A 115,343-nucleotide genomic window follows, 5' to 3' on the forward strand; every position below is an offset into this window, starting at 1 on the left:
TGCCGAGCTGACGGTCGCCGCCTGCAAGGCTTCGAAATTGCTCATACCAAGACGTACGAACGCTTCAACTTCGAACGCAATACGGTTGATTGAGCTGGCCTGGTAAGAATTGTCAGCACCGGTAGCGATGCGCACACCCATCTGGTGTGCAACGCGGATAGCCTGCTCAAGGTGCGGCACCATATGCTTGCCACGCAAACGCAATACGTAATCGTACTGCTCTTCGTTCATTTCATTCATCGTGGTCCAGGTCGGCACAAACCAGGTTCCACGCTCCTTCATCAGGCGCAATGTTTCCTCGGACAAATAAGTACCGTGGTCAATGCTGCGGGCACCTGCCAGCACAGCGGCGCGAGCGCCCTCGTCACCGTGCGCGTGTACCAGCACCGGCAAATTGTGGCGGGCGGCCTCGTCAACAACAACTTTCAGTTGATGTTCGGTGTAAACCTGTTGCCGCGGGTCCGTATCAGGCAGTCCAGCCCGCTCAGTACCGCGGGTCTTGATAACGTCGGCGCCACGATCCGCGTTGATCTGAACCAGCAAACGCAATTCTTCATCCGTGTTAACCCCGTCGCTCAACGCAACCAGCCGCGGATCCGCCAGCACCGAGTCACCAAGATGGGGAGTTACATAGACGCCTGCAGCAAGCACGTCCGGTCCTGCCACTTTGCCGGCGCGAACAAGCTCCCGCAACGTAACGTCCTGGAATGCATCAACACTCGCAGAGCGCACTGTCGTCACACCGGATGCCAGAGCACGCTCTGCTGAAGCCAGGTCATCGATGTGCGTATGCACATCGAACAGGCCCGGCATCAGGTAGTTGCCTTCAGCATCGATCCGTTCGTACCCGGCCGGCACCTCGTTACCGCGCTCCACTTTCTCAATTCGGCCGTCAGCAACCAGCACGGTGGCATCACGAAGAATTCGTTTGCTTACCCCATCGAACACATGCACGTTCGTCAGTGCGAACTTTTCCTGCTCACTGGCCGTCGCCGATCCAAGGCAAAACAGGAAAAGGCAGGTAGCAAACAGAAATTTCTCGCGCATGGTATTCCTCGGGTTAGTTGTGGTGCCTATCGGGCGATAATGCGGTATCCAGCAACAATTGCAAACTTCCTGCGTGCGGTTTCATTCGTATACATTTGCCCTGTCGCCAGCAGGTCGATTGCGTAGAATCGCAGCTGAAGGAGACACATGACCACAAACCGACCCGACCCTGGCCCCGTTCGCGACGTATACGCGCTGTTAACCGGCGACGAAGATGCACGTGTCTGCAAGGACATTCCTGACGAATCCTGCCGCGAGCAGCCTCGCAATTTTTTCCTGCACGTCGTTTCGCTGACAGCAACGTCTACAGGGGACTGGCTGTCGAGTCCGAAACTCGTGCTCGCGTGGTTGCTCACACACATAGGCGCGCCCGCTTTCATGCTCGCGTTGCTGGTACCTATACGCGAGTCATTGTCGCTGTTGCCACAGCTGTTTATCGCCAGCGCGATACGCCGGGTTGCCGTGCGCAAGTGGTTCTGGGTCGCTGGCAGTATGGTTCAGGGCCTGTCCGTCGCGGCGATGGCCGTCGTCATCACGTCACTGCAAGGCGCCGTTGCAGGCTGGGCTGTACTTGGCTTACTCGTTGTATTCAGTATCGCCCGCGGAGTGTGCTCCGTAGCTTCGAAGGATGTACTCGGCAAGACCATCGCCAAGACCCGTCGCGGCACGGTCAGCGGCTATGCGGCATCGGCGGGCGGCGCAATTGTGCTGGCGGTCGGTGTCGCCGGTTTACTGCCCGGTGTTGGCGAACATGACCTCGGCTTTTACGTGCTCCTGTTATCTGCTGCCGGCGGTTTGTGGATACTGGGCGCAGCCGTCTACAGTTTGCTGGCCGAATACCGGGGTGCAACTGACGGTGGCGGCAATGCCATTGCAGAAGCGATCAGTCAGCTATCGTTGATTCGCGACGATGCGGAGCTGCGCAATTTCATCATCGTTCGAACTCTGCTGATCTCCACAGCGCTGGTCTCGCCGTTTTACGTCAACCTGATGAGTACCGCGTCCGGCGATACGCTCGCCGGACTCGGCGCATTAATGATTGCCGCAGGAGCCGCGAGTTTCCTTAGTGCGCCACTCTGGGGCCGGATGGCCGATCGTTCGAGTCGGCGCGTAATGGTGTACGCCGCTACTTTGGCTGCGCTCACCGGCATAGTCACGTTCGGGGTCGCGTCGCTGGCCGAACGGAGTGCTGGGCTCTGGTGGTTTCCGCTCGCCTATTTCCTGCTAAGCATCGCCCATGCCGGTGTCCGCCTTGGCCGCAAAACCCACCTGGTTGATATTGCTACCGCCGACAACCGTGCGAGCTATGTCGCCGTCAGTAACACGGTAATAGGCATCATGCTGCTGCTGGGCGGCGCACTGGCTGGCGCGGTCGCCGGCTTTGGCAGTGCCAGTGCTATCGTCATTCTTGCCATCGTGTCCGGTTTGGCCGCGTGGTCCGCCGCGCAACTCAGCGAAGCCCAATAGCCACTGGCTGACTGCTGACTGCTGACTGCTGACTGCTGACTGCTGACTGCTGACTGCACCGGGATTGTGCAGCTGAAACCGGCGGCAGCCCGAAAGTGTGCAAGGTCAGCGGCACGCAATTACCTAACTACTTGTATTTACGCAAGTTACTGTATATTCCCTACCGCAAGAATGCTGGTACGAAAAGTGCAAAGTCAGAGTATCGCTACTCGCTTTCTGACCGATACCCTGCATATGAATGTAGTACCTCTGCCATCGACGGCACCACGCGCACCGGCTAAACGCCGCCGGCCGCCATCTATGCGCGGCATACGCACCTTCTGCGTTGCCGCACGTCATCTGAGCTTTCGCCTCGCCGCCGAAGAACTGTTTGTCTCGGCGTCCGCCGTCAGTCACCAGATCAAGAGTCTGGAGCAGGAACTGCAGGTGCCACTGTTCGAGCGCAATGGCCGCAGCATCACCCTCACTGTGGCCGGCGAACTTCTTTTCGAAGAAGCCAATCATGCTGTCAGTCGTATAGACGAGGCATTTCAACAACTACGTGGCGAGTACCGGCATGCAAGTCTGCGAGTTTCTGTGCAGCCGTTTCTCGCCAGCGAATTGTTCGTCCCACGCTTAAACGAATTTACGAAACTGTACCCGCACATCGACATCCACATTGAAACCAGCAACGAAGTGTCTGAGCGGCACCCCGCCTCGGCGGACGTCTCTATCCGATTGTTCCGCACGCCTCCGGCGGGACTTGCCGCCGAGCGCCTGTTTCCGTTACGACTGGTGCCCGCGTGTTCGCCGGGCTTCCGAGCTGGACTCAATCTTGTTGGCTGGCATTTGGCGAAAGCGGTACCCATGGTTGTACACAGCACGCGGCCTAACGCCTGGAAAATGTGGTCCGACAACTCCGGCATACGCGTACCTCAGACCAGTAACTACATTCGTCTCGATTCAATGACGGCCGTTACCCGCGCGGCAGAACAGGGTCTCGGCGCTGCGCTGGTGTCTCTGCCCATGGCCCGTAGCTGGTTTGAATCCGGGCGACTGGTGCGTCTCTTTGATTACGAGCTGGTGACGCCGGATAACTACTACTTCGTCTGTGAAAAAAATCAGCTGCAACGGCCGGAGGTTATTGCGTTGCGTGATTGGGTATTACAGTCATTCGCGGCGAAGAGATGAAATTTACTCATGTGTCTCACGCGTTCTATTCGTTTGTCCCCAGCTTGGCTGCCGATTAACGTGGAGTCGTCTACAGCACGAACTGCACGCAACAACCTTCGCGCAGAACCATCAGGGAGTACAGGATCAATGAACACGACCAGTCACAAACGTTACATGCCACGACTACGGCGAAACGGCCTTGCTTTGATTCTTTCACTGCTAGGCTCGCAACTGGCTCTGGCTGGCGCACCGGAAGACAACTTCAAGATGATTGCACTGATCGATCAGGCAGAGGGCAAACTGATTGTCGCAGGCGACTACCGGAAAGCGATCGATAAACTGGCCGCAGCCGGGCTACGCAGCACGTCCTTTAGTGCACACAACAACCTGTGCATTGCCTACACGAAAGAAAAGAAGCTCGAGCAAGCCGAGATCGAATGCAACAAAGCAGTCGCATTGCGCAACAGCATAAACACCGCAATCAACCCATACATGGATACAAACACCAGAAACAAGGCCCGCGACAAAGCCATTGCGCTGTCTAACCGCGGCGTGCTGCATGTCATCAAAGGAGACCAGCAGCGCGCCCTGCAGGATTTCGAGACATCCCTGCAGGTCTATGACCGACTACGCGACGTCCGCGAGAACCTGGCATTGCTCAATGTTCAGGCAGTCGCGTCGACCGCTACCGTGCTCAAAACTCACTGAAAAGGATCTCCACCCAGCAGCCGTGAAACGCTGTGCCAGTGAGCAACCCCGACCGGCCCACACCCCCCCCGTGGGCCGGTTTTTTTTCTTCCCCGATCGTCAGCAGCGGTTAGCTATTGACGGGCATTTGACGCCGCAATGGCCTCTTCACGTATGATCCGCTCTTGCTTCGCCAGAGCCCGCCCGATGAAGACCGCCGATCACCGTACTTTCCTGCATGACTACACCATGCCCGCCGAGTGGCTGCCGCACCTCGCTACGTGGATATCGTGGCCGCACAATGAAGATAGCTGGCCTGGCAAGTTTGGCCCCGTAGAACCGGTCATGGTTCAGGCTGTGGCCGCACTGGCCGCCAGCGAACCCGTGTACATCAACGTGCTGGATGCTGCGCACGAAAAACACGTGGCAGCGTTACTTGAAGGCCGTGCAAGTCCTGAACGGATAAAGTTTCGCCACTTCAAAACCAACGATGCCTGGTGCCGCGATCACGGCGCACTCTTTGTAACCAGCAGTGCTGCCAACGCTGATCCACTGCTTGCATTGAATTTTGGCTTCAACGCCTGGGGAAGCAAGTACCCGTATGAACTGGACAACTTGATTCCGCCACAGATGGCAGCAGCGCTCGGCGTTCCTTGCCACTCTGTCGACATGGTGCTCGAAGGCGGCTCCATAGACGTGAACGGTGCTGGCACTTTGTTAACCACAGAGCAATGCCTGTTACACCCCAATCGCAATCCGGACATGACCCGGAGTGACATCGAACAGACACTGAAAGATCACCTCGGCGTGCAGCAGATCCTGTGGCTCGGCGACGGCATTGTCGGCGATGACACAGATGGCCACGTTGATGACCTTACTCGTTTCGTCAACGCTGATACGGTACTGACGGTTGTCGAACACGACTCCACTGACGACAACTACACCGTACTCGGTGAGAACCGTGAGCGGCTGGCAACGATGCGGCTGCATGACGGCCGCCCGCTGCAAGTCATCGACATGCCGATGCCAAAGGCTGTGGAATACAAGGGCGACAGGCTGCCTGCCAGTTACGCCAATTTCTACATCGGCAACAGTGTTGTGCTCATGCCCGCATTCGATGACCCGAACGACGTCGTCAATACCCGCATTCTTTCGAGTGCCTTTCCCGATCGGAAAATTATCCCCATCGACTGCAGAGACCTGGTGCTCGGCCTTGGCACCTTTCACTGCCTGACCCAGCAGGTGCCGGCGCTGCCAGGCTAAAGGACGTGCCACTGCATCGCTTGCGGTGCGTGGTCGCATTCCTTACGCTACAGCACTTCCGACCCGTCGCCGACCGGCACGGCTCTTCTCACCCCTGCACGAGGTGTCTCCCGTGACTGCTATTCGCGACTTTGTCCACCACCACTATCGCCATTTCAATGCGGCGGCCCTGATCGATGCAGCTGACGGCTACGTTAAGCACCTCGATAACGGTGGTGCCATGTTCATGACCCTGGCCGGCGCGATGAGTACGGCCGAACTCGGGCTGTCGCTTGCGGAGATGATCAGGCAGGACAAGGTGCAAGGCATTTGCTGCACGGGTGCCAACCTTGAAGAAGATGTCTTCAATCTGGTCGCTCACGATCACTACGTGCGGGTTCCGCACTACCGGCACCTGACGGCGCACGACGAAGAGGAATTGCTGGCCCGACACCTGAACCGGGTCACCGACACCTGCATACCTGAAGAAGAAGCCATTCGTCGTATCGAAGACGTGATCCTTGAAGAATGGATGGATGCCGATAAGAACGGAAAGCAATATTTTCCGCACGAATTTCTGTACCGCATTCTTCTTTCCGGAAAACTGGAAAAGCACTACCAGATTGACCCCAAGGACAGCTGGTTGCTGGCTGCGGCCGAACGCAATCTGCCGATTATCGTACCGGGCTGGGAAGACTCAACGCTCGGCAACATTTTCGCATCGCATTGCATTACCGGCGAGATCAGCAATGTCCACACGGTACGTACCGGCATCGAGTACATGATGATGATGGCGGACTGGTACAAAGACATCTGCAAGACATCGTCTGTTGGCTTCTTCCAGATCGGCGGCGGCATTGCGGGTGACTTCCCGATTTGCGTAGTGCCAATGCTGGAGCAGGATCTGCAGATGACGGATATTCCGCGCTGGGGCTATTTCTGTCAGATCAGTGACTCGACCACGAGTTATGGCTCGTACTCCGGTGCTGTGCCGAACGAGAAAATAACCTGGGGCAAACTCTCGGCCGATACGCCGAACTACATTATTGAATCGGACGCCACCATTGTGGCGCCACTCATCTTTGCCTGCGTGCTGGGCCAATAGGCGGACATTCGATGAGTCACGACAACAACAAAGCGCCCGCAAGCGACAATAGCCCGACCTGGCAAGCGGCTGACGCGGCTGAACTGTATCGCCTCGAATCATGGAGCGACGGTTTCTTCCTGGTCGATGACAGCGGGCAGGTTGCCGTGCAGCCGTTGGACGACAGTGACCTGCGCTTTATGGTCATGGATGTCGTCGATGAAGCCATCAAGCAAGGCATGACCCTGCCTATCCTGTTGCGCTTTCAGGATGTATTGCGGGCGCGAGTACAGCGGATCAATCACGCATTTCGCGATGCGATCAAAGAGAACGAGTATCAGGGCAGCTATCGCGGCGTCTACCCGATCAAAGTCAATCAGCTACAAGAAGTGGTCGACGAAGTATTCGATGCCGGCCAACCGTTCAACCTCGGGCTGGAGTGCGGCTCCAAATCCGAGTTGATCGCCTCACTTCCGTACCTCAAGGACGACGATACGCTGCTGATATGCAACGGCGTTAAAGACCGGACCATGCTGTCGTTAATTCTGTCCGCTCAGCGCCTTGGCAAGAACGTAATTCCAGTGATGGAAAAATACGCCGAGTTCGAAGAGCTCATGGAGCTCGCGGAAGCGGCCGACACGCCGACGCAGTTTGGCGTGCGTATCCGGTTGCGCACATCCGGCTCCGGCAAATGGGCTGATTCAGGCGGCTACCGCTCGAAGTTCGGCATCTCTCTCCCGGAATTGATCGAAATTGTTGAACAGCTCAAGAAGCTCGGTCGCAGCGATGCCTTCGTACTGCTGCATTTTCATCTCGGCAGCCAGATAACCAATGTTCAGATTCTGAAACAAGCCGCGAAAGAGATCAGCCAGATCTACGCCGAACTCGTCAATCGCGGTTTGCCGGTACGCTATCTGGATGTTGGCGGCGGTCTCGGTGTCGACTACTCGGTAGACAATGAAGAAGGTGCCATACATTACAGCCTGCAGGAATACGCCAACGCGATCGTAACGAGCGTCGCTGAAATCTGCGATCAGCGCGACGTGCCGCACCCGATACTCGTATCTGAAAGCGGCCGCGCCATAACAGCGCATCACTCGATGCTTGTCGTTGAAACACTGGGTGCGTATACCAAAGACCGGATAGCTGACGACTTTTCACCTACGAGCGATGCCGACGACACCGTCAAGCGCCTGGGGGCCCTGCACGAGGAATTGCGTAGCGCGAAAGCGGGCGAATGGCTCAGCAGTGAATTGCTCGAGGCCTATCACACGGTTGATGCTACCCACCGTGATGCCGCAACCATGTTCCGGCTGGGCTTTTTACCGCTGGAGCAGGACGCGCTGGTCGAGCGCCTGTACTGGAGCATATGCTCGTTGCTGCTGAAGCACTTGCGGTATGCCGCGCCTGACCCACGCCCGCCGGAGTTCATTGAGCTCGAAGAGAAGCTCGTTGATCAGTACCTCTGCGATTTCTCGGTTTTCCAGTCCGTGTTGGATCACTGGGCCATTGGTCAGGCATTCCCGATCATGCCGTTGCAACGCCTGGACGAGAAACCAACGCGGCGCGCGCTGCTGGTCGACCTGACCTGCGATTCCGATGGCAAGGTATCCGAGTACGTATCGTCGAATGAGGACAAATCCTTCCTGGAACTGCACTCGTTGAGACCTGACGAACCTTATTACCTCGGCTTTTTCCTGATGGGTGCCTACCAGGACATTATGGGCGACGCTCACAACCTGTTTGGCCGTGTTGCTGAAGTGCACGTGTATGCCGATCAGGAAGAAGATGGCAACTTCTGGATCGAAAAGACGATCCCGGGCATCAAGATTCAGGACATGCTGGCGCAGGTACAGTATTTCCCCAACGACTTGCAACGACGAATGAACGAGCTGATCAAAGCCAAGATCGAAGCCGGGGAAATCCGGCCGAAACGCGGTATGCAGATACTCGAGCAATACCTCGCCTGCTTTCAGCAAGAGACCTACTACGATACCCGTCGGACGAACGAGGTGGCGAAGTCATGACCGGCACGCAATCCCGCAAACTGAAACTCGGCATCGTGCAGATGTCGATGGGCGACGACGTTGACGACAACACCAACAGGGCGATTGCCCTGACGCGTAAAGCAGCAACCGACGGCGCTGACGTTATTTGCTTGCCGGAACTTTTTCGCTCGCGCTATTTTTGCCAGACAGAGGACGCTGACTTTTTCGGTCTGGCTCACCCGATTCCCGGGCCAGTGACCGACTCATTTGCGGACATCGCCCGTGAGTTCGACGTGACAATCATCGCCAGCCTGTTCGAAAAGCGCGCTACCGGCCTCTACCACAATACGACTGCGGTCCTGGATCGCGATCGTGGCTATGTCGGCAAGTACCGAAAGATGCACATTCCGGATGACCCACGTTATTACGAGAAATTTTATTTCACGCCGGGGGACCTGGGTTTCAAGACGTTCGAAACAGACAAGGCCGAACTGGGTGTACTGATCTGCTGGGATCAATGGTATCCGGAGGCCGCACGACTGACGGCATTGAAGGGCGCGGAGATACTCTTCTATCCCACAGCGATTGGCTGGCACCCTGAAGAAAAGGGCGAAGTGGGCAAGGAACAACACGAAGCGTGGGAAACCATTCAACGTTCACACGCCATTGCGAACGGCTGTTTCGTCGTCGCGGTGAATCGGTTCGGCTTCGAGCCGGACCCGGCAAGTGATGGTGGTATAGAATTTTGGGGACAGAGTTTCATCGTTGCACCGGACGGCCGCATCATTGCCCGTGCGCCAGCGGATGAAGAGCTTGTCCTCATAACCGAGATAGATCTCGGCGAGATGGCGGTCACCCGGCACGGCTGGCCGTTCCTGCGCGACCGGCGCATCGATGCTTACGAGCCGATTACGAAACGCTTTCTCGACAACGACTAAGTCGGGACGCACACACTCAATTACGCCTGCTCCCGTACTTATGCGATTTCGTTCTATGTAATCGCCAATTGCGCGCGTCCCGGCCCGGCCGCACAATGGCCAAATGAAAGCCTCGCGTGAAGGATTGAGTCGGCGGGATTTCCTGTCCGGCATAGGCCGCACCGTCGGTGGTTCAGCCATGCTGCGGGTGATGGCCGCCATGGGCATCAGCGGCATTGCAGGCTGCGGCTCCTCATCGGCATCCAGTGCCGCGCCCCCCGCCACGCCTCCCGGCAACTCAGGCAACGGCAGCGTTGGACCGCGCCCCGGTGACTGGCCCGCCAATGTCGGCGTCGGCTCATCGGTCGTGATACTCGGTGCAGGCATCGCCGGCATGACTGCCGCGCTGGAAATGGAGCGGCTCGGCTACAGCTGCACGGTACTCGAAGCCACAGAGCGTGCAGGTGGCCGCAACCGCACGATCCGCAGCGGCGACCTCGCCATAGAAACGGACTCTACTCAACAATGCCAGTTCGACCTTGCGCCAGGGTTGTACTTCAATGCAGGTCCGGCCCGTATTCCTCACCACCACGAATTTTTGCTCGGCTACTGCCGCGAGTTCGGCGTGGCACTTGAACCCTTCATCAACGACAACCGGGCAGCGTTATTGCATTCGCCCAATGCATTCAATGGTCAACCGCAGATCGCCCGACGGGTAATCACCGATTCACGGGGCTACATTGCCGAGTTGCTGTCGACCGCCATCAACCAGAATGCACTGGACCAGCAGTTATCCGCGACCGACCGCGCCAATGTTTTGGCCATGTTGCGCGAGTTCGGCGATCTGTCCGCCGGTGGGACTTACAACGGCAGCAGTCGGGCAGGATTTCCGGGCCAGGAGAACACCGGCAGCCGTGATCGCGGGCTATTGCTCGCTCCACTGCCTTTGCAAGACCTTGTGGAAGACACGTTCTGGCAGCTCCGAACCAGCTTCAGCGATGACCTCGAACAACAGGCAAGCCTGTTGCAACCGGTTGGAGGCATGGACCGCATTGCGCACGCATTCGCGGCGGAGGTGCAACAGAGCATCATCTACCAGGCAACGGTGGACGAAATACGCAAGACGGCGAACGGCGCACGCGTTGTATATCGCGACGCCGGTGGCGTCACCCGAACGATTGAATCGAACTATTGCGTTTGCACGATTCCTGCAACTGTACTGCGCAGTATTCCAAACGATTTTTCTGCCGCCCACAGTTCTGCCATCAACAGTTTCGCGTACACGTCGGCGGCCAAGCTGGCTTTCCAGTCACGCCGGTTTTGGGAGCAGGACCACAATATTTACGGCGGCATTTCCTGGACAACGCAGGACATCACCCAACTCTGGTACCCGAACAATGACATGGGTTCTGCGAACGGTGTGCTCGTGGGTGCTTACATGTTCGGTGGCGCAGCCGGGAGTCAGTTCACAGCACTGACACCGCAGCAACGAATCGATACCGTGCTGGCGCAAGGCAGCGCTGTGCATCCCGAATTGGCGGGCGAAGCGGCACGAGGCATCAGCGTGGCCTGGAACAAAGTCCCGTTTCAGCGCGGCGCGTGGGGCACGTCAAACCCCGGAGTCCTACTGAACGGAGACGATGGGCTGTTTCTTGCCGGTGAGCACCTTAGCGTGCTGCAGGGTTGGCAGGAAGGCGCCATTCTTTCGGCCTACAACGCAATTGACGGTATTGTCAGCCGCGACACTGCCTGACCCAAACGGCACGATCAGTCGCTACGCGCCCAGCCGTTAAGCAACATAGTCGCTGCGCGACGAGCCTCGACGGCGGCCGAGCTGTTGCCCTCGCCGGCGGAAACTATCGAACCTTTGATCAGCATGTGCCAAACCTGAGAAAAGCCGTCCGGATCTACGAGACGTGCCTGCCGCGCCAGGTCCGCAACCATCTGCCGACAGTTCGCAAGATGTCGCGCCGCGGCTTGCCGCACCGCGCTCCCTTTCGGCGACTCCAGCATGACATTGATAAACGAGCAGCCTTCAAACGTCGCCGACCGGAACCAGGTATCCAGAACATCGAAAATTGCCACCAAGCGATCTTCCGGAGCTGCCGCATTCCGATGAACGCTGGCCTCCAGCCAGTTCCTGGTCCAGAGCGCTTCGCGCTCTTTCAAAAACGCGATCGCCAGATCTTCTTTCGACTCGAAATTGTTGTACAGACTCGATTTCGCGCACCCTGATTCGCAGACGATAGCATCCACGCCCACAGCACCTACGCCACTCTCGGAGAACAGTTTGTAAGCTGCCTGCAAAATGCGCGTACGGACGTTCGCTGGTCTTGCTGATTCTTCCAACATAATGACCCCCCGGTCTTTTCCGAACACCCCATTAACAGTTCGGACAGGTGGCCCGTGGCCACCACCGGCTTTTTGTCCGTAGCGGACATTATTTTTTTGCCGGTAATCACGGAGTCTATAACAACGACTGCGGTTTTGTGGATACCCAAATCGATAACACAGCGTGCTGCGTTGGCTGCCGGTCGCTGCACTATCCCGGATCGGCGGGCGACAGGGACCGAAAAGCAGCCAACGCGCGCACTCTGCTTTTCTTCAGGTCGACGAGCGGCTGCGGATAATCACGGCCGAGACACACCCCGGCGTCCTGCAGGACAGCCGCCGGCGCTTCCCAGGGTGCATGCAGGTGCTTGTCAGGCAGCTGCCCCAGTTCGGGCACGAATTTGCGAACGTAGTGCCCGTCCGGATCGAATCGACGGCCCTGGGTTACCGGATTGAAGATGCGAAAATAAGGCGCCGCGTCAGCACCACTCCCCGCGACCCACTGCCAGCCCGCACTGTTGTTGGCCAGATCAGCGTCGACAAGGGTGTCCCAGAACCAGTCTTCGCCGTGATGCCAGTGTAGTAGCAAGTTCTTGACGAGGAATGACGCAGTGATCATCCGCACCCGATTGTGCATGAAGCCGGTTTGCCACAACTCGCGCATTCCCGCATCGACAATGGGAATGCCGGTTTGGCCGGTCTGCCATTTCTTCAGACCTGACAGATCCTCACACCAAGGGAAGCGATTGAACTTTCGCTGCAAGTTACTGCGAGGCATCTCCGGCCAGTGATACAACAGGTACGTTGAAAATTCGCGCCAGCCCAGCTCGCGCAGAAAGTGTTCCCTGTTAGCATCGGCTTTGCCGCCGCTCGCGGATTTCATGATGCGTTGTCGGATCTGATGTGGCGACAGCTCGCCGAAATGCAGGTGCGGCGACAACCGTGAAACGAAGCGCTGGTCGGGTCGGTCGCGACCACTCGTGTAGTTGCCTATGCCCTCGGCAAGAAAGGTATCCAGCTTCTGCGCTGCGCCTTGTTCACCGGGAGTCCACTCTGCGGCAAGACTGTCGTACCAGCGATGCGCCGGCAACAGCTGCAAGTCGTTTATCTGCGCAGAACCAGGCAACGACAGTAACTCCAGATTCTTCGGCTGGCTCACTAGCGGGCGCGGTTCCGGACCATTTTCGAGGCAACCGTTCCGGTAGTACGGCGTGAAGACTTTGTACGGTGATCCGTCTCGCTTGTGCACCGTTGTCGGCTCGTACAACAGCGACGCGTTGTAGCTGCGAACAGCCACACTCTGAGCTTGCAACGATTTTCGTATGCGTCGGTCGCTGTCGAGTCGCCAGGGTTCGTAGCAACGATTCCAGTACACCGCGGTGGCGCCTAGCTCCGAAGCCGCGCGGGAAAGTATCTTGTTTGCATCACCGGCCAGAACCGAGAGCTTGCCTTGCAACGACTTGTCGAGCGAAATCAGACTCTGATGCAGCCACCAGCGACTCGCGGCACCCAGCGCCCACTCACCTGCGTTGTCCTCATCGAAAATATACAACGGCACGACGCGCGCACCGGAGGCAGCAGCGGCAGCCAATGCCGGATTGTCGGCAAGCCTCAGGTCCTGCCTGAACCAAACGATGATCACGTCGGAAGCTGTCACTTACGGCCGCCTCTGAATAACTGTGACTCAGAAGTATACGACTGCCACACCGCTGATTTCGTAACGAGTTGTAACGGCGTACTAGAGTTTCGGCAAATCAGCCACTCTGAGACAGCGATTGCAGTGTTTGGAAAAACGCCTGTAATTTTTTCAAGCAAACACCCGACCGCGTTTATGCGATGTCTCTTGCCATCGCCCGGAAACGCGCCAATTCAAACACTTGGCTGCGCCTCTGTGCAGTTGGCACGGAACCTGCTCTGAGTATTCCAGGCACTCGCGGAAGGTTGGCGGTTGCCATTGAGCCAAACAATTGGTTCGCGGTTGATTTCAGCGATATGGAGATACTCATGAGTACATCAACGACTAAGAGCACACGAATACGGCTGATCCCAGGCTTGATTCTGGGCGTTGCCCTCGCAGGCAACAGCTATGCCGGAGATGATCAGGAGGATGGCTACCAGGGCAAGATGAAGGATGCCTGGCTGGATGGCCGCATCGAGACTGCATTCACTCTGAATCGACATCTCAACCCGTTCAGCATCGATACGAAGGTAGAGAACGGAGTGGTTCTGCTGGAAGGTGAAGTCGAATCCGATATCGACCGCGATCTCGCCGGCGAAATCGCGAAGAACGTTAACGGGGTCTCGTCAGTCAATAACGAGCTTACTGTGAGCGGTGAAAATTCAATGGAGAAGATGTCGGGCAAAGCGAAAAAAACCGCCAACAACTTCATGCAAACAGTGGGTGACGCAACCACTACTGCCGCCGTGAAGACCCGTCTTATGGCGAACGGCAATACCAAAGGTCTGAGCATTAACGTTGACACCAAGGACGATGTCGTAACGTTGAGCGGCAACGTTGAGTCGAGCGAGGAGCGTGACCTGGCCGAAGCTCTGGCCAGAAACACGGGCGACGTGGAACGGGTGGAAAACAAGCTCGTAGTCAGTAACCAATAATCACTGACAATTGAACGGCAGCGCACTGGCGCAAGCAATAAGGGCCTCGCGAGAGGCCCTTATTGTATTTGCGAGACAGGCATTTTGTTCCGCAAACAGATGCGATGAGAACGCCGCTAGCACTCACCAGGATGCGGATACGCATCGCTGTCATCTTCGCCAGGGCGATCTGTCAGACAGGCGAAGTCCTTTTCAATCAACACCGTCAGAACCTGCCCGTCGTGCGTACCGGCGGCAGCCTGAGCGACGGCGACATCATCCGAGTTAACCCAGCGGTCGATGGCCGGTTTCGGCGCCAGTACACGAATCGCCGCACCGTCAAAGGTTGCCGTGCAGCCCGCAAGGTCCGCCACGGCTTCAAGTCCATACTCCATGACGACCCCGGCGGCGAACCGGGTCTTCTCCGTCACAGAACCAGTTTCGCCGAGCAACTCAACCTCGCCGCGCGTGAGGCGCAGCCGCACCGTATCGCCACGTATTCTTAGTTTCATTCGTTACCGTCCATTGCTGCCAGTGCACAGCGTAATAGTGGTCGCAATGTTACCCGCGCACCGCCCAGTTTCGACAATTGATTGCGGGTCGTCACCGGCTTTCGCAGCGCGCGACATCCGATTGCACATTCGACAGTGTCTAAATGACAAGAAAAACTCTAGTATGGTTTCGAGCGCGACCTTTAACCTGGTCCCTGCAAATCATTCAGTGGACGGAGCACGAATGCCGACTGACAGTAAATCGGCGGTACGGGACGAAACAGAACGCATCAGCGCACTTCACCGTTACGCGTTGCTTGACACTGCGCCAGAGCAAAACTTCGAAGACATCGCGCTGCTGGCTACCGAGCTGTGCCAGATGCCCACTGCAATGATCAGCCTGACGGATACCGACAGGCAGTGGTTCAAGAGCCGGGTCAACTTCGAATTCAGCGAAACTGCACGTGATATCTCGTTCTGCACGCATGCGATCGAGTTCGACGGAATCATGGAAGTCTGCGACGCAAGCACAGACGTCCGGTTTGCCGACAACCCGCTGGTAACTGGTCCGCCCTATATCCGCTACTACGCAGGCGCTCCGCTGATAACCCATGATGGGCACAAACTCGGTTGTCTGTGCGTGGTAGATCAGAAACCCGGCAAGATAGATGATCAACAGCGAGCCTCGCTGCAGGCCCTTTCCCGGCTGGTCATCACCCAGATTGAACTCCGCCGCTCAACTCTTGAGGCAAAGAGAGCGGATGCTGCGCGGCAACTGTCGCAAACGTTCATGCGCGCGACCGTTGATTCTCTCAGCGACCACATAGCTATCATCGACAAGCACGGCGAGATCGTTCATGTGAACCGCGCCTGGTCCAGCTTTGCCAGTCAAAACGAAGACCAGACTCTGATCCGCGGTAGCGGCCCCGGCGTCAACTATCAGCAGGTATGCAAGAACGCCATCGCCGCCGGTATCGGCGAGGCGCAGCATGTTCTTGATGCCCTGCGCCAAATCGGCGCCGGCGACCGACGTCTGCGGGTGTCTCTGAATTACCCGTACACCCGTCCGGGCGACGTACGCTGGTTTAATGTGCAGGTATCGGCGTTTGGTGCCGGCTCTGACATCCACGCGGTCATCGCGTACCGTGACATTACGGCAGAACGCGAAACGCAGAACGAGCTAAAGGCACTGAACGAATCGCTGGAACTGCGAATCGAAGAGCGCACTGCTGACCTTAAGCTCGCAAACAGCGTATTGCAGGCCAGCGAAGAACGCTTTCGATCGCTGTTTGCGGGTGCCAGCGTAGCATCGATCATTATTGATACCGAGGCGAACTTGATCGAAGTGAACCCGGCATTCTCAGCGATGACCGGAGTGAGCGAGAAAGCGGCAACCGGACTAGCGTTCGAACAACTGGTTAACCCAGCAGACTGGCCGGATGTTGCCAGGATGCTGGGCAGGATCAGTACAGGCCAGTTGCCCGGTTGCGAGTTCGATTTTCGCTGCAGAACACCCGAGGGCAGTGAATGGGTGCTCGCCAGCCTGTCCGCTGTCAAGCGAGGGGATAACAACGTTTCGCAAATTGTTGCGTTGCTGCAGGATCGCAATGCGCAGCGGGAAGCCGAGTATCAGCGCGACAATTTCTTCAACTTGTCGATAGACATGCTGCTGGTAACCCATGTGGATGGGCGCATAGTTCGTGCAAACCCGGCATGCGAAAAGATACTGGGCTATACGCCGGAACAAATGCAGCAGAAATTAATGCCCGAGCTCGTTGCGCCGGACGACCGGCAAGCCGGAGAGAATGCCCATGCCGCGATCGAAAGGGGCGAATCACTCGTATTGTTCGATCTGCGCTGCATCGCCGCCAACGGCGAGATTCGGGATATTCGCTGGAACGCCACCCCGTGGGTAGAAGAAGGCCTGGTACTATCGGTTGGCAGAGATGTAACCCGGATACGTGCCGCCGAACGCAATTTGATACTGCACGACAAGATGCAGACCCGCGCCGAAGAAATGGCCAGCATGGGCAGCTGGAACTGGCAAATCAGTGACGATGGCCTGGTCGTCTCCGAAGGTTTGCGGCGCATAGCCGGCATAGACCTGGAAGAGCCTGTTACTTGCCTTAAAGACCTGCTGGGCTTTATCGAGAAGAGGGACCGCAATATCGCGGAAGCAACGATACGCGCCGTCGCAGCGGATGGTGCTTCCCGGATCATTCGTTGCCGGGTACGTCGGCCGGATCACACGGTCCGGACAGTCCAGATGTACAACGATGTCGTGCGCGATAGCAACAGCGACGCTGTTGCAGTTTCCGGCGCGTGCCTTGATGTTACCGAGTTACACGAGACACTCGACCGGGAGCGCCGAACCAAAACCATGCTCCGTACACTAACCATGCGACTGGAAGACGTTCGTGACGATGAACGCGCCACAATTTCCCGTGAAATACACGACGAACTCGGGCAGATGCTTACCGCACTGAAGATAGATATTGCCCTGCTCCAACGCGACACGATAAATGGCAGCGCCCCCCTGCCGAGCCGCCATGAACTGTCACGTGCGCTAGAGTCGCTGGAACAACTGACCGACCGCACAATTGACTCAGTCCGCCGGATCGCACGGCAGCTACGACCGGACGGGCTGGACGAACTCGGCCTGCTTCCCGCTCTCGAATGGCACATAGAAGAATTTGAGAAGCGCACCGGTATACGCTGCTTCTTCGACTGCCCGCCACAACTGCCTGAACTCGATCTTAGAATTCGCTCTACGTTGTACCGGATTGCTCAGGAAGCCATGACCAACACGGCACGGCATGCCGGTGCTGATCGGATCGACATTCAGCTGCGGGCGAACGACCAACAGTTTGAGATGACCATTGCTGACAATGGTTGCGGCATGGACCCCGGGGTAGTGGACGGCACCCGCTCCATCGGCATACTCGGCATGCGCGAGCGTGCGTCCATGGCCGGCGGCAGCTTCGAGATTGGCAACAACGGAGAGGTTGGCACGCGGGTACTGGTCAAAGTACCGCTAAGCGGCAGGTCGGCTATAGCAAGGAACCGGGAGTAGCCAGGGTACTGACTGGCATCAACCTCCCGCCGCGTCAAACCAATTTACCATCCGCCACCTAGAGCGCGATAGAGATCCACGGTTGCCTGCAACTGGGCAAGCTGCGCTTCAACCTGTTGCTGTTCGACCTGACGCAATTGCCGTTCGACATCCAGCAATTCCAGATAGCCGATTCGGCCGACATCGTAACGGGCTGTTGAAATCCGGTACGCGTTTTCGAGTGCCACCACGCGGTTCTGTTGCGCTGTTCGAACCTCGGAGGTTGATTCAACCGTACCCAAAGCATTCAACGCCTCCTGAAACGCAAGTTGCACTGTTCCCGCGTAACCTGCGGCCGCGGCCTCTCTCGCTGCGGTAGCACTGTCGACACGAGTGCCGATCTCATGCAAATTCGTCAGCGGCACGGACGCCGCTACTGCGGCATTCCAGTTGCGTGAACTATCGGCATCCAGAGTACTGAAACTGGTCGACAAACCGCCGAAAAAACCACCCAGAGACAGCCGCGGAAAATAATCGGCTTTGGCCACGCCAATGCGCGCGTTAGCCGCAATCAGCCGTTGCTCAGCGGCAATGACATCGGGACGACGCGCCAGCATGTCGGACGGCAGGTCCATCGGTACAACGGGCGCATCCGGCAATGAAAACTCAGCCAGATTCTGCGGCGATGCCCACGCGGCAAACATCGCCTCCGGTGTCGCTCCACGTAACACGGCAAGTGCGGTTAGTGCCTGACGGCGACTTTCGCGCAAACCCGGCAGTTGCGCTGCAACTGCGGCAGTTTCACTGCGCGCCTGTTCGTAGTCGTACGGCGATATCAGGCCACTGTCCAGACGCAACTTCTGCAGTTGTTCGTTGTCGGTACGCGTCGCGTGGAGGCGGCTCAGCAATGCAAGTTGCTTGTCCAGCGCAAGCGCCTGGAAATAAACCTGAGCGACGTTGGCTGCGAGCGATGAACGCACGCCGTGCATGACGGCGGTATCTGCTGCCAGTTCCGCCAGCGCGGCTTCGTTGGCGCGGCGAACCCTGCCCCAGATATCCAGCTCGTAGCTAACGAGTTCGAGACCACCCCGAAACTCCGTAACGGGCTCGGTCGGTATCGGGAAAGATGCATTGCCACTGGCCTTGCTGCGAGTGGCATCCACGGTAAGTTTTGCGCCAGGGTAGAACGCCGAGCGACTTCGCCGCAGTGCCGCGACGGCGATATCCACGTTCGCCATTGCAACTTTGAGGTCGTGATTGCGCTCCAGACTTTCCTCGATGTAGGCCGTAAGCTGCGGATCCTCAAAACGCTCCCACCAGCTATCCAGATAACTGGCATCTTCGACGGGGCGTTGCCAGTCTCCAGGCAATTGCGAAACAGGCGGCTGATAATCCGGCCCGACCGCACAGGCAGCCAATACAAACAGCGGCAGAATTGCGGCTAACTTAATCATGAGCCACCTCCAGCTTCGCCGATATTTCCGGTGTCTGTATTTGCTTGCGCTGTTTGGTAATCAGCCTGAAGAACAAGGGCACGAAGAAGATTGCCAGGAACGTCGCGGCCAACATGCCGCCCATAACACCCGTGCCAACGGACTTGCGTGCCGCCGCACCCGCGCCACTTGAAAACGCCAGTGGGACAACACCCAGTATGAAGGCCATCGAGGTCATCAGAATGGGTCGAAAACGCAACCGGGCCGCTTCCAGTGCCGCATCAAAGCCGGACATTCCTTCCTGCTTTTTCAACATCGCAAACTCAACGATCAGGATCGCGTTTTTTGCCGCAAGGCCCAGCAAGGTAACGAGGCCGATCTGAAAATAGACATCGTTGGTCATATCACGCAACCACACCGCGATCAGCGCCCCGAAGGTACCGAAAGGCAGCGCCATCAATACCGACAACGGCAACGACCAGCGCTCGTACTGTGCAGCGAGAATCAGGAACACCATGACCGCCGCAAGAAACAGCGCGATGCTGCCAGCGCCGCTGGACTGTTTTTCCTGGTACGACGCGCCGAACCACTCGTAGGTATAGCCGGCCGGCAGGATCTCGTCGAGGATCTGCTCCACCCGTTCAATGGCCTGGCCTGAACTCACACCTGGCATGCCGCTACCGAATATTTTTGCGGCAGGCAGGTTATTGAACCGATCCTGAGTATCCGGACCTGATGAGAAGTTGATGGTAGCCAGTGAAGACAACGGTATTTGCTGGCCGCTGTCGGAACGCACGTAGACATTGCCTATGTCGCCCGGTCGCTGGCGGTAGTCGGGATGTGCTGACATCAAGACCTGCCAGGTTCGACCGTACTTGTTGAAATCGTTGACGTAGTAGGTACCCATCGTGCCAGACAGCGTGTTGAACAATGCGTCGATAGGCACTCCCAGAACCTTCGCTTTCTCGCGATCAATCGCAACGTCAATCTGCGGAGCGTTTGCCCGCCACAGGGTTGCGACATTCATGAGCAACGGGTCCATATTCGCCTGCTGAACGAACTGCTGGGCGACGGCACTCAGGCCCGCCGGGTCGCTGTCTCCTCGATTCTGGATGTACAGCTCAAAGCCACCGGCGGCACCCAGCCCGAATATAGGCGGCGGGTTGAATGCCAGTACCAGCCCGTCCCTTATGTGACCCGTTTTCATGTACAGCTCGTTGACCAGATCGGCAGCCGTGGTATCGCGCTCATCCCAGTCGACCTGCGTTACGAAAATGGTGGCCGCACTGTTGCGAAAGCCGCCGCCGAGCATGTCGAAACCGGTGAAAGCCACCGCAGTCTTGTTGGCCGGGTTGGACAACACCTGGTTGACGACCTCCTGAACGACTGCGTCCGTTCGTTCCAGTGTTGCACCATCGGGCAGCATGACCGCTGCGATGTAAAAACCCTGATCTTCATCAGGCACCAGCGAACCCGGCGTTGCCTTCCACAGACCCGCCGTGATCAGCACCATGCCGCCGAACAGCAGGAGTCCGAGGGTGGCTCGTTTCATCATCCAGGCCACACCGGCGGTGTAACGTCGGGTCAGCTTTGCAAACAGCCGATTGAACCAGCGGAAGAATCGTCCGGGCTCTGGTTGATTGCCTTTCAACAACGCAACACACAATGCCGGAGTAAGGGTAAGCGCGACGATGCCGGAAATCGCAACCGAGAAGGAAATAGCGATAGCAAACTGCCGGTACAACTCGCCGGCGAGTCCACCCAGAAATGCAATGGGAACAAATACGGCTATGAGTACGAGCACGATGGCGATAACCGGCCCGGTCACTTCCTGCATGGCCTGAATGGCTGCGTCGTACGCCGATTTCTTTTGCTCGTGCATGATGCGCTCGACGTTCTCCAGAACGACGATGGCATCGTCAACCACAATACCGATAGCCAGCACCATACCGAAGAGCGTCAGGGTATTGATTGAAAAGCCGAGCAATTGCAAGCCGGCAAAGGTGCCGATCAGCGACACCGGCACGGCAACTGACGGTATCAGCGTAGCTCGCCAGTTTTGCAGGAAAAGGTAAACAACGAGGAACACCAGGATCATCGCCTCAATCAGTGTCTTGGCAACCTCCCTGATTGAGACCTCGACGAACCGTGTCGTGTTGTACACAACGCTGGATTCGAGGCCTGGCGGAAAGTCTTTTGCCAACTCAGCTACGACCTTGGTCACTTCGTCAGCTACGGCCAGTGCATTGGTACCCGGCTGCAGGAAGATACCCACGAGAGTCGCCGACTGGCCATTGACTCGGCCGATGAATTCGTAATCCCTGGAGCCGAGGGTCACCTCGGCAACGTCCTTGAGACGAAGGATGGACCCGTCCGCTTCGGTACGCAGCACGATGTTCTCGAATTCTGCCGCGTCACTCAGACGGCCTTTGCTGGTTATCGTGTAGACGAGGTCCTGGCCGTTTGGCGAGGGCGGCTGGCCAACTTTGCCGGGGGCGAACTGTGCGTTTTGTTCCCGCACCGCCCGCGCAACGTCATCGGGAGTAAGGTTTAGACGCGTCAGCCGGTCAGGTTTCAGCCAGATTCGCATGGCGTAATCTTTCGCGCCGAAGATCTGCACACTGGTTGTGCCCGGCGTGCGCTTTAGTCGGTCGAGCACGTTCATCGTGACGTAGTTGCTGATGAACAAGTCGTCAAGTTGGCCGTCTGTTGAACTGAACGCGATAACCTGCAAGAAAGAAGAAGAACTCTTCTGCACGGTCACACCCTGGCGGCGCACTTCCTCTGGCAACCGGGCTTCGGCCTGTTTGACGCGGTTGTTGACGTCGAGCTCCGCTTTGTCAGCATCCGCTCCTATATCAAAGGTAACGTAGATCTCAACAACACCGTTCGATGTTGAGGTTGAGTTCATATAGAGCATGCGCTCTACGCCGTTGATCTGATTTTCGAGTGGCGCGGCAACGGTTTTCTCAATGACCTCGGCTGAAGCACCTGGGTACATCGCACGCACCAGTACTACGGGCGGGGCGATCTCCGGGTACTGCGCGACAGGCAGTTCGCGGATGGAGGCAAGGCCTGCAATGACGATGAAGGCAGAGATCACCGTGGCGAAAATCGGGCGATCAATAAAAAATCGGGACATCATTTTTGATTCCTCAGAGCGCGGCGGCTACGGCTGCTGTGTCCACGACCGTTACCGGCGCGCCAGGGGCGAGCTTGACGAAATTGTCTACGATGACCTGTTCGCCGGCTTGCAAGCCGGATGTGATTAGCCACATCTGTCCGCCCTCTTCGGTGAGCCATTCGCCCACCGTCACAGGTCGTATTTCAGCAATAGTTTGTTGTTGCTCGTTCTCACCCAGGACGAAAACGAACTTGCCCTGCGGGCCATCAAGTACGGCTTTCTGCGGTACGGCGATCGCGTTAGGGCGTTCTGCGCCAGTAACCCGTACCCGAACGAACTGGCCGGCTTTCAAACGTTGATCAGGATTGGCGAAGCGCGCACGGACGTTGTACGTGCCTGTGGCCTCGTCGATACGGGCCGCGGTGAAGTTGATGTGCCCAACACGCTCGAATACCTGGCCATCGGCGAGGGCGATACGCACTTCCAGGCCAGCCTCCTCGGGATTTTCCACCGCGCCACTGGCGAGGTCCGCTTGTTGCTGCAACCACTCGTTTTCGGAGATGGAAAAATGGACGTCAATCGGGTCGAGTTGTACCAGTGTCGTTAGCCGGCTGTCCGTTCCCGCTGAGACCAAAGCACCTTCAAATTTCTCGGCGAGCCCGCTGATGCCATCGATCGGCGAACGCACGTCGGTGTAACCCAGTTGGATGCGCGCGTCACGCAGCGCAGCTTCTGCCTGCAGCACTGTCGCCGCTGCCAGAGCTTCGTCGGAACCGGCATCGTCAAGCTCCTTGGCGCTAACAGCTTTCGCAGCGACCAGTGGTTTCAGGCGTGCGTGTTCACGTGCCGCTCTTGCGTGTTCGGCGCGGGCGCGTGCAAGATCCGCTTCCGCGGCGGCCGCTCGGGCCGCAAACGGTAATCGGTCCAGGCGGAACAAGGGGTCGCCCGCGCGCACGGCAGTACCCTCCTCGAACAGTCGCTCTTCAATGATGCCGGTCACCCTGGCATGCACCTCCACCTCGCGCGAACCCATCGTGCGACCTACGTATTCCCGCTCGACCGGAACGCTGTGCGGCTGCACATTCAGCACGGATACCGCCGGCGGCGGGTACGCCGCCATTTCCTGGGCATTGCCGGAGCACCCGACCTGGACCAGAGCGAGCAGTAAAATAATAATTAAAAACAAGATGTTAGATCGCATGGAAACTCCAACGGGCGGCGCCGGGAACGGTTTGCTTTTGTGGGCGCGGAAATATACATACATTCATGTATGTTTGTAAAGATTAATGTACTATTGGCGACACCGCAGCCCGGCAAACGAAACCTGAGGACCGCAATTGGCCAGAAAGACGAAACAAGAAGCGCTGGAAACGCGCGAAAACCTGCTCGATGCGGCAGGCAAAGTGTTTTGCGAAAAAGGGGTTACCAACACCTCGCTCGCTGACATTGCGGCGTGCGCAGGCGTGACCCGCGGCGCTGTCTACTGGCACTTCAAGAACAAGACTGACCTCGTTGAAGCACTCTGGCATCGAACCGAAATGCCGGTTGATGTCTCCTGGGCTTGTGAAAACTGTTCGCCAGGTGCGAACCCGCTCGAAAGCATTCGCGGTCAGGCAGTCGATTGCCTGCGCCGTGCCGTCGCCGACCCGAACACCAAGCAGGTTTGGGATATTCTCCTGCACAAGTGTGAGAACGTTGACGATGCTGCGGTTATGAAATCGCGCTTGCGTGAATCGCGCGCAGAATGTGCACTCAACGTCACCGAACTTTTTGAAGCTGCAATCAAGGCAGGCCAGTTGCCGGAATCCACCGACGTCAAAACGGCCATCAATGGATTGTTTTGTTATATCGAGGGGCTGATCTACAACTGGCTCATGAACCCGGACTCCACTAACCTCGAGGACTCTGCCGAGGCCTATGTCGACATATACATTGACGGCCTCATCCACCGGGACATCGCGGCCCGGCAACGCAAGACTGTAAACGGCCAGGCGCGAGGACGTAGCGGTGCTCCCGGTCACCGCGATGCTGTTCATTCGGACTGAAATAACGCTCACTTTATTGACTCTTCCAGGCAGTCAAGTACCGGCGGAGGTAACTCCACGGCCACACGCTTTGTAGTGGGTAGTCGAACGAGCCACGCTGAATTGGACAAAGCCATCGAAAAATATTCCGTCCGGCTTATTGCGAACCACGTAATCGGCGCACAGACGTAAACTCGGCATCCGCATGCCGCCAGCACGACGCAGGGCTGACGGCCGATTCTGCCTGCCTTCTATGTCACCGATGTTATGACGGCTTATTCGATGCCAAGGTTGCTGACAGCGGTTAGCTCCCGCAAGCCGTTGCCACCCAAGCATGCCGGACAAGGCATCAGGGACACTCCTACGGCGTTTCACCGTAGCCGGCACACAAGATAAAGCGCTGGTGCGGAAGATGTCAGACCGCATATCGCGTACAGTCGCCCGTTGCGGAGTAGTTCGCCGTCCCGATGGCACGCCGCAATGCGGGCTAAGTCCTCGCCATCGATTCAGTTCTGCGATCGATGGCGGCACGAACAGTCTGTTGCGCCACATACACTGGCAAGCCCGGCCTGACGGCCCTTACAACGTTTCGATCTTATGGCAGCAGTAAAATACGACGTTATCGTCCTCGGCGGCGGCGCAGCCGGTCTGATGTGCGCAATAGCAGCCGGACAACGCGGTCGCCGGGTACTGGTGCTGGAGGGCTCCAACCGGGTCGGTAAGAAAATACTGATGTCCGGCGGTGGGCGATGCAATTTCACCAACTTGTATTGCGAACCATCGCGATACCTCTCCGCTAATCCAAACTTCTGCATTTCGGCGCTCAGCCGCTACACGCAATGGGATTTTATTGCACTGGTCGAAAAGCACCGCATCGCGTGGCACGAGAAAACTTTAGGCCAGCTATTTTGCAATGACTCGTCCAAGCAAATAGTTGGCATGCTGCTGTCAGAGTGCGAACAGGCCGGTGTCGAAATTCTCACCAGCAGTGACATCAGCAGCGTTGCTTACACCGACCACTACGAAGTTCACTGCGCCCACGGAAAATTTGCCGCGGGATCGCTCGTTATCGCAACCGGCGGTCTCTCCATTCCGAAAATGGGTGCCTCCGGGTTTGGCTACCAGCTCGCGAAACAATTTGATCTCACGTTACTAGAGACCCGACCCGGGCTGGTGCCATTCACATTTGCTGGCGCGACACAGGACATGCTGAGCCGATTGTCCGGTGTGAGTACACCCGCTGCACTGTCACATGCTGACACCCGGTTCGAAGAAAGCATTCTGTTCACTCACAGAGGTCTTAGCGGGCCCGCTGCATTGCAGATTTCCAGTTACTGGTCGCCGGGCCAGAGCATTGAATGCAACCTGCTGCCGGGAATGGACGCTGCGGAGTTCCTCGTGAACGCGAAGACCGCCCAACCGAAAGCCGTATTGCGCACGGTGTTGTCCGGCACGTTGCCGCGAGCGCTGGTATTGGAGTTGCAAACGTTGCTTTGGCCTGACGTTAGCGACTCGCCGCTTTGCGAACTCAGCGACCGCTACCTCGACGCTTTGGCGAACCGGCTGCAGCAGTGGTCGTTACGACCGGCAGCTACCGAGGGTTACCGCACGGCAGAAGTCACGTTGGGTGGTATCGACACCAACGAGTTGTCATCGAAGACGATGGAAGCCAGGCGACAGCGTGGACTGTATTGCATCGGCGAAGTTGTGGATGTCACCGGCCACCTGGGCGGCTTCAATTTTCAATGGGCCTGGGCGTCGGGACACGCTGCGGGACAGGTCGTCTAGCGGCACTGCTCTTGCCAGACAGCATGGCCGGCTAAGGCCTACCGGTCATCGGGTCACCGGGTCACCGGGTCACCGCAAAGTTCGCCGCCGGCTCTTAACCCATGCAACGACTACGCAGCGTCAGTTTCAGTCGCCAGCGGAACAGGCGCGCCAGGCCAGGCCCGCAGGACTGCCTGAATGAGCGTTGCCAGAGGAATGGCGAAAAACACACCCCAGAAGCCCCAGATACCGCCAAAGAAGAGTATCGACACGATGATTGCTACCGGGTGCAGATTGACCACTTCGCTGAACAACAACGGAGCGAGCAGGTTGCCATCCAGCGCCTGAATGATTCCGTAAGCAAGGATCGCGTAGTAGAAGTCGGCAGTTAGTCCCCATTGCGACAACGCGACCAGTGCGACCGGCACGGTAACAGCGGCCGCGCCGACATAAGGGATCAGCACCGAGAGCCCGGTGAGTACGCTGAGCAACAATGCGAACTGCAAACCCAGCATTGAGAATACGGCAAAGGTTACAGACCCCACCAGGATGATCTCCCAGAACTTGCCGCGCACGTAGTTGCCAATCTGCGCATCCACTTCCTGCCAGACAGTGCCCGCCAGCTGACGTTCGTTCGGTAGAAATTCAGCCAGCCAGGTAAGTATGCGGTTCTTGTCGCGAATCATGAAAAATACCAACAACGGCACCAGCACGACGTACACGATGACGGTGATCAACGCGACCAGCGACGTCATTGAATACGATAACACTGGCTGCCCAAGACGAATGAATTCGGAGCCAAGTCCGGCGATAAACTCCTGAATCTGGGCCTCGGACAGAAAGTTGGGGTATTCCTTCGGCAACTGCAGCAGCAGCGCCTGCGCACGCTCAAGAATTTGCGGCACCTGGCCAACAAGCCGTGTCAGCTGGCGTATCAGTGGCGGCAGAAGCCCAAACAGCATCATGGCCACAAACGATATAAAGCCAATGAACACCAGCAGCACGCTGGGCAAGTGTGGCGCACCCAGCCGTTCCAGGCGTAACACCAGACCCTGCAGCAGATAGGCAATGACGATGGCGGCCAGCACCGGTGCCAGCATGTTGCCAAACAGGTAGATCGACAGACCAAGGCTTAGCAACGCCAGCGTCAATGTGACGACTTGCGGATTCTCGAGGTGACGCCGAAACCAGCGACTGACGCTGTTCATGTGTGTGGTGTAGCTTTGCGGATTACTCATAGGTCGCAATCATTACACAAAACTCGCGCGCCGGATGCGACTGGTTCAGGAAATACACGGGTGCCGTCCTGCCGGCCTGTTCCGCCTGAATGAGGCGCCGTGTCATTGTCCGTTCCACCAGGGTAATCGTGGTATACAACCGCCATCACGGCGTTCGCGGTCATTACCGCCATTTGTTAGGGTCCGTCACTGTGGAGCAAACAGGCAAACCGATGAATTTCGACGCATGGTCCGTGCCGCTGCCAGCGGCAACGCATACCGCCAACGGCGAGCCGCGCCGGATTGGCGTTGAACTTGAGATGATTGGCTTAAGCGTCAGCGATGTCAGTCAGGTAGTTGCTACCCGGCTCAACGGCACGGTCCGCGAGGACACTCCCTACGAGCACTTCGTGAGCGGTGACGACGCCGGTGAATGGGGTGTCGAACTGGACTACGGATACCTGAAGGAACTGGGCCGCGAGCAACCCGCTGATGACGAAATACTCGCGTTGATCAACGAAATGGCCGAAGGCGTGCTACGTGCCGGCGCCGAAGCTATCGTGCCGGTTGAGATCGTTAGTCCGCCTCTGCCTATGCAGCGGCTTGCGGATATACAGGCGCTGATCGCGCGTTTGCGGACAGCGGGCGCAAAAGGTTCTGGTGCCGGCGTTACCTATGCGTTCGGCATGCAGTTCAATCCGGAATTGCCTGACCTTGAGGCCGATACGATCAGTCGCTACCTGAAAGCCTTCTTCTGTCTCTACGACTGGCTCGCGGTGAGGAGCAAAGTCGACCTGACCCGCCGCTTGACCGGCTTTAGTGCCGCGTTTCCGGAGCGCTATGTTCGTCAGGTAGTTGATCCGGAGTACTGGCCCGATCAGTCACAGCTGATCGATGATTACCTGGCCGATAACCCAACCCGAAACCGGGCACTCGACATGTTGCCGCTGTTCATGCACCTCGACAAAAAGCGTTTGCGCGCAGTGGTGGACGACCCGCGCGTCAAACCGCGGCCCACCCTGCACTACCGACTACCCAATTGCGAAATTGACCGCAAAGACTGGGGCGTGCACCTGGCGTGGGGCGACTGGTTGGTTGTCGAAAGCCTGGCCGCTGACCGTGACCGGCTCAACAAGCTGTGCGGTGACTATGCGTCGTGGCTGGATAAACCGCTGGGCCGCCTGTTCGACAACTGGGCCGATGAAGTAGCCGCGATGCCCGAGGTCAACGACGACGCATGAGTCGTCCGCTCATCGGCATTACCGGCCCACAACGCGGTGCGATAGGACCCCGTCTCTGCATACACCTCGGCGTCTGGCTCGCTGGCGGCCGGGCGCTGCAGCTGCGACCGGGCGACCCCGTCGACACCTCGCCACTTGATGGCGTCATTATCAGCGGTGGTCACGACGTCGAACCGACGCTGTACAAAGCGGAAGCCGAAGTCGTGGGCAACTACGACCCGGAGCGCGATCGGTTTGAAGCAGCCATCATCGATTCCGCATTGCACGACCAAACGCCGTTGCTCGGTATTTGCCGCGGCGCTCAGTTGCTCAATGTGCGCATGGGTGGCAGCTTGTTCCAGGATCTGCGACAACACCGCCACAAGACGTCCCGGCGACGCTTTATCCTGCCGCTGAAAACCTTCTGCATGGTCAGTGATTCCAAGCTCGCGGAGGTACTCGGACCCGGCGATATCCGCATTAACAGTCTGCACAACCAAAGCATCGACCGGGTTGGCGATGGCCTGCTTATCAGTGGGCGGGATCTCGATAACATCGTGCAGGCGGTTGAGGGGCCGGACCGCCCATTCCTGTACGGCGTGCAGTGGCACCCGGAGTTCTTGATTTATTCGGCGCGGCAACGACGGCTGTTTCGTGCACTGCTGACGGCAGCAACTCACTACCAGGCGGCACGGAACCGGCAGTCGTGATTGTCTACGGTGGCTTGTTTCTGGCGGCTTTCCTGGCGGCGACGATACTGCCAGCGTATTCCGAGGTTTTGTTCGCTGGCTTGCTACTGCAAGGCCATGACCCTGTACTTCTGTGGCTAACCGCGTCGGTCGGCAATACCCTGGGTTCGGCCGTGAACTGGGCGCTCGCCGTGTACTTGCTGCGGTTTCGGGAGCACCGCTGGTTTCCCTTCCGCGAGGAGCGGCTTGGCCGCGCGCAACGCTGGTTTCAACGCTACGGCGTGTGGTCGTTGTTGCTCGCATGGGCGCCGATAGGCGGCGATGCGCTAACCTTTGTTGCCGGTTTGATGCGGGTTAACTTTTGGGTTTTCCTGGCACTCGTTGCTATCGGTAAAGCCGCGCGTTACGCAGCCCTCATCGGGATCGTGCACCTCGCGAACTGACGAACGCAGGCTGAGTCGATCAACCTGCGCGTCGTTGTCCGTTAGCGCTGCTTCCAGGTGCCGCCTTCGCGGTAATACCAGCCCTTATCCGCTTTGGCGATCCAGCGCTTCGCGAACGTGCGGCGAATTTCGTCCTGCCATTCCGGATGCCCGTTAACCCGCGCAATTTCAGCGTAGAGCGCATTCCAGTCATTGTTCTGCGCGGATACCAGTTGCACGACGGTATTGCGATCCTTCAACGGTACCAGCCCGCGATCACGAATCTCGATCAGCCCGTCGTCCGTGAGCCCTATCGCGCCGGACTCGTAGTAAGGGCGCAGCGAAGAAAACCGTTGCGCAAGGGAGGCCTCCAAAGCCTGCTTCTCAGCCGATGGCTTGTCGAAGTCCACGCCACTCTGAGCATTCGCATCGGCGATAAAAAACCCGACATAGCCCTTTGCCAACGCAAGCATTACCGGTACCTCGGCAATATCTTCGCGCTGCAACGATGCGCCGCCCTCGGGCGTTTCACCACGCACCTTGTCGATGATCCGGTCAGCCGCCTGTTCAGCCGCCGCTTCCGGAAAATAGACGTTGATTGTTACGCACGCGGCAACCAGGACAACGAGCATGCCGGCCAGGCTCAGGGTTAGCTTGTTCATTCGATTCATCTCCATCGGGGATGTTGTTGCAAATCCATACTACCTATCGTGCCAGACCATCGCGCGACTGGCGCTAGTTTACAATGGCTGACTCACTACTGCTGATCTGACCGAGCTGACGCACCAGTCGTTCCCAGCTCACATCGCGACGGTAGCCCACGACATCGATCCGCGGTACGCCGCTGCCTTTGACAATGTAGTAGCCACTGCCCAATGCACTTTCGCCAGCGGGACCGGCGCCGCTCATCGTGCAGTTACCTGACCGCAATACACAGCGTAGCCCGATCCGATCGTACGCAAACACTTCAAAAAATTTCAACAGCCCGCTCGACAGAACGGCCCCTGCCCCGCCGCCGCCGACGCTGGTCAGGTTTTCCACGGCACGCTGGCTGATGCGGTGTTTCGACTTGTCAGCCGGTGGCGTGTACAGGTGCATATCCATCGCGACCGGTTGCCATGCCACCATCTCCAAGCCTGTCACATCGGCGCTTAACCGTCCCTGAATGAGACCAAAGGAGAACGTGTCGGTCAGTTGCTCCAGATCAAGATTGCGCATCGTCAGATCACCGCGCAATCGCGGTACCCGACCAAACGGTTGCTCCAGGCGCAGACCGGACATGGCAATCTCACCGCCAAACGCATTGGCCGTCAGGCTGCCACCCACTGTCATCGCATTACCTTCGTACTGCAGCAGCGGCAATTTCCCCGACAGGGAACCGGAAAACGCGGGCCAGCCGAACGCGCCGGTAAGCTGGCCGAGCTGCACAGGTTCCAGTGCGGCGTCCAGCAGCCCGCTCGCCTCGTCCGTTCCGTAGTCGTGCATAACCAGGCGATTGATCAGCAGTGCACCGCCCATCGTGGGGATACGCAACGGAGCCAGCAGCTCCACATCATTGCCGCCCAGCAGCATATTGACCTCAGCACCGTCGAGCGCGATGCCGTAAGCACTGGCACTCGCCCAACTCAGGTGGCTGGCCGGCACATCGCCCGCAGCTCCCTCGGTACCCGGCCAATTGACGACGCCATTGAGTTCGTAGATTGCGAACCGTCGGCGCGTGTCGTCCAGCACTGCATCTGTGAACTTCAGCTGCACAGTCCGAGGAAAGTTGTCGTCAAGATCAATCTGTCCCGCGACACGCCCGGCCGTTTCCAGATCGGCGAACAGGGTGCCGGCGGCAAGAATCTGCAGGCCGCTGCTGTACAAGGTATCGACCGCCGAATCCCCAAGCACGACCTGACCACTGACCAATGTTGCCTGCTCGTCCTGCCCCAGCGACACACGCAGGTTGCCACCAACGTCGAGGACTGAACCCTGCTGCAGAGAAAATTCCGGCAACTGATACTGTACGAAGTCGCTGCTCACAGCGTCACGCACACGAACGGTCAGCGCATGTTCGTTCAGGTTGGCATAAACCGGCTCCACATAAACTTCGCCACGGTCGGCATGCAGGTCAAGATCAAACTGGTAACTGCCAGATTGCTGCCGCGCCGTGATGCTCAGATTGCCGTGCAATGCGTCCGTGACGATGGTGCCAACGTCATTGGACATGGCGGCGTCGCTGAGCGCCGCTTTAAGCGAAATATCATAGGACTCGTCAGCGCCGCTGTTCAGGCTGCCACTCAAGCGGGCAGTGCCTGTAGCACTAAGGCCCGCAGTTGCATCGGTATACGGACTGAGCAAGGCCAGTAAGCCGTCCAGTTGTAGCTCGGTGGAATCGAACCGCAGCTGAAAGCCGTCCTGGTCGGTATGTCCGCGCAACGACGTTTTGCCGCCCGCCAGGGTCAGATCACGCAACTCGAAGCGTACTGTTTGGCTGTTGCGTTCGTACTGCAGATTCCCGCTAATGGTCTGACGACCAATAGCCGGAAAATCGGCATCGATCTCGGCATTGCTGCAATCGATGCGATCGGCGACCAGCGTAATTGTGCGGCACACGATAGTCGTGTCAGTCAGCACCTGCCCGGCGGCGGTCAGTTCAAGGCGACCGATACGCACCACGCCCCGCAAACCCTCGTCGTCTATCTCAAGTCCGAACTGCAGCGACTCCAGTTGCCAGTCTGCCGCGTCGATACGTTCAACGGCACCGCTCAGTGCTGTGCTGTCTTGTGCCACAACGAACGCGCCGGGCAATAGCAACGCACAACATAAAGCGATCAGGAAACTGAAGTAAGGGAGTGACACGATGAGTGATCCCGGTGGCAATACGTGAGCAGTACTGATCATCGAAGCGTTGTACTGCGCGGTCGATGGTAGGGTCGGGCCAATGGCTTTACAAGCCACGTCAGGAACAGGTACTCCGACTGCTCTGCACTGATCGATGCATTCGTAGTACCGTTGGCGGTCTCCGTGACTGCCACAGCAAACAACAGGACAGCATAATGACACTGCACATTGAACTCGCGCCGGTACTTTCCATAGCAGCGGGCATCGCCATACTCGTCGCACCAAAACTGCTGAACTATATTGTCGCCGCCTACCTGATCGTGGTCGGGCTGCTGCAAATAGTGAACTAACTTCGCGGCAGCTCGTAGATACATGCGTCATCCGATCGTCGGCAGTCTCCGCAGGTATCAAAATGGCGTGATGAACATTGCCAGCAGTAGCCTGGCTGTCTGAAAACCTTGATAAAGGACTGACCAGTCAGCCGGCACGCTGTCTCAGGCTTTCTTGACGAACTCGGATTTCAGTTTCATCGCGCCGATGCCGCTGATCTTGCAATCGATATCGTGATCACCGTCAACGAGCCGGATATTCTTAACCTTGGTGCCAACTTTGACGACCGCGGAGCTGCCTTTGACTTTCAGGTCCTTGATGACGGAAACGGTGTCACCATCCGCCAGCTCGTTGCCATTGGCATCGCGCACGACAGCACCTGCGTTTTCCCCGGACTCGCCGGGTCGCCATTCGTGCGCGCACTCGGGACACACCAGATTGTCACCATCCGGATAGCTATAGGCAGATGCACATTGCGGGCAATTCGGCAGGTCGCTCATGAAACTCTCTGTTTTTGCGGGCCGGCAGTATCGCACAAACGCACACTCGTCGGCGCGCCGCTTCTGCCCTGATGTTCGACATGAGCAAGATCTTGCAAGGTGCGCTACTTCTTTTCGTACTCTTGTGCAGCGACGCGAACACCACGCACCGCTGACAGCTTGCCGCTAACCCGGTCCCGGCCCGCCATTCGCCGGCCGTTCCTCATTTGCGTCAAACGATCGACCCAGGCGCACGCCTACCCAGGCCCAGGCTGCTGCAATTCCGGAACCCACCAGCGCGACCGCCGCTAATCCCAAACCGATTCCGTCGGTAAAAAAAGCAAATACAGAGCTGCTGACGGCATCACCACCACGGTAAACAACGATGTCGACAACCGGTTTGGTTTTGAAGCGGTCTTCTTTGCTCACGTGGGTGTAGAGCATCTCGCGTGCCGGGCGGGTCAGACCGTAATTGCCGCCGCGACGAAATACCTGCAGCGCGAGCAGGACCGTTAGCACCGGCGCGAACGCGAGAATCAACATACCAATGCAGATGAACACCGGCATCAGCGCCAGCGCAGTTGGCATGCCAAGCTTGTTGACGATCCGGCCGGTAACAAAGAACGCAAGGCCAAAGGTCATGAGGTTCACGATCCAGTCGATGCTCGCCAGAATCTGGGTACGTTCTTCACGCGAAAAATCAGCCAGCAGGTTTTTCTGTTCGAAATAAACAAACGAACCAATGAACACGTAGAGCAGAATAAACGCACCAATACCGAGCAAATAGGGATTGCTGACAAAGGCCTGAAAGCCATGCCACCAGTTTCCGCCCATGACGGCGCTCTTGGTATCGGCGACGAGATCGACATTGCCGAGCTCGGCAGCCTTCAGATGGTAGAGATAAAAAACCAGCGGAATAACCAGCAACAGACTTACCGATGCAACCAGCATCAAATTATCGGTACCGAGACTGCCGGCAAACAAAGCGGGAATCGCAGGACCTACGAGTGCACCCGCACTGGCTCCCGCGCCAATGATGCCGAACACGCGTTTGGCCTGCCCCTTGTTGAAGGTATCGGCCATGAAGGTCCAGAACACGGAAACATGAAACAGGGCGAAAACGCTTACCCAGAGATAGAACGCTTTGTCGACCAGCACCCGATCCGACACTGACGCGACACCGAGGTAGAACGCGATAAAGGTCGCGGCAAAAAACGCGTACATCGCTGGCACAACGTAGCGCAGACGTACCCGCGAGATCGCGTATCCGTAGATTGCAACAATAGCCGCACTGACAAAAAAGTTAATGTTCCACAGGAAGCTGACTTCGGTATCAGTCCAGTCACTGGCCATCGCATCACGCACCGGCCGCAGAATGTAGTAAGACGCCATCAGAATAAACACAAACAGCGTCGAGACCAGTGTTGCTTTCAGTTCGTTTGCTTCTATCGCGGCCAGTGCTTTTACGGCGCGCGCAGTTATACCCGTGTTCTGCTTGTTGCTCATAGAGTCAATCCACGATCCCCGAAAACCGAAAAGCCGTGATCACCAAGTCTGCGATCACGCCACCAGTGCCAATCATTATTGTTGGCGGACCAGCGCAGCGCCGGTTCCGCAAGCTGCACATTAGCGGGATTCGGGGCTCAGGAACAAGCCGCAGACACATCAAAAAGGAATGTCAGGCTGTATTTGCTGACAGAGACTTGTGCACGACTAACGGCGGTTCGGGACCCTGACAAACCCTGACACAAACCACAACGGAACTCGCGATGCCACAGAAGGCAATCGATCAAACAGTGCTGGCAGAAACGTCATGCAACACCCGGCGCTGCACAGCGGGCTCGCGCAGCAAGGCAAGGTCGGCATCAAGCGGCACGGCCTGACGGCAAATCAGGCGCTCGGCGAGCCTGCTATACGCCGTCCAGCGACGCCACACGGCGGATGTGGACAAGCCCATATCACGCAGTGCATGACGGTGATCCAGCAATACGATGCCAGCGGCGACAAACATCGCAGCACGCCACATGCCGACAAACACCCAGCGACGCCAGCCAGTCGTGACCTGGCTGCGCAGAAATTCGCAATGAAAGTGCAGGTGCGAGCGCTCATCGTTGACCAGCTGAGCAAGCAGTGAGCGTAGCCGTCCGGCTGGCAAGCGCGTAGCCAGCAGGTGGTAGTAGCAAATCCCGACCACTTCGGCGCTGAGCAGAACCATCACCTTCAGCCGCAATCCCAGCAGCCTGCGCGCGCGCACGAACAGTTTTGCAGTCCAGTGCTGATGAATGAGCGTACCACCAAGATTGCGCACACAGATGGCCAGAATCTCCGCGTGGCGATGTTCTTCAGCGACGAACAGACGCATCGCACTGGCGTACTCGGGTCCGGCTGCTGGTATCGTGCTCGCTGCTGCCTGGTGAACGACTGAACCACCTCCGGACTCGCCAAGCTGGAAGATCGCCAGCGACCGCGCCAGTGATTTTGGCAACGCGGAGTAGTCCTGCGGATCATCCAGACCCGGTAAGCGTCGTTCACTGCGCGCCGCGAAAAACTCGCGCCAGCGCTTCCAGTTTTCAGTTTCCATGCGCATCTGGCGATCTCCTGTGCTGTGCCATGCGTCTGTTGTAAGCGGGAAATCTGCTATTTCCGGGGACGGAATGTGACCAATTGTGGCGGCCCGTAGCGGGCAGAACCTTGCTGCCAAACCACTTGCCAGGCAGCCGGAGTCTTTGGCGCCTTGGCAGCCAGTGCAAAACTGCCCCTCCTATACTGAAACAGCGACAAAAGTGGCCGGTTCGCATCATCGAAAAGGCCCAACTTATCTGTGGGAAGGCGCGACAAGCCGGGTCACCGCACGGGCAGGGACGAAGGGCGCTCTCGTCGGTACGCACGATCCGGACGGGAACGGTAGTGGCAGTTGTACTGTCCAACCAGTAGTCAGGCTTGTTCTGACCAGAACGAAGACCGTCCCGTCTACCGGGACAAGGAGAAACCCGTGAAGACCAAACTCAATCGATGCTGCGTAGCCGCCACGCTGCTACTGCTGGCAAGTGCCTGCGCTAACCAGAACGCAACGTCATCAATGGCAGACAATGCGGACAGGACCTGCATCAGCGTCCACAGCATCAACAGCTTCAGCTCGTTGAGTGATCGCGAATTGCTGGTGACCGCCAGCGTCAAAGATCACTATCTGCTCACCGTCGATGGATACTGCCCCGGATTGCGGGATGCCCACTCTGTAGCAGTTATCGATTCGTTGAACCGTATTTGCAACGATGGCTTCGGGCGGGTGGTATTTGAAGACCGCTCTTTCGGGCCACAGTCGTGTCGCGTTAACAGTATTGAGCCGGTAATGAATCGCGATGAAGCCAGAGAAATAGTCACCGCCCGTCGCGATGCCCGACGCAATCAGTGAGACGTTCGGTGGATGTCATGCAGACGACAGGATGATTTTTCGCTGCAGGTGCGCGCTACTGCCAGCCGTAAGTTGCATGCCCTGACTTGACGAATGTTGCACTGTTAGCCACCTGATTCCCCCATTTTGGGAAGAAAACTTCGGATCGATCACGAGGCTCCTCTATACTGCGCGGCAACTTGATCTGTAACACCAAGATTCCGCGCCTTGATGACTACCGCTGCACAAACATCGTTTTCTGCCTTGCTCCGCCTGATGCGGTATGCGCGAGGATTCCGGCGACGCATCGTTCTGGCATCGATCTGTTCGGTCACGAACAAGCTGTTCGACGTGATGCCTGAAATACTGATCGGCATCGCGATCGACGTTGTCGTACGCCAGAAAGCTTCGTTCGTCGCGGAACTCGGCATCGCCGACCCGAAGTGGCAACTCGCTCTGCTCGGCGGCCTCACGCTGGTGGTCTGGATCCTTGAATCGCTGTTCGAGTATTTGTACCTGATTCTGTGGCGTAATCTCGCGCAGGATCTGCAACACGCGATGCGCGTCGATGCCTACGAGCATGTACAACGACTCGACCTCGCCTACTTCGAGGACCGCAGCACCGGCAACCTCGTGACGATACTCAACGATGACGTCAACCAGCTCGAACGTTTCCTGGACGGCGGCGCCAACAACCTGATTCAGGTCGCTACAACCGTCCTCGCCGTCGGCGCAGTATTTTTCAGCGTCTCGCCGCAGATAGCCTTGATCGCGTTCACGCCCATACCGTTGATCGTGGTCGGCGCATTCTATTTTCAACGTCGCGCGCAGCCGTTGTACGCCGAGGTTCGCGAACGCGTGGGCAGTCTCGGGGCACGGCTGTCGGCCAATGTCTCGGGCATCACGACGATCAAGAGTTTCGCGACAGAAGACTTCGAAGCAGAGCGCATCCGGCAGGACAGCAGTGCGTACCTCGAAGCCAATCGCAAGGCGATCGCGATCAGTTCCGCGTTTATTCCCGTTATCCGCATGGCGATCCTCGCCGGTTTCGTCGCCACCTTCCTGCTGGGTGGCTGGATGACGCTGAACGGCGAACTGCACGTCGGCGCCTACGGTGTACTGGTTTTCCTTACCCAACGCCTGCTGTGGCCGCTAACCAACCTCGCTGAAACGGTCGATCTTTATGAACGGGCGATGGCCTCATCGCGGCGCATACTCGACCTCATTGAGACACCGGTATCGATACGCAACACCGCGGGCGCGAACCATTTGGATAACGTCGATGGCCGCATCGAGTTCCGCAACGTCGGCTTTGCGTATGGCAACGATGCTCCGGTGCTGCACGACATAGACCTGACCATCGAGGCCGGCAGCACGGTTGCGTTTGTTGGCCAGACCGGCTCGGGAAAAAGCACACTGATAAAGCTGTTGCTGCGCTTTTACACGGCAGGCTCCGGCGAAATACTGATTGATGAACAACGCATTGACTCGGTCAGTCTGGACAGCTTGCGACGACGCATAGGCCTGGTGAGTCAGGACGTCTTTCTTTTTCAGGGTACCGTGCAGGAAAACATTGCCTACGGCAGCTCGGATGCTACCTTGGATGCCGTGCGGGCGGCAGCGGAGTCAGCAGAAGCTGCCGAGTTCATCGATCGTTTGCCGAAGGCCTACGATACTGTCGTAGGCGAGCGGGGACAAAAATTATCCGGCGGCCAGCGCCAGCGCCTGTCAATCGCACGCGCGCTGCTGAAAGATCCGCCGATATTGATACTCGATGAAGCAACCTCCGCCGTGGACAACGAAACCGAAGCCGCGATTCAACGTTCGCTGCAACGAATATCCCATTCCCGCACAACAATAGTCATTGCCCACCGACTCTCCACCATCGTTCGTGCTGACTGCATCTACGTGATGGACAAAGGCCGCATCGCTGAAAGCGGGGAGCATTCGGAACTGCTTGAGAAGAACGGAATCTACGCGGCATTGTGGGCGGTGCAGACCGGGCAAACAGTCTAGGCGCGACGTCTCCGTCAGCGCTGTGTCAACCAGAACACACATGCAGCGAGTCCAGCCAGAATCCCTGGCATAGCAACCAGCCACTGAGTGACGAATAGTTTTCGGCAAGCGCCGTCTACACCACTGCGTAAACCGAGGCTGGCCCACACCGCAGCGAACAACGATGCGACCGCCACTGACAGCACGTAAATCATCAGAAGAATAAGTGCATAGGCGAGACCCGTGCCGGTATCGCGACGATAGCCGCTGCCAGTCCCGTCACTCAGCACCAGAACAATATTGATCGCCAGAAACAACCAGGCAATGACCAGCCCTGCAACGATGAGGCTGTTAACGGTTCGACTTCGAAACAGGAACGGTGGCAGTGTCGCCGCGCTCCGGCGTGGCGCCATGATCGACAGAAGTACAACGCCGATAACCAGAAATGCAACGAACGCACCAACATGAGCCGGTTCGACCGGACCACCCATAACGCCCTGTATCAAGCTCGGTAAAAACACGGACAGTATTGGCAAAAACAGAATGACCGCCGCCTTGCGACGTTGCAGCGGATGTCGCCACAAGAGCCACAGTGAGAACAACATGGGCAATGCAGCGGCAATGATGTAGTAGAACAACAATGCGAGCACACCAAACCCAGCGCTCTTGTCGGCCATCGACGCGGGCAAGACCCACAGCAGAGCCAGTACTACCTGAATGGAAAGCGTGATGTTGGCGGCTCTACTCATGGCCTGATCACCGTTGGTTGCACCGCAAACTCACGTCGTTCCCGCCCGTGCAGGAAATAATCCCACAACACTTTCGCGACTATCACCAAGGCGGCAAAGCCCGTGGTCGTCGCGAGCGGCGGCACAGCGAACACCACAACGTAGGCCAGTACGATGACCGCGTAGAGCGCGATACACCGTTTGAACGGCATCAACAGCAAATCAGCTGCTCGCGCGGTCCTGAACTCGCCACGCAGCAGAAAATTAATAACAAACGACAAGCCGTGGCTGATCAGAAATAGCAACGATGTGGCGAAGATCAGCCCTACCTGATTGATGGATTGATCCGCCGGGTTGCCAACCTTCAGTTGATCCGCTGCCATCAGAATGCCAAGCCCAACGGCACCCAGCAGGCCGAAATAGAAAGCGCCCATTTTCACGAGCAAGATGATCGATGCCAACATCCGACCACCCGGAGAAAAGCTGACCCAGCGATTCCGGTACGGCTCACCAATCAGCGACGCTACGATCAACTTCAAAGCGCTGAACAATCCAATCCAGAAGCCTTCCCACCAATAAATGAGCACAAGCTGATAGAGCGACAGGTTGTAGCTGATAGCGATCAGTAACAGACCGGCATTGGCCAACAGAAGGCTGAACGCACCGAGCCCAAGCTTGCCTATCACCGGCAAAGCTGGGAGCTGTTCCTGCAAGGGCGTGTCAGCGTCATGCATCAGGCCACTCTAGTGGCTCTGGACAGTGAGGGGAGTGACTAAGTCACGAAACTGCCTGGCAACCCAATTCTCACAAGCGCTATTCCGACCCAGCGAGGATGCAGGGATTGCCGAGGAGGCACTGGCGCGGGCGGCTACGCAACGGCGATCAAAATACAGCGACTCCGTGCTAGCCTTCGCGGTACACCCACACGTGAGAAGCGTCTTGAACACATGCTGCAAAGTAACACCCACCCGACAAGGCAGCGCGCTCCTGTTGCTGGTCGTTCTGCTGCTGCAGGCCTGCGCTGGCTTGCGGCCCGGCTTTGAAACGCCGAGCGTCACCGTCAGTTCGTTTCGCGCACTGCCCTCGCAAGGCGCTATGCCCAATTTCGAAATCGGCCTGCAGGTTACCAACCCGAATGCCGTCGCCCTGAATTTGCGCGGCGTTACTTACGGCGTCAGTCTCGGCGGCTACGAACTGATCAAAGGCGTCGGCAATGATTTGCCGGTAATCGAAGCTTACGGTCAAGGCGAGTTCAAACTCACGGCCTCGGCAAACCTGCTCGCCGGGATGCGCTTGCTCGGCAACCTGATGAGCGGACCGAAAGACAGCGTGCCTTACGAGTTCGAGGCCAAGCTGGACATCGGCGCCTTGCGGCCAGCGATCCGGGTGAAAGACAGCGGCTCCATTTCGCTGCAATCTTTCGGCGCAAACTGAGTACGTCGGCCCCGGCCCAGCACATAGCCGGGGCCAATTTCAATGGTGACTTTGGACAGGGGAATAAGGATACTGCGCCGCCCTGCCGCCCGTTACGTACTGCATCATGTTCAGAAACGTTCGCTACTATCGACTGGAAAGTACCTGGCCTGAGAGCGAGGAAGAGCTGTCCAAAAACCTCGAGTCTGCCGGCTTTGAGCCCTGCGGCCCGCTGACCGAACGCAGCTCCGGCTGGGTCACGGTGGACGGCGACACCAATCAGTCATTATCCCGGCGCCTGAACGGCGCGGATCTGGTGCGCCTGCGCAGCCAGTCGCGCATCCTGCCGCACTCAGCGGTCAAGGAAGAACTGGAAGTCCGCATCGAGGACTTCCAGCGGCGGATGCAGGAAGCACCCAGCCCGCGCGAAAAGCGGCGCATGAAAGCGGAAGCCCGTGACGAGCTGCTGCCCAAAGCCATGCTGAAGTCGGATCGCATCTGGGGCTACATCGATATCAAGGAAAAGATCATCGGCATCGACACTGCGCAGGAATCGGTCGCGGAGCGCTTTCTGCGCCGGCTGAGCGCGGCTTTCGGTGATTTGAGCATTCGACCGCTGCAGTTCAACAAACCGGTCAGCGAATTGCTGACCAGCGTGTTCCTTGGCGGCGCACCCAAGCAGTTCGTACTCGGCCGCGAGTGCCGTATGCAGGATGCCGTCGACGCGGGTTCCATCGTGCGCTGGACCGACTTCGATCTCGACGAGAAAACCATACGCACCCACGTTGCGAACGGCATGAGCCTGACCCACGTCGCCATCATCTACGACAACATCATGTCGTTCGTGCTCGACGAGAATGGCGTCATCCGCAAGTTGAAGTTCCTCGGTATGGATGACGACAACGATGCCGACAACGACCCACTCGCACGGCAAGACGCGGAATTCGCGTTGACCACCGGCACCCTTCGCATGCTATTGCTCGACCTGCAAAAGCTGCTCGGCGGTTACGCCTGAGCAAATTTTGTCGCACCTGACCAACCGCCGCAGCCCCTGCGTGCGGGTAACAAGGCGATGTCGTTCACTTCCGTCAGCGACCCCATTGGTGGACGTACGATAGCTTTGCCGTAGCGACCCGGTCCTGCATGGACCGAATTCGGTACACTGTCTGCTGGCCAATCTTGAAGGGACCGGCATGACCGAGACACGCTACCCGCACCTGCTGGCACCTCTTGATCTGGGGTTTACCACGCTCAGTAATCGCGTGCTCATGGGTTCGATGCACACCGGCCTGGAAGACGGCAATCAGCATGATCGACTAGCCGCTTATTTCGCAGAACGTGCGCGCGGTGGCGTTGGCCTGATCATTACCGGCGGCTACGCGCCCAACCGTGCAGGCTGGGTTAAACCGTTTGCCGGAAAATTGACCACCAGCAGTGAAGTCGCCAAACACAGGCAGGTGACCGCCGCCGTGCACGCCGAAGGCGGCAAAATCGCGATGCAAATTCTGCACGCAGGCCGCTACGCCTATCACCCTCTGCCCGTAGCACCTTCGCGTATTCGTTCGCCCATCACGCCGTTCACGCCTCGCGCACTGTCCACCGCGGGCGTCGAAAAGCAGATCCAGGCATTCGTTCGCTGTGCCGTACGGGCGCGTGAGGCTGGTTACGACGGCGTCGAAATCATGGGCTCAGAAGGCTATTTCATTAACGAGTTTCTGGTTACGCACACGAACCAGCGCACCGACGAATGGGGCGGTGACTTTTCGCAACGAATGCGCCTGCCGGTCGAAATAGTCAGCCGTACCCGCGAAGCTGTGGGCAGTGATTTCATCATCGTTTATCGCCTGTCCATGATTGACCTGATTCCCGATGGCAACACCTGGGAGGAAACCGTCTTGCTCGCGAAAGCTGTTGAGCAGGCGGGTGCCACGATCATCAATACCGGCATAGGCTGGCACGAAGCGCGGGTACCGACTATCGCGACCTCTGTACCGCGGGGTGCGTTCACCTGGGTTACCCGCAAGATGAAGTCGGAAGTGTCGATTCCGCTCGTCACTTCGAACCGCATCAATCTGCCTGCGGTCGCTGAGCAAGTGTTGGCTGACGGCGCCGCCGACATGGTGTCACTCGCCCGGCCCTTGCTGGCTGATCCCGAGTTCGTAAAAAAAGCACGCGAAGGTCGTGCCGATGAGATCAACGTCTGCATAGCCTGTAACCAGGCCTGTCTCGATCACACCTTCGCGAACAAGACGAGCACTTGCCTCGTCAATCCGCGTGCCTGCCACGAGACAGAACTGAACTACATCAAGAGTGCAACGTCACGAAAATTTGCGGTCGTCGGTTCTGGCCCAGCCGGCATTTCCGCGGCACTGGTACTGGCCGAACGCGGCCATGATGTTGAGCTGTTCGAAGCCGCCGCCGACCTCGGAGGCCAACTGAACATGGCGAAGGTCGTACCGGGCAAAGAAGAATTTCACGAGATGCTGGGCTACTTCAAACGCCAGATCGAACTGCAAGGCGTACGAACGCACCTCAATACCCGTGTCACACCTGAGCGACTGACCACTGGCAACTACGACGAAGTCATCATCGCCACCGGCGTAGTACCTCGCGATCCGAAAATTGAAGGCCAGGATCATCCGAAAGTTTTGAGTTATATCGATGTACTTCGCCACCAGAAGCCTGTTGGCAAAAAAGTCGCGATCATCGGCGCCGGCGGTATCGGCTTCGATGTTGCCGAATTCCTGCTACACGATGGCCATTCGCCAACACTGAACCTCGACGAATGGCTGGAAGAATGGGGCGTGGTTGATCCCGCCGAAGCACGTGGTGGCATAGAGCGAAACCGGCCGCAGCCGGAACCGCCGTTACGCGACATCGCCTTGCTCCAGCGCAAACCCGGCAAGCACGGTGCGAAGCTTGGCAAGACGACCGGTTGGATACACCGTGCAACGTTGAAAATGAACAACGTGCGCATGATTGGCAACATCAACTATGAACGCATAGGCGATGAGGGCCTGCTGATCAGCTACGGCAAAGAACGCAAGGACCCGGAATGGCTTGATGTCGACAATATCGTGTTGTGCGCAGGGCAACTGCCGTTACGCGACTTGCAGGAGCCGCTTGAGGCCGCTGGCATTACTGTCCACGTTATCGGCGGTGCCGATGTCGCAACGGAACTGGACGCGAAGCGCGCTATCGATCAGGGCAGCCGGCTCGCGGCAACGCTCTGAAACAAGCCATTCGAACGATGTGGGAGATTTAGAATGGGCCGCTGGCGTCCACCCGTACCGCAATCATCGCCTTACATCACGCCAGCCGGCTTCGAGGCATTGCAGGACGAACTGAAAGCACTCTGGCTGCGACGGCGTGACGTCGTCGCTGCACTGGCCGCCGCCGCGGCTGAAGGTGACCGCTCGGAAAACGCCGAGTACATCTACCGCAAGAAGGAATTGGGCGGGCTGGACTACCGAATACGTTACCTGCAGAAGCGCCTGCCGGTCTTGAACATTGTTCGCGAGCTGGCGAATACGGATGCGGTGTACTTCGGCGCAACGGTGCAACTACGGAATGATACGGGTGAAGAGTTCACCTACCGTATCGTCGGTGCCGATGAAGCGGACGCAGGTTCATTTGATATAAGTATCGACTCGGCGCTTGCGAAAAGCCTGCGCGGCAAACGCGTCGGCGATGCAGTGAAGATCAGTACAAAGGACAAGAGCACGACGTATACGATTGAATCCATTCGTTACACGTAGCGGCTTCCAGCGGCGTAAATGGTAGCCCTTCCCGGCACTGCGGCCGATATCTTTTGACCGGACGTTGCACTACTATAGCCCGGCGACATACAAGGCATGTCAGTGAAAACACTACAATTCTTTATCTCGTCGCCGGGGGATGTATTCGAAGAGCGAGCTATCGCGAATCGGGTCATCGAACGACTTCAGAGCGAGTACATCGGCAAGGTTGTACTTGAGCCGGTGCTTTGGGAGCACCAGCCGCTCGTTGCGACCTCAACCTTCCAGCACCAGATCGTCAAACCCTCCGATACCGATGTTGTAGTGGCCATACTCTGGTCACGCCTCGGCACCAAGCTGCCAAAACAGTTCGTCCGTGCCGATGGCAGTCGCTACGAGTCAGGCACCGAATACGAATTTGAGGAAGCCATGGCGGGCTTCCGTGAGAACGGTAAACCCGACCTGCTGGTCTATCGAAAAACAGCTCCGCCTTCGGTACGGCTGGATGACGAAGCGGAACTGATGGAACGCCTCGGGCAGAAAAAGAAGCTCGATATCTTCATCGATAAATGGTTTCACGACAGAGATGAAGGCACGCTGACCGCGGCCTTTCACCAGTTTGAGTCTCCCGGCGACTTTGAAGAACTGCTGGAAAACCATCTCCATAGACTCATCGACCGGCACCTGCCAAAGAGCCTTTCGTCAACCTCGGAAGCACGAGCAGTGTGGCGCAAGGGTTCGCCGTTCCGTGGTCTCGAAGCGTTCGAGTTTGAACACGCACCGGTCTTTTTCGGCCGCACGAAAGCGGTCTCCGACATATTGCAGGGCCTGCGCAAGCAGGCAGCGGCTGGTCGTTCGTTCATTCTGATTTTGGGTATGAGCGGTGGCGGCAAGTCATCAGTTGTGCGCGCAGGTGTGCTGCCGATGCTGACCAAACCTGGCGTTATCGAAGGTGTCGGTCTGTGGCGCCGCGCGGTGTTTCGCCCAACCGACGTTCGCGGCGACCTGTTCGCAGGTCTTGCGAAATCATTGTTGCGGGAACACGCGCTACCGACACTCGCCGACGATGGTGACGCCGCTGCCGAGCTCGCGAAGATACTTCGCGACTCACCCAAAGCGGCGACCTCGATGATTCGCAATGCCTTGCAACGCGAGGAAGCCATGACTGAGGGCGCAAACAACGCCCGGCTGGCACTGGTCATCGATCAGATGGAGGAAATGTACACGCAGGATGAAATCCTGCCGAAGGACCGCAAGGCGTTCGTGGATGTACTCGATGCGCTGGCACGCTGCGGCAGGGTCTGGGTAATAGGCACACTGCGCAGCGACTTTTATCCGCGCCTCGCCAACCTGCCCAAACTGGGCGCACTGAAAGAAGGTGACGGTCAGTACGACCTGATGCCACCGACCGCCAGTGAGATCGGTCAGATGATCCGGCTCCCCACCCGGGCCGCCGGCCTGCGCTTCGAGGAAGACTCAACCAGCAGCGAACGTCTCGACGACAACCTGCGCGATGCCGCGGCAGACCACCCTGAAGTGCTGCCGCTATTGCAATTCACGCTCGAAGAACTGTACCAGCGCCGCACCGAAGACGGCCTGCTGACACTCAAAGCCTATCGCGAACTTGGCGGTGTCGAAGGCTCGCTCGCACAACGAGCGGAAACCGTATTCAAGGACCTGCCGGATGACGTTGAGGCGGAGCTGCCGAAAGTTCTGAACGCGCTCGTCAGTATCGAGCATAAAGGCCATGAATCTATCGGCCGCAAACGCGCACCATGGTCGCAGGCAACGTCCGGCAAGAACCGGGAACTGGTCGAAGCCTTTGTAAAAAACCGGTTGTTCGTTACCGAACTCGCAGACGACGGCAGCGCCGTGGTCACGGTTGCGCACGAAGCCCTGCTTTGGCACTGGCCGCGAGTTCATGACTGGGTCGCCCAGAACCGCGAAAACCTGCGTATCCGGGGACGAATTAGCGCGGCAGCAGATCGCTGGAATGCCGAAGACCGCGCTTCGGATTTGCTGCTACCGTCTGGCAAACCCCTGGTGGAAGCAGAGTCGCTGCTTGAGCAGGATTTTGAACTGCCGGAAAACGAAGCCAGTTACATCCAGGCATCAGTCGCAAAAGCGAAACGATTCCAGCGACTCAAAGTTGGCGTCGTCGCCGGCATTGCGATTCTTGGCGTACTCGCGGCCTCGTCAGCGTATCTCGCCAATCAGCAACGCGACCTGGCGAACGCGGCACGGCTGCGCGCCGAAGTCGATGCGGAAACGGCGCTGCAGACTACGGACTTCATGGTCGGTTTGTTCGAGGTTTCTGACCCCAGCGAATCACTGGGCAATTCCATTACCGCTCGCGAAATTATGGACAAGGGCGCCGTTCGAATCCGCGAGGAACTGGCCGCACAACCTGTCGTGCAGGCTACGCTGATGGAAACGATGGGCGCTGTTTACACCAGCCTCGGGCTGTATGAACAGGCCGCCGGCCTGTTAAGAACAGCGCTCGATTTGCGCCGCAACGCGTTCGGCGACAAACACACAGAGGTTGCACGGTCGCTGGACCGCCTGGGTCAGGTACTGAAACTGAAAGCCGAATACCCGGAAGCGGAAGGACTGTATCGCGAAGCGTTGGCGATACGGCGAGAATTGCTGGGCAATGAAAACACGGAAACGGCGCACTCGGTATATCAACTCGCTGACTTGCTGGGGCGACGGGGAAATTTTGCGGCGGCGGAACCGTTGATACGTGAGTCACTGGAAATTCGCAGCCGCTTGCACCGCGAGAAAAGTCCGGAGATGGCCGAAGGTCTCGAAGGGCTGGCGCTCAATCTGTACGACCAGGGAAATTACGACGAATCCATTCCGCTGATGCGCGATGCGCTGGCATTGCGCCGGGAACTGCATACCGGCCCACACCCGGACCTTGCTGAAGCCATCAACAACCTCGGCTTCCTGCTTGGCGAAGCCGGCAACTATCAGGAATCCGAAGAGCTGATGCGCGAAGCACTGGCCATGAAACGCACACTGCTCGGCAACTCCCATCCCGAGATCGCCATGGGACTCAATAACCTGGCGTTCTCTTTACACGATCGCAAAGAATACAGTGAAGCAGAGGCGCTTTACCGGGAAGCGCTTTCAATGCAACGCGAACTGCTCGGCGATGATCACCCGGATGCGGCCGGAACGCTGAACAACCTCGCGTTTCTTGCTTACGAAACCGGCGACCTCGATAAGGCCATCGCATTGTCGCGCGAATCACTGGAAGTATACCGACGCTCGCTTAGCCCCGAACATCCGTCGGTGGCACGTGGCATGAGCAACCTCGCGATGTGGATGATCGAAGATCGGGAGTTCGAGGCAGCAGAACCGCTACTGCTGGAAACCATCGAATTACGCACGAACTCGCTCGGCGCGGATCACCCGGACGTAGCGGCAAGCACTTCCCTGCTCGCCAGTTTGTACATTGAAACAGGACGTTTTGATGAAGCTTACGCGCGTGCTGTCGATGCACACCGCAGTTGTGTCAATGCACTGGGTCCGGAGCACTGGAGGACAGCCGCCGCGGCCAGCGCGGAAGGCGCCGCTCTGTCAGGGCTCGGCAGACGCGATGAAGCTGAAACCATGCTCTTGCAGGCCGTTGCCATACTGGGTGCGGACTCCGGAGCACTGCCCTTCTTTTCCCGCAATGCGATACGCTGGCTCGCGGCACATTACGAGAAGACGGGGCAAACTGCTCAGGCCGAGAAGTACCAACAGATGCTGCGTGACTCGAGCCGCCGGTAAGACCGCCCTGCAGTAATTGCTCATTCCGAACCATTTACATAATCCGGCACCACTTCTACTGCGCCAATTGCCGCCAACCGCGATCAGGCGTATCTTGGCCGTGTACTAAAGCATAAAAAACAAAGCGGACGCTGCATACAACTACAACTCAACAGCAGCCCGCCGTTTGTACCTTCAACGAATCAGCCGCTACAGCTCCGTTTGTAATCGGCCCGATTCCGTCTGCATCGCCTGATGCGACGCAATGTTCGCGGGGAAGCTTTATGAACACAAGAACAAGACAGCACCTGTTATCCGTTCTGATAATCGCAATGATGCCATTCGCTGCACAAGCCGGCGGGGTGGTGGTTATTGATGACGCCGTACCGTTTGAAGGTCACCACTACAAAGTCATCAAAGCCAGCGCCATCGACTGGAATTCGGCAAACGCTGCGGCAATGAACAGCGAGTTCATGGGTGTCACAGGTCGCCTGGCAACCATAACCTCTGCCGCCGAAGATCAGTTCCTCGACCAACTGCGCGCAACAGCCATGGGCAACAAGGAGGCCTGGGTAGGTGGTCGTCAGGACAAGAATCTTTGCACAGCCGAACAGCTCGCATCACCAGTTCTATCGCTTGGCTGCGGCTGGATATGGAATAACGGCGAAGGACCCATATCAACCCCACAGGTGCCCCTGCCTTCCTATTCCAACTGGCAGCCGAATGAACCCAATGACCTGGGTACTGAGTTATATCTCGGTATAGGTCTTAACGGTGAATTCGGCTGGAACGATGAACAGGCGCTCTCATTGATAGGTGGCTATGTCATCGAGTTCGACACCGTCGTACCGATTACCGGCTGCGTTGGTGGCACGGGTTGTTCAACAGCGACCGGCCCCGGTGGCGCTGTTGGCCAGACACTGAGCTATCCACCAGTGTCCGGCGGCCCTGACGCGAGTCTCGGCGTCGTCAACTACGACTTCGTCGACCCCCGGTTTAACAGTGACGGTTGTGATCAGGAAGTGCTCACCCTGTTCACGAGTGACAACGTTGCGGGTGTTGATACCTTGCAGAATGACCTGATCATTCCCAGCTACCTGTGTGGCTCACCGGGATTTCGCGTAGTAGCTATCAACTCAACGGACATCGAAGTTCTGAATGGAACCATCTTCGTTGAAAACGAAGTTCTCGCATTGCTGCCTGACAATCTTTACGAGTGCACCGGACCGAAAGGCGTTGCCCCACCGGTTGATCTCGACCCGCAACACCGGGACGTCGTTTCCTGGCAGAGCACGAATCCAGGCCGAATGCTGGAAGGCGATATTGGCCCTGCGTTCGGCTTCCCAGGCGCACTGACCGAGCTGACCAACGGCTGCGGCAGTTCGCGGGGCCGGGTTAAAGGCAGTTCTTACTACGTGATTGGCATGCACATCGACTTCGGCGATGGCTACGGCCTGACCGAGAACGCGGCCGGCAACAATGAAAAGTTCATCGCCCTGACGCGATTCAAGCTCGAAGTACTGGAGCAATCGGTACAGAACTCACGCGTTGCCCTCAGTCGTTTTGAGCACTTCACATTGAGGCTGCTGGTCAGAGCCGCCGTTCGCCTGCACGACCGCAGTTATTTCAATGCGGCACTTGGCATTATGAATTTGTTTGAAGCCATAGCGGATATCATTAGCTACGACGCGGTGCCAGGTGAAAACTACAACGGCGATCACCTGATGCGCTCGGACAATATCCAGTTCATGTACACAGACAAGATCATTCCTTACTCACCCTGAGGGTTGTCGACACCGCGGCTAGCGGATGGATAATCTGGCATGAACGAAGAAGGGCCCGCGAGGGCCCTTTTTTTGCGGTAATCTGTGCGAACTCTGCAAGCACAAGCAGCAACAGCGGTGACAACACGACCGATGATGACGCAGCATGCAATCTAACGGTGTGCCGGATTCAACGTCCACAGAACATGGCGGCGCTCTCTCCGTACCGCTAGTCGTGGCGGTTACAGGACACCGCGATCTGCTGCCGACGGAAACCGGTGAACTTCGCAATCGCGTTCGCTCCTTCTTTCTCGACCTGATCAGCCGTTACCCGGACCGGCAACTGCGGCTGTTGTCGCCACTGGCCGAAGGCGCTGACAGCGTCGCCGCGGAAGTCGCGCTTGATCTAGGCATTAATCTCATCGTGCCACTGCCGATGCCAAAAGCGCTATACCTTGCTGACTTTGACCAAGCGGAATCGCGACAAACGTTTGAAAATCTGTTGTCGCGTGCCAGCGAAGTCTATGAACTGCCTGCCGCGCGCGGTGCCAGTGAGGAGCAGATCAAAGCCCCGGGACCACTACGCAATCTGCAGTACGCTCAGCTCGGTGTATTCCTGTGCGCACATTGTCACATCCTGCTGGCTCTCTGGGACGGCAAGTACAACGACGATCTTGGTGGCACGGGACAAGTCGTGCGCTTTCATCACAACGACACGATGCCTGGCTACACGCGTGCGACGACGGCCACGCAGCAAATGCTGGTCGATGACGAAAGCGACCTTGTGTACCACATTGTCTGCTCGCGCAACCGGGCTAACGGCGCACCCGCGGACGGGCTCTCGCCGCTCGATGCCTGGTGGTTCACGCAGGACGAGAAGGCACCGCGTAGCCGCGACTTGCCACCACAACATCGGCTCATCTTCGAACGCAGCGCCGAGTTTGGCCGCGACGCGAAACAGCATTGTGACGCCATTGCCCGCGACGCATATCCGCTTTACGATCCGACACTTGATGTCGACTTGCCCGCTGGTGTCAGTGACATAAACAAATTGTTCTGCGCTGCCGACTGGCTCGCCCTGCACTTCCAGAAAAAGGTTGTGCGCACACTGCGTATCAGCCACGCGCTCGCATTTTTGATGGGCATGAGTTTCATCCTGTACACGGACGTGCAGGTAGAGCGCGTATTCCTGGTTGCATTTCTCCTGTTCTTTGCCTCAGCTGCAGTCGTGCAGTTTTTCGCCCAGCGTCACGGCTGGCATCGAAAGTACCTCGACTACCGGGCGCTGGCCGAGGGGCTGCGGGTGCAGTTTTACTGGGCCGCTGCCGGCGTCGTGAACGAAAGTGAATCCAAATTCTCGCACGACAACTTCCTGCAAGCGCAGGACCCGGAGCTGGGCTGGATACGCAATGTGATGCGTGTCGCCGGAACGCGCTGTGATGTCCGCCCGTTTCGGCAACCGGCCGGTCTGGCTTTCGTGCTAAAGGAGTGGATCGGCGATGCCGACCATGGACAGCTCGCCTATTTCGCCAGAAAAACCGCGCACAGAATCAAGCACCACCGCCTGACAGAAGGCCTGGGACTGATAAGCCTGCTCGTTAGCGTTGCCGTGGTCGCCGCGCTGCTAATGGTTGGCTCCGCGATCGCCAAAGTCTGGCTCGACCCCCTTATGGCGTTTATGGGCTCGCTGTTACTGATCTACGGTATTCGCAAGGGCTACGCCTATGCGCTTGCGGAGAAAGAACTGATCAAACAATACGAGTTCATGCTACGAATTTTCAGCAACGCACGACGACGTCTGGACAATACGGATGACCCCGATGAGCAACGGCTGATACTGCGCGCGCTCGGCGGCTCTGCACTGGATGAACACAGTGAATGGATCCTGATGCACCGCGACCGCTCCATGGAGCAAGGCGAACTTTGGCGTATGGGTAGCTAGTCGCTGTTTGGTGCTCGCATCGCCAACCGCGCATCCCGTCTTTGCCCTGCTTTCTCGTAGCGCCGTTTCTCGGTTTCACTTTGCGGCACTATTGCCGGCACTGCCACAGGTGCACCGTTTTCATCCAGCGCAACGAACGTCAGATAGGCCGACACCACATGCCGCCGGTCGCCGTTGAAGCTGTTCTCGGCAGCGACATGGACACCGATCTCCATGGAGCTGCGCCATGTCCGGTTGACGGCCGCCTTCACAATCAGGGTTTCGCCTGACTTGGCGGGCGCCAGAAAGTTGAGGCTGTCGACAGCTGCAGTGACGCAACTGTGACCGCTGTGCCGCTCGGCCACAATCAGGGCCGTGCGATCGCAAAGCCCCATCACAAGACCGCCGAAAACCGTGTACTTGGAGTTCAGGTCGTTCGGAAAAACTTTGTAGACGTTCTGCTCAACAGCGGAATCCGCCGGCGATTTACCGTTCATAGTGTCTGCCCTGTTTGCTGCAATGCGTAACCGACCAAGCGACGTTGTAAACGCTCGCCGATTCCGCTGGTGCTGTCGAGCCCGAGGCGTTGCAGTGCCTCCGGATACGCGGAAATACTCCCCGCCATGAGCGCTTTTGCAATGACCTCCATTTTCGCCAGCGGACTGGCGGTACTAACGTCCAGCCACTCCAGAGCAATAGCCAGTTTCTGTTCGGTGGCAGTAAGGTCCGTACCCAGCGGGTAATCGGGAAACGCCGAACGAAACGGCTCGCTCCGGAACAGGTTTTCGATTACCTCGGGGCGATTCTGGGCTGCCCACTCGGGAAGGCTGTACGCTGATGCGAGCTTGCCGGCCGCTTTCGCCTGCGTTGCCAGTTCACCCTGGAACCGGGCATCGGCAATCTGCAACATGGCCGTTATCGTTTGCATGTCCGTCTTGCCACGCGTTGCCGCCACGCCGTACTGCGTTGCATAGATATCCCGATGATGCCGGGGCACGGTGGCATGCCCGTAAGACCAGCGGATGTTGCTACCCGGTTGCCCGTCCTTAGACCGCGTAGCGGGCAGCATCAGGATGGAAAAAGCATTTTCCAAAGAATGCGCCATCGACACGAAATCGAACTGACCACCGACACCGCTGACGACTCGTCCGTCGTCCAGTGCATCGGATACAGCAGCCCCCAGCAATGTGACCATCATCGTCTCGTTGATGAAGCGCGCATCGCGGCGTTGCTCGCGCTTACGGTCTTCGTCGCCAAACAAGGTGTTTACGAAGGATATGCGGGTCATGTCGATGAGTCGGCGTTTTTCCGGCGGCAGTGAACTCAAACCCTCGTACAGAGCACTCGAACCGACGAAGAAACCGGCATGTATCAGGGTCTCGTCATTGCCGTCTGCGGGTCGGCGTATCAGTCCGTGCTGAAACAGCGAGAAGACGGCGTCACTGAGCATCTCGGTGGACGCGTACAGACCTTCGCGGAACGGCTCGGTAAAAACCGGCAGCTCGTTGCGGGCGGGCGAGTGCAAACCGCCGGGCAACTGTTCCAGCAATGCACGGAAAATATCCGGCGATTCATGACGCAGGCGCAAGCAATGCGCGACAGCATCGCTTAGCGAGCCGATGCCGAGCTGCAAGGTACCGCCATCAGCGACGAGACTGGCAACGTGCATACCCGTGGCGTAGTCAGCAGGCTTCACCCGTCTGTTCAACAAACCGAACAAGGGAAACTCGTATTGGTCATCCTCAAGAACATAGTCAAGATTTTCAGCCGGTAACTCGGACTCACCGAACATATACGGTAGCTGCCGGTTTACCTGGCCAATCATCGCGACTTTCTCGCCCGCCTGCCGACGCTCCCTGAATGCCGGCAACAGATCGAGGGTAATTTCCGGATTGGAACTCAGGCTGTAGTGCTCGCGCTCATCGCCATCGACCGCCACGAGCTGTGCGATGACATTGACGCCCAGGGCAAGCAGCTCACCGACAACCTGGCTGTAGTTGATGCTTGTGTAGTTCTGCTGTGCCTGCGGGTTGCCGAGGTAAGCACCCGGACGCAGGTAAAACTCCCGAATCTGCACATTGGGCGGCAAGCTGTTGCTGGCTACGCGTTGCACGTACGACGGCACCGGGCAATCGCCATACAGACGTCGAAGCAACGGGCCCGCGAAACGCCCGGCGAGCCCGGGCGGTGCACTCGGCGCCACCAGAGTAAGTCCGGTGAACACGGTCAGGGAAACTGACGGGTCCGCCTCCGCGCGTGCAAACAACGCATCGACGACGTGCACGGCCTTGCCAATCCCGATAGGCACGCCGACCACCAGCTTCTTGCCGATATCAGCAATCAGCTCATCAACCAGACTTGCCGCAGACGCGTGCAACCGGGTCATCGCCACTGTCTCAATGCAGTGGGAAATCCAATCCGGGGGGTATTCTCGTTAACAAGGTTCATGCGCCGAGCTTACCAAGACTCTATTTGACTGTCCGAAGGAAAGCGGAGTTGCGGGCAGACCAGCGGATAGCCGTTAGCCTTCCTTGCTGCCTTGCTTACGCGGTTTCGTGCCGACAATGTCGAAGATCACGCCGGCGAGCGCGTTCATGCGGGTAACGCGGAAAATCACCTGAACAGTCGTTATGGGTCGAACCTGCCGAACTTCGCGCAGGCGCGGGATCAACAACAATGCGACAGCGCCACGTGCCAGCATGGAAACAATAAAGACGCCATACAACGGGCTGAGCCAGTGGTAGTGCGTGCCGAACAGCGCGTAGTCAACCGGAAATACAGCGCCCAGAAAGCCACCGAGTATGGCGCCACAGAACACGCCGCCGGCCGCGAGCACGTTATGCGCTGCGATGTAGGTCGTCCGTCGGTTCGGCGTTATCAGGTCGTAGAGAAAGTTGCTGGCGCTAAGCGTAAAGCCTGCCCATGAGAAGCCGCTCAATGCCTGGATCGCCAGCAGGTACCAAAAATTGGTTGAGAACACCCACAGTAACGGCATCAGCGGAATGAACAGACCGGTAACCGCCAATATACGGCGATTGCCAAACACATCGCTGATGCGCCCCCACTGCGCGAGCGTGAGGAACTGGGCAAAGATTGCCATGCCGGTGTTGGCCATGAATTGCAGATAGCTGTAGTTCAGGTCGCGAAGCATGTAGACAGTGAAGAACGGCGATGCGATCGCGACGGCAAATTGCATCAGGGCAAAAAACACAGAGAAGCGAATTGCGTTCGAATGGCGGATCCGCTGCCACCACTCCCGACCGACCGGCAATTCCATCGGCGCGGCTTGGCGCGGCTGATCGTGCATGCGCGACAGGTGATAGATCGACACGAGCCGGGCAATGCCGGCCACAGCAAACAGACCAATGAAACCGATCAACGTTTGATCACGTTGAGTCATGATGTGCAGGACGGCACCACCACAGATCAACGAAGCGAAAGTAGTCGCCGCGATACGCCCGGTCCGCTGACTGAAAAAACGTCCGCGCTTGCGTTCCGGGACGATGTCTCCCAGCAGGCTGGTCCACTGCGGCAAGGCAAGATGAGCCCCGGCGTGGTAGAGAATGACACTGCCAATCAGCATCGGTACGGCGTAATCGCTGAACAACAGCGGCAAGCCGATGATGGGCAACCAGGCGAATGCCTGCAGACTGGCGCCCACGAGAATAATGGCCCGCCGATGGCCGGTGACGTGACCGAGCCAGGCCGAGAGCAATTGCACCAGCGATGCCAAGAGCGGCGGCACTGACGCCAGCAGACCTATCTGCGGCGTCGTCGCGCGCAGGAAGACAGCGAACGCCGACAGGTAGGTTTCCCCAACGCCGGTCATTACGGCAAACGCCGATGCGTCTCTTAAGGAGTGTTTGAGCGATTTCTGGGTTGCAGGATCGCTTGAGAAAGTATGCACGTTCGGCCTGAGCTGGCGTGACTGTCGTTACCACTATCATCGGGCAAGCCGAGGCACAAATCCATGCGCCAAGCCACATTCTCTGTCGTTGCCAAGCTGGAGGAGTGCCCTGACCGGAGCACTGTCACGTTGCGATACCCGCGATTACACAAGCAGCTGACTCGCCAATAAGCGGAACGACTGCGCTGGCAGGCAACACATCACACTCTCGAATCGGATCAGGGACAGCAGCCGACCACGCCCAGCCACCGTTACTGCTTTACCGGCAAGATACACAAGACTTCGGTACCGCTCGGCGAAGAACTCACACGCAACTCCGTCCCGATTTCACGGGCACGGACCCGCATGTTCTGGAGTCCGCGGCCTCCTGTTTCTTCGCTCATGCCGTCGCCGTCATCGGCGACACTGAACATTACGCCCTCACTGGCATTACTCAGGGTTACTCGAATTGTCGTACAGTTTGCGTGCCGCACGGCATTCGTCACTGCTTCCTGAAGGATGCGCAGAACATTGAGTGCATCTTTCGCATCGAGTCCAAGATTTGCGGTCTGCTCATCAATCTCCCAGTGAATCTCCACGCCGGCGCGGCGCACGGACGGGGATACCCGGTGCCGATACGCAGCCAGCAACTCCTGAATGCCGTTGCAGTCCGGAGCCAGCGAATCAACCACCAGCCGCAGGTCATCCAATGCGTAGCGCAGCGCCGTCTGCAAGTCTTTGTCCTGGCTTTGCTCGCTCAGTGCCAGCGCGTGGACTAACTGCCCGCCCAGGCCGTCATGCATATCGCGCATCAAGCGGCTACGTTCCTCTTCGATGGAGCGGCGCTTTTCCTCGTCCGCAAGCCTGGCATAGCTCCGCTTCAACTCGGCTGTACGTTCCGCCACTGTTGCATTGAGCTCGTTGGTTTTCATGCGCGAAACTTTGAGAGCTTCTACAAAGCGCCTGATCAGGTGCCACCCGAACAGCGTAACCGGCAACATGGCCACGTACTGCAAATAGAAATTACTGCCGGACACCCACGGTGGAAAATACTGGTAGAGAATGTCGCGAATACCAACGCCGATAAAAATTCCGGACGCGAGCCACAAGCTCAGACTCTCGTAGGACCAGTCGCGTTGAACCGCAACGAAATATCGCGAAGTAACGAGAAGGGAGCACAGCAAAGTCCAGGGCGTCAGTAGAAATGCCACGACCGTGTTCATGGCTTCGAAGCCTGATATCAGTACGGCCAGCACCAGGAGACTTGCTATGACAGAGCTTATGGCCATAACGCTTCGCTCCGATTTCGGAGCAGGAATGCGGAAGAAACGATTCACGAAGATAAGTTCGATAACGATCCAGCCAAGAGTCAGGTACCCAAGCGCAAACCAAACAGGCAGTTCGAGGGGTATCCAGTCGATCAACGGATGCGCGGTATGCAAGCCCCATAACAAGATCATGAGCGAGTACCAGCCGTAAGCTGAATTCCTGGGACTGACCAGAAACAGAAAGAACACGACCAGGCCAAACAGTCCCATAACAATCAGCAGGGCAATCGGCAGGAGATCAACTACCAACCTTTGGTCATCGAAGTCTCGTTGCACCAGTTCGAATGGAGCGATGTAGGCATAAGGCATGCGGGTGTTCGCCATGTGACGGGCGATACGCAAATCAAGAACGCGGGCATCCGCCTGATCGCTTGCCAACGGCAGTGGAACCTGAAGCGGCGACTGAAAATACGGTAGCGGCCGGGTCATTCTGCCAAGCATGAGCAATCGCTCTTGTTCAAACCAGATATCAAGACTGGCCAGCGGCAACGGGAAGTACAGCACCGGTACGCGGTACATAGGTTTAACGTTGAATCGGTACCAGACGCTGGTGAACGGGTCATTCTCGCTGCGAACCGGTAGCTGGCTGGAATCAACTGTACGCCAACCGGATACAGGCGGCGTTGCCGACGAGCTGACAACGTACTCCGTTGGCAGGATCCGATAGATATCGTCAAGTTCGTACGGCTGATCGAGCCATGCGAACAGTTGCAGTGTCAGAACAGGTCCCGCGAAATACAGCAAGCCATACAGCAGAAAGTGAATCTTCCGTGTGGGCTTCGGAAAAAGCATGGGGCGTTACGTGACAGGCTCGGCAACGATGCCAATCATTACCGCTGGCACCCGATTTCAAAGACGGTCATCGATCAATCCAAGCTGTCGTGCTTCAAACAGCGCCTCAGCCCGGGAACTCACTGCCAGCTTGGTGTAAACCCGTCGGGTATAAGTGCCAATGGTGTTCACTGAAATCCCCAGAGCCTGGGCCGACTCTTTGTTGGACAAGCCTTTGGAAGCCAGATGAAGAATTTCAAGCTCCCGGCTGGAAAGTAAGGTGCGTGCCGCATTCAAATCCGGATCGATGACTGTATCCGCTTCCGATTTTGCCTGAAACCGGCGAATCAGGTGTTTTGCTATCCCCGGCGAGATGGGCGACTGGCCGGCAATCACCTGCTCGAGCGCATCCGCCAGATCCTCACCTGGAGCGTCCTTTAGCAAATAGCCCTGAGCGCCAGCACCTATCGCACGAACGACGCTGCTTTCGTCACCGAAAACCGAAATAACCAGAATCGGAACCTGCGGAGACCTTGCTGTGAATTCGGCGATCAGCTCCGAACCATCACCGTCCGGTAATTGCAGGTCAACCAGCAGTACGTTGGGTGACGCCGATATCAGCTGCCGGCGCGCGGACTCAAGCGTTGCCGCAGAACCGAATACTGAAAATCCGACTGCTTCATTCACTTTTCTGACCAGGCTTTGTCGCGTCACAGCATCGTCTTCGACGATAAACACACTTACAGGTCGGTTTGAGGATGACATAGCTTGACTCGTCCGAAAATGACGCGGGCTCTTCGCACGCCGAGCATGACTATAGAACGTTTAGAAACTCTTGGTGAATGACGGCATACCGGTCACTTCTTTCCGGCCTTAATGTCAGCACCGTAAAGCACAAAGACAGCGACAACCGAATAACTATAGCGCGTAAGAACCGCAAATAGGCGGGACGAAACAACAATCTTGTCACCTGAATACATGACGGAACACCGAAAGCGTACAAGTAGCATCTCGTCAGGATTTCACACCGGACTGCTGACATGGCACATAGAACCGTACAAAAGCACCTGCTCGGCGCATACGCGCGCACTGCAAGAAAGCTGGCTCTGGTGGGGCTGATGATATCGCTCGGTGGCTGCGACTTCTTGTCTTCATGCAGTGAAGACAGAGAAGCGCGGGAAGCCTCGTTCAGCATTGTATCCGTCAGTGCCAAACGACCGATATCATCAGTGACCGGTGAATCGCCGGACTATGTGGCCATTGATTTGCTGACAGGCGAACTCGGCGAATCGATCGACCTGCAAATTGAGGTACGGTTGATCGGCAGAAACGTCAGAACCGATTCTGCCAACGTAGCAGTCGTTGGCACAATTGAAGGAGCCGAAATCAGGCAGGCTTCCAGCAATGGCGAAGAACTGTCATCAAACGCAGGTGAGTCCCGTTCCACTCGCCTGTTGAACTATCGAATCTCCCTCAATGAATACTACGATATCAGCAGTGCACCTATTCAGTTCAATGTGACAGCCTCCGCTAATGGCGGAGAGTTCTTCGACGACATGAGCCTCACATTGCCGGTAGAGATCGTTCGAAGTGATTATCCGCCATCACTCGCGCCGCCGGCAGAAGTCAGCGCCGGCCATGCTCATTCCCTGGCGGTGGCAGCCGACGGACAAGCCTGGGTATGGGGCAGCAACGAGAGCGGCCAGATCGATCAGCTCACCAGGCAACCCGCAACCACGCCTGTGCCTGTCGATATTCCGCAAACGGTTCTTACGGTATCCGCTGGCGTCAGTCACTCGTTGGCCGTTACCGATAACAACCAGGTATACCGTTGGGGCGAAGATGCTTTTGGCAATCAAACGGCACCGGAGTTGGTCGCAGATATCGCAGACGCCGCGGCAGCGTTTGCCGGAAACCGCGCCTCCTATGTCATCACCACCGACAACCACCTGTATTCGTGGGGCCGCAACGATTTTGGAATTCTTGGCACAGATGAATCGGGCAGCAACGCTGTCCCCACCCTGCTCCCCATCGATAATGTTGTCAAAGTCGCAGCCGGCGAGAAGCACGTGCTGGTTTTGAGGGAGAACGGCGATGTCTGGGGCTGGGGTGATAGCCAGTACGGGCGCCTGGGTGACTTCTACCGCTCATCGGTCAGCGCTGTTCGGCTGCCTGAACAGATCGTCGATGTCGCCGGTGTGATCGATATCGCAGTGACGAGTGACATGTCATTCCTGGTTTTTGACAGCGGACGCGCCGCACTGTTTGGCCGCTACCATGACCTGGCTGAAGTCGGCGGCCCCAGGGATACTGAATCCAACTTCAAGTACATTGAAGGTGTATTCGATGCTGTCGGCGTGGTTGCCAGTGGTTTCGGCGGATCGGTGGCGTTTATTCGTCGTGCAACCGATGGCAGCATCTACTACAGCGTTGCAGGCGATAATGCCGCAGGACAACTCACTTTGTCGCCGGTCCTGAACGTCTCGCAGGCAACAGACACTGACCTGCCGACAGCGCCGGTTTTGATTTCCATGGGCACAGAGCATGGCCTGTTTTTGCAACGACAGAATACGTGCGCGGCCGTATGGTCCTGGGGCTCGGCGGCGGATGGTCGTCTGGGACGGGCAACGCAAGACAGTTCAACACCCAACATACCGTTTCCATTGACTGCTCTGGGTGCCGAAACCTGCTCGATCCTCACCGTGTCGACGGATAACGGGGGTGGACTCGCCAGCACCCCCGGCAGCATAGATTGCGGCGCAAGCTGCACGGCCGATTTCGCGACCGGCGAGAGCGTCACGCTCGCGGTAACTCAGCAGGCCGCCACTTTCAGTGGCTTCGGGGGCCAGTGCAGTCTGGACGACGGTTCCCTTGATACCTCCGCGCCATTGTCGCTGTCGATGGACGGTCACAGGTTCTGTCCCGCCACGTTCAATACTCCTTCCGGTAACATGCCGCCTGTTGCACGCCTGTCTCTGACACCAACCAGTCCCGTCGACCTTGGCACGGTTGTAACCTTTGACGGTTCGGCCAGCACAGACCCGGATGGAAACATCATTTCCTGGGACTGGGACCTGGACGGCGATACGCTACCGGATGCCAGCGGTGAAATTATTAACTTCACCTATCAATCGGCAGGCTATCGTGCGATCACGCTGACTGTAACGGATGATGGCGGCCTTACGTCCAGTGCCAACGGCATTGTCGACGTAGTCAGTGACCTTAGCGAGCCACCCGTCGCTGCATTCACTATCGCACCCAGTGACACCGAGCGCGTTGGTACGAACTTCTCTTTCGACGCGTCATCAAGCAGCGATGATGTGGGTATCGCCGGTCTGAGCTGGGACTTCAACAATGACGGGAGCTACGAAGAAAGTGGCGAGATTGTCAGCTACGCGCCGTCATCGCCAGGCGACTATGACATTCGGCTACGCGTTACCGATACAGATGGCCAGTTCACGGACGTCATACAAACGATTCACGTCTTGCCGCCTGCAAGCGGTGTGCAATACCGGCTAACCATCGTGATTACCGGGCCCGGCCAGGTCGATGTGCCGTCTTTTGCCGGACCGCTACCAGACAGCAGTTGCGACGGAACCGACTGTTATATCGATACGGATGAAGGAACAGAGCTCACCATTGATGCCAATCCGTTCACTGGCTCCGCATTTGCGGGTTGGTCGACTGCAGAGTGTGACAGTATCCCGAGCACAAACCGCTGCGTAGTCACACTGGACAGCGATCGCACGGTAACAGCCACTTTCCAATAGCGAAAGTATTTCGCGTTGACCTCAAGAATATGAATCGAGACTAGACACGAACAGCAATTGCCTGCATCTCAACTTTAAGCTCAGGCGCGGCAAGTCGTGCTTCAACAGTTGCCCGCACCGGTTTGTGGCCCTCGTCAAACCAACCCTTCCAGGCCTCATTCATGCCCTGGAAGTCTCGTATGTCAGACAAATACACGTTGATGCTTATCAAGCCATCGCGAGTGGTGCCCGCAAGCTGAATGACGCGTTCAATCTCATCGAGAACTTGCGTTGTCTGCACTTCGATCGAGCCCGCGCGGTCTGGAGAAACCCTGCCCGCCGTATAGATCGTATCGTTGGCGATGACGACGTTCGAGAACAGGCCGTCTGTTTCCAGTCTGGTGATGTTAATACTTTTCTCCGCTAATCAGTCAAGGTTTATAAGAACACGATTCTTACATAGCTGACACTCAGAAGTAATGTCACTGCACTCTATTAAACGAACATGTACGGTGAATCATTCCCCAAAATTCGATCAAGACTGCCGCATGCCGATATCGGGGTATACCGGCCAGTCACTCCGCCGGTCGAATGCGAACTAATGTCCAGTTTGAATTCGACTCCATCACCTTTGACCAAAATCGTATGGGAATTCGTGTCTGTCGACGGATCCGAAATGACTACTGACTGCGTGTTGTCGAAGCCTATTCCCGCAAGCGCTACGGCGGCATGAACGTTTGCATTGAGCGGGAAGCTTTCGACTGCACCCCTTGCACAACCGCGGTAGACCTCGGTTCGGGAAGTATCGTCGCGGCCCAGTGAGCTTGGATTCTTGACGGTTTCAATTTCCACGCTCGTAAGGATATCCCGAGCGTCAAAAATTCCGTCCAACCCCAGTATCGCACCGTGCGGGAAGTAGAGTCGTTTGTTGCCGGCACGACAACGATCACTCGTCTTTGCTGCAAATTCGGCATCGCTGAACGCTGACATTGAGAAAACGACCAGATCAGCAGTTCCTGCGTAGTGATCGATATTTTTTTTCAACACGTCGGCGGTTGCGCATTCCACAATAAGATCCGCGTGACACACGGTGGCGTCGAATTCCGCAACGACCGGGCAAAGAGCACCGCAATCATTCACAAAGTGGGGATCGTGGATGAAACCGACGGTGTGGTCGCCACGCTTCATGAGGTGCTTGACGAGGGTCTTGCCGATCTTCCCGCAGCCGAGAAAACCGACAGTCTTGCGCCCCATAGTCAGCTCTGGCCCTGCTTCAAAGCGGTACCCGATGGCTGTCGATACCGATCAACGATCTCGACGATACGGTGTATCGCTGCCACTGCCGCCGCGTGGTCCTGAGAAAAATTCATGCGAATACTGCTGGTAAACTGCGGCCCGAACTCGGTGCCCGGCGTGACACTGACCGACGCCTGCAGTCGCAACGCTTTGCAGAAGGAAACGATGTCGAGATTGATGGACGGTATGCTTGGAAAGAAATAGCTGCCTCCCTCGGTCAGTCTTGAAACGAATCCTTCCGCAGAATCGAGCACTCCATAGATGTCATCGCGAATGGCCTGATGTTGCGCAACCCGGTTTGCCATCCAACCAACCGGTTCGGAGAACCAGTTCTGGAGAGTCGCCTGGCAATACCCTGCGGCGCGCAACGAGACAATTGCCTGCAGTTTTTCCATGCGGTCAACGGCACTCGAGGGTCCGATTGCCACTCCCAGCCGGAATCCGCTGAGTGATTCGGTCTTCGACGGGCCGATAATGGTTATCAGATTGTCCGGGTCAGCCTGACTAAGCGACCGAAGGTGCGTGTAAGTCCGCTGGTCGAAGATTTGCCGTGAATACAGTTGGTCGGCAATGACAGTAGCTCCGTACTGCTGCGCAAGGCGAGCAATAGCTTCCACTTCCACCTTCGAGTAAATCACGCCGGTCGGGTTGTTCGGGTTAGAGAAGACGAACAAACGCACGCCATTGCGAAAAGACTCTTCGAGTTGAGTCAGGTCCAGCCCGCTACCGTCGCGGGTCGCAAGGTAGTCCATTTCGACGGGCACCACTTTGCCCTCGAAGAACTCAACCAGCTTACGATTGGCAAAATAGTCGGGTTCGACAATAGCGACTTTGTCTCCTCGGCAGATGCTCGCACCCATCGCGAGGAATAATGCACCCTGGGTTCCCGGCGTCACTATGAGCTCACGCTCTGAATCGATGCTTGCACCCGTGAAGTCCGCCAGCTTCTGTGCAAGTGACTCACGCAGTATTTGTCGGCCTCTGTATTCGGTGTAGGCCTGGTCGGCACCTTCTTCGAACCCGGCAACAAATGTCTGCAACGACCCGGGAATCGGTGGAAACGCATTCACATCGCCGTGAGAAAAGTCGACGGGCACACCCTCAAGTTTCGGCCCGTACAACGTGGAGACATCCACCTGCTGCCGCGCCTCCTGGCCCGGGGCGCTGTCAACGCCCAATTTGGCAAATTTTTCGTCGATACTATTCATGCGAACTCGGATCCTTTTTGTTAGCGGTCGTGACAGGCGGGCTTCCATCAGTCCAGCGATCAACGCAGACGGCCGCAGACACCTGGCCAAGTATGTTTACACCAGACCGCATCATGTCCGGAATTCGGTCTATGCCGAGCACGATCGCCAACCCGCCGATCGGAACACCCACCGCATCCAGTGCCGGCGCCATTGTCACAACCGAGGACGATGGGACCGGAGCAACCGTCAACGACACGAGGAAGGTTGCGAGCAACGCCGCACTCATTGCCGCCAGCGGAATAGGGACTCCGTACAAATGCGCCAGAAAAACCACCGCGGCACCCTGGAACAGAGCGCTACCGGGGCGGTGCATCGACGCACCAAGCGGTACCAGAATGTCAGCGATGGTTGTCGAAACCTTGAGTTTTTTCGTGGTTTCCTCGAGCGTTACCGGAATGGCAGCCGCGGTACTTGTCGTAGATGCGGCAATTGACACCGCACCAAAGGTGCCGAGCAAATAGGCTACTGGCCCAATACGCCCGGCAAAATAAACCAGCGGCAGAGTTACAAGAACCACAAACACCAGCAGCCCGATACCGACACAGACGATGAATATCCCCAGCGATTCCACCAGGTTCCATCCCAGCTTCGCGGTTACTGGCGCGGCAAGGCCAAACACGCCGATTGGCGCCGTATAGAGTATCCACCAAACGAGCTTGATCAACGCTTCACTGCCAACCTCCGCGAGATCGACCAGTTTGTTGCGACGTTCTTTCGCTAATGTGCCGGTCGCTGCTGCCAGTAATGCTGTGAATACGATCAGCGGCAGTATGGCTCCGCTGCTGGCTGCCGCAAATGGGTTGGCCGGCACAAGAGAAACTATAAAATCAACAACGCCGGGCAGCTCAGGCACTTCGGCAGCTGTCGAGCCTGGCATTTCGATGGCTGTGGCATACCGCAAGCCGAAGCTCATGGTCGCCATACCGATAACGATCGCCGGGATCAAGGTAAGCCAGTAGTAGGCAATCGTCAGCCCTCCGATCCGACCCAGTTTCCTCGGGTCACCCAGTCCGGCGATACTGGTGAAGATCACAGCAACGATGAGAGGAATCACGACCATGCGAATGGCATTCATGAATATCGCGCCGAACGGTGCCGATGCCTCAGCGATCGCGTGCAGAGCAGGGTTCCCCGTCGCGGACGCTGCGAGACCAACAATGAGGCCAAGAATCAACCCCGCGGCTATAGCTATATGCAACATGCAATGACTCCGGCTGTCGGACAGTTCAGCTAAGACGAACGCGATCGGGCAAGTACGAGCGCGCAAACTCGCTGGCTTTCGAAAATTTCACAACATCACCCGTAACGCGCAGCTGCAACTCCGGTGTTCCTGTGCCGTTGGGCGTTTGCAGGTACTCCGAGCAAAACTCGCCAGGATCCAGAAACGAAACGTTGGGAAACAGAGCCTGCAGCTCTGACTCAACCATTGGAAAACAGGTACACGCAAGTACAGCGAAATCGCAGCTCGCGATGGCTTTTCGAAGTTCGTTGCTCAGGACCTCGTGACTCTCACCATCCCAGGGCTCGATACGTGCAATCTGCCGTTCAAGCTCCGTTGCGGCGATTGTTTCAACGTGAACACCCGCCACTTCAGCGGTCAAAATATCACGGTAGACGTCCTGGCTTGCCGTGTATTTTGTGGAAACGACAAGAACTTTCTTGTTGGCCAGCCGCGCCGACTCCGATTTGACCATAGCTCTGAAGCAATCGACCATCGATATAACGTGTTCCACTTTTGGCAAGCTGACACCGTTTCGGCGCATTAACTCGTAGCGCACGGACAACGTGTTGCACGCCATTACTATTGTATTGGAGTGCTCACTGGCCATGCTCATCCAGCGCTCAACGACACTGGCGATCAAAGCATCGTCTTTGACCCCCAGTGGATTGATCTGATAGTCAGCGAGAAACGTCGCGTTACTGGTATAGCCCGAGCCCCACAACGAGCGAAGGACGGACAATCCACCGATGCAGGAATCCGCAACGAATATGGACGTTGATGCTGGCACCCGATCAACCTGCATCCGCAACATGCTCAAGTTGCCGCCGCAACATTTTTCCCGGCATCGCATTGGTTCGCTGGCCGTCGGCGATAACGGGTACACCTTGAACAATCACGTAGGAAAAACCAGCGGCATATTCGTGCGGGTGTGCCCAGTCGTCGTTGTCCCGAACTGACTCAGCATCGAATATATTGATGTCCGCAATCGCTCCTTCAGACAGGGTCCCACGCGTTACAAGCCCTATTCGGCTCGCCGGAAGTGCGGTCATCTTATGAATGGCCTGCTCCATAGTGAGCACACCCAACTCACGAACATAACGACTCAGTACTCGCGGAAACGTACCGTAGTTTCTTAAGTGGGGAACGCTTTCGCCGAACTCCACCGCCGAACCGTCTGAGGCGATACTGGTGAACGGCGCCTGCATGATGCGCTGAACGTCTTCCTCAACCATCATGTGGTAGATAGCCGACCCATCAGCGTCGTAGAGAATTTTCATCGCGACGTCGGCGCCATTCTCTATCGTTGGCTCTAATCCGTGCATTTCAGTTACGTCAGCGAGTGTCTTGCCTACGTACTCGGGATTCGATCTAAAACTTGCAATGGTGATCCGCGACAGATCGCCAGCGGCCCTGGCACCGTTCAGTATGGCTATAGTGTCTGTTCGCACTTTCTCGCGAGTTTCAAGGTCATCAAGGCGAGCCTGAAAATCTGCACGACTGCCCGCCCTGGCCCATTGCGGAAGAACGTTCGCCAGCCCTGTACTACCCGCCGTATAGGGATACTGATCGATCGTTACATCCAGTCCCGATGCTCGTGCCGCCGCAACTTTGCCCAGGGTCGAAACGCTGTCCCCCCACATCGTATTGTCGGCAACTTTGAAGTGAGATATGTGCACCGGTAGGCCGGCTTCACGACCGACATTGATAGCCTCGTCAATTGCGTCGAAAATCTTGTCGAACTCATTTCGCATGTGGCTCGCGTATATGCCGCCTTCGTCCGCTGCCACACGCGCCAGCGCGACCACCTCCTTTGTATCGGAATAGGTGCCGGGCAGATAAATCAAGCCGGTTGACAGCCCGAACGCGCCCGCGTCCATTGCGGATTTGACTAACGCTTCCATTCGGGCCTGTTCGTCAGTCGTGGCCAGGCGATTGTCGTTGCCCATTACGTCTTCACGAACCGAGTTGTGGCCAACTAACAAAGCGAGATTCAGTGAAATGCCGGTATTCTCGATAGATGACATGTAGCTATCGAAATCCACCGGTGAATTCCCACAGTTCCCGGCAAGAATCGTGGTAACGCCCTGTCGAAGGTAGTTCTCCATTCCTGGGCGGTCCCGGATATTTCGGTCGGCGTGGTTATGCAGATCAATGAATCCGGGGGAGACGATCTTTCCCGTAGCATCGATTACGTGGTCAGCGCTGGCGTCTGCAAGGTTGCCGATCCTGGCCACTTTGTTGCCAACAATCGCGACATCCGCTTCATAACCGGGCGCACCGCTGCCATCGACGATGGTGCCGCCCAGGATGACCGTGTCGTAATGGGGGGTGGCAGTGCAGGATGCCAGCGCGGTAACAGTGCACAGTGCCACCGCGATTCCAAGCAGTCTCAAATTAATTCGCATTTTTGCTCCTGGTTGCCGGAATGGCGAGCGCATTGAGTCGATATCGTAATATCGCGCGAGGCTTACAGACAATCGCGATGCTTGTATCACCTATAACCCATGCCTATAGCTCACCGGGAACGAACACGGCACTGGCGCGAGCCAGCAGCTGCCGCCGAACTCGATATGGCATAATTCAGGTCGCGGTTTGAACAACCATAAAGCGAGAACTTGTGCGACTCAGACATATAGAGGTTTTTCACGCCGTCTACACTTCCGGCTCAATGGTTAATGCAGCTGCGATTCTGAACGTCTCACAGCCGTCGATTTCTAAAGTGCTTGCGCATGCCGAGCAACAACTCGGTTACACATTATTCGAACGGCTAAAGGGCAAACTGGTCCCTACCCCGGAAGCTCACCAGCTCTTTCAGCAAGTCAAGATTGTCTATCACGAAGTAGGCAAGCTGCGACAGGTTGCAGGCAATATTCGATCAGCAGGCCGAGGCCGCCTGCGGGTCGCAGGCACACCGGCGTTTGGTCTGGACTTATTGCCAAAGGCAGCCTCGATCTATCAGGAATCATCGCCGAATACGGTATTCGAAATTGAGAGCCTGAATCTTGACGAACTTACCAACGCGTTATTGGAATCCCGTATCGACATTGGATTCGCTCTAAGTCCAAGGTCGAATCCAAGTATCATCTCGCAGCGCCTGGCCCGCGGGAAATTCGTAGTTCTGGCGCCGGACAACGGTGCGTTTGACGATCTTCCGGAAATGACGATGACCGAGATTGCCGAGCACCCCTTTATCGCCTTGCATAGCCGCGGACCTTTGGGACAAGCACTTTCTGATTATGTTAGCGCGCACGACCCGCAAATCGACATCGTGGCCTGGGCGGACCCTTGGCACATTGCGAAATCAATGGTTGCTCATGGTCGGGGCCTGACGATAGTCGATGCGATCACCGCGCGCTCGGAAAGTTGTTCTGGTGTCCGTCTGATTCCACTGAAACCGGTCTTACATTTTGACGTTGCTGCCTTACATCTTGCCAACGCGCCGCTATCCATCGAAGCCAAACGCTTTCGAGACCTCGTTGGCGTGACCACCAAGACTTTCCTGGCAGATTAGCGATAGCCCTATCGAAGCAACGACTGCCCAAAGCAGCCCGAATCGTCGGGTACATTGGAAACGCGATCCTGTCCCCGCTCCTGATTCAAACGCTATGATTATCGACTCGGTCGCCTTATGCAGTGCGCCTCGGAGTAGCCAATCAGCTCGCATCTTCGTTCTGGCGCCCAGCAGAACCGGGGTGCTTCGCGCAACACAAGCTGATGATTACCGAGCGTGACCAGCGCCTTGTCAGACGACAACTTACGTGCCGAAAAGCGAATCGCTGCCCTGCCTGGAAAAATTTGTCTCTGTTGGGCACGGAAGACCGTACGGCGACCTGGAAAAGCCAGTGAACACATTATTCCTGTAGTCCGTTGCTCGCACCGACCGGTACGAGCAACGCTGGACTGCGTCGGTGACCGCTATCAGGAAAAGTTCAGTCCGCCGTTAATATCGACGCTAGCGCCGGTAATGAAGCTGGACGCGGGCGATGCGAGATAGGCAACCAGATCGGCCACTTCGGATGCCTGGCCTTCGCGGCGCAAGGGTGTAGCGCCAGCTACGTTGGCACGCACCCCATCCTTCGTGAACGTGTCGTGGAATGTCGTTGCGATCATGCCCGGGCACACACAGTTCGCCCGGATGTTCTTGGGGCCAAACTCTTTTGCCAGCGCGCGCGTGAACGTCATCACAGCACCTTTCGAGGTCGCGTAGGCAGCAGCACCTGGTCCGCCGCCATCGCGGCCAGCCAATGACGCAAGATTGACGATTGCCGCACCGTCACCCATGTGTGGAGTAACGTACTTTGAGGTCAGGAAGCAGCTGGTTACATTCAATCGCATCACCGACTCGAAGAACTCCATATCCATCTCGGCTAGCGATTTACGCGCAACAAGTCCGCCGACCACGTTAACCAGAATATCTATCGAATCACCAAATTCTGCACGCGTTGCAGCGACTAGATTCTCAACGTCCGATTGCTTGGTCATGTCACCAGCGACAGCAATTGCCATACCACCGTATGCCTTGATTGCAGCAACGGTGGCTTCGCCGTCAGCTTTGCTACTGTGATAGTTCACGACCACTTTGACGCCGTTGGCGCCAAGTTTTTCCGAGATCGCGCGTCCGATATCTCTTGCTCCACCAGCTACGATGGCGACTTTGTTATCTATGCTCATTGCTTTTCCAGTCTGTAATTGATCAGTGGATGCTTGTGCGCTTACTGGCTTGATCTTGACGCCGAAGACTCGCACGGCCAGCGGCGCCGGTAATGCGCCTGGTACGAAGAAAGGTACGTTCGGTGTCGTCGCTCAATGCCGTCACTGCCGCTCTCCCTGTTCATCGAACAAAGCGTAGTAGCCATTCCACTCAAACTCACGGCCATCGACACTCACTGTGTGCGTAAGGTCGGGATTCGAATCATAGGACAGGCCGAGGTAGTGGTTATCGCCTGACATGGATGAGATCTGTATAAGGTCCGCTCCGTTTGCATGAAACCGCTGCAGTTTGCGAATGCTGCTGCTACTGCGCGCCGTAAACTCATCGGGTCCGTTGTACTCGCCGTGCGGCTCCAGAACCGAGACGAACGAATTCGTTTTGGCATTGCTCACCCGAAGGATCAGTGCCTGCTGCCGCCGCAGATTGAAATTCGGGTCATTGGCACCGAGCTCAGCCACGATAGTTTCGAGGTCGTTCTCAGCAAGTGTGGTGTAGGTGTAAAAACGGTTGTCGTTTAACCAGGTCAGTCGAAAGTTCTCTCCGTCGTCTACCTGCGCGGTCGACCGGCGCCAAAGATGCTGATAACCGTTGGCCTCGCCCAGTACCGGCAGGTCGGCGGCATCGCTCTCGAAGTTCGGGCTGGATGAAATAATCTGACCCGCGAAATGCAAAGGCAGATCGTACTGGTGTTCGTTGGCACTTGCGGCATTGAGGACATCGACAACGATCGGCCCATTGCCCACCACACCATCGATCAACGCAATTGTGCGGCTGAAAGTGACATCTGAGTACGCATTGCGCGACAACGCGGCGGTAATGCGGATGTTGTCGTGACTCTCGAACAACAATGGCGTGGGGTGGTACTGCTCTGCGAGCTTTTCATCGCCGCCGAAATGACTCCGTTCGTCCACGACCAGGGTGTTGTGCGCCACCGTCTGTTTTGCCCAGGTGTCGTTCTCCGGCAGGTAGACACCGCCGCTTTTCTCAACAACATTTAGGAATCGCGCAGCGCCGTAGTCCGTCACGATCTCGTGACCGTTGTCGTAGAATAGCCAGTGAAGTTTGTCGAAATGGCCGTGCCCCATACCGAGCGACGTCGCCTTGAACACCAGCGCCTGTTGATCGTCTTCCGCACCGTCGCGCAACACGATCAGTGCGCCCTGGTCACCGCTTGGTCCATCGCCGAAATAGGCGGATTGATAGTCGTAGGGATTGCTCAGGCCTGCATCGACAGCGCGGGCTAGATTGAAGCCATCGCCCGTCAAGACGTAGGGATGCTGAATGGCGGCAATGGACAGCAAAGCGGGGTCGTTAGTCAACGCATAGGCCGTTGCGATGCCGTAACGCAGCTCCACTGTGTTCAAACCCTTGTCTTTAATAGCGTCGTTAAGTGGGAAGAAGAGTCCGGCGTAGGATAAATCGATGCAGGCGTAGATGGCCTTCAGCAGGACATTGTCGCGATAGCTGAATATTCCAAGCTCCGGGTTGTTGGCCTGAATCGAACGCGCAAACAACACAAACGGCATCAATGCGTAGCGCTGGTAATACGGACCTTCCGTGTAGTAACCGTCCGGCGAGAACAACAGGTCGAGCTGTTTCATGAAACCCGACTTGCCGTCGCGCTTCAGGCCAAACAGGGCTTTCTGCACGTAATCATCGTCACCGATGACGTAACCGGTCATGCCCACTGCGGCAACTGCCCAGGTACCGTGATTGTGAATACGATCAAACGTCTCCGGCGACTCGACGGAAATGAAATCTGCCAACGGTCTCAGGACACCGTGCTCAATGCGGCGACGCTCTTCGCTGTTCAGAGTATCGATGATCGCGTCGTAGCCCTGAACGGCGTAGACCAGCCAGACGGCTTCGTTCAGGCTCTGCCAAAACATCCGGCCGGGAACGTTCGACTTTTTCACGGGATGACGCCCGAGCGTGGGGTAGAGCCCGGCGTACTCGAATAGCAGGTCTCTCGCGTAGGCAGCGTACTGCGATTCGCCGGTCAGTTGATACAGAACTCCGGCGTCGTGTATGGCGGTACCGTTACGTTTGTGTCGCTCGTGCGTGTAGCCACCGCCCGGGTCAACCGGAACCGGTACGTCGGGTGGCGTTTCGAAATACTCATCAGTTTTTGCCTTAACCGCCTCGAGCGCATCCGCAAACCCGGGCGCTGTCGCGAGTTCGCTTCTTATGCGTTGCGTATCGTCTGGCGATAACAGCAGTCGCGGATGCGGTGAGTCCGCCGCTGCAGCGGCAGATGCGAGCAGCAGAACCAGGTTCAACACGGTCACACTTAGTCGGGTCAGTGAGCTCACAGTTCATGGACCTCGGGATCATCAGTTGCCACGTATTCGTTGTCGCCCATCCGCAATTGCGGTTCACCGACTGTCTGCACAATTCGGATGGGCTGACTGTGGCTCAAGACATTGCTGTGCATATCGGTCATCTGCACGCCAAGCAGACGAATCGATGCCTCGGTCTTGTTACGCGTGCCATTGCCCACCATCTGCAGACGCGAGTTGGTCATCGAGAAGTGCGGTCCGAAGGTGCTCTCGTCGGTTCCGCCCCGGTAAATGTCGGCCACCGCCCCTTCGATATTCTTGAAAGATGTATTACTGATATCGATGTATTCGCCGTTGTATCGGCCGAGGTCTTCAGTCTCCTGACTGAGGACCAATACATGACCTGTGATATCGCTAAAGACCGAGTCCGCGAGTTCTATGCGATCAGCGAAGGTGTGTTTGGCAACTGTGAAAAAGTTAAATGAGTGATTCGTATTGAGATCGCTCACATTGGTACCCTGAACCAAGAGCACGTAGTTATTCAGCATCGAATAGCGGCTGGTACGAATGACCGTATTGCCCGCCGCGTCTGGCGCAGACCCGCCGGAGATGTCGAGGTCGACAAGTTTCAGGCTGCCACCGTCGGCGATCTCAAACAGAGCAGTTCGTTCAAACTCGATACTCGCTCTTGCAGTGCTATCGGCTGATCGGAGTGTCAATGGCCGATCAATAACCAAGGTGCGATCCGCGACGTGCAAACCCGGCGCAAGCAGAATAATGTCACCGGCTTTGGCCTGACTGACGGCTTGTACGAGCGCGCCCTCCGTTGTATCCACCGTATGGCTGCTGCCCGTATCGAATCGTTCATCGGGCCCCGGTTTCGGGTACCAGCTGACACCGACCGACTGCTTGTCGAGCACCTGCAAATCGCGACTCGCGCCGACCGTCATACCCACGGGGTATAACAGTCCATTGGCCGCCGCGCGAAGTTCTACCGGGCGGCTGCTGAAGCCATCTGCTATTGCCGGTCTGGCAACGTCATTGAGGACATTGCCCGAGAAACGCACACCGCTAACGTCGTCGTGCACAGTGATGACGTTGCTGGCATCTTCGTTGTAGATCAGGTTCTGGCGAAAGGCGGTGCTTACAGGTGGCGCGGATCGTTCTTCGTCGGCACCGGCCGCAAGTTCAATATGGGTACTGTTGATGATGGAATTGTTCTCTACCACCGAGTCCTCAACCTGGTGATAACGATTGATCGGCGAGTTCGGCACGCCGTTCATGATAGTCAAAGCGGCACCGAAACGATGCCCGGTCAAGCCTTGCATATAGTTGTTGCGGACGGTCTGGCGCTTGTTAATAACGCGAATGCCACCGGTATGCCCTGCGCCATTGCCGAGGAACACATTGTTCTCAACCAGGTTGTCATTGCCGTGCCGCAACGTCAGCGTGCCACGGGACTCCATGAAGACATTGCCGCGGAACGTATTACGGCCGGACTTGCTGGAGATAATCTCGACTTCCCCGTCGCAACGATCGAAGTAGTTGTTTTCGACAACCGTATGGGAGTCGGTTAGCGAGTAGTGGCTGGTCCCGATTCGCAATGTCTCACCACCGTTGGAACCCAATACCGGTCGTGGTCCAAAATAGTTGTGATCAATACGATGATGATTCTCCTGGCTCTCGGGACTGTCGAGCCGCACGGCCATCGTCACACCCTGGTTACTCTTGCCTGCCAGGTGATTGTGATCGAAGCGGTTGTTTTTGCCGTACATCATGACCCAGTAGTCTTCTTCGAAACGTTCCGGGTTGTTGAAATGATCGATGACTGTTTCTGTTACCCGGCTATTGTTCGCGTATTCACCGCTGGTACGACGGAATGAGATGACGGTATTGGTTGGAGTATGGCCGTTCCTGAACACGAGGCCGGACACCAGCAGATAGTCACCTGCGATCCGCAAATTGGACTGGCCGGTCAACAGCACCTGGCCTTTGGTTTCGGCCGTCAATGTGATTGGTGCGGCGGCGGTGCCTTTGCCGGTAAATAGCACTTCGAAATCCCGCCACTCGCCATTGGCGAGTACAACTGTATCGCCGGGCTCCAGATGCCTGACGGCTTCGCGATACTCCGCCTGCGATGTAACCAGCGACTCCTTCGCCAGCGTCGCAGTAGTGATCAGACATGCAATAACAAGTGCCAGGTGCTTCATTGAACTCTCTCGGATTACCGCTTGCCCAATCGGCAGAAATTTCTGACCGGACGGATTAGCGACTTATGCAGCAATGGAATCCTCATTTGGAGACCACTCCAATGCGGTATCGACGTTCCATGTCATTGTCGGGACGGTAGACGGGTTGTTTGCACGATTTTCGCCGCTGACCAGATCGTACGGATCAGTGCTGTCTGAATCGTTATTCCAAGAGCAAGGCTGCTGTTGGTACGCATGTCGAATCCCCCCCGGGAGTTTGCGCAAGCGTAATTGGTCCGGCCAATTAACGCGTTTAGTGCTTTTTTAACTGTCTTTTTTCGGACCTGCCGACCGGACATTCTCATTGGGACAGTTTTCTGTCAACCACTCCAAGAGAATTGAACAAGCCAGTTGGTAGGACCAATTTGCCGTGAACCTATTGATCAGCGGCATTCGAATCCGACAACGAGGAACAGGATTGCCATGCCGATGATCGTGAAAATAACCATTTGTCGCGCGTCATTGCGCGCTCCCGAAAGGCAATTTCAGCCCGCGGGAATATGAATTGGTTATTGTTGTTTTGGAGATTGGTATACATACTTACCCGAACGACTGTGTACCCGGCCGATCAGGAACTAACTGCATGAAGAACGAGCGCCTGTACCACACGATCGCGAGCAAGCTCGAAAAACTCATCGACAGTGGCAGCTACCCGCCCGGCAGCCGCCTGCCGGCGGAACGGGAACTGGCCGAGAAATTCGGCGTAAGCCGGGTTGCCATTCGTGAAGCGGAAATCGCGCTGCAGGCCCTGGGCCGAATCAATATCAAGACAGGCTCTGGCGCATACGTCCTCGAACCACCGACGCCGCAAGACCATGAATTACCAAACGTCAGCGCGTTTGAGCTCACCGAAGCTCGTGCCTTGTTCGAGGCGGAAGCCGCCGCACTGGCCGCCGCACAGATCGACGAAGAGACGCTGGCGGAGCTGGATCGCTACATCGAGATCATGGCGACCACCGGCCCGCACGATGAAGCTGGCGAACTGGCCGATAGAGACTTTCACCGCGCGGTAGCCAATGCGTCCGGCAACGCAGCAATTACGCACGTGATCGAAACGATGTGGAAGTTGCGCACGGAAGTCGAGCCGGTCAAAGCTATTTATGAATCGGTTTGTTCCGAAGACTTCGGCGCGAGAGCAAATGAACACTCCGCCATTCTCGATGCGCTGCGCGCGCACGATCCAGCAGCCGCGCGCGTTGCGATGCGCCAGCATTTCACCCGACTTCTGGAAGCAATGCTGGACGTTACGGAAGAACGCGCACTGCAGGAAATACGCAAGCAGGCAACCGAAAGCAGGCAGCGTTACCTGAAGAGCGCGACGATATAGCGCGCACCGCCCGCCGAGCACGCTGATTGCCCCGCCCGGCGCCAGCGTTGCAGCCGACCTTTGCGCTCCACGCCATTGTCATTTCCCGCGGCGACAATGAGGGAGTTCCCTGATCTTTCTCGCTATTTCAGGTAGATTACGGACAGCCGATTTTGGCGTAGTTCGTGGTTTGTGTTGCCCGCCGGCAATTCGGCCGCGACTGCCGCTTCGCCGCCTGAGAAACAAGAACCTTCCACCCCAGTTCTGTTTTTTCAGGCACCTGATTTACAACGCCGTCCTTCGATAAGAATAAGGGGTATCAGTGGAATGGAGGCTCAGAAACCGTGCAAACAATAATTAAGGCCGCTCTACTCAGTACCGCATGCTTGATGTCTGCCGGCGCTGCCGCGCAATCACCAGCCGACATTTTTGCCGAGATGGACAGTCGCAAACGCGCAAGCCTGAATGGCGTGCAGAATTACTCCCAGATGAAATCGATGATGGGCATCTGTGCTCTCGAGTACTACGAAAAGGCATCGACGCAATCGGTAGATGGGCGCGGCACTGTGGAATACATGCGCCTTGTACCGATCGGCGAGATCACCTCGCGGCGCTCAGATGACAAGACCTTTGCAGACATGACCCCCGAGCAACTGGAGATCATCGCCGGCCAACTCCGTTCGCAGGGCCCCGCGATGGAATCAGCAATGCGCGATGAAATGCAGTCGGCCGGCTTGTCCGGTGGGCTCGGCGAAATGCTGATGAACCCGCCACCGAACGAACCCTGGTTGTCGGCCAACCCGAACGACATGATGGGCATGTACGGAACCATGCTGGAAGCGGCGGCAGAAGGTAAGCGCCAGGAAGCGGCGATGAACGCGGAAGCAGAAACGGAGGCGCAATCCGACCCGTTTGCACAGATAGCGAAACAAACCCGTATCGTCGGTCGCGAGAAGTTCCAGGACCGCGAGGCCGTGGTCATGGTTGCCGACGGCCTTAACCACACACAGGTTTCGGACGGTCAGGAATTCACTATCCAGAAAGTTACTCTATGGATTGATGAAAAAGCCTACTTGCCACTCAAGATGCGCATGGACGGCATCGCTCGCGAAGGTAATGAGACCCGCGAGCTGCGAATTGAACGCGAAGATTCCGATTACCGGAGCGTGCCTGGCTGTCAGTCGATGAACGAACCGTTTCGAACCGTCATGCGGGTCGCCGGTATTCTGAACGAGGAACAGCAGGCGGAAATGGTCGAAGCGCAGAAACAGCTGGAGCAAATGGATAGTCAGTTGGCGAGCCTGCCCGCCAGCCAGCGCGACATGATCATGCGGCAGATGGGACCGCAGATGGAGATGTTGCGAGGTCTGGCATCGGGCGAAGGTATTGAGATCGTGTCGGAAGTAACGGCGATGAGCTGCAATACGGGATTGCCAACGCAAGAAGCGTATTTCGCCATGATGCCGGGTAGCGCCGCTTCAAATTGCAGTGCACCGGGCACCACCGGCGGCCCGGGGGCTTTCAGCTTGGGCGCGCCGAACAGCACCATGAATGCGAGCAATACGGCGCCGGCCGATGTGGCCATGCCTGCGAGCGCTCCCGCGCCGGAACAGACGGCGGGAAGAAGCGCGGAGGATCTGGCCGCAGATCAGAAGGCCTGTCTCGAAGACAAAATCGCCAAGGCACAGGAATCGAAAAAGAAGAAACGCGGTTTCGGACGTTTGGCCAGCGCCGTCGCCCGTACTGCGGGCCGTTTCGGCAACCACGACGTTTCGCGAACGCTAGGTGACGTATACAGCGCAAACGCAACAGCGGATGATCTCTCTGCCGCCGCCAAGGATCTGGGCCTCACCGAGGACGATATTGCTGCTTGTGAGAATCCGAACTAAGAGCCTGCGACTACCGGGCTGACGACTGCAGCCAGCCAAGCTTCGACAACAACACCGGGCCGGGTCAGCAATGACCCGGCCCGGGATGTTTCTGCCCTCCTCGACGGTAGCATTGCGCAGGCATTCGCCAGATACTGCGTTCTCCAGGCATATACGGGGATGACAAATGCAACTCGGAATGATTGGCCTTGGCAAAATGGGCGGCAACATGGCGCGACGCTTGCGCCGTGCCGGTATCGAGGTTGTTGGCTACAACCGCGACTCCGATGCAACGGACTCGCTGGTTGCGGAATGCGGGCTGATCGCCGCTGACTCGACAGAAGCACTGGTCGACCTGCTGCAAGGACCGCGCATCATCTGGCTGATGCTACCCGCCGGGGAAATCACCGAGTCCTACGTGCAGTCGCTGAGCAAGCTACTGCATCCCGGCGACATCCTGATCGACGGCGCAAACTCCTTCTACAAAGACACACTGCGCCGCGGTGCCTTACTGGCCGATGTCGGCGTACATTTTGTGGATGCCGGGGTATCGGGTGGCGTGTGGGGCCTCGACAAAGGCTATGCACTGATGGTGGGCGCCAACGCGGAAGCGTTCTCGCAGATCCAACCGCTGATACAAGCACTCGCACCAGCGGCCGATCGCGGCTGGGTGCACACCGGCCCGGTCGGCAGCGGCCACTTCACCAAGATGATCCACAACGGCATCGAGTACGGCATGATGCAAGCCTATGCCGAAGGCTTTGCGTTGCTCAAAGGCCGGACTGATTTCAATCTTGATCTCGCCGCCATTGCCGAATCCTGGCGGCATGGCAGCGTCGTCCGCAGTTGGTTGCTGGATCTGTCGGCCGATGTTCTGGCGAACGATCAACAACTGAAAGACGTCGAAGCGTTTGTCGCTGATTCAGGCGAGGGCCGCTGGACGGCCATGGAAGGCATTGAGCAAGGCGTACCGACACCGGTGATGAGTCTTGCGCTGATGGCCAGGTTCTCGAGTCAGGGCCAGCAGGACTATTCGTCGAAACTACTCGCGATGATGCGCCAGCAATTCGGAGGGCACGCGGTCCGGCCGTCGAAAGAATAGTTTCGACTCTGGTCGCAGCGAGCGTTGACGCTACGGACTCCGATTAATTGATCAATCCGGTTGCTTTGATGGCAGTACTGCAGCCCGAAGTAGCAGACCGGTAACCACCGAGTTGAACGCTGATATCAACGAGCCTTGCCTGGGTCGAGCCAATGCTCAGAATGCACGGCCCAACCCGTAGCCAGATCAAACGCCGTTTTACATGCCGGCTGCTTCTATTTTCAGATCGTCAGGATAGGGCCGGCCGACGCCGCCCTCGACGTAGTCGCGCATACTCAACAGGAACGTTGCCCACTTCATCGAGCAATGGTGAAAAAAGCCATTTTCCGCTTTCCAGCCCCGGTGTCGGAACAGCAGCTGGTTATGTGCATCGCGCTCATCGATATCAAACTCGATCGAGGTACCGATCCATTCATCGGGTCCCTTTACGCATTCCCAATGCACTTGCCGGGCGTTGCTCTTAATCACACGCATGTCAAAACCACCATTGCTACCAAATGTGAATGTCAGCGTTCCGCCCTCCGATGGATCACCGGTCGTATCACTGGTCCACCAGTGAGAAAGCCCATCCAGCGTGGTGAGCGCCGCACGAATCTGCTGCGCGGGCGCCTTCGTACCGTAGGTCAAACAGATATTGGACACAGGTCATCTCCTCTTTTCCATGATCGGCCGCCATGGCCAACGATGAACCTATGCTAGCGTTCGGCTATGTAAATTAAATAGCTTCTACGAAATTAAGTAATAATTCTAACTTACTGTTATTAATATTTTTTTTATTGATTTATTAGCCTTTTCAAATATATAGTTTCCAATTATGGAAACTAATGATCGACTCGATGCTGTCTTCTTCGCACTCGCGGACCGTCGCCGGCGCTTGTTGCTCGCAGAACTCGCCGCGGGACCCAAATCAGTTTCGGAACTCGCCGCTACGGCTGACATGAAAATAAGCGCGGCGTCAAAACACATCGCTGCGCTGGAAACAGGGCATCTTCTGTACAAGACCCGGCATGGTCGCAAACTGTACTGTCACCTTAACTTTGATGTCTGGCAGGAAGTTGCAAGTTACGTCGCCATGCACGCAAAATTCTGGGCAGGCCGAATTGATGAGCTCGAGGCCTATCTTAAGGAGACCAACAAGTAATGACCGAGCCCTTGGTAATAAAGCGCGTACTGCCGTGTGCCAAGCGGCAACTCTTCGACGCGTGGTCGAAACCATCTGTCATGACCCGCTGGTTTTGCGCGGCGCAACAACCCGTTGCACCGAGCACGGTCAATAACAGTTTCACCGTGGGCGGTGAATACGAAGTCATCATGCACACGCCTAGCGGCGATCGCCGGCACCATGGCGTCTATCGTGCCATACAGCGATACAACCACATCGCCTTCACATGGAACTCGCACATAGTGCAGGACAGCTTTGTGGAACTCGACTTGCGCGAACTGTCAGTCAATCGTACGGAACTCACTTTGACCCACACCCAGTTCCCGAATGACGATGTTCGCAGCTCTCACATGAAAGGCTGGGGCGGCTGCCTGGCTAACCTTGAGAAATTTATTGAATCCGAATCGACTTTGCCGAAGAGCAATTAGCCAACTGACGGCAAACTTGCGCCCGAGAAAAAAGGGCCACCTCTCTTGCAAGAGGCGACCCAGTCACGACCACTTCAAAGCACTGGCTTATCAGTCGCCACCCATCTCGTGCTCCATCATTGTTTGCACAGGGGCGCTGCCGAGGTTCCAATCCGTCAGGCTTAGCGCTTCTTCGCGGCCGCTGCCCAGCAGTGACCTGCGTCGTTCAAGTTCAAGCTCCAGAAGGTCGACCTCGAGACAGGCACGCCGTGCTTGCAGACGCTCCTTTTCGAGTTGCACTTTCTGCATCGCTTCCACCGCTGGCTCACAGGATGAACAGTGCGCCAGTTCGGCTTCGTACAACGTTCCGTCCGTAGGCAACGTGATCATCCGCGCGTCCTGCGTAACATCTCCTTTGCGCGGCAACAGCCTGGCTATCTCTTCGATGATCTTGCGTGCCTGATCCGGCAGATCATCGAGATCGTCGAATGACATCCATGCACCGCCTTTCGCCAGTTGCCACTCGACCGACTCGACGCGCGACGAGATTTCATACAGTTCGTTAACCCGACGCACGAAGTAAGTCACGGCATGACAATGGTTGTGGTTTCGCAGCGTTCGATGCGTTGTTGAACGGTGCTCTTCTTCTTCGAAGCTGCTGATGACCAGCGAACGTTCTGCCTCAACTGCCTGAGAAGCGGTAATCGCCAGCTGCGTGAACTGCTCCGAGGCGATGTGCACAGATGCACCACTTGCGACTGTTGTTTCGGCTTCGAACTCGGTACTGCCCGAGCCCTTCGGCGCGCCAAGAAAGCCGGCGAGCCCGCCGCCAACCGCGATGCTTGCGTCGGATGCGGTACGGACCTGGTTAAGTACACTGGCATAGGCCGATGCCGAAATAGATCGGCGGGTCTGCGACAACGAACTGAGTGTTTGCCGGAACGAACTGTGCACTGATACCCGCTGTGTTGCTGATCGAACCCGGCGGTAACGATCAAACTCGTACAGCTTCACTTTCTCGCCAGGCAACAGGGTTGTTGTATATAACAATGGCCCTTGTTGGCGGCCAGTAAGCTTCAGGCAATGCTGGTAAGTAACCCGAACATTGAGCCCTACGCGATCATTATTGATCGGAATCGCGAACTCGCGAGCCTCGTAAAAGAACTGGCAGCGATCGAAAGCGTGCCAGGGAACCGGCTTCGGACCAACACACACCGGGTCCGACGAACCGACGCAGCAATCGCCGCAACCATCACAACCTTCACAGCCACAACCGTCTTCCAGCTCCGAGCTGCAGGCCTCGAGCAATGCACGCTCGGCATTGACGCGACCGTAGCCAACTTCTTCATGCCAGGTACCGCTCGGTTTGCCGTTGGTATTTGCGTAGGCGTACAACGCTGGCGAGATCTTGTCGCAGGTTCGCTCAATAATCGATCGAACTTCGACGTTGCTGATGCCGGGCCGCAAGCGAACGATCAATGCCGCAATACCCGCCACGAGTGGCGTGGCCGACGAGGTCCCGTTGAAACGATCATAGTAATCACCGGCGGCATAACCTAAAGCGCCGAGGCGATCCGTGGTTGGCATCTCAAGGCATGGCGCGCAGACATCAACATCAGGACCAAAACTTGCACCCCACCAGTTTTCACTGGATGCATCACCAATTCGCTTGCGTTCATCACTGCGATTGGAACCGCCAACGCACAGCGTACGGCTATCACTGCCGGGGAAGCGCGCGATGTTGCCGTTCTCGTTGCCAGAAGCAGCAATCAGGACCAGACCTTTCTCGTGCGCGTACTGCAACGCATCGCGAATCAAATCGAAGTCCCACATACCCCATGACTCGTATACACCGAAACTCATGCTGACAACTTTTGCGCCATTATCGGCCGCGAAGTACAGGCCTTCCGCAATATCAACGTCAGCCCAGGTTCCGGTAGCGATGGCCATTGTTCGACAACCGCCAGCAACACCCGCAACACCGTCGCCGTTGTCCATGCGCCCGGCGGCTATGCCAGCACAGGCCGTACCGTGATTGCCGGTCGGACTGCCATCTGGTGTGTCGGATGTCGCGTTCCACGACTGCGGGTGCAGCAACAGGTCAGGATGATCAAGCTGCACGCCTTCGTCAATTACAGCGATGGTGACATCATCACCGCCGCGCACGATTTGCCAGGCGCGCGGAATCTCCGCTCGCTGAACGCCCCACTGAATACCAAACATTGAATCGTTCGGCACATACTCCGAGGTTGGCGGTGCACAGCGAGTGGCGTGACAGGTCGGCGAGATGAATGGAATGGTTTCGAAACGAACCTGGTCTCCTCCGCCATCACGTGCAAGCTGCCGGTTGACGGCCTGTGCAATCTCAATCACATCACCTTCACCAACACGCATGGCGACCAGACCGTGCAGGTGCGAGGAGCGGGCTTCGTCTGTCGAGAGCGATGAGTTCAGCGCGCTCGCGCTGACGGAGCCGGTCAAGGCCGATTCGCGTACATAGAGCCGCTGCGGATTGACTGTGAAGTAGCCTGTCTCGTCGGATTTCGACTGCTCCTTGCAGAAACAGCGCGACACCCATTCAACCAACGCATTGCTTTGCAATTTCTCGGCAACGTCCGTCTTGACCTCTTTGCCATCGCGAGCGGCTACCCACGAGAGCATGTCGGTCTGGTTAACCTGTATGGCGGGAGCCTTGTTGTCGGACAACTTGGCCAGTTCGAGACCATGTTCTTTGAGCAACTTGTCGCGCTGCGCAGGACTCGTACCCGCCTTCCAGCACACAGCGAGAAAGCCGCTCACTTCCATGGCCATTCCGACCGCGGGATGCTTGAACTTCAGCCGGCCCACTTGCCGCTTGGATGTTTTCCTGGTTGATTCAGCCATTTTCGACCTCCTGCCACGTTCGTGGCGTTTGCGGACGCCGCCCACTGCGGCGCCAATGGCGGCAGGCAGGTTGAGGCGTATAGGTCAACTCAGGTAGATGTGGGCACCGAAGCGCCAGTTTGGCAAGGTTGAAGGAAGCGCCTTTACCTATGCCTGCAAGTGTTAATGCGAGGAATATGAGGAGATTCCCTCATTGGATGAGAGAGAGAAGGAAATAAGGCACGCCAGCCCTAGATAACCGGATACAACTTCGGAAACAAATCCTCGAGTACGTTAGTCGGGAAGCGCAATGACACCGGAGCTTTCGGCGACCGGGAACCCAGCAAGCCCAGCTCAGTGACATCGTTAAGAACGCGTCGCGCAGTACGTTCCGGCAAACCTGTAATTCGCGGCGCCTCGCCACGTTCAAACTCTCCACGCATCAAAGCTTCGAGGAGCAAATTCGCCGACTCTGGTTTGAGTAATTCATGTCGCGTTACGAAGCGCTGATAACGATCACTAAGTGAAGTCAGATCAAACATGTCGGTCATGAACTGAACCTGATCGATACAAATTCGCAAGAACCATAGGGTGAACTCTTCGAGCGCTCCTTGTGACAGATTGCCGCGGCCATCGAGATCGCCCTTACGCGGTGTGTCGGCCAGATCCATCATCTGTTTGTATTCGCCGCGGCTCTTAATACCCCGGGCCAATCCGCGAGACACCGACCAAAGTCCGTGGGCACCAATCCCTGCTTTGTGTGCCATAGCATGACTCATTAACCGGCTAACCCGGCCATTGCCATCCGGAAACGGATGCACGAAATTGAACCGATGATGCGCGGCCGGTATGGCGAGAATGCTTGCACCCTTACCGAGACTGGCGAATCTGTAACGCTGTTCGAAGCGCCGCATGAACGCTGCAATAACATGGCTGGAAGGTGGAACATGCCGCCCGACCACGACATCGTGCTCAGGACTCGTTCGCCACTCGCCAGGCTGCATCAGGAATTCAACCGTTGCGCCCTTCACTCGCAAGAACTCTTCGGGCGCATCCTGATAAAAGCCCAGATGCAATTGCCGAATAAAATCGCGCGACGCAGGCTCGGCTAACTCGCCGGACTCAGCTCGCTCATCGATCCACGCCTGCACCCGCACATGAGCCGCCGCTTCCAGTTGCAGGTTTCGTCGGTCTTCATCGACATCGATATCCCCGGCGAGCGCCCGTTCAATATCGCGCGGCCGGGTGTTATGGCCTTCGATGAGATTGCTGTAATAGGAATTCATCATCCGCACCAGTCCCGCCAGGTTGGCAGCCGTGTGCGGATGGAGACGACTGCCGAGCGCAGACGACAAAGCAGCCATATCCGCGACCGCGTCGGTAATGGCCTCCGGCGCTGATTCCAGCCGCATGGGCTCCAGGCGGGCAGGGGTTTCCGGGTGTTGACTGGCCGATTTATCAGTGTCGATAGGCATTTTAAAAACAGTGACTTATATGTACTTACGGCAGTATCTGGCCGATTGTTTGGCCGATCCTACTCGCATGCGGGGTGAGGCGCAATGGCCGATGGTTTGAGAATATTAAATACTTATAAAACAATAATTTAAACAACAATTCCAATCAACATGGCCGATATTCTGGCCGAACAATGACGCTGAATCGAGATTGCGCAGCATTTACTCTGGTTACATGCACCGGTAATCAGGCTGTACCGTCGAGGAGAGATACAGAACCAATGCCAGGCCACCCGCCTGTCATCTGAACTTCATCCCGACCCTTAGGCCCGTTGGTACTTTTTGAAGTTCTCTGCCTGTTCGAAAATTTCTTTGTAGACCTCGTCCCGATCCACTGGAGGATACTTGTGCTCTGCCAGCACAAGGATCAAGTCCACCTTCAACTCCGCCCGGATATTCGCCCGCTTGTTCCAGTCCGGGTACTTTGCTTTGTCATCCACGACCAGCTTCACCGCCTTCGCCAGCGTAATCAGCTTGTCTTCCGGGTAAGTGAAGTCGTATTTGACCGCCAGGCCCTTAAGGATGTCGTAGAACGCCTTTTCTTCGAAATCAATACCGAGGTCCGCGTATGAGCCCTTCTCCTCCTGCAGCGCCCGGAGAAGATCGATGATCTCGTCGGTAAAGTCGTCCAGCACGTCGCTGACCAGCACGCTGTCTTCCCTGCGCTCGTTGTAGCGATCAACCAGCGACTTAAACTTCTGTGAGAAGTCGACCCCTTTGGCCTTGTTGACCTTCTTGAAGTCCTCGATGGCCTTTGCCAGCAATTGCTGCAGCAGCTTGACCTTCGTATTGGGCAGTTTGATTTTTTCTATCTTCGCCAGGTAGTCGTCGTCAAAGATATCCACGGCGTCGGCCGCGTCCTCGCCCATCCTGAATATTTCTTCTACGCCATCCGCCCTGAGCGCCTCGGCGATCATTTCGCGGACTCTGGCGTTCATCTGCGCTGTGTCCGGCGCATCGCCCTTGGTCAGCTTGAACACAATGGAGCGCACGGCCAGGTAAAAGTGCACATGGTCGCGTTCGTCCTGGGTAAGCGCCTCCGAGCCGCTGCAAATATCGTAGGCCGCCTTCATTCGCTTCACCAGGTGCATGAAGCGCTTCTCTACCCTCTGCGTGATCTGCACGAACTCGGCTGCCATGTTCAAGGTATGCAGTTGCGTCAACGGGTCGCCGGAGAAATACGGCTTCGCGTCAAACTTGTACAACACCTGTCCCAACAGGTCGAGATGATCTCGCACCACGATCACTGACTGATCAATCTCCTCGATATTCTGCTGATCCGCTTTGTTGTAATGCGCCAGCGCCAGGTTCATCTGCTTCTTGATGCCGATGTAGTCAACGACCAGGCCTTTTTCCTTGCCGGCGTACTTGCGATTGACCCGCGAGATCGTCTGGATCAGATTGTGACGGCGAATGGGTTTGTCGATGTAAATGGTGTCGAGAAAAGGCACGTCGAAGCCGGTTAACCACATGTCCACCACGATGGCGATCTTGAAATTGGATTTCGCGTTCTTGAACTGCCGGTCCAGTTCCTTGCGATACTCCTTGGTACCGAGGGCGTCGTACATCGGCTTGGGATCGTCCTTGCCCCGCGTCATCACCATCTTCAGCCGCTCCATCGGCTTGATCTCGCGTTGTTCTTTCTCTGTCAACTCAGCACCCGCTTCACAGGACAAAACGTCGTTCCACTGCGGGCGTAAGGCAATCACCTGCTCCCAGAACGCATAGGCAATCTCGCGGGTGCTGCAGACGAACATCGCCTTGCCCTTGACCGTAGACCCCTCTGCCACGCGCTTCTCATAGTGCTTCACAAAATCGGCGGCCAGAGCTTTGACTCGGTCCGGGTCGCCTAGAATGCTGTTCATGCTGGCGCTGGCTTTCTTGCTTTCCTCAATCTGGTAGTCGCTGCTCCCCGTGGCGGCGCACTCGTCGTAGTACGCCTCTATCTCCTCCAGCTTGGCATTGTCCAGCACCACCTTGGCGGCGCGTCCCTCGTAGACAATCCGCACGGTGATGTTGTCCTTCACCGACTCGGTCATGGTGTAGCTGTCCACAACCTCACCGAACACATCCAGCGTGGCATCCACCGGCGTACCGGTGAAGCCCACGTAGGTGGCATTCGGCAGCGAGTCGTGCAGGTACTTGGCGAAACCGTAGGTGCGCTTCACGCCCTGGTCCGTAACCCGCACCTTCTGATCGAGATTGGTCTGACTGCGATGCGCCTCGTCCGAGATACAAATCACGTTGCTGCGCTCGGTCAGCAACTCGGTATCCTCGGTAAATTTGTGAATGGTGGTGAGAAACACGCCGCCACTGCTGCGGTCCTTCAACAATTCCCGAAGCTCCGAACGGCTCTCCACGCTGACCACAGTCTGGTCACCGATGTAGCCTTTCGCGTTCGTGAACTGCTGCGAAAGCTGGTGATCCAGGTCGGTGCGATCGGTAATCAGGACAATGGTGGGACTCTCAAAGTCGAGACTCTTCATCAACAGCCGCGACAGGAACAACATCGTGTAGCTCTTGCCACAGCCGGTAGCACCGAAATAGGTGCCTCCCTTGCCGTCGCCGTACGGTTTGCGATGTTCCAGGATGTGCTGGTACAGCTTGCCGGCCGCGTAGAATTGCGGATACCGGCAAACGATCTTTTCTTCCTTCCGCGACACATCGGGAAAGTGAATAAAGTGACGCAACACCTGCCGCAGCCGATCCTTATCGAATAGCCCCTGGATCATGCTGTGTAGTGACCCGATTCCCTCCGCGGTAACTGCCTCGTCACCGGTCACCTTGCGCCAGGTGTAGTAGAACTCGTAATCGGCAAACAGCGAGCCCATCTTCGAGTTCACACCATCGGACAACACGCACAGCGCGTTGTATTTCATCAGCTCCGGAATATCGCGAACGTAGCGAGTGGTGAGCTGGACATACGCATCGTGCAGAGTGGCTTCTTCACGAATGGCACTCTTGAACTCAAACACGACCAGCGGCAACCCATTGACATAGAGAATTCCGTCCGGAATACGCCGCTCCGAGCCTTCCACTTCCATCTGGTTGACGATGCGATAAATGTTCTTCGCATCGTATTCATCCGGGTTCTCACCAGAGATCGTCTCGACCTCACCCTCACGCGGCAACCGCTGCAATGGCAACCCGGCATAGTCGATCAACTGGATGTACAGATCCTTCTTGCTGCGATCCTCGCGCTTGAGCAGAAAGCCATCCGCGACCAGCTTGTGAATGGACTTGTTGGATTCGTAGAGATCGGCAGAAGAGTAGCCATTCAGTTGGCGAATGATTGATTCGATCTCACCTTCGGTGATGCCGTCACCGGCATAACGTGCAGAGAGAAAGGCATGCAGATCGTTCCTGAGCAGCACCTCGGACGGGCCACGCTCCAGACTGTCACCCCGATGGTAGGGGTACCCCTGCTCTCCCAGCAGGGCGATGATAGCTTGCTCGAGTTTCTCCTCCGTGAATTTACTCACGTTGCCTCGGCAACTTGCTTCTCGGCATCAGGGATGCTGAGTTGGCCGGAGAGGAGTTTAGGAAGCAGAATGTCGCGAGTCTTCGCCAAGGTCGCGATTTCTTGTTCCCCTAGAATCATCGACTCAAATATAGGAACGCAGATGCTATCGAAGTACTTCATTATCTCAAGGCTGGGAACTATGAGTCGGATCGATTTGAGGTGTGACGACGGTCTAGCTATCGAAGGCACGCCAACTTGAGAAGCATTCGACAATAGCCTGTGCTGCCCTCCAGGCGAGCGGAAGTAGTAAATCAAGTAGGAGCTGCAGACTTTTGTAGTATCTGGTCTCAAGTAGAATTGTCGCTGAGATATTACGTATTCTGTAAACATTGACTGATTCGGAATCAGCGATACTTGACCGATGTTTCCCGCGTGAGTAAAGACTATATCTCCGCGAGTAACCTTCGAGTTCTTTAGTCGATCCGCATGCTCGATTGTTACGTAGTTGAAATCGTTATCAGTCAACAACACCTTTCTCAAGTGTTGCCCACTGATTACAGGAACACCAGATTCAACAAAAGTAGAAACTTTGATATTTGAACCAAAAGGCCCCATAGCAATTTTGGATGCTAAGAATTCTGCCGCAGAAACCTCCCACCCCTCCGGCACCCACCCCATCTCCTCTTTGAGAACAAATCGATCCGGAAACCGCTCCCGAACACCCTCAGGCAGCAGCTTGCGCTGATCCCTCAGCGCCCTCCTGGTCTCGGCGCGGACCTGCAGCGGTTCCGGGATCGGATTGCCTGCAGCCAGGGCGTTGTCGATAACCGGATCGAAATCCACAAACCAGCTCTTGAACAGCGCCTGAGCCATAGCCTCCAGCGTGGCGTTCATCTGATTATTGACCCTGATTTTTTCCTCTATATTCTCCAGTAGTGAAATAATTTGTAATCTAGTGTCGCTAATGGAAGGAACTGGATAATTCAGGAAATCGTCCCGACTCAGGGCGACAACGGCACTTCCGGTAGCATGGCGAGCACAGTAATCTCTGTACTGAGGTGTACGGAGTAACCAGTACATATAGTTTGCGATTTGGCAGCTATTTTTTTTGAACTCCAGCTTTACGGTGTCTTGCGTAAGCCTGCCCCACGGCACGGACTTCGGCACTCGGGCCACAGAACCAATCATTTCCCCGTCTTTCGTAGCGCCCTTTAGGGAAACGAACAAATCACCTGGACGAAGCATGATTTTGTCCGGGCAATCTCCACCATAAGACTTAAATTCTTGTTCTCGAAACCCACCGCCCGGTGTTATTGCTCCCAGCCCCAGAAGCGCTGGTCCAGGTTTCCCTACGAGCTTCCCTTTATAGGTAATTCCTCGTTGCAGTGTCACATAGTGACCAACAGTCTTATCGTTCGGCATAACCGAATTCCGACAGAGCTTTCTTAATTTGGGAATCCAACCGGCCTGATTCCTCCATTTCGCCGAAGAGAGTCTGGGTCAACTCCCCCATCTTCTCCTCAAACGGCACCCCATCATCCTCAATCGCCGCCGCCCCAACATACCGCCCCGGCGTCAACACATAGTCATTACCCTTGATGTCCTCTAGCGTCGTCGCCTTGCAAAATCCCGCCTTATCCTCATACTCACCATCCTTAGCCTCACCCCGCCAGGCATGGTAAATCCGCGCAATCTCGGCAACATCATCAACCGTCAATTCCTTGTGCGTCCGGTCGATCATGCTGCCCATGTTGCGGGCATCGATAAACAGCGTTTCTCCCTGCCGATCACGGTGGTTGCTGTCGCTGTGACCCTTGACGGTCTGCGCCTTTTTATTCTTCGTCAGGAACCACAGGCAAACCGGAATCTGGGTGGTGTAAAAGAGCTGCCCGGGCAACGCAATCATGCAATCGACCAGGTCGTTCTCGATCAGCTTCTTGCGGATCTCGCCCTCGCCCTTGGTGCTGGTGCTCATTGAGCCGTTTGCGAGCACAAAACCGGCCACACCGTTCTCGGACAGCTTGCTCACCATGTGCAGTATCCAGCCGTAGTTAGCGTTGCCGGTGGGCGGCACCTCGTAGCCGGACCAGCGCGGATCGTCGGTGAGTTCGTCATCGGCGCGCCAGGCTTTCAGATTGAACGGCGGGTTGGCCATGATGAAGTCGGCCTTGAGGTCCGGATGCTGGTCCTTGAAGAAGGTATCGGCGGGCACTTCACCGAGGTAGCCCGTAATGCCGCGAATGGCGAGGTTCATCTTGGCCAGTTTGTAGGTCGCGGTGGTCAGCTCCTGGCCGTAAATGGAGACGTCTTTCTTGTTACCTTCGTGGCTTTCAACGAACTTCACCGACTGCACGAACATGCCGCCGGAACCGCAGCAGGGGTCGTAGATGGTGCCGTGGTATGGCTCGATCATTTCAGCGAGCAGGTTGACCACGCACTTGGGCGTATAGAATTCGCCGCCTCCCTTGCCTTCGGTGGCCGCAAACTTGCCGAGGAAGTATTCGTAGACGCGGCCGACCACATCCTCTGTCTTATCGGCCACCGTGTCGATGTCGCTGATGGAGTCGATCAGTGCGGACAAACGGGTGACGTCCAGGCCGAGGCGCGAGAAGTAGTTGTCCGGCAATGCGCCGCGAAGGGTCTTGTTGTGCTTCTCGACTGTATGCAGGGCGCTGTCGATCTTGAGCGCGATGTCCTCCTGCTTGGCATTCTTCTGGATGTAGGACCAGCGCGATTCTTCGGTCAGGTAGAACACGTTCTTCATGGTGTAGAACTCCACCATGTCGAGGTAGTCTCCTTTGCCCTCATCAACCATCGCCTGGCGACGTTCCTCAAACTTGTCGCTGACGAACTTGAGGAAGATCAGGCTAAGGACGACATGCTTGTATTCCGAGGACTCCACCGATCCACGCAGTTTGTCGGCGGTATCCCACAGGTTCTGTTCGAAGGATTTCTGTTTCTTGGGTGCTGCTTTCTTGCGGGCCATTCGGATTCCCTGGTTCATGTTCGGGAGCGTTGTGGAATATCGCTCCGGTTATTCTTAGATGAAGTCTGCACCAACCTGGAAGGCGCTTTCCGGCTTAGTTTGCTGGCCAGAATAACCGGGTTAAAGGTAATAGCACGCGGGTTTCGCTATCGAGCCCGTCGTAGTGTTCCAGCACGGCATCCACTAACTGATCGAGGTCCATAAGTGTAATCGGTATAGAGGCCCGGTCTGCTTCGTAGCGTGCTTCCTTAGTGAATCCACCGGTACTGACGTATAGACCCTTGTCGTCTTTATGTCGGCCGCCGAGGAAAGTGCGGATATCCTGCGCTCCCATAGCTGTCCGGGTTCGGTGTTTGCACTCAACAATTATTCGCGGCTGCTCGAAACCAAACCCGTCCGGCGAAGCAAGTATGTCGATACCACGATCTGCGCCGGGTGGCGACACACGTGTCTTGTAGCCCATAGCCCGAAGGACCCCGGCGACAAGGTCTTGCATTTCGTAACCGTCGAGTTCGTTGATTTTGTCCTTGATAAGTTCACGAGACTCACTTCGGACTGCATCCAGGGAGCTGTCGTCTTCGGGGTCTGTGTCGACTTGGATATCGGCCGGTTCCGCACCGGAGGCTAGGCGACGGAGTTCTGACGCCGCGGTCTCGTTAAGCCTAGATAACGTTAACTTGGCACTTAGCGATCTTCGGGTTGGAATACTGAGATCGTCACGGCTGACCTCTGCCTCCCAATTAACCTTCCGGCACCTCGGTAGATCGTCATTCGAGTCGTCGTAATCCGGATCACTCAGTACCGTACCGAGGTGGTACACGCGCCGGCCAGGGTCGTAAGTAAGTACACCATCGTTAACTTCAATTTCATTCAGAAAGCGGAATACCTGACCAACCGCATTAGCGATCTTAGGCGGACTTTTGTTTGGCCATACTTCGGACGCTTGATTACTGATCTCTTCACGTGACAGCCCGGCGGATATCGGCCCGAGGTCGGTCCAACCGATTGCAACAATATTGTTGTCGAGAAAAAGGTCCAAGAGAGCAGCTCTTTCGCCTGCCCGAATCATCCACAATGCCGAAGATGTGTGCATGGTGATCGCCATTTGAATACGTCCCTTTGGATGGGCTTCTTGGCACGCACTTTAGCAGGATATCCCGACCATTTGCGGGTGAGGGGCTAAAAATCGAGGGGCTACCCTGACAGGAGCTTCGTTAAGAAATAGTGAGGCGCTCGCGAGATAGTGAGTAGCCCAGTTGCTGAGTGCCTATTCCAACCTGCAACGAACTTTCTGACAATTTGAATGCTGGAGTCAATTACATACGGACGCACTCTTCGCATAGATCACTGGCGGCTGATTCACGAACAAATGCGCCACTGCCAAGCCCCAATCACACTGCTCCCCTGCCCACTGCGTTACACACGTCTTCGCATCCACGTGCCGGCACTCCAGTTCCTGCGCTATCCAGGCCACCGGTTCGTGCACGGCGGCCGGTGCAATCATCTCGAAGGCTTCCGGGATAACGTTACCGCGGGGGGATTTGAACACCACCGCGCCGAAGCGGCTTACTTCGCAGCCGAAGCCGCCCTCGTGCACCAGACGGTGATGGTAACGGCAGAGCGTCACCAGGTTCCTGAGGCTGGTTTCGCCGCCGTCGGCCCAGTGCTTGATGTGGTGACCGTCGGTGTGGCGGGTGTGGGTGCAGCCGGGGAAGCGGCAGCCCCCGTCTCTCACCCGCAACGCCCGTTGGATTGAGGGCGGAATGGCGCGGGTCTTGCGGCCTACCGAGAGCGGCTCGCCCTTGATGTCTTTGACGATGGGCACGATGGCGCAATCGCAACTGATGCGCCGTGCTGTTTCCGCGGTAACGCGGGGGCCGTCGTCCAGACGTGGCAGGTCCAGATGCTTGGCGGATGACGTTTCCGCGGTAACGTGCACTACCACCTGGTAGCGATCGGCGGATGAACTTTTTGGTGATTCGTTGTTGAGATACGCTTCCGCCATTTCGGCCAGTGCGTCGGCGCGACGAGAGGCGATGCTCTCTTTGTCTGATGTTTCCGCGGAGGGTGTGCATTCGGCGTGAACATAGTTCGTATCCGGCGCGACGTCTTTGATTGCTCTTGCAGCCTCGAACTGCCTATCGAGCGCCAGCTCCATCGCCTTTAACAACATCGCACCCTGTTCGGCCGGCAGCCTTGCAGTAACTACGAGGCAACCGTCGTCGTCCCAGCGGGTCGTGACTTCGCGAAGCTCTTGCGGCGATTTGTCCGTCGCCGCCTTCCGCAAACGGTTCACCTGCCCGTAACCTCGCACCAGTTTCTCAACATGATGTGCCGTGCCGTGGCGGGCGAACATCAGCAGGTAGTCTTCCGTCTCCGTGGTCGCGGCGCGGGTGATGGCTCGCACTTTGGAGTAAGAAATTTCGCCGCGCGCGAACGCCTTGCTGATTTTAGGCAGACCTTTTAACGCCCGCGCCACCCGTACCTTCTCGCGAGCGGCGTTCATGCCGATGCCGCATTGCCAGTTCAGCCAGTGCGCGCAGGAATGCACGCCGCCGAGTTGCCAATAGCCCTGCTCGTCAAACTCTGCCACGAGTTCTAGAAACCGGTGGTTGGCCGCCGTGATGTAGGCGTATAGCTCGGTGATCTGCGCCGCCAGGGCGTCGCTCTGGACGTACTTTTCATTTCGCGGGGCTTGCGTGCGAAGGCTGGCTGCGGGCATGGCGAGCTCCGGGATAGTTAGCTGGAAATATATACAGTATTTTAGATAGAATCTTTTTCAGGATCAATAAGTTAAATTGGCACAAAGAGGCATTTTCGGCCTCGCCCAGGAGGGTACGAAACGGCACCTGCCAGGAAGATGCAGACGTTACCGCGGGGGGATTCCGGGTGAGGGAGAACGGCAGCGAATTGAGCGCGGCTTACATCACGGACGATCGTGCGTTAGTTGCACTTCAGGCAGCCGACCTGAACTCCGCCACAAATTTATCGGTATAGGTTTCGCGCAACCGTCAATTGCAGCGGACCTCAAAGGCCGATGCGTGCAATGAACACCGTTGCCGGCGCGACTCGCAAATCGAAACAGGGTGCGGCCGAGCAGGAAACTTCGCTGACGTTACTGCCGAACTCTCTGTGAATCAGCCTAGGCAAACACCGCGCGGGACTCGGCAAACGCTAGTCCAAATCACTCGCATCATGCCGCTCGCGCAACTGCTTTTCTTTGGGACCTGACGTCTTGTTGACGCGTTGGCCACGGCGCACGGCCGGGCGCTGTTGTATTTCTTCCGCCCAACGCACCACGTTGCTGTAGCTGCGAACGTCCAGAAACTTCTGCGCATCATAAATGCTGCCGTTCACCAGGCTGCCATACCAGGCGTGGTTGGCAATATCGGCTATCGTGTACTCATCGCCGCTCAGGTAACGGCGTTCCGCGAGATTGCGGTCCAGTACATCGAGCTGGCGTTTGACTTCCATTGCGTAGCGGTTGATCGGGTATTCGTATTTTTCCGGCGCGTAGGCGTAGAAATGCCCGAAGCCACCACCGAGAAACGGTGCGCTACCCATCTGCCAGAACAACCATGACAAACACTCGGTGCGTTCCACATGATCACGAGGCAGAAACGCCTCGAACTCCTCGGCGAGGTACAGCAGTATCGCGCCAGACTCGAAGACGCGGGTCGGCGGTGACGTATTGTGATCCATCAACGCCGGAATCTTTGAGTTGGGATTAACGCCCACGAAGCCACTGCTGAACTGATCGCCTTCACCGATATCGATGTACCACGCGTCGTACTCAGCTTCCTTTTTGCCAAGCGCGAGGAGTTCTTCGAGCATCACGGTCACTTTCACGCCGTTCGGCGTAGCCAGCGAGTAAAGCTGCAACGGGTGCTTGCCAACCGGAAGCTCTTTGTCATGCGTGGCGCCGGCTATTGGCCGATTGATACTGGCAAATTTGCCGCCGCTCGCCTGATTCCATTGCCAGACTTTGGGAGGGTTGTAGCTTCCGTTGCTGCTCATTTATCGGTCGTCCATGCAGATATTCAGTGACAGGAGCAGATGGCGGCGCTGGCGATGAAATCAAGGGCCCGCCGCAATCTGAATCCAGACAGTTGGCTCAAACCTTACACCAGTAGAGGCTGGCGGCGGTTGGCAAGCCGTTCTCAGTACTCAACCCCAACAGTACAGCGTCGACAGAGGCATCACTACGCCGCCTTGAGAAGCGCGCAGAAACTATCGGTTTCATCGGAAACCAGTGTCGTCCGAAAAGTCTGCCGGCGGCGGTCACGGAGAAGCGAGGGCCACCACAGCTCACACAACGCCAGTGACCAATGTCCGCCCGCATGAGCACGGTAGCGGGACACCTGCTTGATTGCGGCATTTGTCGGCGCTTGCTGGCTTAACGGCGCGCGACCGGTCAATTAGCAGTAGGCTAGAATTAGGATGCATCTCGCCCCATTGCAGGCAAGGACAACAAGTGCTTACGCGCATAGTGCAACTGCCGGATAACGTGGTCGGATTTCAGGCCAGCGGCAAAGTTACGGCCAAAGACTATCAAACCGTACTGGTGCCCGAGCTAGAAACCACGCTTAGGCATCACGATAAAGTACGGCTGCTGTATTTTCTAGGCAATGACTTCAAAGGCTTCAGTAGCGCCGCCGTCTGGGAAGACACCAAGGTCGGTTTGAAGCACCTGGCCCAATTCGAGCGCATTGCTGTTGTGACGAACGTTGACTGGATACGAAATTCGGTCAAGGTCTTCGGCTTCGCTTTGCCGGGTGAAGTACGCCTCTTTGAAAACAACAAGCTGCAGGTGGCCAAAGCATGGCTGTCCGAGACCGATGCCAAAGGCAAACTCGAATTCGAGTTTCGCAAAAAACGGGGCATACTGATTTTGCAGCCAAACGGTGAACTGGACACGACCGATTTCTTGCGCGTCGCCAACGAGATCGATCCTTACGTCGAATTGATGGGCAAACTCAGAGGCGTGATGATCGTCGCAAAACACTTTCCCGGCTGGGAAGACCTCAGCGCACTAGCCGCACACTTTCGCTTCGTGAAAGACCATCGACGCAAGGTCAAGCGACTGGCAGTTGTCTCTGACGACAAGCTGATGTCAACGATGCCGTTCCTCGCCAAACACTTTCTCGTCGAAGAGGCCCGCCACTTTCCGATGAAAAAGAAAAATGAAGCACTCGCCTGGCTAAGCCAGGACTAATACCGCAAGACGCGTGCCATTTCGGTGTCAGTGCACGTTGCGGGGTTCGGCATCGATCGACGCGCGCTCCCAGTCCACTTTCCAGCCGCCAGTCGCCGTGCCATCAATTAGCTGGTTTGGTGCGAGCCACTCATAGGTATCCGCAAGGTTTGCTGTTTGGTTCGAACTCAGCCGGCGTTGTATGTGTGCTGGCGTAAGTTCAGTTGCGTGCTGCAAACCCGCTGCGCAGACGAGGTCGGTCAGCGCATTCACCGTATGCCGGTGAAAGTTCGCCACTCGCTCCGCTTTGTGCCCGACAACGAGACCGCGTTGGCGGGCCGGATCCTGCGTGGCGATCCCGACCGGACATTCATTGGTGTGGCATTTTTGCGATTGCAGACAGCCGAGCGCGAACATGAAACCGCGGGCACTATTGCACCAGTCCGCGCCCATCGCCATTGCCACCGCCATATCGAAACCGGACACAATCTTGCCGCTGACACCGATCTTGATCCGGTCACGGATGCCGCAACCGATCAGTGCATTGACCGCGGTCAATAGACCTTCCCGTCGTGGCGTACCAACGTGATCGGTAAACTCTACCGGCGCCGCACCGGTGCCACCTTCCTTGCCGTCAATAACGATGAAGTCCGGATAAATACCGGTATGAATCATCGCCTTGCACAACGCGAGAAACTCCCAGCGATGCCCAATGCACAGCTTGAAACCCACTGGCTTGCCATCGCTTAGCTCGCGTAATGAGCGAATGAAATGCATCATCTCAACTGGCGTACCAAATGCCGAATGCCGTGACGGCGAAACACAGTCAATGCCGACGGGCACGCCGCGAGTCGCGGCAATCTCCGGGCTGACCTTTTGTCCGGGAAGGATGCCACCGTGGCCGGGTTTCGCACCCTGCGACAGTTTTATTTCGATCATGCGTATCTGCGGATTCGCGGCGCGCTCGCGGAAACGTTCCGGGCTGAAGGTGCCGTCATCATTGCGACAGCCGAAATAGCCGGTGCCAAACTCCCAGATCATGTCGCCGCCCTGCTCCAGGTGATAAGGGCTCACACCGCCCTCGCCGGTATCGTGGGCAAAGCCACCCATCTTGGCGCCAGAGTTCAGCGCGCGTATCGCCGCAGCGCTCAGCGAGCCAAAACTCATGGCGGAGATGTTCAGGACAGACGACGAATAAGGCTGCGTGCAATCGGGGCCACCAATGTCGATACGCATTGGCTGAGCGGGCTTGGCGGCCGGAAATATGGAATGATTCAGCCACTCGTAGCCTAACGATTTAACATCACGTTCGGTGCCAAACGGTACAACATCGACGGCGTTCTTGGCGCGTTGGTACACGAGCGAGCGTTGTTCGCGATCGAAAGGAGTACCGTCCGTGTCGCTCTCGATCAGGTACTGGCGAATCTGTGGCCGTATCGATTCGAATAAATAGCGCAACGCCCAGATGATTGGATAATTTCTGGCCAGGCTGTGCCGGGTCTGCACAACATCCCGTATTCCCCAGAGCGTCAACGCGCCGAATACGGCTGCCAGAACGATAAGCCACGTCGCATGCGTTATCAGTGCCAACGGCGCGGTAATGATAGTCAGCGCTATGACGATAAAAAAGGTCGTGTATCGAAGCATTGCAGGTATCCCGTTCTGGGTTCGTACAGACTTGCCGACACGCCGGTGCAGACGTTACTCCTGACCAGGCTTTGGCGGCCGCCGGAATTGGTTGTCCGGACTCTGTATTTTCTCGCCGCGCGCCAGTGTAACACCGGGGCTCAGCGGCTACGGTATACTGGCGCGCTAGCGAGCATGACGGTTCAACACAATGAGCGGCAGCAGTCTGGCGATCGACATCAGCAGCGTACGCGGCGGCGAGCGCGAGACTTGCCGCGATTGGGTTGCCGTAGAGGAACCACTCGAGATCCAGCTGGCGTGGCCCGGCGCTGACGGCTGCGCGGCCAAGAGCATCTCGATCACCATGCGTACACCAGGTCACGACACCGATCTGGCGTTGGGCTTTCTCATTTCCGAGTCCATAATTTCCCACGCAAACGATATCGCCGAGGTCGCGCACGTCGGTCCGGAAAACGAAGCCGGCTATCGCAATGTCATTCGTGTAGAGCTTGCTGACGGCGTCAGCGTCGATATCGACCGCCTGCAACGACACTTCTATACGACCTCGAGCTGTGGCGTTTGCGGCAAGACCTCAATAGACGCCCTACGGGCGACCGGCGCACTGCCGTTTGCCGGCAAAGGCCAGCACTTCTCGCGGGAATTACTGACCGCCATGCCGCAGAAGCTGCGTGATCTGCAAGCGGTGTTCGACGCCACCGGCGGCCTACACGCGGCTGCGGCCTTCACGTCACAGGGTGAAATCGTCGTCGCGCGGGAGGATGTCGGGCGGCACAATGCAGTGGATAAAGTCATCGGCTCGCTGTTGAACGACCACCGTCTGCCCGCCAGCGAACTGGGACTGATGGTGTCCGGCCGTGCGAGTTTCGAACTTGTGCAGAAGGCACTGGTCGCCGGAATACCGTTGCTGGCGGCCGTGAGCGCACCATCCAGTCTCGCCGTGCAATTGGCTGCCGAGTTTGGCATGACACTGGTCGGTTTCCTGCGCGGCGAACGATTCAACATCTATGCGGGCCCGGACCGCGTCGTTTAATAAGGACAGCAATCACATGGCGATAAAATACGACGCGGAAACGGGCAGTGACATCATCAGCCGTTTCGGCGCCCGGCCGGAAATGCTGGTGCAGATACTGCACGGCTTTCTTGAGCACTATCGCTACGTACCGCGCGAGGCCATCCCGCAAATTGCGAACGCGTTGAACGTGTCGCGCGCTGATGTGCACGGCGTGGTCAGTTTCTATCACGACTTTCGTGAACACGCGCCCGGGGAAACCGTGGTCCGTATTTGCCAGGCCGAATCCTGCCAGGCTATGGGCAGCCGTGCGCTGACCGAGTACGCGAAGAAGAGTTTGAACATCGACTTCCATCAAACCAGCAGTAACGGCAAGGTGACTCTTGAGCCCGTGTACTGCCTTGGCAATTGCGCCTGTTCGCCAGCCGTCATGGTTAACGAGCGCGTCTATGGACGGGTCGACAACGACAGGCTTGACCAGTTGGTCGCCGAAGGTCGGGGTTGAAACGATGAATGACGCCATCCGGATTTATGTTCCGCGCGAGACGTCCGCTGTCTCATTGGGCGCCGACGAGGTTGCCGATGCGATCGTTGCCACCGCGCAAGAACACAATCAGAACGTGCAGATTATTCGTAACGGTTCATACGGCGCCTGCTGGCTGGAACCGCTGATCGAGGTCGAATGTGGCCGAGAACGCATTGCCTATGGCCCGGTAACTCTCGGCGATATCGACTCTCTGTTCGCCGCCGGCATGCTGACTGGCGGTGCGCACCCGCTGCGGCATGGCCAGGTTACTGACATTCCTTATATAGGACGGCAGGCACGCTGGACGCTGCAGCGCGTTGGGGTTACAGACCCGCTGTCACTTGATGACTACCGCGAACACCACGGCTTCGCCGGCCTTGAACAAGCCTTCGCTATCGGCCCTGAAGCCGTGATCGCGGCAGTCACTGCGGCCGGACTTCGCGGCCGCGGTGGCGCCGGTTTCCCAACCGGGATCAAGTGGAACACAGTCGCCGCTGCTGGCGCCGACCAAAAATACATCGCCTGCAACGCAGACGAAGGCGACAGCGGCACGTTCTCTGACCGCATGTTGATGGAAGGCGACCCGTTTGCGCTGATCGAAGGCATGTTGATCGCCGGCTTCGCGGTCGGCGCCAGTCGCGGCTACGTTTACCTGCGTTCCGAATACCCGTTGGCCCGCGCAATATTCTCGGATGCACTGTCCATTGCCCGCGAGCACGGCTGGCTCGGTCAGAATATCGGCGGCCGCGGCTTTGACTTCGATATCGAGTTACACATTGGTGGCGGTTCTTACGTGTGCGGCGAAGAAACCGCAATGCTCGACAGTCTCGAAGGTAAAGCAGGCATCGTGCGTTTCAAACCGCCGCTACCCGCAATCGAAGGGCTGTTCGGCAAGCCTACGGTTGTGAACAACGTCATCACACTCGCGACTGTGCCCAACATACTCGTGCGTGGCGCCGAGCAGTACGCCGCGCTCGGCGTGAACCGCTCAAAAGGCACTCTCGCCTTTCAGCTAGCCGGCAACATCCGCTGTGGCGGTGTGGTTGAAGTACCGTTTGGCCTGACGCTGCGCGAACTGATCGACGACTTCGGCGGCGGCACTGCGAGTGGCCGGCCGATACGCGCTGTACAGATTGGTGGCCCGCTCGGCGCTTACTTGCCGGAGTCGCAACTCGACGTCGCACTCGATTACGAAGCATTCACTGCTATTGACGCCCTGATAGGCCACGGTGGCATCGTCGTCTTTGACGAAACTGTGGACATGGCAGCGCAAGCACGTTTCGCTATGGAGTTCTGTGCTATCGAGTCCTGCGGCAAGTGCACGCCGTGCCGTATCGGCTCCGTGCGGGGCGTCGAAGTAATCGACCGCATCATTGCCAATGAAAACCGCAACGCCAATCTCGCGCTACTGACCGACCTCTGCGACACGATGGTCGACGGCTCGCTCTGTGCGATGGGTGGCATGACGCCTTTCCCGGTACGCAGTGCGCTTAAACATTTTTTGGAAGACTTCACCGCTGCCAGCCCTGCAGAGGGCAACGGCACGGGAGGAAACGCATGACCGTTATTCGCGAAGCAGACCTCGGCACGCCCGCTAGCGCTGCCACAGAAACTGTCACCGTCGAAGTCGATGGCAAAGTGTTGACCGTCCCAGCGGGAACGTCCGTCATGCGCGCCGCCCGTGGCGCGGGTGTGGATATCCCCAAGCTATGTGCTACTGACAGCCTTAAAGCATTCGGCTCCTGTCGTTTATGCGTCGTTGAAATTGAGGGTCGCAAAGGCTACCCCGCCTCCTGCACCACCCCCGTTGCTGAGGGCATGCAGATCCGCACACAGAGTGACGGTATTGCGAAGCTGAGGCGCAATGTCATGGAACTGTATATTTCCGATCACCCGCTGGACTGCCTGACCTGCTCTGCGAACGGCGATTGCGAGCTGCAGGACATGGCGGGCGCGGTTGGACTGCGTGACGTGCGCTACGGTATGGACGGTGCCAACCATCTCGACGCCGAAGTTGACAACAGCAACCCGTATTTTTCTTTTGATCCGTCCAAGTGCATTGTCTGTTCGCGCTGTGTCCGAGCATGCGACGAGGTGCAAGGCACGTTCGCGCTAACCATTGAAGGTCGCGGCTTTGACTCCAAGGTAGCCGCAAGCAGTGGCGAGAACTTCCTCGAATCCGAATGCGTCTCCTGTGGCGCTTGCGTGCAGGCCTGCCCGACAGCGACCCTGATGGAGAAATCCATCATCGAGCACGGCCAACCCGAACACAGCGTGCTGACAACCTGCGCGTACTGCGGCGTCGGCTGCTCGTTCAAAGCTGACATGCAGGGCGATCGCGTCGTGCGGATGACACCGTACAAAGACGGCCAGGCGAATCACGGTCACAGTTGCGTCAAAGGCCGCTTTGCCTGGGGCTACGCGTCGCACCGCGAACGGGTGCTGGACCCCATGATTCGCGAATCCATCGACGAGCCGTGGCGAAAAGTGAGTTGGGACGAAGCCATAGACTATGCCGCGACACGCCTGCGCGGCATACAGGAAAAGCACGGTCGAAAATCTGTTGGCGGCATTACCTCATCGCGCTGCACAAATGAAGAAGTGTTCGTCGTGCAAGAGCTGGTGCGGGCCGCGTTCGGTAATAACAATGTCGACACTTGTGCGCGGGTTTGCCACTCACCGACAGGCTATGGCCTGAACCAAACCCTCGGCACCTCTGCCGGTACGCAGCCGTTCGACAGTGTGATGGACGCGGATGTCATTGTGATTATCGGTGCCAACCCGACGGTCGCTCACCCGGTATTCGCCTCACAGATGAAACGCCGGCTGCGCGAAGGCGCGAAACTGATCATCATCGATCCGCGTCGCATCGACCTCGTGCGCTCGCCGCATGTGCAGGCGGACTACCACTTGCCGTTGCTGCCCGGCACCAATGTTCCGGTCATCAATGCGCTGGCACACGTGATCGTCAGCGAAGGACTGGTGGATGAAACCTACGTTGCCGAACGTTGCGATCCGGACTCCTTTGCCGCCTGGCAAGCCTGCGTACTGAAAGCAGAAAATTCGCCGGAAGCGGTCGCGAAAATTTCCGGTGTACCCGCCGACGACATTCGCAGTGCGGCGCGTTTGTACGCGATGGCGGGTCGCGGCGCGATTTACTACGGCCTCGGCGTTACGGAACACAGTCAGGGCTCGACGATGGTCATGGGCATGGCCAACCTCGCTATGGCAACCGGCAACATCGGTTTTTCCGGCTGTGGCGTAAACCCGCTGCGTGGCCAGAACAACGTACAGGGCTCCTGCGACATGGGTTCGTTCCCGCACGAATTGGCAGGCTACCGTCCAGTATCCGATGACGCGGTACGCGGTTCCTTTGAAAAGCGCTGGGGCGTCGAACTCGACCCCGTCCCCGGCTATCGAATTCCGAACATGTTCGATGCTGCCATTGCCGGTGACTACAAGGGAATGTACATACAGGGCGAGGATATTGCGCAGTCGGATCCTGACACGCAGCACGTCGAAGCCGCACTGCTAAGCATGGACTGCGTCGTCGTGCAGGACCTGTTCCTGAATGAAACCGCGAAGTTCGCGCACGTATTTTTGCCCGGCACCTCGTTTCTGGAAAAAGACGGCACGTTCATCAATGCCGAGCGCCGCATCAATCGCGTACGCCCGGTGATGAAGCCGCAACAGGGCAAGGCCGAGTGGCTTATCACCCAAGAGCTTGCTAAGGCGCTGGGTTACAACATGAACTATGCCTCGGAAGCAGAGATCATGGACGAAATCGCCGCACTTACTCCCACATTCCAGGGTGTCTCATTCGACTTTCTAGACCGCTACGGCAGCGTGCAATGGCCGTGCAACGAGAAGGCGCCCATGGGAACGCCTATCATGCACATCGATCAGTTCGTTCGCGGCAAGGGCTTGTTCATCGAAACGGACTACGTACCAACCGAGGAACGCAGCAACCGCAAGTTCCCGCTGCTGCTGACAACGGGTCGAATTCTGTCGCAATACAATGTTGGCGCACAAACACGGCGCACTGAGAATATTGTCTGGTATCACGAGGATCTGCTGGAGATTCATCCGCACGACGCAGAGACCCGCGGCATTAACGACGGTGACAAAGTCAGCCTGCGCAGCCGCAAAGGCGAGATCTCGTTGCGCGCCACGATCACCGAGCGAGTACAACCCGGTGTCGTTTACACCACCTTCCATAACCCGGAAACCGGAGCGAATGTAATAACGACGGAATACAGTGATTGGGCTACCAATTGCCCTGAGTACAAAGTGACTGCGGTACAAGTTGTACCGACAGCTCACCGCTCGGAATGGCAGCAAAAGTTCGACGAACGTGCCGCCAAACAGGAAGTGATAGAAACCTGAGGGTTTCGCTTAACCAGAGCCGGCCTCGCCGGTCGAACGACTAACGCAGGTCGAATGCCCGCTGTCGACCCAGCCTTCTTTGGGACGGCTGCAGCCGCTCGGTCTGATGCCGTTCTCCATCCGCCTCATTGCGAACAAATCGGCCAATCGGGCGGAGGTTCGGCATGTTGTCGCAGACCACCTTAATGATCGTCACGATGGGCACCGCCATCAGCGCACCGGCAACACCCCACAACCAGCCCCAAACAATGACGGATAGAAAGATGAACACAGGGCTCAACGCCATTCGGCGGCCCAGAATCGCCGGCGTTACCAACTGGCCTTCAAGGATTGTCAGCACCAGCAGTGCCGAGGGGACCATCGCGGCCTCCGCTAATGTATCGAAGGTGGACAGGCCGACAACCGCCAGAATACTCGCGGAAGCGACCGCGCCAAGATAGGGAGCGAAGTTGAACAACGCGGTCATCAATCCCCAAAGAAATGGGTTGGGCACGTTCAACAGGTACATCGCGCCGCTTAGCGCCAGGCCCAACGACAGGTTTATGGCAGTTACGGTCAGCAGATAGCGAGACAATTCGGACCGCACCTGCCGCGCAATCGTAACGATGCGGCGGCACTCCGGCCAACTCCGGCCACAGAGCGTGATGCGGCGTAATAAGGTATCCCCGGAGGCGAGCAAAAAGAATGTAAGGAAAACGACAATGCCGACGAAGGTCATCAAGGATGGCAGACTGCCGACGATACTTTCGAACATGCCTGGCCCGCGAACAACCACCGACTGTGCTTTAGCTGGCGGATCTGATTGCGCAAGCTCGGTTACCTCGGCGGCAATTTCCTGAATATCGGCCAGCCGTTCATTGGCGGAGAAGCTGTAGGACTTCAGATCCCGTATAGACCGCGGTGCTTCCTTTAACCAGTACTCCGCTGGCTCAGCCAGCGAACCGAATATCAGCACAACCGTAGCCAGCAGGCCTACAACCAGGGTCGCAGCAGTGAAGGCTGCGGGTATATGAAATTTTTGAAAGATTCTTACGATGGGTGACAGTAAGAAGTTCAGCAGAATCGCGAACGCGATTGGCACCAACAGATCGGCAGCCTGGTAGAGGGTTGCCAGCACCAACAGCGTTGCCACTGTCAGCATCGCGTACGACGAAGGCCTTCTGCGTCCCTCCGTTTCCAGCGCTGCCAGCATATTCATCGCAACATTACGGCGTAACAACGGAGACTGGGCTGGTGAACAGCCGCGACACGAGGAACGCGGCATTGGCGGTACTCGCTACTTTACGTCGAACCGTAGACTTGCCAGCGGCACCGTCCTGATCCTCCTTTCTGCTGCCCCACAGGACTCCGGCAGCAAAGAACAATGCCAAAGAACCGGGACTGCCCAGGCGTTCCCGCTTCCAGGTACTTATCGCTTGACGGTGGCCCTCAAGCTCTGCCGAGTTCGCCCTCGAAAGAGCCCGCAACCGATTGACCGTCGCCTTCTGTTCACTGAACTTCATGATGATCCTCCAGTCGCTTGCAGTTGCTCACGGGTTGCCACAAACCTCAGATGCTTACTCAAGGTTAAAACCTTGCGAGCAAGCAGACCGGCAACGAGCAAATGCCCAACCGCCAACACCACCAGCATTGCCCAGAGCGGAGCACCCGCCGCGAGCAACGCGAAAATCCCGCCAGCCACTATCAGGCCCCAGGCGGTCAGCACCAGGATCGCGGCAATGGTTCCGAGAAAGGCCATCAAGGCCACGCTCGTAGCTGCCAATTTGGCTTCTGCCAGAGCGAGCTCGGAGATTATCCGGAAGCGCGCGCGATGCGCGGCGAACCACCCAGCGACATGTGTCGCAACCGATTCCGCATCTGCAACCGGGTCGGATGGCTCAACCGCGTCCGCGGCATCATTGGTGATGGCACTGTCCATCCAGATCTATCGGCGCAACAACGCAGACGCTACTACACCGGCGGCGAAGGCCAGACCTGCAGCGGCTAACGGTTGCTCTCTGACGAAGACCTGGGTCTGCGACAACACGCTTTCGACTTTCTTGCTTGCCATTTCCTGGGTCGCCTCAGCTTTGTCGCCAACGGCATGCGCGCGGGCACGGACTTCCTTTTCTGCCTTTTCAGCTTTAGCAGCAGCCGCATCTATAAAGTCATGTGCTGTGTCCGCAGCTTGTCGTGTCGTTGACTGGCTGGTTACTTTTTGGGTTTTGGCGTTCATGTGCAATCTCCTTTTTCCTGCAGACGGGGGTGTCTTGCTGTTAGTAGAGATAATGCAGAAACCGTGCCAGCACCAATGGGGGCTGCTGACCTCGGTGCAAGCGCCGCGTTGGCGCCAACGTTGGGAAATCCGGTCCGCTGCAGAACACAACAGACCACCGGCAATTTTGTAAAAATTGCGATAGCGCGCAAGATTTGCCGCTGACGGCCGGCTCACTGGCCGTATAGAGGCCGCTCTTGGAAAATTACGGCGCGGGCATTAGCCGCCTTCTACATCACCGTACTCGTTCAGACGGTTGTAGAGAGTCTTCAAGCTCACGCCGAGACTGTCCGCCGCCGCTTTTTTGTTACCACCGTACTGTTTCAACGTGGCAAGGATCAGGTCCTTTTCCACGTCCGCAATGGAACGACCGACACTCAGGCCTTCGACTTCCACGTGCAGATCGTCAAAAGTTTCAAGAGCGTCTACGACATCATTTTCCGCCATGATAAAGGCCCGGTGCACAGTGTGCTTTAGCTCGCGGACATTGCCAGGCCAGTGATGACTGGAAAATTGCCGCAATGCTTCCTCGGAAAAGGTCTTCTCCGTATTGTTCTCACGGTTCAGTGTGCTCAGGAAATGCTGTACCAACAACCCGACATCACCCTGACGCTGCCGTAGCGGCGGCAATACGATAGGGAAAACCTGCAAACGAAAATACAGATCTTCCCGCAGCAACCCCTCCCGGACCGCCTCGGCAGGATCCCGGTTGGTGGCGGCAATCAGTCTTGCATCCGTAGGTATCTCGGTTTCTCCGCCGACACGCAGGAAACGGCCGGTTTCCAGCACACGTAACAGGTGTGTTTGCAGTTCCATCGGCATTTCCGTTATTTCATCGAGAAACAACGTGCCACCGTTAGCCCGCTCGAAGAAACCCGCATGGCGCTTGGCCGCCCCGGTGAAACTGCCTTTCTCGTGGCCGAACAGCTGACTGGAGATCAATTCTTTCGACAACCCTCCGCAGTTCACGGGCACGAATGGGCCGCTTCTGTCGCTTAAGCGATGCACAGCCTCGGCGGCGAGTTCTTTGCCGGTACCGCTTTCACCCTGAATAAACACAGTGCTTGGCGTCGGAGCAACTTGACGCAATTTGGTAACTACCGCCTGCATGACATCACTGTCACCGAGCATCAATCCGGACTTAACGACGTCATCATCGGCGTCGGAGCTTGATTCCACCGCAACGGCATTGATCATCCCCAGCATCTCGCGCGGCTCGATCGGCTTCTTCATGTAGCTGACGCCATCGCCCGCCATGCCACCGATGAGTGACTTAACGCCCGTATGACCGGTAATAATGATGATCTTTGCGGGCCGCTTTTTCTCCAGGGCATCGAACACCTCGAGCCCGCTACCATCAGGAAGCATCAGATCCAGCAGCAGGACGTCTGGTATTCGCTTGCCGAGCAGCTCACGCGCGGCCACCAATGTATTCGCGGTAACCACCTTGTGGTCATGCAAACGCAGAAACTCTGCCATGCCGCTGGTAAATCCGGCTTCATCATCAACAATTTGTATGTAAGCCATAGACCCTTGCTCAAGCGCTGGCGGCTAATTCATGAAAGTACTACATGCTTACTGCTGATTGATTTGGAGTCAATATATGCGTGATGTGAGCGCGAGGATATTGCAAATCCTTTTTCTTCCCGTTCGACACCACGAAGGCGGAATCCGCGTGTACCGATCTGGAACGTGGCCCTCTAGTAACTCAGTTGATGGTCACTCGAATGCGCAACGCGGCAAATTTTACGTGTTTTGCCGAATTCACGGCAGTTCTTACACAGATTCGTACACCGCCCGCGCTCTGAACCGCACCAATCATTGCCTGAGCGCAGCTGGCACGATCATTGCTTACTAGTACAGTAATCGCAGCCGAAACCGGTTCGCGACGGAAAGTTTCGAAAGCCTGGATCACACTGGAGGAATAAACAATGAAGACATCACTGACAATGGCGGCACTGCTTTTAACCGGCATTCTGGCAGCTGGCTGTGACAACGATGGCTCAATGGAAAACGCGGGCGAAGCAATTGATGAAGCCGCCACAGATATCGGCAATGCGGCTGAAGACGCATGTGAAGATGTGAAAGAAGGTGCAGGTGCAGCAGACACCGACTGCTAGTAGTTAACTGCGACTTTGTCGCCATCGCCCCACGGATCTGATTGATCCGTGGGGCGCTTTCGTTGGGTTGGTACAAGAAAAGTAGAAAAGCCCACAGGCCGAATCAAGCTTTGTTATCGGGCAGCTTTGGCCGCGCCCTGCTCCGGGTTTGCGTCATCTCTGACCGTTTTCAACGCGTTATTGACGCGCTGATACTGGTCGGCCACGGCGCCGGAGTCCTTGTTGTCGCTCAACATGCTCTCCTCGGTTGCCGTTTGTAGTTCGAGCAGATCCTGGAGCCAGTCCTCCAGCACGTTGCATTTCTCTTCCTGGCTCAATGTCGAATCCGCAAGAACGCCTTGAGGATCACCCTCAAGGCGACTGCCGTAGGGCAGTTCTTTCTGATCGTTCATCGCTGTTTCCTCAAATAGTTTGAGTGTGTCCGTTGCCTTTGGGTCCGGCTATTGCCCAGACCACAAAGCCCAACACGGGCAGTATCAATATAAGTACCGTCCACATCACTTTTGAACCCGACGATGCACTGCTGCCCAGGGTCTTAATAATCGCCCAGACATCCAGTACGACAATAAGCAATCCAAAAAAGCCAACTTCCATTCCCATGATCTTTATCTCCTGTACTTGGTGCGGAATTTGTTCCAACTAGATAGGTGGTCGCCCACGAACAGCGCCGAAAATTGCGCTAACTATCAGTAGAACCAGAAAAACGAAAAACAGAATTTTCGCTATACCTGCAGCTGCGCCTGCGATTCCACCAAAGCCGAGAACGGCGGCGATTATCGCGAGGACCAGAAACGCCAGTGACCATGAAAGCATTGTCGTGTACTCCTGTTTTATTCATTGCCGGGTCTCCCCGGCGCAAAAAGAAAATGTGTCAACTATGGCTATGCAGGATGCATACCAACAAAGCGACAACGCTGAAGTACCCGTAATGGCTGTTGTCTTTCATGGTCAGCGCCGTTCAGCACGCGACCTGGTTTGAAAAAATTGCCGAGACGAGAAAATTTTACGAGGAAGATCGCGATTCAGGCCCTGCTTTCCTGCGCAAGGCGCGACACTGCTCGCCTGGAAGAGTTGGCACGCATGTTGCTACATACCTAAGCAAGGCACATCACGAACCGGAACAACGGAATCGATGTGTCCTATAAACGTTGATCCTTTGAGGAGGACAGATAATGAAAATGCGAACTATTCCAACAGTAATTACGAGCTCACTCTTGCTTGCAGGCCTGGTCACACCGGTGGCTTTTGCGAACGACGAGCATAAGCCCACGATGGAACAGCGAACTGAGAACGCTCAGTCTGCAATCAGTGACGCTTGGCTGCATGGCAAGATTGAAAGCGCCCTGCTTTTCAACGAACACCTGAACTCGTTTGCAATCGATACCGAAGTTCGGGACGGCGTTGCTTATCTGAGTGGCTCTGTTGAGTCTGACATCGACCGTGCTCTAGCTGGTGAGATCGCCGAGTCAGTAACGGATGTCAGGAAGGTCGAGAACAAACTTGTGGTCGACAAGAACAAGGCTACGAAGGCAAGTCACGATGACGCGGACTCTCGCAAGGGTTTCAAGCAGTCTGTTGCGAACGCAACACTGACCGCACGCATCAAGACGGCGTTGCTTGTTGAGTCAAACACCGGTGGCATGGCAATCGATGTCGACTCTAAGAATGGTGACGTAACGCTGACTGGCAAGGTCGATTCGGAGCAAGAGAAGGAATTGGCTGAGCAGATTGCGAAAAACACAAGTGGCACCCAGTCCGTTAAGAACAACCTGACTGTCAACACTAACAGCTAGGCAACTGACTGGAACATTCTGTACAACTTTCAACGGAGTAACACAGATATGAACGAGCATACTATTAAAGGTAGCTGGAAAGAGCTTAAAGGCAAGGTCAAAGAGCAGTGGGGTCGACTTACTGACGATGAAATTGACCAAATTGATGGCAAGAAAGATCAATTGGCTGGCGCGATTCAAAAGCACTATGGCCGGTCTGTTGATGAAGCCAACAACGAGATTGACAAATGGCAATCTGGCGATAAGCACTAAATACCCACAGCTTGGGCAATCCTGGGCCGGCAGCTCTGCTGTCGGCCTTTTTGCTTGCTAGTGAATAGCCTTTATCGCTTCGGCCAAATCTCCGAGCGACACGGGTTTTCTAAGGTAGCGGAGAACCTCCATGCCATCGGTCTCCGCGTACAGTTCGTCCAGCGGGTAGGCGGTCATGAATATGACTGGTATCCCGAACTGTTCCTGAAGTCGGCGTGCAACCGCCACTCCGTTCTCACCTGCACCAAGCTGCCAGTCACAAATGAGCAGAGTCGGTACTTGTCGCTCAACTTTAGCGTACGCAACCTTAGCATTTGGCGCTGTTGCTACGTCATAGCCGCAGTGTTCCAGATACAAGCCCGTCGCCTCTCGGGCGCCTGGGTCATCCTCGACAACGAGGATGTGTTCGATTTTCTCGGCGTTACTGGACATCACGGTTACAGATAATAGAGACCTGTTACGGATTGGACAAGGACGCGTGTCGCAAAGTTGAGTCGAATCATGCAGGCAGCTTATTCTGTTGCGATATATTGGGATAAACTTCACAGATGACGGAACTTAACCACCCAACGAGTCACTGGTTCTCCCGGGAGATCTCGGCAATTACCGCCGCGATTTGTCTTGTCACTGCATCCGTTGTTCTCGCGGGTTTGTTGTACGACATTCCCTCGTTGTTATTGCTTGACGGCAACCGGGTTTCGATGAAAGCGAATACCGCGATCGCGTTCGTCTTAAGCTCTCTGGCGGTCCTGGTCGCGACGCGCCGACCGTCTTTTTTGCAATCAATAGCGCGCTGGGGCATCACGGCTTTGATCGCCGCTATTGCGTTGTTCACGCTGATCGAATACTTGCTACCGCTCCGTATCAGTATTGACCAATTGTTCATCCCGGCGATCGATGACGCCTTACTGACCTCATCGCCCGGCAGAATGGCGCCGACAACAGCGATCGGCTTTCTGGTCTTTGCCGTTGCCATCATGCTCGACCACTGGGATGGCCTTGGCACCAGATTGATTCGACGCGCACTACTATCGGCGCTGATCCTGATGGCGATCGGGGCAATTTTGGGTTATGCCTACGGCGCTCCATCACTCTACATGGGGATCGATGGCGTGACCGCGATGGCATTGTCGACGGCAATACTTTTCGTCGTACTTGCCATCGGTGGAATCTGGTTGCGACCAACGTACGGGCTTCCCGCCATCTTGATGGAACAGTCATTGCTGGGCGCAAACGTCCGGGCACTGGTGCCCATGGTCGTCGCGGCACCGCTATTGGTCGGGGCTGCAGTTGCAGCCGGTTACGGACGATATTATGAAGGCGAGTTTGCAATCGCATTGACATCGCTGGGTTCCGTCATGGCGGCAACGCTGATAGCTATTGTTTCCATTGTCATCCTGCGAAAATCAGAATCCGCAATGCTGATCAAAGATCGCGCACTGGCGGCAACGGCCAATGGCATCATCATTACTGATCATCAAGTGTTGAATGAGCCCATCGTCTATATGAACCCGGCCTTCACTCGCATCACCGGCTACGAGGAAGAAGACCTTCAAGGATTAAACTGCCGCTTTCTGAATCATGACCCCGCCGGCAGCAAAGAGATCAGAGCGGAAATACGCCAGTGCCTGAGCAGCGGCTCGTCCACCACCGTTGAGCTCCAGAATCGATGCAAGGACGGCACGCTGTTCTGGAACCGGCTGAGTATCTCACCTATTCATGGTCGCGATGGCAGTGTCACGCACAACGTCGGCGTCATCGATGACGTAACTCAAAGGCGGCAACAACAGGAACAGCTGCACAGCGCCCTGCAAGAAACCCGCAAAGCAAACTCGTTACGCAATACGTTCGTGCGACTTGTCAGTCATGAGCTTCGCACTCCGCTAAACGCTGCGCTGACATGGATTCGACTTCTCGAAGTCGACGACCGGGAACAAACACGTCTAAAGGGCATGCGGGTGATCGCGGAAAGTATTGAATCGCAATCACGCCTGATTGATGACCTGGTAGATGTGACACGCTATTCCGGCGCTGGCATCCGCGTAGAGAAGGCTCTGGTTGATGTCAGCGAACTCACCGAGCGAGCGGTTGAAGAGATGCGGCCAACAATCGAGCAGCATCAGTCTTTGCAACTGACTATTACTGATGGCGACTACACGGCGAATATCGATGCAGGCCGTTATCAGCAAATCGTTCGCAATCTGCTAAGCAATGCGCACAAGTACACGCCGGCCGCGGGCGAAATCAGCGTACAGCTCACGGTCGACCCACAAGTCATGACGTTGCGTGTGAGTGATACGGGTAAGGGCCTTAGCCCGATTGAGATAGAGAGCGTGTTCGAACCGTTCTGGCGCGCGGAATCGCATCAACCCGGTCTCGGCGTCGGTCTGGCTATCGTCCACTCGCTGGTAGCGGCACACCGCGGTACGGTTGACGTGGTCAGCGAAGGTCACGGCAGGGGGAGCTCGTTTATTGTCCACTTCCCGCGCGAATTAATTGACGCAAAGAACAACGACATCGGTGATGTCACAACCAGTATTCCACCGCCCAGCTAAAAACCTCCTTGACCCGGTCAAGGAGAGGGCGCTGCTGCCACTGCTCCAGCGTTACTTGCCGGGTTTCGTTAATGTCGATTTCAAACTGTTCTTCCATTTGAGTGCCGAAGTGAGCACCGAGCACGATGGCGTTCACCTCGTCATTGTGCAGAAAGCTCCGGTAGTCGAGATTGCTGGAACCGACCGTCGACCATACGCCATCGATGACGGCCGTTTTGGCATGCAGGAAAGTCCCCGTCGTTTCGTAGATTCGGATACCGCGCTTCAGCAACTTGCCGTAACGAGAACGAGAAGCGTGCAGAATCGCGGCGGAGTCTGAGATTCCGGGGACGATAAGGCGTACGTCCACACCGCGGGCGGCCGCATCACCCAACAGATTCGTAAACGCCTCATCAGGCGCAAAGTATGCCTGAGTGATCCATATTCTGCTTTCGGCGCGCTGCATGGCCTCCAGGTATGCGCGATAGATAGGCGACTCCCGGCCATCACCACCTTCAGAATGCAACACGGCAACCACATCACTACACGACTCTTCAGAATCGCATTCGGCAAACTTCTCCGGCGCGGCTGACAGATCATCGCCTTCCCAGTTGTCATTGAAAGCCGCCTGAAATGCTGCGACAGCCGGACCGCGTACAGCAAGATGCGTATCACGCCAGCCTGACGTCAATGGATCTTTTCGTTTGCGCAAACGATCGTTAGATGCGCTCGAATAGGTATTCGAGACGTTGATACCGCCAGTAAACGCAACAGTATCGTCAACGATCAACAGCTTGCGGTGTGTGCGATTGTTGGCATTCAACGGATTGCCGCCAGCCAATGGATTGATCCCGTTGAACTCCTGAACCTGCACGCCGGCGTCCGTCAGTAATTCGAAAAACTCCTCGTCGCTGATCCAGCTGCCGATGCTGTCGTAGATGAGACGCACTGTGACTCCGGCCCGGCTGCGCTCCATGAGCGCATCAGCAAAGCGTTGTCCAACCTCGTCATCGGCAAAGATATACGTTTCAATGTGGATCGTTTCACGAGCCGCACCGATAGCGTCAAGCATTGCTTCGTAGGTCTTCGGACCATCGACTAACAACGTTGCCTCGTTGCCGTCGTAGAGCGGCGTATCGCTTAGTGATTTCAACATCGAAATACTCTCCGTTGCCAATGCCGGGTTTGGCAGGTCCTTCACAATCGAATCAACAACGTCCTGTGCCTGTTCCTTACTCATTACACCATTCTCGTCAGCGATAATCGGTGTTCCCGACGTCGAAACCGGAATGGGCGTGACCGAGCATGCAAGCAGCAATACCGAGAACGCCGCAAGCAACGAGGCATTCCCTAGACCCCTGCTGACCCTTCGTGCCTGCATGTGCATTTCAATATCTCCCCGGCAGGCGGAAAACGAGCCTGTCCCCAGATCCTCCCAAAGGATTTTGCAGTATTCGTGCCAGTGTCCGGCGAACGTCGGGCGGCATCGATACTGGACTCCACAGGCCCGAGTCATGGGCCAACGCCGTCAAAATTACAGAACTGTGTAAATTTTTCGCCTTTCCGACAGGGCTTCAGTGCCGGTTATCGCAGGCACACGGGCAGAGTTGGTGCGGTTTAGCGCTTTGCGCCGCGACGATGGGCGGGTGAGACCTGCCAACAGTCCCGGTAATTCGCGGATCCGATCGGCATATCGCCCGGGAACATATTCTCTAGTCCCTTGATTAATAAGAAATAAGACAAGCTCACTGTTGCCATTTCACTGCCTTTACTGCACGATCGTTCAGCCAAATTTGGCAGCAAATCAGGAGTCGCACGTGGCTGTAAAGCAGGAGACGAACGTCGCCAGTATCCCCTCCGAAGAACTCGAAGACTGGGGTCCGGTAGGACTGCCGCTGTCCGAGACGGTGTCACAGCTACGCGGGCGCG

91 protein-coding genes (2 of these 91 running past the window's edge) are annotated in these 115,343 nt (G+C 56.8%); 42 read left to right on the top strand and 49 right to left on the bottom strand.

Going from position 1 to position 115,343, the window contains the following annotated elements; genetic code table 11:
• Nucleotides 1-1,047, bottom strand: partial view of an amidohydrolase family protein gene (locus AC0L8N_RS07650; protein ID WP_473667011.1) — the 5' portion only. It extends 168 nt beyond the left edge of the window; only the first 1,047 of its 1,215 coding nucleotides appear in the window; its start codon is at nucleotides 1,045-1,047; its stop codon lies off the left edge, out of view.
• Between the two features lie 147 nt (nucleotides 1,048-1,194).
• Between AC0L8N_RS07650 and AC0L8N_RS07655 the strand changes: the two genes are divergently transcribed.
• From AC0L8N_RS07655 to AC0L8N_RS07690, 8 genes are all read left to right on the top strand, one after another.
• The gene (locus AC0L8N_RS07655; protein WP_473667012.1) at nucleotides 1,195-2,514 is read left to right on the top strand and encodes an MFS transporter; all 1,320 of its coding nucleotides are present in this window, start codon (nucleotides 1,195-1,197) and stop codon (nucleotides 2,512-2,514) included.
• A gap of 171 nt (nucleotides 2,515-2,685) precedes the next feature.
• Complete coding sequence (locus AC0L8N_RS07660) at nucleotides 2,686-3,684, top strand: LysR substrate-binding domain-containing protein (protein WP_473667013.1); 999 nt, start codon at nucleotides 2,686-2,688, stop codon at nucleotides 3,682-3,684.
• 129 nt (nucleotides 3,685-3,813) lie between these two features.
• Entirely contained in the window at nucleotides 3,814-4,374 is a 561-nt protein-coding gene (locus AC0L8N_RS07665; RefSeq protein ID WP_473667014.1) for a hypothetical protein, read from the top strand.
• Nucleotides 4,375-4,560: 186 nt separating this feature from the next.
• A complete protein-coding gene (locus AC0L8N_RS07670) occupies nucleotides 4,561-5,616 on the top strand; it encodes an agmatine deiminase family protein (protein WP_473667015.1) in 1,056 nt (351 codons plus the stop codon).
• Between the two features lie 112 nt (nucleotides 5,617-5,728).
• Complete coding sequence (locus AC0L8N_RS07675; RefSeq protein ID WP_473667016.1) at nucleotides 5,729-6,700, top strand: deoxyhypusine synthase family protein; 972 nt, start codon at nucleotides 5,729-5,731, stop codon at nucleotides 6,698-6,700.
• Between the two features lie 11 nt (nucleotides 6,701-6,711).
• Nucleotides 6,712-8,706: a biosynthetic arginine decarboxylase gene (gene speA, locus AC0L8N_RS07680; RefSeq protein WP_473667017.1), complete on the top strand. Its 1,995-nt coding sequence runs from the start codon at nucleotides 6,712-6,714 to the stop codon at nucleotides 8,704-8,706.
• Nucleotides 8,703-9,605, top strand: coding sequence for a carbon-nitrogen hydrolase (locus tag AC0L8N_RS07685; RefSeq protein WP_473667018.1), 903 nt, complete (start codon nucleotides 8,703-8,705; stop codon nucleotides 9,603-9,605). Before speA ends, AC0L8N_RS07685 begins: the two co-directional genes overlap by 4 nt.
• 103 nt (nucleotides 9,606-9,708) lie before the next feature.
• Nucleotides 9,709-11,337, top strand: coding sequence for a flavin monoamine oxidase family protein (locus tag AC0L8N_RS07690; RefSeq protein ID WP_473667019.1), 1,629 nt, complete (start codon nucleotides 9,709-9,711; stop codon nucleotides 11,335-11,337).
• A 14-nt stretch (nucleotides 11,338-11,351) separates the two neighbouring features.
• On the opposite strand, the gene AC0L8N_RS07695 is transcribed toward AC0L8N_RS07690, so the two are convergent.
• Together AC0L8N_RS07695 and AC0L8N_RS07700 are read right to left on the bottom strand one after the other, a co-directional pair.
• A complete protein-coding gene (locus AC0L8N_RS07695; protein WP_473667020.1) occupies nucleotides 11,352-11,936 on the bottom strand; it encodes a TetR/AcrR family transcriptional regulator in 585 nt (194 codons plus the stop codon).
• A 190-nt stretch (nucleotides 11,937-12,126) separates the two neighbouring features.
• Nucleotides 12,127-13,572 carry a cryptochrome/photolyase family protein gene (locus AC0L8N_RS07700; protein ID WP_473667021.1) on the bottom strand — a complete coding sequence of 482 codons (1,446 nt, stop codon included), beginning with the start codon at nucleotides 13,570-13,572 and terminating at the stop codon, nucleotides 12,127-12,129.
• Between the two features lie 347 nt (nucleotides 13,573-13,919).
• Here AC0L8N_RS07700 and AC0L8N_RS07705 point away from each other — a divergent pair, with 347 nt between their 5' ends.
• Nucleotides 13,920-14,528: a BON domain-containing protein gene (locus AC0L8N_RS07705; RefSeq protein ID WP_473667022.1), complete on the top strand. Its 609-nt coding sequence runs from the start codon at nucleotides 13,920-13,922 to the stop codon at nucleotides 14,526-14,528.
• 116 nt (nucleotides 14,529-14,644) lie between these two features.
• On the opposite strand, the gene AC0L8N_RS07710 is transcribed toward AC0L8N_RS07705, so the two are convergent.
• Nucleotides 14,645-15,019 (bottom strand): DUF7009 family protein, encoded by a 375-nt coding sequence (locus AC0L8N_RS07710; protein ID WP_473667023.1) that lies wholly within the window; start codon nucleotides 15,017-15,019, stop codon nucleotides 14,645-14,647.
• Nucleotides 15,020-15,242: 223 nt separating this feature from the next.
• Here AC0L8N_RS07710 and AC0L8N_RS07715 point away from each other — a divergent pair, with 223 nt between their 5' ends.
• Nucleotides 15,243-18,071 (top strand): PAS domain S-box protein, encoded by a 2,829-nt coding sequence (locus AC0L8N_RS07715; protein ID WP_473667024.1) that lies wholly within the window; start codon nucleotides 15,243-15,245, stop codon nucleotides 18,069-18,071.
• A gap of 44 nt (nucleotides 18,072-18,115) precedes the next feature.
• Here the strand turns inward: AC0L8N_RS07715 and AC0L8N_RS07720 are convergent, their stop codons facing one another.
• The 3 genes from AC0L8N_RS07720 to AC0L8N_RS07730 are packed head-to-tail and all read right to left on the bottom strand — an operon-like array spanning nucleotide 18,116 to nucleotide 23,808.
• Nucleotides 18,116-19,504, bottom strand: coding sequence for an efflux transporter outer membrane subunit (locus AC0L8N_RS07720; protein WP_473667025.1), 1,389 nt, complete (start codon nucleotides 19,502-19,504; stop codon nucleotides 18,116-18,118).
• The gene (locus AC0L8N_RS07725; protein ID WP_473667026.1) at nucleotides 19,497-22,628 is read right to left on the bottom strand and encodes an efflux RND transporter permease subunit; all 3,132 of its coding nucleotides are present in this window, start codon (nucleotides 22,626-22,628) and stop codon (nucleotides 19,497-19,499) included. Before AC0L8N_RS07725 ends, AC0L8N_RS07720 begins: the two co-directional genes overlap by 8 nt.
• 10 nt (nucleotides 22,629-22,638) lie before the next feature.
• Nucleotides 22,639-23,808: an efflux RND transporter periplasmic adaptor subunit gene (locus AC0L8N_RS07730; RefSeq protein WP_473667027.1), complete on the bottom strand. Its 1,170-nt coding sequence runs from the start codon at nucleotides 23,806-23,808 to the stop codon at nucleotides 22,639-22,641.
• Nucleotides 23,809-23,944: 136 nt separating this feature from the next.
• On the opposite strand from AC0L8N_RS07730, the gene AC0L8N_RS07735 reads away from it, so the two are divergent.
• Nucleotides 23,945-24,652 carry a TetR family transcriptional regulator gene (locus AC0L8N_RS07735; protein WP_473667028.1) on the top strand — a complete coding sequence of 236 codons (708 nt, stop codon included), beginning with the start codon at nucleotides 23,945-23,947 and terminating at the stop codon, nucleotides 24,650-24,652.
• Nucleotides 24,653-25,228: 576 nt separating this feature from the next.
• Complete coding sequence (locus AC0L8N_RS07740) at nucleotides 25,229-26,419, top strand: BaiN/RdsA family NAD(P)/FAD-dependent oxidoreductase (RefSeq protein WP_473667029.1); 1,191 nt, start codon at nucleotides 25,229-25,231, stop codon at nucleotides 26,417-26,419.
• 110 nt (nucleotides 26,420-26,529) lie between these two features.
• Here AC0L8N_RS07740 and AC0L8N_RS07745 read toward each other — a convergent pair whose 3' ends face one another.
• Nucleotides 26,530-27,636, bottom strand: coding sequence for an AI-2E family transporter (locus AC0L8N_RS07745; protein ID WP_473667030.1), 1,107 nt, complete (start codon nucleotides 27,634-27,636; stop codon nucleotides 26,530-26,532).
• A gap of 212 nt (nucleotides 27,637-27,848) precedes the next feature.
• Between AC0L8N_RS07745 and AC0L8N_RS07750 the strand changes: the two genes are divergently transcribed.
• From AC0L8N_RS07750 to AC0L8N_RS07760, 3 genes are read left to right on the top strand one after another with little or no spacing between them, the layout of a single operon-like run.
• On the top strand, nucleotides 27,849-28,856 hold the full coding sequence (locus AC0L8N_RS07750; RefSeq protein WP_473667031.1) for an amidoligase family protein: 1,008 nt from the start codon (nucleotides 27,849-27,851) through the stop codon (nucleotides 28,854-28,856).
• Nucleotides 28,853-29,545, top strand: a complete 693-nt coding sequence (locus tag AC0L8N_RS07755; RefSeq protein ID WP_473667032.1) for a gamma-glutamyl-gamma-aminobutyrate hydrolase family protein — start codon at nucleotides 28,853-28,855, stop codon at nucleotides 29,543-29,545. The genes AC0L8N_RS07750 and AC0L8N_RS07755 overlap by 4 nt, the downstream gene beginning before the upstream one ends.
• Nucleotides 29,542-29,967: a YqaA family protein gene (locus AC0L8N_RS07760; RefSeq protein ID WP_473667033.1), complete on the top strand. Its 426-nt coding sequence runs from the start codon at nucleotides 29,542-29,544 to the stop codon at nucleotides 29,965-29,967. The genes AC0L8N_RS07755 and AC0L8N_RS07760 overlap by 4 nt, the downstream gene beginning before the upstream one ends.
• Nucleotides 29,968-30,008: 41 nt before the next feature.
• Here the strand turns inward: AC0L8N_RS07760 and AC0L8N_RS07765 are convergent, their stop codons facing one another.
• Both AC0L8N_RS07765 and AC0L8N_RS07770 read right to left on the bottom strand, forming a co-directional pair.
• Nucleotides 30,009-30,608, bottom strand: coding sequence for a DUF1318 domain-containing protein (locus AC0L8N_RS07765; RefSeq protein WP_473667035.1), 600 nt, complete (start codon nucleotides 30,606-30,608; stop codon nucleotides 30,009-30,011).
• A 73-nt stretch (nucleotides 30,609-30,681) separates the two neighbouring features.
• On the bottom strand, nucleotides 30,682-32,832 hold the full coding sequence (locus AC0L8N_RS07770; protein ID WP_473667037.1) for a hypothetical protein: 2,151 nt from the start codon (nucleotides 32,830-32,832) through the stop codon (nucleotides 30,682-30,684).
• A 155-nt stretch (nucleotides 32,833-32,987) separates the two neighbouring features.
• Between AC0L8N_RS07770 and AC0L8N_RS07775 the strand changes: the two genes are divergently transcribed.
• Nucleotides 32,988-33,122, top strand: a complete 135-nt coding sequence (locus AC0L8N_RS07775) for a DUF3096 domain-containing protein (RefSeq protein WP_082990216.1) — start codon at nucleotides 32,988-32,990, stop codon at nucleotides 33,120-33,122.
• Nucleotides 33,123-33,266: 144 nt separating this feature from the next.
• Here the strand turns inward: AC0L8N_RS07775 and AC0L8N_RS07780 are convergent, their stop codons facing one another.
• The 3 genes from AC0L8N_RS07780 to AC0L8N_RS07790 all read right to left on the bottom strand — a co-directional run bounded on the left by AC0L8N_RS07780 (nucleotide 33,267) and on the right by AC0L8N_RS07790 (nucleotide 36,168).
• Nucleotides 33,267-33,602, bottom strand: coding sequence for a zinc ribbon domain-containing protein YjdM (locus AC0L8N_RS07780; protein ID WP_473667038.1), 336 nt, complete (start codon nucleotides 33,600-33,602; stop codon nucleotides 33,267-33,269).
• A 165-nt stretch (nucleotides 33,603-33,767) separates the two neighbouring features.
• Complete coding sequence (locus tag AC0L8N_RS07785) at nucleotides 33,768-35,087, bottom strand: NTP/NDP exchange transporter (RefSeq protein ID WP_473667039.1); 1,320 nt, start codon at nucleotides 35,085-35,087, stop codon at nucleotides 33,768-33,770.
• Between the two features lie 283 nt (nucleotides 35,088-35,370).
• Complete coding sequence (locus AC0L8N_RS07790) at nucleotides 35,371-36,168, bottom strand: hypothetical protein (protein ID WP_473667040.1); 798 nt, start codon at nucleotides 36,166-36,168, stop codon at nucleotides 35,371-35,373.
• A 405-nt stretch (nucleotides 36,169-36,573) separates the two neighbouring features.
• Here AC0L8N_RS07790 and AC0L8N_RS07795 point away from each other — a divergent pair, with 405 nt between their 5' ends.
• A complete protein-coding gene (locus AC0L8N_RS07795) occupies nucleotides 36,574-36,993 on the top strand; it encodes a DUF6491 family protein (protein ID WP_473667041.1) in 420 nt (139 codons plus the stop codon).
• A 210-nt stretch (nucleotides 36,994-37,203) separates the two neighbouring features.
• Nucleotides 37,204-38,988: an ABC transporter ATP-binding protein gene (locus AC0L8N_RS07800; RefSeq protein ID WP_473670079.1), complete on the top strand. Its 1,785-nt coding sequence runs from the start codon at nucleotides 37,204-37,206 to the stop codon at nucleotides 38,986-38,988.
• 14 nt (nucleotides 38,989-39,002) lie between these two features.
• Here AC0L8N_RS07800 and AC0L8N_RS07805 read toward each other — a convergent pair whose 3' ends face one another.
• A complete protein-coding gene (locus tag AC0L8N_RS07805; protein WP_473667042.1) occupies nucleotides 39,003-39,716 on the bottom strand; it encodes a hypothetical protein in 714 nt (237 codons plus the stop codon).
• Complete coding sequence (locus AC0L8N_RS07810) at nucleotides 39,713-40,429, bottom strand: DUF6498-containing protein (RefSeq protein ID WP_473667043.1); 717 nt, start codon at nucleotides 40,427-40,429, stop codon at nucleotides 39,713-39,715. The genes AC0L8N_RS07805 and AC0L8N_RS07810 overlap by 4 nt, the downstream gene beginning before the upstream one ends.
• A 205-nt stretch (nucleotides 40,430-40,634) precedes the next feature.
• Between AC0L8N_RS07810 and AC0L8N_RS07815 the strand changes: the two genes are divergently transcribed.
• From AC0L8N_RS07815 to AC0L8N_RS07845, 7 genes are all read left to right on the top strand, one after another.
• A complete protein-coding gene (locus AC0L8N_RS07815) occupies nucleotides 40,635-41,129 on the top strand; it encodes an LEA/WHy family protein (RefSeq protein WP_473667044.1) in 495 nt (164 codons plus the stop codon).
• A gap of 106 nt (nucleotides 41,130-41,235) precedes the next feature.
• On the top strand, nucleotides 41,236-42,123 hold the full coding sequence (locus AC0L8N_RS07820; RefSeq protein ID WP_473667045.1) for a recombination-associated protein RdgC: 888 nt from the start codon (nucleotides 41,236-41,238) through the stop codon (nucleotides 42,121-42,123).
• Nucleotides 42,124-42,301: 178 nt separating this feature from the next.
• A complete protein-coding gene (locus AC0L8N_RS07825) occupies nucleotides 42,302-44,341 on the top strand; it encodes an oxidoreductase (protein WP_473667046.1) in 2,040 nt (679 codons plus the stop codon).
• 33 nt (nucleotides 44,342-44,374) lie between these two features.
• Nucleotides 44,375-44,866, top strand: a complete 492-nt coding sequence (locus AC0L8N_RS07830; RefSeq protein ID WP_473667047.1) for a GreA/GreB family elongation factor — start codon at nucleotides 44,375-44,377, stop codon at nucleotides 44,864-44,866.
• Nucleotides 44,867-44,968: 102 nt separating this feature from the next.
• Nucleotides 44,969-48,625 carry an nSTAND1 domain-containing NTPase gene (locus tag AC0L8N_RS07835; RefSeq protein ID WP_473667048.1) on the top strand — a complete coding sequence of 1,219 codons (3,657 nt, stop codon included), beginning with the start codon at nucleotides 44,969-44,971 and terminating at the stop codon, nucleotides 48,623-48,625.
• A 263-nt stretch (nucleotides 48,626-48,888) separates the two neighbouring features.
• Nucleotides 48,889-50,388, top strand: coding sequence for a C-type lectin-like domain-containing protein (locus AC0L8N_RS07840; protein ID WP_473667049.1), 1,500 nt, complete (start codon nucleotides 48,889-48,891; stop codon nucleotides 50,386-50,388).
• 145 nt (nucleotides 50,389-50,533) lie between these two features.
• Complete coding sequence (locus AC0L8N_RS07845) at nucleotides 50,534-52,309, top strand: cation diffusion facilitator family transporter (RefSeq protein ID WP_473667051.1); 1,776 nt, start codon at nucleotides 50,534-50,536, stop codon at nucleotides 52,307-52,309.
• Here AC0L8N_RS07845 and AC0L8N_RS07850 read toward each other — a convergent pair.
• The 5 genes from AC0L8N_RS07850 to AC0L8N_RS07870 all read right to left on the bottom strand — a co-directional run bounded on the left by AC0L8N_RS07850 (nucleotide 52,306) and on the right by AC0L8N_RS07870 (nucleotide 59,038).
• Nucleotides 52,306-52,785: an acyl-CoA thioesterase gene (locus tag AC0L8N_RS07850; RefSeq protein ID WP_473667052.1), complete on the bottom strand. Its 480-nt coding sequence runs from the start codon at nucleotides 52,783-52,785 to the stop codon at nucleotides 52,306-52,308. The genes AC0L8N_RS07845 and AC0L8N_RS07850 overlap by 4 nt on opposite strands.
• Entirely contained in the window at nucleotides 52,782-54,674 is a 1,893-nt protein-coding gene (locus AC0L8N_RS07855) for an acetyl-CoA hydrolase/transferase C-terminal domain-containing protein (protein ID WP_473667053.1), read from the bottom strand. Before AC0L8N_RS07855 ends, AC0L8N_RS07850 begins: the two co-directional genes overlap by 4 nt.
• Nucleotides 54,675-54,809: 135 nt before the next feature.
• A complete protein-coding gene (locus AC0L8N_RS07860; protein WP_473667054.1) occupies nucleotides 54,810-56,195 on the bottom strand; it encodes an MFS transporter in 1,386 nt (461 codons plus the stop codon).
• Nucleotides 56,196-56,446: 251 nt separating this feature from the next.
• Nucleotides 56,447-58,294, bottom strand: coding sequence for a sensor histidine kinase (locus tag AC0L8N_RS07865; protein WP_473667055.1), 1,848 nt, complete (start codon nucleotides 58,292-58,294; stop codon nucleotides 56,447-56,449).
• Nucleotides 58,295-58,351: 57 nt separating this feature from the next.
• A complete protein-coding gene (locus tag AC0L8N_RS07870; protein ID WP_473667056.1) occupies nucleotides 58,352-59,038 on the bottom strand; it encodes a response regulator transcription factor in 687 nt (228 codons plus the stop codon).
• A 275-nt stretch (nucleotides 59,039-59,313) separates the two neighbouring features.
• On the opposite strand from AC0L8N_RS07870, the gene AC0L8N_RS07875 reads away from it, so the two are divergent.
• Nucleotides 59,314-62,043, top strand: coding sequence for an RCC1 domain-containing protein (locus AC0L8N_RS07875; protein ID WP_473667057.1), 2,730 nt, complete (start codon nucleotides 59,314-59,316; stop codon nucleotides 62,041-62,043).
• A gap of 40 nt (nucleotides 62,044-62,083) precedes the next feature.
• Here the strand turns inward: AC0L8N_RS07875 and AC0L8N_RS07880 are convergent, their stop codons facing one another.
• The 6 genes from AC0L8N_RS07880 to AC0L8N_RS07905 all read right to left on the bottom strand — a co-directional run bounded on the left by AC0L8N_RS07880 (nucleotide 62,084) and on the right by AC0L8N_RS07905 (nucleotide 68,195).
• Complete coding sequence (locus AC0L8N_RS07880) at nucleotides 62,084-62,434, bottom strand: RidA family protein (RefSeq protein ID WP_473670081.1); 351 nt, start codon at nucleotides 62,432-62,434, stop codon at nucleotides 62,084-62,086.
• 83 nt (nucleotides 62,435-62,517) lie between these two features.
• Nucleotides 62,518-63,276, bottom strand: coding sequence for an aspartate dehydrogenase domain-containing protein (locus AC0L8N_RS07885; protein ID WP_473667058.1), 759 nt, complete (start codon nucleotides 63,274-63,276; stop codon nucleotides 62,518-62,520).
• A gap of 2 nt (nucleotides 63,277-63,278) precedes the next feature.
• On the bottom strand, nucleotides 63,279-64,526 hold the full coding sequence (locus tag AC0L8N_RS07890) for a pyridoxal phosphate-dependent aminotransferase (RefSeq protein WP_473667059.1): 1,248 nt from the start codon (nucleotides 64,524-64,526) through the stop codon (nucleotides 63,279-63,281).
• Nucleotides 64,519-65,769 (bottom strand): dicarboxylate/amino acid:cation symporter, encoded by a 1,251-nt coding sequence (locus AC0L8N_RS07895; RefSeq protein ID WP_473667060.1) that lies wholly within the window; start codon nucleotides 65,767-65,769, stop codon nucleotides 64,519-64,521. The genes AC0L8N_RS07890 and AC0L8N_RS07895 overlap by 8 nt, the downstream gene beginning before the upstream one ends.
• A gap of 25 nt (nucleotides 65,770-65,794) precedes the next feature.
• Complete coding sequence (locus AC0L8N_RS07900; RefSeq protein WP_473667061.1) at nucleotides 65,795-66,601, bottom strand: aspartate/glutamate racemase family protein; 807 nt, start codon at nucleotides 66,599-66,601, stop codon at nucleotides 65,795-65,797.
• On the bottom strand, nucleotides 66,582-68,195 hold the full coding sequence (locus AC0L8N_RS07905; RefSeq protein WP_473667063.1) for an N-acyl-D-amino-acid deacylase family protein: 1,614 nt from the start codon (nucleotides 68,193-68,195) through the stop codon (nucleotides 66,582-66,584). The genes AC0L8N_RS07900 and AC0L8N_RS07905 overlap by 20 nt, the downstream gene beginning before the upstream one ends.
• Before the next feature lie 212 nt (nucleotides 68,196-68,407).
• Here AC0L8N_RS07905 and AC0L8N_RS07910 point away from each other — a divergent pair, with 212 nt between their 5' ends.
• Nucleotides 68,408-69,301 (top strand): LysR family transcriptional regulator, encoded by an 894-nt coding sequence (locus tag AC0L8N_RS07910; protein ID WP_473667064.1) that lies wholly within the window; start codon nucleotides 68,408-68,410, stop codon nucleotides 69,299-69,301.
• Between the two features lie 407 nt (nucleotides 69,302-69,708).
• Here AC0L8N_RS07910 and AC0L8N_RS07915 read toward each other — a convergent pair whose 3' ends face one another.
• From AC0L8N_RS07915 to AC0L8N_RS07925, 3 genes are all read right to left on the bottom strand, one after another.
• Nucleotides 69,709-70,461, bottom strand: coding sequence for an SDR family NAD(P)-dependent oxidoreductase (locus AC0L8N_RS07915; RefSeq protein WP_473667066.1), 753 nt, complete (start codon nucleotides 70,459-70,461; stop codon nucleotides 69,709-69,711).
• A gap of 141 nt (nucleotides 70,462-70,602) precedes the next feature.
• Nucleotides 70,603-72,813, bottom strand: a complete 2,211-nt coding sequence (locus AC0L8N_RS07920; protein ID WP_473667068.1) for an alginate lyase family protein — start codon at nucleotides 72,811-72,813, stop codon at nucleotides 70,603-70,605.
• The gene (locus AC0L8N_RS07925; protein WP_473667070.1) at nucleotides 72,810-74,990 is read right to left on the bottom strand and encodes a polysaccharide lyase 6 family protein; all 2,181 of its coding nucleotides are present in this window, start codon (nucleotides 74,988-74,990) and stop codon (nucleotides 72,810-72,812) included. Before AC0L8N_RS07925 ends, AC0L8N_RS07920 begins: the two co-directional genes overlap by 4 nt.
• A gap of 622 nt (nucleotides 74,991-75,612) precedes the next feature.
• Here AC0L8N_RS07925 and AC0L8N_RS07930 point away from each other — a divergent pair.
• From AC0L8N_RS07930 to gnd, 3 genes are all read left to right on the top strand, one after another.
• Complete coding sequence (locus tag AC0L8N_RS07930) at nucleotides 75,613-76,356, top strand: FadR/GntR family transcriptional regulator (protein WP_473667071.1); 744 nt, start codon at nucleotides 75,613-75,615, stop codon at nucleotides 76,354-76,356.
• A 323-nt stretch (nucleotides 76,357-76,679) separates the two neighbouring features.
• A complete protein-coding gene (locus AC0L8N_RS07935) occupies nucleotides 76,680-78,224 on the top strand; it encodes a hypothetical protein (RefSeq protein ID WP_473667073.1) in 1,545 nt (514 codons plus the stop codon).
• A gap of 166 nt (nucleotides 78,225-78,390) precedes the next feature.
• Nucleotides 78,391-79,305, top strand: a complete 915-nt coding sequence (gene gnd / locus AC0L8N_RS07940) for a phosphogluconate dehydrogenase (NAD(+)-dependent, decarboxylating) (RefSeq protein ID WP_473667074.1) — start codon at nucleotides 78,391-78,393, stop codon at nucleotides 79,303-79,305.
• Nucleotides 79,306-79,503: 198 nt separating this feature from the next.
• On the opposite strand, the gene AC0L8N_RS07945 is transcribed toward gnd, so the two are convergent.
• On the bottom strand, nucleotides 79,504-79,947 hold the full coding sequence (locus AC0L8N_RS07945) for an SRPBCC family protein (protein ID WP_473667075.1): 444 nt from the start codon (nucleotides 79,945-79,947) through the stop codon (nucleotides 79,504-79,506).
• Nucleotides 79,948-80,119: 172 nt separating this feature from the next.
• Between AC0L8N_RS07945 and AC0L8N_RS07950 the strand changes: the two genes are divergently transcribed.
• A complete protein-coding gene (locus AC0L8N_RS07950; RefSeq protein ID WP_473667076.1) occupies nucleotides 80,120-80,446 on the top strand; it encodes an ArsR/SmtB family transcription factor in 327 nt (108 codons plus the stop codon).
• Nucleotides 80,446-80,895 carry an SRPBCC family protein gene (locus AC0L8N_RS07955; RefSeq protein ID WP_473667077.1) on the top strand — a complete coding sequence of 150 codons (450 nt, stop codon included), beginning with the start codon at nucleotides 80,446-80,448 and terminating at the stop codon, nucleotides 80,893-80,895. Before AC0L8N_RS07950 ends, AC0L8N_RS07955 begins: the two co-directional genes overlap by 1 nt.
• 90 nt (nucleotides 80,896-80,985) lie before the next feature.
• On the opposite strand, the gene AC0L8N_RS07960 is transcribed toward AC0L8N_RS07955, so the two are convergent.
• The 8 genes from AC0L8N_RS07960 to yghU form a co-directional block, all read right to left on the bottom strand.
• A complete protein-coding gene (locus tag AC0L8N_RS07960) occupies nucleotides 80,986-83,757 on the bottom strand; it encodes a S8 family serine peptidase (RefSeq protein WP_473667078.1) in 2,772 nt (923 codons plus the stop codon).
• Nucleotides 83,758-83,987: 230 nt separating this feature from the next.
• Nucleotides 83,988-85,211: a Fic family protein gene (locus AC0L8N_RS07965; protein ID WP_473667079.1), complete on the bottom strand. Its 1,224-nt coding sequence runs from the start codon at nucleotides 85,209-85,211 to the stop codon at nucleotides 83,988-83,990.
• A gap of 302 nt (nucleotides 85,212-85,513) precedes the next feature.
• Nucleotides 85,514-88,732, bottom strand: coding sequence for a type I restriction endonuclease subunit R (locus AC0L8N_RS07970; RefSeq protein WP_473667080.1), 3,219 nt, complete (start codon nucleotides 88,730-88,732; stop codon nucleotides 85,514-85,516).
• Nucleotides 88,729-90,135, bottom strand: a complete 1,407-nt coding sequence (locus AC0L8N_RS07975; RefSeq protein ID WP_473667081.1) for a restriction endonuclease subunit S domain-containing protein — start codon at nucleotides 90,133-90,135, stop codon at nucleotides 88,729-88,731. The genes AC0L8N_RS07970 and AC0L8N_RS07975 overlap by 4 nt, the downstream gene beginning before the upstream one ends.
• Nucleotides 90,122-91,699 (bottom strand): type I restriction-modification system subunit M, encoded by a 1,578-nt coding sequence (locus AC0L8N_RS07980; RefSeq protein WP_473667082.1) that lies wholly within the window; start codon nucleotides 91,697-91,699, stop codon nucleotides 90,122-90,124. The genes AC0L8N_RS07975 and AC0L8N_RS07980 overlap by 14 nt, the downstream gene beginning before the upstream one ends.
• Before the next feature lie 94 nt (nucleotides 91,700-91,793).
• Nucleotides 91,794-92,804: a restriction endonuclease gene (locus AC0L8N_RS07985; protein ID WP_473667083.1), complete on the bottom strand. Its 1,011-nt coding sequence runs from the start codon at nucleotides 92,802-92,804 to the stop codon at nucleotides 91,794-91,796.
• A 207-nt stretch (nucleotides 92,805-93,011) separates the two neighbouring features.
• Nucleotides 93,012-94,421 carry an HNH endonuclease signature motif containing protein gene (locus AC0L8N_RS07990; protein ID WP_473667084.1) on the bottom strand — a complete coding sequence of 470 codons (1,410 nt, stop codon included), beginning with the start codon at nucleotides 94,419-94,421 and terminating at the stop codon, nucleotides 93,012-93,014.
• 452 nt (nucleotides 94,422-94,873) lie between these two features.
• Nucleotides 94,874-95,716, bottom strand: coding sequence for a glutathione-dependent disulfide-bond oxidoreductase (yghU, locus tag AC0L8N_RS07995; RefSeq protein ID WP_473667086.1), 843 nt, complete (start codon nucleotides 95,714-95,716; stop codon nucleotides 94,874-94,876).
• Nucleotides 95,717-96,173: 457 nt separating this feature from the next.
• Between yghU and AC0L8N_RS08000 the strand changes: the two genes are divergently transcribed.
• On the top strand, nucleotides 96,174-96,914 hold the full coding sequence (locus AC0L8N_RS08000) for a SpoIIAA family protein (protein WP_473667087.1): 741 nt from the start codon (nucleotides 96,174-96,176) through the stop codon (nucleotides 96,912-96,914).
• A 27-nt stretch (nucleotides 96,915-96,941) separates the two neighbouring features.
• Here AC0L8N_RS08000 and AC0L8N_RS08005 read toward each other — a convergent pair whose 3' ends face one another.
• Nucleotides 96,942-98,540, bottom strand: a complete 1,599-nt coding sequence (locus tag AC0L8N_RS08005) for an FMN-binding glutamate synthase family protein (protein WP_473667088.1) — start codon at nucleotides 98,538-98,540, stop codon at nucleotides 96,942-96,944.
• Nucleotides 98,541-98,730: 190 nt separating this feature from the next.
• Here AC0L8N_RS08005 and fdhD point away from each other — a divergent pair, with 190 nt between their 5' ends.
• Genes fdhD through fdhF form a run of 4 tightly spaced genes read left to right on the top strand, consistent with a single transcriptional unit; the run spans nucleotide 98,731 to nucleotide 104,461 of the window.
• Nucleotides 98,731-99,570: a formate dehydrogenase accessory sulfurtransferase FdhD gene (gene fdhD / locus AC0L8N_RS08010; RefSeq protein WP_473667089.1), complete on the top strand. Its 840-nt coding sequence runs from the start codon at nucleotides 98,731-98,733 to the stop codon at nucleotides 99,568-99,570.
• A 16-nt stretch (nucleotides 99,571-99,586) separates the two neighbouring features.
• The gene (locus AC0L8N_RS08015) at nucleotides 99,587-100,054 is read left to right on the top strand and encodes a formate dehydrogenase subunit gamma (RefSeq protein ID WP_473667090.1); all 468 of its coding nucleotides are present in this window, start codon (nucleotides 99,587-99,589) and stop codon (nucleotides 100,052-100,054) included.
• A 4-nt stretch (nucleotides 100,055-100,058) separates the two neighbouring features.
• Nucleotides 100,059-101,636 (top strand): formate dehydrogenase beta subunit, encoded by a 1,578-nt coding sequence (locus AC0L8N_RS08020; RefSeq protein WP_473667091.1) that lies wholly within the window; start codon nucleotides 100,059-100,061, stop codon nucleotides 101,634-101,636.
• Nucleotides 101,633-104,461, top strand: a complete 2,829-nt coding sequence (fdhF, locus tag AC0L8N_RS08025; protein ID WP_473667092.1) for a formate dehydrogenase subunit alpha — start codon at nucleotides 101,633-101,635, stop codon at nucleotides 104,459-104,461. Before AC0L8N_RS08020 ends, fdhF begins: the two co-directional genes overlap by 4 nt.
• A gap of 40 nt (nucleotides 104,462-104,501) precedes the next feature.
• Here the strand turns inward: fdhF and AC0L8N_RS08030 are convergent, their stop codons facing one another.
• The 5 genes from AC0L8N_RS08030 to AC0L8N_RS08050 all read right to left on the bottom strand — a co-directional run bounded on the left by AC0L8N_RS08030 (nucleotide 104,502) and on the right by AC0L8N_RS08050 (nucleotide 108,242).
• Nucleotides 104,502-105,659 (bottom strand): AI-2E family transporter, encoded by a 1,158-nt coding sequence (locus tag AC0L8N_RS08030; RefSeq protein WP_473667093.1) that lies wholly within the window; start codon nucleotides 105,657-105,659, stop codon nucleotides 104,502-104,504.
• Nucleotides 105,660-105,666: 7 nt separating this feature from the next.
• Nucleotides 105,667-105,963 (bottom strand): hypothetical protein, encoded by a 297-nt coding sequence (locus tag AC0L8N_RS08035; RefSeq protein ID WP_473667094.1) that lies wholly within the window; start codon nucleotides 105,961-105,963, stop codon nucleotides 105,667-105,669.
• Nucleotides 105,960-106,379 carry a hypothetical protein gene (locus AC0L8N_RS08040; RefSeq protein WP_473667095.1) on the bottom strand — a complete coding sequence of 140 codons (420 nt, stop codon included), beginning with the start codon at nucleotides 106,377-106,379 and terminating at the stop codon, nucleotides 105,960-105,962. The genes AC0L8N_RS08035 and AC0L8N_RS08040 overlap by 4 nt, the downstream gene beginning before the upstream one ends.
• Before the next feature lie 6 nt (nucleotides 106,380-106,385).
• On the bottom strand, nucleotides 106,386-106,676 hold the full coding sequence (locus tag AC0L8N_RS08045) for a DUF883 domain-containing protein (protein WP_473667096.1): 291 nt from the start codon (nucleotides 106,674-106,676) through the stop codon (nucleotides 106,386-106,388).
• A 258-nt stretch (nucleotides 106,677-106,934) separates the two neighbouring features.
• Nucleotides 106,935-108,242, bottom strand: coding sequence for a sigma-54-dependent transcriptional regulator (locus AC0L8N_RS08050; protein WP_473667097.1), 1,308 nt, complete (start codon nucleotides 108,240-108,242; stop codon nucleotides 106,935-106,937).
• 404 nt (nucleotides 108,243-108,646) lie between these two features.
• Here AC0L8N_RS08050 and AC0L8N_RS08055 point away from each other — a divergent pair, with 404 nt between their 5' ends.
• Nucleotides 108,647-108,835, top strand: a complete 189-nt coding sequence (locus tag AC0L8N_RS08055; protein ID WP_473667099.1) for a hypothetical protein — start codon at nucleotides 108,647-108,649, stop codon at nucleotides 108,833-108,835.
• A 113-nt stretch (nucleotides 108,836-108,948) separates the two neighbouring features.
• On the opposite strand, the gene AC0L8N_RS08060 is transcribed toward AC0L8N_RS08055, so the two are convergent.
• The 3 genes from AC0L8N_RS08060 to AC0L8N_RS08070 are packed head-to-tail and all read right to left on the bottom strand — an operon-like array spanning nucleotide 108,949 to nucleotide 109,648.
• A complete protein-coding gene (locus AC0L8N_RS08060) occupies nucleotides 108,949-109,227 on the bottom strand; it encodes a hypothetical protein (RefSeq protein WP_473667100.1) in 279 nt (92 codons plus the stop codon).
• A gap of 10 nt (nucleotides 109,228-109,237) precedes the next feature.
• Entirely contained in the window at nucleotides 109,238-109,429 is a 192-nt protein-coding gene (locus AC0L8N_RS08065; RefSeq protein WP_473670083.1) for a PLD nuclease N-terminal domain-containing protein, read from the bottom strand.
• Nucleotides 109,430-109,474: 45 nt separating this feature from the next.
• Nucleotides 109,475-109,648: a DUF1328 domain-containing protein gene (locus AC0L8N_RS08070; protein WP_473667101.1), complete on the bottom strand. Its 174-nt coding sequence runs from the start codon at nucleotides 109,646-109,648 to the stop codon at nucleotides 109,475-109,477.
• A gap of 359 nt (nucleotides 109,649-110,007) precedes the next feature.
• On the opposite strand from AC0L8N_RS08070, the gene AC0L8N_RS08075 reads away from it, so the two are divergent.
• Both AC0L8N_RS08075 and AC0L8N_RS08080 read left to right on the top strand, forming a co-directional pair.
• Nucleotides 110,008-110,628, top strand: coding sequence for a BON domain-containing protein (locus AC0L8N_RS08075; protein WP_473667102.1), 621 nt, complete (start codon nucleotides 110,008-110,010; stop codon nucleotides 110,626-110,628).
• Nucleotides 110,629-110,676: 48 nt separating this feature from the next.
• On the top strand, nucleotides 110,677-110,880 hold the full coding sequence (locus AC0L8N_RS08080; RefSeq protein WP_473667103.1) for a CsbD family protein: 204 nt from the start codon (nucleotides 110,677-110,679) through the stop codon (nucleotides 110,878-110,880).
• A gap of 57 nt (nucleotides 110,881-110,937) precedes the next feature.
• Here AC0L8N_RS08080 and AC0L8N_RS08085 read toward each other — a convergent pair whose 3' ends face one another.
• Nucleotides 110,938-111,312 carry a response regulator gene (locus AC0L8N_RS08085; RefSeq protein ID WP_473667104.1) on the bottom strand — a complete coding sequence of 125 codons (375 nt, stop codon included), beginning with the start codon at nucleotides 111,310-111,312 and terminating at the stop codon, nucleotides 110,938-110,940.
• A gap of 116 nt (nucleotides 111,313-111,428) precedes the next feature.
• On the opposite strand from AC0L8N_RS08085, the gene AC0L8N_RS08090 reads away from it, so the two are divergent.
• On the top strand, nucleotides 111,429-113,435 hold the full coding sequence (locus tag AC0L8N_RS08090; protein ID WP_473667105.1) for a sensor histidine kinase: 2,007 nt from the start codon (nucleotides 111,429-111,431) through the stop codon (nucleotides 113,433-113,435).
• Here AC0L8N_RS08090 and AC0L8N_RS08095 read toward each other — a convergent pair.
• Nucleotides 113,407-114,801 (bottom strand): phospholipase D-like domain-containing protein, encoded by a 1,395-nt coding sequence (locus AC0L8N_RS08095; RefSeq protein ID WP_473667106.1) that lies wholly within the window; start codon nucleotides 114,799-114,801, stop codon nucleotides 113,407-113,409. The genes AC0L8N_RS08090 and AC0L8N_RS08095 overlap by 29 nt on opposite strands.
• A 430-nt stretch (nucleotides 114,802-115,231) precedes the next feature.
• Between AC0L8N_RS08095 and AC0L8N_RS08100 the strand changes: the two genes are divergently transcribed.
• Nucleotides 115,232-115,343, top strand: the 5' portion of a protein-coding gene (locus AC0L8N_RS08100; protein ID WP_473667107.1) for a cupin domain-containing protein. It continues 248 nt past the right edge of the window; only the first 112 of its 360 coding nucleotides appear in the window; its start codon is at nucleotides 115,232-115,234; the stop codon falls past the right edge of the window.

It is taken from the genome of Woeseia sp. D3-10 (genome assembly GCF_055809415.1).

Excerpts from the sequence above, each read along its gene's own strand:
- AC0L8N_RS07655 (WP_473667012.1), top strand. The coding sequence starts at position 1,195 with ATGACCACAAACCGACCCGACCCTGGCCCCGTTCGCGACGTATACGCG.
- AC0L8N_RS07660 (WP_473667013.1), top strand. The coding sequence starts at position 2,686 with ATGCTGGTACGAAAAGTGCAAAGTCAGAGTATCGCTACTCGCTTTCTG.
- AC0L8N_RS07665 (WP_473667014.1), top strand. The coding sequence starts at position 3,814 with ATGAACACGACCAGTCACAAACGTTACATGCCACGACTACGGCGAAAC.
- AC0L8N_RS07670 (WP_473667015.1), top strand. The coding sequence starts at position 4,561 with ATGAAGACCGCCGATCACCGTACTTTCCTGCATGACTACACCATGCCC.
- speA (WP_473667017.1), top strand. The coding sequence starts at position 6,712 with ATGAGTCACGACAACAACAAAGCGCCCGCAAGCGACAATAGCCCGACC.
- AC0L8N_RS07685 (WP_473667018.1), top strand. The coding sequence starts at position 8,703 with ATGACCGGCACGCAATCCCGCAAACTGAAACTCGGCATCGTGCAGATG.
- AC0L8N_RS07690 (WP_473667019.1), top strand. The coding sequence starts at position 9,709 with ATGAAAGCCTCGCGTGAAGGATTGAGTCGGCGGGATTTCCTGTCCGGC.
- AC0L8N_RS07695 (WP_473667020.1), bottom strand. The coding sequence starts at position 11,936 with ATGTTGGAAGAATCAGCAAGACCAGCGAACGTCCGTACGCGCATTTTG.
- AC0L8N_RS07705 (WP_473667022.1), top strand. The coding sequence starts at position 13,920 with ATGAGTACATCAACGACTAAGAGCACACGAATACGGCTGATCCCAGGC.
- AC0L8N_RS07710 (WP_473667023.1), bottom strand. The coding sequence starts at position 15,019 with ATGAAACTAAGAATACGTGGCGATACGGTGCGGCTGCGCCTCACGCGC.
- AC0L8N_RS07715 (WP_473667024.1), top strand. The coding sequence starts at position 15,243 with ATGCCGACTGACAGTAAATCGGCGGTACGGGACGAAACAGAACGCATC.
- AC0L8N_RS07720 (WP_473667025.1), bottom strand. The coding sequence starts at position 19,504 with ATGATTAAGTTAGCCGCAATTCTGCCGCTGTTTGTATTGGCTGCCTGT.
- AC0L8N_RS07725 (WP_473667026.1), bottom strand. The coding sequence starts at position 22,628 with ATGATGTCCCGATTTTTTATTGATCGCCCGATTTTCGCCACGGTGATC.
- AC0L8N_RS07730 (WP_473667027.1), bottom strand. The coding sequence starts at position 23,808 with ATGCGATCTAACATCTTGTTTTTAATTATTATTTTACTGCTCGCTCTG.
- AC0L8N_RS07740 (WP_473667029.1), top strand. The coding sequence starts at position 25,229 with ATGGCAGCAGTAAAATACGACGTTATCGTCCTCGGCGGCGGCGCAGCC.
- AC0L8N_RS07745 (WP_473667030.1), bottom strand. The coding sequence starts at position 27,636 with ATGAGTAATCCGCAAAGCTACACCACACACATGAACAGCGTCAGTCGC.
- AC0L8N_RS07750 (WP_473667031.1), top strand. The coding sequence starts at position 27,849 with ATGAATTTCGACGCATGGTCCGTGCCGCTGCCAGCGGCAACGCATACC.
- AC0L8N_RS07755 (WP_473667032.1), top strand. The coding sequence starts at position 28,853 with ATGAGTCGTCCGCTCATCGGCATTACCGGCCCACAACGCGGTGCGATA.
- AC0L8N_RS07765 (WP_473667035.1), bottom strand. The coding sequence starts at position 30,608 with ATGAACAAGCTAACCCTGAGCCTGGCCGGCATGCTCGTTGTCCTGGTT.
- AC0L8N_RS07770 (WP_473667037.1), bottom strand. The coding sequence starts at position 32,832 with ATGATCAGTACTGCTCACGTATTGCCACCGGGATCACTCATCGTGTCA.
- AC0L8N_RS07775 (WP_082990216.1), top strand. The coding sequence starts at position 32,988 with ATGACACTGCACATTGAACTCGCGCCGGTACTTTCCATAGCAGCGGGC.
- AC0L8N_RS07780 (WP_473667038.1), bottom strand. The coding sequence starts at position 33,602 with ATGAGCGACCTGCCGAATTGCCCGCAATGTGCATCTGCCTATAGCTAT.
- AC0L8N_RS07785 (WP_473667039.1), bottom strand. The coding sequence starts at position 35,087 with ATGAGCAACAAGCAGAACACGGGTATAACTGCGCGCGCCGTAAAAGCA.
- AC0L8N_RS07790 (WP_473667040.1), bottom strand. The coding sequence starts at position 36,168 with ATGCGCATGGAAACTGAAAACTGGAAGCGCTGGCGCGAGTTTTTCGCG.
- AC0L8N_RS07800 (WP_473670079.1), top strand. The coding sequence starts at position 37,204 with ATGACTACCGCTGCACAAACATCGTTTTCTGCCTTGCTCCGCCTGATG.
- AC0L8N_RS07805 (WP_473667042.1), bottom strand. The coding sequence starts at position 39,716 with ATGAGTAGAGCCGCCAACATCACGCTTTCCATTCAGGTAGTACTGGCT.
- AC0L8N_RS07810 (WP_473667043.1), bottom strand. The coding sequence starts at position 40,429 with ATGCATGACGCTGACACGCCCTTGCAGGAACAGCTCCCAGCTTTGCCG.
- AC0L8N_RS07820 (WP_473667045.1), top strand. The coding sequence starts at position 41,236 with ATGTTCAGAAACGTTCGCTACTATCGACTGGAAAGTACCTGGCCTGAG.
- AC0L8N_RS07825 (WP_473667046.1), top strand. The coding sequence starts at position 42,302 with ATGACCGAGACACGCTACCCGCACCTGCTGGCACCTCTTGATCTGGGG.
- AC0L8N_RS07830 (WP_473667047.1), top strand. The coding sequence starts at position 44,375 with ATGGGCCGCTGGCGTCCACCCGTACCGCAATCATCGCCTTACATCACG.
- AC0L8N_RS07840 (WP_473667049.1), top strand. The coding sequence starts at position 48,889 with ATGAACACAAGAACAAGACAGCACCTGTTATCCGTTCTGATAATCGCA.
- AC0L8N_RS07845 (WP_473667051.1), top strand. The coding sequence starts at position 50,534 with ATGCAATCTAACGGTGTGCCGGATTCAACGTCCACAGAACATGGCGGC.
- AC0L8N_RS07850 (WP_473667052.1), bottom strand. The coding sequence starts at position 52,785 with ATGAACGGTAAATCGCCGGCGGATTCCGCTGTTGAGCAGAACGTCTAC.
- AC0L8N_RS07855 (WP_473667053.1), bottom strand. The coding sequence starts at position 54,674 with ATGACCCGGTTGCACGCGTCTGCGGCAAGTCTGGTTGATGAGCTGATT.
- AC0L8N_RS07865 (WP_473667055.1), bottom strand. The coding sequence starts at position 58,294 with ATGCTTTTTCCGAAGCCCACACGGAAGATTCACTTTCTGCTGTATGGC.
- AC0L8N_RS07870 (WP_473667056.1), bottom strand. The coding sequence starts at position 59,038 with ATGTCATCCTCAAACCGACCTGTAAGTGTGTTTATCGTCGAAGACGAT.
- AC0L8N_RS07875 (WP_473667057.1), top strand. The coding sequence starts at position 59,314 with ATGGCACATAGAACCGTACAAAAGCACCTGCTCGGCGCATACGCGCGC.
- AC0L8N_RS07885 (WP_473667058.1), bottom strand. The coding sequence starts at position 63,276 with ATGGGGCGCAAGACTGTCGGTTTTCTCGGCTGCGGGAAGATCGGCAAG.
- AC0L8N_RS07890 (WP_473667059.1), bottom strand. The coding sequence starts at position 64,526 with ATGAATAGTATCGACGAAAAATTTGCCAAATTGGGCGTTGACAGCGCC.
- AC0L8N_RS07895 (WP_473667060.1), bottom strand. The coding sequence starts at position 65,769 with ATGTTGCATATAGCTATAGCCGCGGGGTTGATTCTTGGCCTCATTGTT.
- AC0L8N_RS07900 (WP_473667061.1), bottom strand. The coding sequence starts at position 66,601 with ATGTTGCGGATGCAGGTTGATCGGGTGCCAGCATCAACGTCCATATTC.
- AC0L8N_RS07905 (WP_473667063.1), bottom strand. The coding sequence starts at position 68,195 with ATGCGAATTAATTTGAGACTGCTTGGAATCGCGGTGGCACTGTGCACT.
- AC0L8N_RS07915 (WP_473667066.1), bottom strand. The coding sequence starts at position 70,461 with ATGAGCATAGATAACAAAGTCGCCATCGTAGCTGGTGGAGCAAGAGAT.
- AC0L8N_RS07925 (WP_473667070.1), bottom strand. The coding sequence starts at position 74,990 with ATGAAGCACCTGGCACTTGTTATTGCATGTCTGATCACTACTGCGACG.
- AC0L8N_RS07930 (WP_473667071.1), top strand. The coding sequence starts at position 75,613 with ATGAAGAACGAGCGCCTGTACCACACGATCGCGAGCAAGCTCGAAAAA.
- gnd (WP_473667074.1), top strand. The coding sequence starts at position 78,391 with ATGCAACTCGGAATGATTGGCCTTGGCAAAATGGGCGGCAACATGGCG.
- AC0L8N_RS07950 (WP_473667076.1), top strand. The coding sequence starts at position 80,120 with ATGGAAACTAATGATCGACTCGATGCTGTCTTCTTCGCACTCGCGGAC.
- AC0L8N_RS07955 (WP_473667077.1), top strand. The coding sequence starts at position 80,446 with ATGACCGAGCCCTTGGTAATAAAGCGCGTACTGCCGTGTGCCAAGCGG.
- AC0L8N_RS07960 (WP_473667078.1), bottom strand. The coding sequence starts at position 83,757 with ATGGCTGAATCAACCAGGAAAACATCCAAGCGGCAAGTGGGCCGGCTG.
- AC0L8N_RS07965 (WP_473667079.1), bottom strand. The coding sequence starts at position 85,211 with ATGCCTATCGACACTGATAAATCGGCCAGTCAACACCCGGAAACCCCT.
- AC0L8N_RS07975 (WP_473667081.1), bottom strand. The coding sequence starts at position 90,135 with ATGCCGAACGATAAGACTGTTGGTCACTATGTGACACTGCAACGAGGA.
- AC0L8N_RS07980 (WP_473667082.1), bottom strand. The coding sequence starts at position 91,699 with ATGGCCCGCAAGAAAGCAGCACCCAAGAAACAGAAATCCTTCGAACAG.
- AC0L8N_RS07985 (WP_473667083.1), bottom strand. The coding sequence starts at position 92,804 with ATGGCGATCACCATGCACACATCTTCGGCATTGTGGATGATTCGGGCA.
- AC0L8N_RS07990 (WP_473667084.1), bottom strand. The coding sequence starts at position 94,421 with ATGCCCGCAGCCAGCCTTCGCACGCAAGCCCCGCGAAATGAAAAGTAC.
- yghU (WP_473667086.1), bottom strand. The coding sequence starts at position 95,716 with ATGAGCAGCAACGGAAGCTACAACCCTCCCAAAGTCTGGCAATGGAAT.
- AC0L8N_RS08005 (WP_473667088.1), bottom strand. The coding sequence starts at position 98,540 with ATGCTTCGATACACGACCTTTTTTATCGTCATAGCGCTGACTATCATT.
- fdhD (WP_473667089.1), top strand. The coding sequence starts at position 98,731 with ATGAGCGGCAGCAGTCTGGCGATCGACATCAGCAGCGTACGCGGCGGC.
- AC0L8N_RS08015 (WP_473667090.1), top strand. The coding sequence starts at position 99,587 with ATGGCGATAAAATACGACGCGGAAACGGGCAGTGACATCATCAGCCGT.
- AC0L8N_RS08020 (WP_473667091.1), top strand. The coding sequence starts at position 100,059 with ATGAATGACGCCATCCGGATTTATGTTCCGCGCGAGACGTCCGCTGTC.
- fdhF (WP_473667092.1), top strand. The coding sequence starts at position 101,633 with ATGACCGTTATTCGCGAAGCAGACCTCGGCACGCCCGCTAGCGCTGCC.
- AC0L8N_RS08030 (WP_473667093.1), bottom strand. The coding sequence starts at position 105,659 with ATGAATATGCTGGCAGCGCTGGAAACGGAGGGACGCAGAAGGCCTTCG.
- AC0L8N_RS08035 (WP_473667094.1), bottom strand. The coding sequence starts at position 105,963 with ATGAAGTTCAGTGAACAGAAGGCGACGGTCAATCGGTTGCGGGCTCTT.
- AC0L8N_RS08040 (WP_473667095.1), bottom strand. The coding sequence starts at position 106,379 with ATGGACAGTGCCATCACCAATGATGCCGCGGACGCGGTTGAGCCATCC.
- AC0L8N_RS08045 (WP_473667096.1), bottom strand. The coding sequence starts at position 106,676 with ATGAACGCCAAAACCCAAAAAGTAACCAGCCAGTCAACGACACGACAA.
- AC0L8N_RS08050 (WP_473667097.1), bottom strand. The coding sequence starts at position 108,242 with ATGGCTTACATACAAATTGTTGATGATGAAGCCGGATTTACCAGCGGC.
- AC0L8N_RS08055 (WP_473667099.1), top strand. The coding sequence starts at position 108,647 with ATGAAGACATCACTGACAATGGCGGCACTGCTTTTAACCGGCATTCTG.
- AC0L8N_RS08060 (WP_473667100.1), bottom strand. The coding sequence starts at position 109,227 with ATGAACGATCAGAAAGAACTGCCCTACGGCAGTCGCCTTGAGGGTGAT.
- AC0L8N_RS08065 (WP_473670083.1), bottom strand. The coding sequence starts at position 109,429 with ATGGAAGTTGGCTTTTTTGGATTGCTTATTGTCGTACTGGATGTCTGG.
- AC0L8N_RS08070 (WP_473667101.1), bottom strand. The coding sequence starts at position 109,648 with ATGCTTTCATGGTCACTGGCGTTTCTGGTCCTCGCGATAATCGCCGCC.
- AC0L8N_RS08075 (WP_473667102.1), top strand. The coding sequence starts at position 110,008 with ATGAAAATGCGAACTATTCCAACAGTAATTACGAGCTCACTCTTGCTT.
- AC0L8N_RS08080 (WP_473667103.1), top strand. The coding sequence starts at position 110,677 with ATGAACGAGCATACTATTAAAGGTAGCTGGAAAGAGCTTAAAGGCAAG.
- AC0L8N_RS08085 (WP_473667104.1), bottom strand. The coding sequence starts at position 111,312 with ATGTCCAGTAACGCCGAGAAAATCGAACACATCCTCGTTGTCGAGGAT.
- AC0L8N_RS08090 (WP_473667105.1), top strand. The coding sequence starts at position 111,429 with ATGACGGAACTTAACCACCCAACGAGTCACTGGTTCTCCCGGGAGATC.
- AC0L8N_RS08095 (WP_473667106.1), bottom strand. The coding sequence starts at position 114,801 with ATGCACATGCAGGCACGAAGGGTCAGCAGGGGTCTAGGGAATGCCTCG.